At 42.0% G+C, this 114,235-nt stretch carries 100 protein-coding genes, 1 tRNA gene, 4 pseudogenes and 1 CRISPR repeat array; of the genes and pseudogenes, 52 read left to right on the plus strand and 53 right to left on the minus strand.

The window, feature by feature from the left end; genetic code table 11:
* Positions 1-293: 293 nt before the first annotated feature.
* The 10 genes and pseudogenes from HWQ38_RS15050 (at position 294) to gshA (ending at position 15,108) form a co-directional block, all read left to right on the plus strand.
* Positions 294-1,211 carry a histone deacetylase gene (locus tag HWQ38_RS15050; RefSeq protein WP_292794798.1) on the plus strand — a complete coding sequence of 306 codons (918 nt, stop codon included), beginning with the start codon at positions 294-296 and terminating at the stop codon, positions 1,209-1,211.
* A 260-nt stretch (positions 1,212-1,471) separates the two neighbouring features.
* Complete coding sequence (locus HWQ38_RS15055; protein WP_292794799.1) at positions 1,472-5,947, plus strand: translation initiation factor IF-2 N-terminal domain-containing protein; 4,476 nt, start codon at positions 1,472-1,474, stop codon at positions 5,945-5,947.
* The gene (locus tag HWQ38_RS15060) at positions 5,925-6,380 is read left to right on the plus strand and encodes a hypothetical protein (RefSeq protein WP_292794801.1); all 456 of its coding nucleotides are present in this window, start codon (positions 5,925-5,927) and stop codon (positions 6,378-6,380) included. Before HWQ38_RS15055 ends, HWQ38_RS15060 begins: the two co-directional genes overlap by 23 nt.
* Before the next feature lie 9 nt (positions 6,381-6,389).
* The gene (locus HWQ38_RS15065) at positions 6,390-6,563 is read left to right on the plus strand and encodes an isochorismatase family protein (RefSeq protein ID WP_292794803.1); all 174 of its coding nucleotides are present in this window, start codon (positions 6,390-6,392) and stop codon (positions 6,561-6,563) included.
* 256 nt (positions 6,564-6,819) lie between these two features.
* Positions 6,820-7,416, plus strand: coding sequence for a Uma2 family endonuclease (locus HWQ38_RS15070; protein ID WP_292794805.1), 597 nt, complete (start codon positions 6,820-6,822; stop codon positions 7,414-7,416).
* A 347-nt stretch (positions 7,417-7,763) separates the two neighbouring features.
* Positions 7,764-8,084, plus strand: a pseudogene (locus HWQ38_RS15075) (translation initiation factor IF-2 N-terminal domain-containing protein); the annotation flags it as partial.
* Positions 8,085-8,720: 636 nt separating this feature from the next.
* Positions 8,721-10,784, plus strand: a pseudogene (locus tag HWQ38_RS15080) (AAA domain-containing protein); the annotation flags it as partial.
* Between the two features lie 57 nt (positions 10,785-10,841).
* On the plus strand, positions 10,842-11,984 hold the full coding sequence (locus tag HWQ38_RS15085; protein ID WP_292794807.1) for a DEAD/DEAH box helicase: 1,143 nt from the start codon (positions 10,842-10,844) through the stop codon (positions 11,982-11,984).
* On the plus strand, positions 11,962-13,770 hold the full coding sequence (locus HWQ38_RS15090) for a hypothetical protein (RefSeq protein WP_292794809.1): 1,809 nt from the start codon (positions 11,962-11,964) through the stop codon (positions 13,768-13,770). Before HWQ38_RS15085 ends, HWQ38_RS15090 begins: the two co-directional genes overlap by 23 nt.
* Before the next feature lie 198 nt (positions 13,771-13,968).
* Entirely contained in the window at positions 13,969-15,108 is a 1,140-nt protein-coding gene (gene gshA, locus HWQ38_RS15095; protein WP_292794811.1) for a glutamate--cysteine ligase, read from the plus strand.
* A gap of 284 nt (positions 15,109-15,392) precedes the next feature.
* On the opposite strand, the gene HWQ38_RS15100 is transcribed toward gshA, so the two are convergent.
* Positions 15,393-16,370: a D-glycerate dehydrogenase gene (locus tag HWQ38_RS15100; RefSeq protein ID WP_292794813.1), complete on the minus strand. Its 978-nt coding sequence runs from the start codon at positions 16,368-16,370 to the stop codon at positions 15,393-15,395.
* 575 nt (positions 16,371-16,945) lie between these two features.
* On the opposite strand from HWQ38_RS15100, the gene HWQ38_RS15105 reads away from it, so the two are divergent.
* A complete protein-coding gene (locus HWQ38_RS15105; protein WP_292794815.1) occupies positions 16,946-17,851 on the plus strand; it encodes a cation diffusion facilitator family transporter in 906 nt (301 codons plus the stop codon).
* 110 nt (positions 17,852-17,961) lie between these two features.
* On the opposite strand, the gene HWQ38_RS15110 is transcribed toward HWQ38_RS15105, so the two are convergent.
* The gene (locus HWQ38_RS15110) at positions 17,962-18,375 is read right to left on the minus strand and encodes a response regulator (RefSeq protein WP_292794817.1); all 414 of its coding nucleotides are present in this window, start codon (positions 18,373-18,375) and stop codon (positions 17,962-17,964) included.
* Between the two features lie 229 nt (positions 18,376-18,604).
* Between HWQ38_RS15110 and HWQ38_RS15115 the strand changes: the two genes are divergently transcribed.
* Both HWQ38_RS15115 and HWQ38_RS15120 read left to right on the plus strand, forming a co-directional pair.
* A complete protein-coding gene (locus HWQ38_RS15115) occupies positions 18,605-18,922 on the plus strand; it encodes a hypothetical protein (protein ID WP_292794819.1) in 318 nt (105 codons plus the stop codon).
* Entirely contained in the window at positions 18,919-19,281 is a 363-nt protein-coding gene (locus HWQ38_RS15120; RefSeq protein ID WP_292794821.1) for an aspartyl protease, read from the plus strand. The genes HWQ38_RS15115 and HWQ38_RS15120 overlap by 4 nt, the downstream gene beginning before the upstream one ends.
* A 96-nt stretch (positions 19,282-19,377) precedes the next feature.
* Here the strand turns inward: HWQ38_RS15120 and guaA are convergent, their stop codons facing one another.
* The 8 genes from guaA to HWQ38_RS15160 all read right to left on the minus strand — a co-directional run bounded on the left by guaA (position 19,378) and on the right by HWQ38_RS15160 (position 25,323).
* Positions 19,378-20,997 carry a glutamine-hydrolyzing GMP synthase gene (guaA, locus tag HWQ38_RS15125; RefSeq protein ID WP_292794823.1) on the minus strand — a complete coding sequence of 540 codons (1,620 nt, stop codon included), beginning with the start codon at positions 20,995-20,997 and terminating at the stop codon, positions 19,378-19,380.
* Positions 20,998-21,221: 224 nt separating this feature from the next.
* Positions 21,222-22,337, minus strand: a complete 1,116-nt coding sequence (gene cbiD / locus HWQ38_RS15130; protein ID WP_292794825.1) for a cobalt-precorrin-5B (C(1))-methyltransferase CbiD — start codon at positions 22,335-22,337, stop codon at positions 21,222-21,224.
* 170 nt (positions 22,338-22,507) lie between these two features.
* Positions 22,508-22,690 (minus strand): type II toxin-antitoxin system HicA family toxin, encoded by a 183-nt coding sequence (locus tag HWQ38_RS15135; RefSeq protein ID WP_292794827.1) that lies wholly within the window; start codon positions 22,688-22,690, stop codon positions 22,508-22,510.
* Positions 22,687-22,878: a hypothetical protein gene (locus HWQ38_RS15140; protein WP_292794829.1), complete on the minus strand. Its 192-nt coding sequence runs from the start codon at positions 22,876-22,878 to the stop codon at positions 22,687-22,689. The genes HWQ38_RS15135 and HWQ38_RS15140 overlap by 4 nt, the downstream gene beginning before the upstream one ends.
* 172 nt (positions 22,879-23,050) lie before the next feature.
* Entirely contained in the window at positions 23,051-23,293 is a 243-nt protein-coding gene (locus HWQ38_RS15145) for a hypothetical protein (RefSeq protein WP_292794831.1), read from the minus strand.
* 222 nt (positions 23,294-23,515) lie between these two features.
* On the minus strand, positions 23,516-23,812 hold the full coding sequence (locus HWQ38_RS15150; RefSeq protein WP_292794833.1) for a hypothetical protein: 297 nt from the start codon (positions 23,810-23,812) through the stop codon (positions 23,516-23,518).
* A 36-nt stretch (positions 23,813-23,848) separates the two neighbouring features.
* On the minus strand, positions 23,849-24,445 hold the full coding sequence (locus HWQ38_RS15155) for a DUF3177 family protein (RefSeq protein ID WP_292794835.1): 597 nt from the start codon (positions 24,443-24,445) through the stop codon (positions 23,849-23,851).
* Between the two features lie 632 nt (positions 24,446-25,077).
* Positions 25,078-25,323, minus strand: a complete 246-nt coding sequence (locus HWQ38_RS15160; RefSeq protein WP_292769998.1) for a Calvin cycle protein CP12 — start codon at positions 25,321-25,323, stop codon at positions 25,078-25,080.
* Between the two features lie 682 nt (positions 25,324-26,005).
* Between HWQ38_RS15160 and HWQ38_RS15165 the strand changes: the two genes are divergently transcribed.
* The 3 genes from HWQ38_RS15165 (at position 26,006) to kdpA (HWQ38_RS15175) (ending at position 29,816) form a co-directional block, all read left to right on the plus strand.
* Complete coding sequence (locus tag HWQ38_RS15165) at positions 26,006-27,241, plus strand: FIST N-terminal domain-containing protein (RefSeq protein WP_292794837.1); 1,236 nt, start codon at positions 26,006-26,008, stop codon at positions 27,239-27,241.
* Between the two features lie 56 nt (positions 27,242-27,297).
* Entirely contained in the window at positions 27,298-27,540 is a 243-nt protein-coding gene (locus tag HWQ38_RS15170) for a hypothetical protein (protein WP_292794839.1), read from the plus strand.
* A 530-nt stretch (positions 27,541-28,070) separates the two neighbouring features.
* Positions 28,071-29,816: a potassium-transporting ATPase subunit KdpA gene (kdpA, locus tag HWQ38_RS15175; RefSeq protein WP_292794841.1), complete on the plus strand. Its 1,746-nt coding sequence runs from the start codon at positions 28,071-28,073 to the stop codon at positions 29,814-29,816.
* 104 nt (positions 29,817-29,920) lie between these two features.
* On the opposite strand, the gene HWQ38_RS15180 is transcribed toward kdpA (HWQ38_RS15175), so the two are convergent.
* A complete protein-coding gene (locus HWQ38_RS15180; protein WP_292794843.1) occupies positions 29,921-30,184 on the minus strand; it encodes a hypothetical protein in 264 nt (87 codons plus the stop codon).
* Between the two features lie 29 nt (positions 30,185-30,213).
* Here HWQ38_RS15180 and kdpB point away from each other — a divergent pair, with 29 nt between their 5' ends.
* From kdpB to HWQ38_RS15235, 12 genes are all read left to right on the plus strand, one after another.
* Positions 30,214-32,355, plus strand: a complete 2,142-nt coding sequence (kdpB, locus tag HWQ38_RS15185) for a potassium-transporting ATPase subunit KdpB (protein WP_292794845.1) — start codon at positions 30,214-30,216, stop codon at positions 32,353-32,355.
* Positions 32,356-32,361: 6 nt separating this feature from the next.
* Positions 32,362-32,631 (plus strand): potassium-transporting ATPase subunit F, encoded by a 270-nt coding sequence (locus HWQ38_RS15190; protein ID WP_292794847.1) that lies wholly within the window; start codon positions 32,362-32,364, stop codon positions 32,629-32,631.
* Complete coding sequence (kdpC, locus tag HWQ38_RS15195; protein WP_292794849.1) at positions 32,631-33,269, plus strand: K(+)-transporting ATPase subunit C; 639 nt, start codon at positions 32,631-32,633, stop codon at positions 33,267-33,269. The genes HWQ38_RS15190 and kdpC overlap by 1 nt, the downstream gene beginning before the upstream one ends.
* A 710-nt stretch (positions 33,270-33,979) precedes the next feature.
* Positions 33,980-34,345 (plus strand): TrkA C-terminal domain-containing protein, encoded by a 366-nt coding sequence (locus HWQ38_RS15200; protein WP_292794851.1) that lies wholly within the window; start codon positions 33,980-33,982, stop codon positions 34,343-34,345.
* Positions 34,346-34,349: 4 nt separating this feature from the next.
* Positions 34,350-34,856 (plus strand): hypothetical protein, encoded by a 507-nt coding sequence (locus tag HWQ38_RS15205; protein ID WP_292794853.1) that lies wholly within the window; start codon positions 34,350-34,352, stop codon positions 34,854-34,856.
* A 68-nt stretch (positions 34,857-34,924) separates the two neighbouring features.
* Positions 34,925-35,323, plus strand: coding sequence for a hypothetical protein (locus tag HWQ38_RS15210; protein WP_292794855.1), 399 nt, complete (start codon positions 34,925-34,927; stop codon positions 35,321-35,323).
* 69 nt (positions 35,324-35,392) lie between these two features.
* The gene (gene kdpA, locus HWQ38_RS15215; protein WP_292794946.1) at positions 35,393-37,093 is read left to right on the plus strand and encodes a potassium-transporting ATPase subunit KdpA; all 1,701 of its coding nucleotides are present in this window, start codon (positions 35,393-35,395) and stop codon (positions 37,091-37,093) included.
* Between the two features lie 90 nt (positions 37,094-37,183).
* Positions 37,184-37,438 (plus strand): hypothetical protein, encoded by a 255-nt coding sequence (locus tag HWQ38_RS15220; RefSeq protein WP_292794947.1) that lies wholly within the window; start codon positions 37,184-37,186, stop codon positions 37,436-37,438.
* A 115-nt stretch (positions 37,439-37,553) separates the two neighbouring features.
* Positions 37,554-39,014 carry a hypothetical protein gene (locus HWQ38_RS15225; RefSeq protein ID WP_292794857.1) on the plus strand — a complete coding sequence of 487 codons (1,461 nt, stop codon included), beginning with the start codon at positions 37,554-37,556 and terminating at the stop codon, positions 39,012-39,014.
* A 461-nt stretch (positions 39,015-39,475) separates the two neighbouring features.
* Positions 39,476-41,641 (plus strand): aminodeoxychorismate synthase component I, encoded by a 2,166-nt coding sequence (pabB, locus tag HWQ38_RS15230; RefSeq protein WP_292794859.1) that lies wholly within the window; start codon positions 39,476-39,478, stop codon positions 41,639-41,641.
* 333 nt (positions 41,642-41,974) lie between these two features.
* Entirely contained in the window at positions 41,975-42,112 is a 138-nt protein-coding gene (locus HWQ38_RS40455; protein WP_366933296.1) for a hypothetical protein, read from the plus strand.
* The gene (locus HWQ38_RS15235) at positions 42,075-42,638 is read left to right on the plus strand and encodes a dihydrofolate reductase family protein (protein ID WP_292794861.1); all 564 of its coding nucleotides are present in this window, start codon (positions 42,075-42,077) and stop codon (positions 42,636-42,638) included. Before HWQ38_RS40455 ends, HWQ38_RS15235 begins: the two co-directional genes overlap by 38 nt.
* 87 nt (positions 42,639-42,725) lie before the next feature.
* Here HWQ38_RS15235 and HWQ38_RS15240 read toward each other — a convergent pair whose 3' ends face one another.
* The 5 genes from HWQ38_RS15240 to HWQ38_RS15260 all read right to left on the minus strand — a co-directional run bounded on the left by HWQ38_RS15240 (position 42,726) and on the right by HWQ38_RS15260 (position 48,993).
* Entirely contained in the window at positions 42,726-43,031 is a 306-nt protein-coding gene (locus HWQ38_RS15240) for an AraC family transcriptional regulator (protein WP_292794863.1), read from the minus strand.
* A gap of 452 nt (positions 43,032-43,483) precedes the next feature.
* Positions 43,484-44,986: an HlyD family efflux transporter periplasmic adaptor subunit gene (locus tag HWQ38_RS15245; RefSeq protein ID WP_292794865.1), complete on the minus strand. Its 1,503-nt coding sequence runs from the start codon at positions 44,984-44,986 to the stop codon at positions 43,484-43,486.
* A 31-nt stretch (positions 44,987-45,017) separates the two neighbouring features.
* Complete coding sequence (locus HWQ38_RS15250; RefSeq protein WP_292794867.1) at positions 45,018-47,237, minus strand: peptidase domain-containing ABC transporter; 2,220 nt, start codon at positions 47,235-47,237, stop codon at positions 45,018-45,020.
* Positions 47,238-47,419: 182 nt separating this feature from the next.
* On the minus strand, positions 47,420-47,776 hold the full coding sequence (locus HWQ38_RS15255) for a hypothetical protein (RefSeq protein WP_292794869.1): 357 nt from the start codon (positions 47,774-47,776) through the stop codon (positions 47,420-47,422).
* 863 nt (positions 47,777-48,639) lie between these two features.
* Positions 48,640-48,993 carry a hypothetical protein gene (locus tag HWQ38_RS15260; protein WP_292794871.1) on the minus strand — a complete coding sequence of 118 codons (354 nt, stop codon included), beginning with the start codon at positions 48,991-48,993 and terminating at the stop codon, positions 48,640-48,642.
* Positions 48,994-49,529: 536 nt separating this feature from the next.
* Here HWQ38_RS15260 and HWQ38_RS15265 point away from each other — a divergent pair.
* Positions 49,530-51,245, plus strand: coding sequence for an iron uptake porin (locus tag HWQ38_RS15265; RefSeq protein WP_292794872.1), 1,716 nt, complete (start codon positions 49,530-49,532; stop codon positions 51,243-51,245).
* A gap of 673 nt (positions 51,246-51,918) precedes the next feature.
* Here HWQ38_RS15265 and HWQ38_RS15270 read toward each other — a convergent pair.
* A complete protein-coding gene (locus HWQ38_RS15270; RefSeq protein ID WP_292794874.1) occupies positions 51,919-53,043 on the minus strand; it encodes an aromatic acid exporter family protein in 1,125 nt (374 codons plus the stop codon).
* Positions 53,044-53,110: 67 nt separating this feature from the next.
* On the opposite strand from HWQ38_RS15270, the gene pip reads away from it, so the two are divergent.
* The 3 genes from pip to HWQ38_RS15285 all read left to right on the plus strand — a co-directional run bounded on the left by pip (position 53,111) and on the right by HWQ38_RS15285 (position 55,827).
* On the plus strand, positions 53,111-54,058 hold the full coding sequence (gene pip / locus HWQ38_RS15275; RefSeq protein ID WP_292794950.1) for a prolyl aminopeptidase: 948 nt from the start codon (positions 53,111-53,113) through the stop codon (positions 54,056-54,058).
* A 234-nt stretch (positions 54,059-54,292) separates the two neighbouring features.
* Complete coding sequence (locus HWQ38_RS15280; RefSeq protein WP_292794875.1) at positions 54,293-54,934, plus strand: DUF4232 domain-containing protein; 642 nt, start codon at positions 54,293-54,295, stop codon at positions 54,932-54,934.
* Between the two features lie 101 nt (positions 54,935-55,035).
* Positions 55,036-55,827, plus strand: a complete 792-nt coding sequence (locus tag HWQ38_RS15285; protein WP_292794876.1) for a GH25 family lysozyme — start codon at positions 55,036-55,038, stop codon at positions 55,825-55,827.
* 241 nt (positions 55,828-56,068) lie between these two features.
* Here HWQ38_RS15285 and HWQ38_RS15290 read toward each other — a convergent pair whose 3' ends face one another.
* Positions 56,069-56,506, minus strand: a complete 438-nt coding sequence (locus tag HWQ38_RS15290) for an NUDIX hydrolase (protein WP_292794878.1) — start codon at positions 56,504-56,506, stop codon at positions 56,069-56,071.
* Positions 56,507-56,767: 261 nt separating this feature from the next.
* A complete protein-coding gene (locus HWQ38_RS15295) occupies positions 56,768-57,724 on the minus strand; it encodes an RsmB/NOP family class I SAM-dependent RNA methyltransferase (protein WP_292794879.1) in 957 nt (318 codons plus the stop codon).
* Between the two features lie 157 nt (positions 57,725-57,881).
* Between HWQ38_RS15295 and HWQ38_RS15300 the strand changes: the two genes are divergently transcribed.
* Together HWQ38_RS15300 and HWQ38_RS15305 are read left to right on the plus strand one after the other, a co-directional pair.
* Positions 57,882-59,300 (plus strand): DUF2157 domain-containing protein, encoded by a 1,419-nt coding sequence (locus tag HWQ38_RS15300; RefSeq protein ID WP_292794880.1) that lies wholly within the window; start codon positions 57,882-57,884, stop codon positions 59,298-59,300.
* Positions 59,301-59,440: 140 nt separating this feature from the next.
* Positions 59,441-60,151 carry a GDYXXLXY domain-containing protein gene (locus tag HWQ38_RS15305; protein WP_292794881.1) on the plus strand — a complete coding sequence of 237 codons (711 nt, stop codon included), beginning with the start codon at positions 59,441-59,443 and terminating at the stop codon, positions 60,149-60,151.
* 230 nt (positions 60,152-60,381) lie between these two features.
* Here the strand turns inward: HWQ38_RS15305 and HWQ38_RS15310 are convergent, their stop codons facing one another.
* Entirely contained in the window at positions 60,382-60,789 is a 408-nt protein-coding gene (locus tag HWQ38_RS15310) for a universal stress protein (RefSeq protein WP_292794882.1), read from the minus strand.
* 89 nt (positions 60,790-60,878) lie between these two features.
* Between HWQ38_RS15310 and HWQ38_RS15315 the strand changes: the two genes are divergently transcribed.
* The gene (locus HWQ38_RS15315) at positions 60,879-62,081 is read left to right on the plus strand and encodes a phosphoglycerate kinase (RefSeq protein WP_292794883.1); all 1,203 of its coding nucleotides are present in this window, start codon (positions 60,879-60,881) and stop codon (positions 62,079-62,081) included.
* A 248-nt stretch (positions 62,082-62,329) separates the two neighbouring features.
* On the opposite strand, the gene HWQ38_RS15320 is transcribed toward HWQ38_RS15315, so the two are convergent.
* The 3 genes from HWQ38_RS15320 to HWQ38_RS15330 form a co-directional block, all read right to left on the minus strand.
* The gene (locus tag HWQ38_RS15320; RefSeq protein ID WP_292794885.1) at positions 62,330-63,706 is read right to left on the minus strand and encodes a calcium-binding protein; all 1,377 of its coding nucleotides are present in this window, start codon (positions 63,704-63,706) and stop codon (positions 62,330-62,332) included.
* Positions 63,707-64,335: 629 nt separating this feature from the next.
* Positions 64,336-66,474 (minus strand): serine/threonine-protein kinase, encoded by a 2,139-nt coding sequence (locus tag HWQ38_RS15325; protein ID WP_292794886.1) that lies wholly within the window; start codon positions 66,472-66,474, stop codon positions 64,336-64,338.
* Positions 66,475-66,517: 43 nt separating this feature from the next.
* Positions 66,518-68,206: a serine/threonine-protein kinase gene (locus HWQ38_RS15330; RefSeq protein WP_292794887.1), complete on the minus strand. Its 1,689-nt coding sequence runs from the start codon at positions 68,204-68,206 to the stop codon at positions 66,518-66,520.
* A gap of 237 nt (positions 68,207-68,443) precedes the next feature.
* On the opposite strand from HWQ38_RS15330, the gene HWQ38_RS15335 reads away from it, so the two are divergent.
* From HWQ38_RS15335 to HWQ38_RS15345, 3 genes are all read left to right on the plus strand, one after another.
* Positions 68,444-69,958: a phenylacetate--CoA ligase family protein gene (locus HWQ38_RS15335; protein WP_292794888.1), complete on the plus strand. Its 1,515-nt coding sequence runs from the start codon at positions 68,444-68,446 to the stop codon at positions 69,956-69,958.
* Between the two features lie 396 nt (positions 69,959-70,354).
* On the plus strand, positions 70,355-70,633 hold the full coding sequence (locus HWQ38_RS15340; RefSeq protein ID WP_292794889.1) for a hypothetical protein: 279 nt from the start codon (positions 70,355-70,357) through the stop codon (positions 70,631-70,633).
* A complete protein-coding gene (locus tag HWQ38_RS15345; protein WP_292794890.1) occupies positions 70,626-70,868 on the plus strand; it encodes a type II toxin-antitoxin system RelE/ParE family toxin in 243 nt (80 codons plus the stop codon). The genes HWQ38_RS15340 and HWQ38_RS15345 overlap by 8 nt, the downstream gene beginning before the upstream one ends.
* A 179-nt stretch (positions 70,869-71,047) precedes the next feature.
* Here the strand turns inward: HWQ38_RS15345 and HWQ38_RS15350 are convergent, their stop codons facing one another.
* Positions 71,048-71,941 (minus strand): HEAT repeat domain-containing protein, encoded by an 894-nt coding sequence (locus HWQ38_RS15350; RefSeq protein WP_292794952.1) that lies wholly within the window; start codon positions 71,939-71,941, stop codon positions 71,048-71,050.
* Between the two features lie 27 nt (positions 71,942-71,968).
* Here HWQ38_RS15350 and HWQ38_RS15355 point away from each other — a divergent pair, with 27 nt between their 5' ends.
* From HWQ38_RS15355 to HWQ38_RS15365, 3 genes are all read left to right on the plus strand, one after another.
* Positions 71,969-72,187 (plus strand): hypothetical protein, encoded by a 219-nt coding sequence (locus HWQ38_RS15355; RefSeq protein WP_292794891.1) that lies wholly within the window; start codon positions 71,969-71,971, stop codon positions 72,185-72,187.
* 143 nt (positions 72,188-72,330) lie between these two features.
* The gene (locus HWQ38_RS15360; protein WP_292794892.1) at positions 72,331-72,630 is read left to right on the plus strand and encodes a hypothetical protein; all 300 of its coding nucleotides are present in this window, start codon (positions 72,331-72,333) and stop codon (positions 72,628-72,630) included.
* Positions 72,631-72,752: 122 nt separating this feature from the next.
* A complete protein-coding gene (locus HWQ38_RS15365) occupies positions 72,753-73,145 on the plus strand; it encodes a hypothetical protein (RefSeq protein ID WP_292794893.1) in 393 nt (130 codons plus the stop codon).
* A 78-nt stretch (positions 73,146-73,223) separates the two neighbouring features.
* On the opposite strand, the gene HWQ38_RS15370 is transcribed toward HWQ38_RS15365, so the two are convergent.
* Positions 73,224-73,811: a Uma2 family endonuclease gene (locus HWQ38_RS15370; protein WP_292794894.1), complete on the minus strand. Its 588-nt coding sequence runs from the start codon at positions 73,809-73,811 to the stop codon at positions 73,224-73,226.
* Between the two features lie 153 nt (positions 73,812-73,964).
* On the opposite strand from HWQ38_RS15370, the gene fni reads away from it, so the two are divergent.
* From fni to HWQ38_RS15385, 3 genes are all read left to right on the plus strand, one after another.
* Complete coding sequence (gene fni, locus HWQ38_RS15375) at positions 73,965-75,014, plus strand: type 2 isopentenyl-diphosphate Delta-isomerase (RefSeq protein ID WP_292794895.1); 1,050 nt, start codon at positions 73,965-73,967, stop codon at positions 75,012-75,014.
* Positions 75,015-75,138: 124 nt separating this feature from the next.
* Positions 75,139-76,974, plus strand: a complete 1,836-nt coding sequence (gene sppA / locus HWQ38_RS15380) for a signal peptide peptidase SppA (RefSeq protein WP_292794897.1) — start codon at positions 75,139-75,141, stop codon at positions 76,972-76,974.
* A 353-nt stretch (positions 76,975-77,327) separates the two neighbouring features.
* Positions 77,328-79,808: a dynamin-like GTPase family protein gene (locus HWQ38_RS15385; RefSeq protein WP_292794899.1), complete on the plus strand. Its 2,481-nt coding sequence runs from the start codon at positions 77,328-77,330 to the stop codon at positions 79,806-79,808.
* 392 nt (positions 79,809-80,200) lie between these two features.
* On the opposite strand, the gene HWQ38_RS15390 is transcribed toward HWQ38_RS15385, so the two are convergent.
* Positions 80,201-80,788, minus strand: coding sequence for a Uma2 family endonuclease (locus tag HWQ38_RS15390; RefSeq protein ID WP_292794900.1), 588 nt, complete (start codon positions 80,786-80,788; stop codon positions 80,201-80,203).
* A gap of 455 nt (positions 80,789-81,243) precedes the next feature.
* Positions 81,244-82,449 carry an AGE family epimerase/isomerase gene (locus tag HWQ38_RS15395; RefSeq protein ID WP_292794954.1) on the minus strand — a complete coding sequence of 402 codons (1,206 nt, stop codon included), beginning with the start codon at positions 82,447-82,449 and terminating at the stop codon, positions 81,244-81,246.
* A gap of 310 nt (positions 82,450-82,759) precedes the next feature.
* Between HWQ38_RS15395 and HWQ38_RS15400 the strand changes: the two genes are divergently transcribed.
* Complete coding sequence (locus HWQ38_RS15400; protein WP_292794901.1) at positions 82,760-83,644, plus strand: aspartoacylase; 885 nt, start codon at positions 82,760-82,762, stop codon at positions 83,642-83,644.
* On the opposite strand, the gene HWQ38_RS15405 is transcribed toward HWQ38_RS15400, so the two are convergent.
* Entirely contained in the window at positions 83,641-84,504 is an 864-nt protein-coding gene (locus tag HWQ38_RS15405) for an Rpn family recombination-promoting nuclease/putative transposase (RefSeq protein ID WP_292794902.1), read from the minus strand. The two genes, HWQ38_RS15400 and HWQ38_RS15405, sit on opposite strands and share 4 nt — an antisense overlap.
* A 169-nt stretch (positions 84,505-84,673) precedes the next feature.
* Complete coding sequence (locus tag HWQ38_RS15410) at positions 84,674-87,058, minus strand: hypothetical protein (protein ID WP_292794904.1); 2,385 nt, start codon at positions 87,056-87,058, stop codon at positions 84,674-84,676.
* A gap of 574 nt (positions 87,059-87,632) precedes the next feature.
* On the opposite strand from HWQ38_RS15410, the gene HWQ38_RS15415 reads away from it, so the two are divergent.
* Complete coding sequence (locus HWQ38_RS15415; RefSeq protein WP_292794906.1) at positions 87,633-88,802, plus strand: glycosyltransferase family 4 protein; 1,170 nt, start codon at positions 87,633-87,635, stop codon at positions 88,800-88,802.
* A 63-nt stretch (positions 88,803-88,865) separates the two neighbouring features.
* Complete coding sequence (locus HWQ38_RS15420) at positions 88,866-90,026, plus strand: glycosyltransferase family 4 protein (protein WP_292794907.1); 1,161 nt, start codon at positions 88,866-88,868, stop codon at positions 90,024-90,026.
* A gap of 147 nt (positions 90,027-90,173) precedes the next feature.
* Here the strand turns inward: HWQ38_RS15420 and HWQ38_RS15425 are convergent, their stop codons facing one another.
* Both HWQ38_RS15425 and HWQ38_RS15430 read right to left on the minus strand, forming a co-directional pair.
* On the minus strand, positions 90,174-90,311 hold the full coding sequence (locus HWQ38_RS15425) for a hypothetical protein (protein WP_292794908.1): 138 nt from the start codon (positions 90,309-90,311) through the stop codon (positions 90,174-90,176).
* A 195-nt stretch (positions 90,312-90,506) separates the two neighbouring features.
* The gene (locus HWQ38_RS15430) at positions 90,507-90,776 is read right to left on the minus strand and encodes a hypothetical protein (RefSeq protein WP_292794910.1); all 270 of its coding nucleotides are present in this window, start codon (positions 90,774-90,776) and stop codon (positions 90,507-90,509) included.
* A 350-nt stretch (positions 90,777-91,126) separates the two neighbouring features.
* Here HWQ38_RS15430 and HWQ38_RS15435 point away from each other — a divergent pair, with 350 nt between their 5' ends.
* Positions 91,127-92,401 (plus strand): sodium:proton antiporter, encoded by a 1,275-nt coding sequence (locus HWQ38_RS15435; protein ID WP_292794912.1) that lies wholly within the window; start codon positions 91,127-91,129, stop codon positions 92,399-92,401.
* Positions 92,402-92,551: 150 nt separating this feature from the next.
* On the opposite strand, the gene HWQ38_RS15440 is transcribed toward HWQ38_RS15435, so the two are convergent.
* Positions 92,552-92,941, minus strand: coding sequence for a hypothetical protein (locus HWQ38_RS15440; protein ID WP_292794913.1), 390 nt, complete (start codon positions 92,939-92,941; stop codon positions 92,552-92,554).
* Between the two features lie 302 nt (positions 92,942-93,243).
* Between HWQ38_RS15440 and HWQ38_RS15445 the strand changes: the two genes are divergently transcribed.
* Positions 93,244-93,369, plus strand: a complete 126-nt coding sequence (locus HWQ38_RS15445) for a hypothetical protein (RefSeq protein WP_292794915.1) — start codon at positions 93,244-93,246, stop codon at positions 93,367-93,369.
* Between the two features lie 82 nt (positions 93,370-93,451).
* On the opposite strand, the gene HWQ38_RS15450 is transcribed toward HWQ38_RS15445, so the two are convergent.
* The 9 genes from HWQ38_RS15450 to nuoH form a co-directional block, all read right to left on the minus strand.
* The gene (locus HWQ38_RS15450) at positions 93,452-94,558 is read right to left on the minus strand and encodes a saccharopine dehydrogenase NADP-binding domain-containing protein (RefSeq protein WP_292794917.1); all 1,107 of its coding nucleotides are present in this window, start codon (positions 94,556-94,558) and stop codon (positions 93,452-93,454) included.
* Between the two features lie 197 nt (positions 94,559-94,755).
* Positions 94,756-96,270 carry a C-3',4' desaturase CrtD gene (gene crtD, locus HWQ38_RS15455; RefSeq protein ID WP_292794919.1) on the minus strand — a complete coding sequence of 505 codons (1,515 nt, stop codon included), beginning with the start codon at positions 96,268-96,270 and terminating at the stop codon, positions 94,756-94,758.
* Between the two features lie 313 nt (positions 96,271-96,583).
* A complete protein-coding gene (locus tag HWQ38_RS15460; RefSeq protein ID WP_292794956.1) occupies positions 96,584-98,224 on the minus strand; it encodes a glycosyltransferase family 39 protein in 1,641 nt (546 codons plus the stop codon).
* A gap of 170 nt (positions 98,225-98,394) precedes the next feature.
* A complete protein-coding gene (locus HWQ38_RS15465) occupies positions 98,395-99,186 on the minus strand; it encodes a GNAT family N-acyltransferase (RefSeq protein ID WP_292794921.1) in 792 nt (263 codons plus the stop codon).
* Positions 99,187-99,545: 359 nt separating this feature from the next.
* Positions 99,546-100,466 carry an NAD(+) kinase gene (locus HWQ38_RS15470; RefSeq protein WP_292794922.1) on the minus strand — a complete coding sequence of 307 codons (921 nt, stop codon included), beginning with the start codon at positions 100,464-100,466 and terminating at the stop codon, positions 99,546-99,548.
* A gap of 6 nt (positions 100,467-100,472) precedes the next feature.
* Positions 100,473-100,778 carry an NADH-quinone oxidoreductase subunit NuoK gene (gene nuoK / locus HWQ38_RS15475; RefSeq protein ID WP_006199065.1) on the minus strand — a complete coding sequence of 102 codons (306 nt, stop codon included), beginning with the start codon at positions 100,776-100,778 and terminating at the stop codon, positions 100,473-100,475.
* A gap of 59 nt (positions 100,779-100,837) precedes the next feature.
* Positions 100,838-101,452 (minus strand): NADH-quinone oxidoreductase subunit J, encoded by a 615-nt coding sequence (locus HWQ38_RS15480; protein WP_292794923.1) that lies wholly within the window; start codon positions 101,450-101,452, stop codon positions 100,838-100,840.
* 90 nt (positions 101,453-101,542) lie between these two features.
* Entirely contained in the window at positions 101,543-102,127 is a 585-nt protein-coding gene (ndhI, locus tag HWQ38_RS15485) for an NAD(P)H-quinone oxidoreductase subunit I (RefSeq protein ID WP_292794924.1), read from the minus strand.
* An 87-nt stretch (positions 102,128-102,214) separates the two neighbouring features.
* On the minus strand, positions 102,215-103,333 hold the full coding sequence (gene nuoH / locus HWQ38_RS15490; protein WP_292794926.1) for an NADH-quinone oxidoreductase subunit NuoH: 1,119 nt from the start codon (positions 103,331-103,333) through the stop codon (positions 102,215-102,217).
* A gap of 177 nt (positions 103,334-103,510) precedes the next feature.
* Here nuoH and HWQ38_RS15495 point away from each other — a divergent pair, with 177 nt between their 5' ends.
* A complete protein-coding gene (locus tag HWQ38_RS15495; RefSeq protein WP_292794928.1) occupies positions 103,511-103,663 on the plus strand; it encodes a hypothetical protein in 153 nt (50 codons plus the stop codon).
* A 37-nt stretch (positions 103,664-103,700) separates the two neighbouring features.
* Here HWQ38_RS15495 and HWQ38_RS15500 read toward each other — a convergent pair whose 3' ends face one another.
* The 10 genes and pseudogenes from HWQ38_RS15500 to HWQ38_RS15545 all read right to left on the minus strand — a co-directional run bounded on the left by HWQ38_RS15500 (position 103,701) and on the right by HWQ38_RS15545 (position 110,554).
* Entirely contained in the window at positions 103,701-104,837 is a 1,137-nt protein-coding gene (locus HWQ38_RS15500) for a citrate synthase (RefSeq protein WP_292794929.1), read from the minus strand.
* A 107-nt stretch (positions 104,838-104,944) separates the two neighbouring features.
* Complete coding sequence (sixA, locus tag HWQ38_RS15505) at positions 104,945-105,439, minus strand: phosphohistidine phosphatase SixA (protein WP_292794958.1); 495 nt, start codon at positions 105,437-105,439, stop codon at positions 104,945-104,947.
* A gap of 145 nt (positions 105,440-105,584) precedes the next feature.
* Positions 105,585-105,974 carry a type II toxin-antitoxin system VapC family toxin gene (locus HWQ38_RS15510; protein WP_292794930.1) on the minus strand — a complete coding sequence of 130 codons (390 nt, stop codon included), beginning with the start codon at positions 105,972-105,974 and terminating at the stop codon, positions 105,585-105,587.
* The gene (locus tag HWQ38_RS15515; protein WP_292794932.1) at positions 105,967-106,212 is read right to left on the minus strand and encodes a hypothetical protein; all 246 of its coding nucleotides are present in this window, start codon (positions 106,210-106,212) and stop codon (positions 105,967-105,969) included. The genes HWQ38_RS15510 and HWQ38_RS15515 overlap by 8 nt, the downstream gene beginning before the upstream one ends.
* Positions 106,213-106,241: 29 nt before the next feature.
* A complete protein-coding gene (locus tag HWQ38_RS15520) occupies positions 106,242-106,646 on the minus strand; it encodes a PIN domain-containing protein (protein WP_292794959.1) in 405 nt (134 codons plus the stop codon).
* Positions 106,647-106,651: 5 nt separating this feature from the next.
* Positions 106,652-106,921, minus strand: coding sequence for a hypothetical protein (locus tag HWQ38_RS15525; protein WP_292794934.1), 270 nt, complete (start codon positions 106,919-106,921; stop codon positions 106,652-106,654).
* A gap of 152 nt (positions 106,922-107,073) precedes the next feature.
* Entirely contained in the window at positions 107,074-107,325 is a 252-nt protein-coding gene (locus tag HWQ38_RS15530; RefSeq protein WP_292794936.1) for a UPF0175 family protein, read from the minus strand.
* 101 nt (positions 107,326-107,426) lie between these two features.
* A pseudogene (locus tag HWQ38_RS15535) lies at positions 107,427-107,860 on the minus strand (DUF29 domain-containing protein).
* Between the two features lie 243 nt (positions 107,861-108,103).
* Entirely contained in the window at positions 108,104-109,387 is a 1,284-nt protein-coding gene (locus tag HWQ38_RS15540) for a bifunctional oligoribonuclease/PAP phosphatase NrnA (protein ID WP_292794938.1), read from the minus strand.
* Positions 109,388-110,056: 669 nt separating this feature from the next.
* Positions 110,057-110,554 (minus strand): HNH endonuclease, encoded by a 498-nt coding sequence (locus HWQ38_RS15545; RefSeq protein ID WP_292794940.1) that lies wholly within the window; start codon positions 110,552-110,554, stop codon positions 110,057-110,059.
* A 423-nt stretch (positions 110,555-110,977) separates the two neighbouring features.
* Here HWQ38_RS15545 and alr point away from each other — a divergent pair, with 423 nt between their 5' ends.
* Positions 110,978-112,165 carry an alanine racemase gene (gene alr, locus HWQ38_RS15550; protein WP_292794942.1) on the plus strand — a complete coding sequence of 396 codons (1,188 nt, stop codon included), beginning with the start codon at positions 110,978-110,980 and terminating at the stop codon, positions 112,163-112,165.
* A gap of 47 nt (positions 112,166-112,212) precedes the next feature.
* Here alr and HWQ38_RS15555 read toward each other — a convergent pair whose 3' ends face one another.
* Entirely contained in the window at positions 112,213-112,362 is a 150-nt protein-coding gene (locus HWQ38_RS15555; RefSeq protein WP_292794944.1) for a histidine kinase, read from the minus strand.
* 53 nt (positions 112,363-112,415) lie between these two features.
* On the opposite strand from HWQ38_RS15555, the gene HWQ38_RS15560 reads away from it, so the two are divergent.
* Positions 112,416-112,497, plus strand: a tRNA-Leu gene (locus HWQ38_RS15560).
* Between the two features lie 217 nt (positions 112,498-112,714).
* A CRISPR array of direct repeats spans positions 112,715-113,382; the repeat unit is 28 nt; unit sequence CTCCCATTGCTGGAAGGGAGTTTGCAAC.
* A gap of 451 nt (positions 113,383-113,833) precedes the next feature.
* Here HWQ38_RS15560 and cas12k read toward each other — a convergent pair.
* Positions 113,834-114,178 (minus strand): annotated as a pseudogene (gene cas12k, locus HWQ38_RS15565) (type V CRISPR-associated protein Cas12k); the annotation flags it as partial.
* Between the last annotated feature and the right edge of the window lie 57 nt (positions 114,179-114,235).

A 114,235-nucleotide genomic window follows, 5' to 3' on the forward strand; every position in this document is an offset into this window, starting at 1 on the left:
AACTCAAACAGCCGCGATTCTATCTCTTGGCTTGATGGGGCGGCGACGGTGACTTGATGCCGAAAATCTGGATTTCCTTGTTTTTTGCGTGGCTGACTCATGGCTATTCTCAACACAAGGGTGTTGAGTTTAATCATTAAGTTTGACCCACTTGACAAGTTTCTATTTTTCTTAACTTGACACAAATGGCTTTTTGGCCCACCCCACAAGATTGAATAATTTATTTCTTGGAAATCCCTTAGTCTGGATTTAATGGTGTGTTTGGCATCAGACTATGGTTAAAAATTAATAACATGGACTTGCCAATTATTTACCACCCAGATTACGTTGCTCCATTACCTGATGGACATCGCTTCCCAATGTCTAAGTTCCGACAACTCTATGAATTGCTGTTAGCTGACGGCGTGGCGCAAACAGAACAATTTCACATTCCCGAACGTCCCCCACGAGAATTGATAGAGTTAGTCCACACTCCAAGCTATGTTCAAGCTTACTGTCAGGGAACCCTAGACGCCAAAGCACAGCGTCGCATTGGTTTGCCTTGGAGTCCAGCATTAGCGAATCGTACCTGTGTAGCGGTAGGTGGTACGATACTCACTGCTAAAATGGCATTAAGTCAGGGTTTAGCTTGTAATACTGCTGGTGGCACTCATCATGCCTTTCCCAGTTATGGATCTGGTTTTTGTATTTTCAACGATTTAGCGATCGCCTGTCGCGTTTTACAAAAACTCGGACTTGTGCAAAAAATCTTGATTGTAGATTTGGATGTCCATCAAGGAGACGGCACCGCTTTTATCTTCCAAGACGACGAGAGTGTTTTTACTTTCTCCATGCACTGCGAAGTCAATTTCCCTGGTACTAAACAAAACAGCGATTTGGATGTTCCTTTGCCAGTGGGAATGGAAGATAACGCCTATTTACAAACTTTAGCGAATTACTTAGCAGATTTATTGTCTAAAGTCAAGCCGGATTTAGTATTTTATGATGCAGGTGTTGATCCTCATATAGGCGATCGCTTGGGCAAATTAGCCCTTACCGACGCTGGCATTTTTCGCCGAGAAATGCAGGTTTTAAGTACTTGTATGAATAGCGGTTATCCTGTCGCTTGCGTCATTGGCGGCGGTTATGCTGATGATATGAAATCTTTAGTTTGGCGGCATTCCTTGCTGCATCGCGCCGCCAGTGAAGTTTACCAGCAGTACAAACTATAGTCATTAAGTGAGCAATACTACCCAAAATCCTATGATTTTTATACGCAGATGAACGCAAAGATATGCAGAGTATTGCCAAATTTAATTGGTAGCGAATGGGACTAAAATAAGCTTTGCGCTCCTCTGCCCTTACCTCAGCGACGGCAGTCGCTTCTCCCAGGGGGAGACGCTGCGCGAACAAGTCGGGAAACCCGCCCAACGCGCTGCCTTCCCTCTGCGTTTAAATTTAAACCCTATTTTGTCGGCAAAGGCATTACTGGATGAACAAAGTCAAACTCAGAATCTACGAACTAGCAAAAGAATTGAATTTGGATAGCAAGAAGCTATTAGTAATTTGCGAAAAGCTCAAAATTGCAGTCAAAAGCCATAACAGCACCATCTCAGAATCCGAGGCAGAAAGCATTCGTGTAGCGGCAAATAAACTAACAGCAAAATCCTCAAAAATTAAAATAAACTCTGAAGATTGGGGCTATATATTTATAGCTTCAGCAATTGATAGTTTTATCCGCCATCTGGAAGGTGAAACTGCCCTGAAATCATATCCCGAATTTAGAGAGCGGCGCGATCGCGCCAATGAGTTAATGTATGAATGTGTTGGTAAAAAGCCTTCTCTATTTTATGTGCGTCGCAAAGGTGCAGGGAAAGAGTCAAGAGAAGAAATTTGGGATTTGACAATCGCAACAGACAGCGATGATTTTCAATTACCCGCAAGACTTGAGAAGCTCAGAAAAACATTAGGATTTAGAGCGGCTGTACAAAAAGATGGACGTGGCGGCTTAAAAATACTATCGGCTCAGTTGTTACAACCCTCACGGGGATACGCTGATAGTTATGCTGTGCCTTGTCGCTTACGTTTGCTATCAAATCATCAGCATCATCTTCACATTCCGCCGGCGACATTGAAACGCATCGCTGCCGCGCCAGTTTGTGGCGATCATGTGCCTACAGAAGATCAGCTTAAAGCTTGGAAAGCGTTTTTGCAAATTGAGGAAAAAATTGCTAAAGCGCGTCAATTTTGTGTGCGTTATCTAAGTCATAACTATAACTTTAAAAGGCGAATCAGTTTTGAAATTGATGTAACTTCAGCCACACTTGACGGCTTTTATCAAAATTCCCTCGATGTGGACAATTTCTGGGAACGAGCAAGACGGGCAAAAAACGAAGATTTGAAACTTTTTGAAACTGCTCCCATCGGAAAAAATTGGATTAATGGCCGCCAACTAGGGACTGTTGAAGAAGTTGATACCAACCGTTGTATTATTAGTCTCAGGCTAGAACGCGATTTAGCTGAACACATGGCAGCAGAACGTTATCAATTACCAGCTACCGGATTTTTATGTTTTGAGGCAGTTGGTGATATTCAGCAGATTCAACGTAAGAAAAAAGCTTTAGATGATTTGAATAACGGTTATACCCAGAATCCCTACTTGGGCAACTTTTTATTTGATGCTTCTCAGGCTAGACAAATCAAAACAACTATCGAACTTCAACCACAAGATTTGTTGTTATCTTCTGCTAATCCTGGCCAGAAAGCAGCAGTAGAAAAGGTACTTGCCGCTAAGGATCTTGTTCTCATCCAAGGGCCACCGGGTACTGGTAAAACTACCGTAATTGCCGAGATTTGCTATCAAATTGCGCTTCGCGGTGGACGCACTTTAATTGCTTCTCAAGCAAATTTAGCAGTAGATAATGCCCTGAGTCGATTAGTTCATAACCCAGTGATTCGGGCTGTACGCAAGGGGAGAGCCGAAAAAGTTGGGGAAGAAGGACAGCCATTTTTAGAAGATCAAGTGATTGGCAGATGGCTAGAAAATACAGCGAATGACTGCGAAAACAATCTGACTCAACGGCTCAAAAATATCGAAATTTTCAGTCAATTACTGGCATCATCGCCAAGATTCACAGCCTACTTACAAGCCGAGGAAGAATTTAATCAGCAACAAAATAAATTCCATAAAAATAAGTTCAAAATAGAAGTAAACTTTAAAAATCAAGAAACCTTTTACAACGAAACTGTAGACAAACAAAATCAGGTTGAATCACTAATTGTAGGTTTAGAAAACATTCTAAATACTGCACCAAATGTCAACTGGCAATCTCCAGAAGTTACAGATTTTTTACCGCTTCTTAAGCCCTATACAGAAGGCAACACTTTAGTAGAAGAATTTTTAGCAAGTGTTCGTAAAGCCATCAAATATACTGAAGAACTTGGCTTGGTGCTACCGACGGTTGGTGCTTTTGGTTTAGCGGTTTGGTTACGTGAAATAGCAACAGAAATTTCTGAATTTAAAACTGCTTTTACTCATGCTCAAGATGCAAGTGAAGCCATATCAGAAGTTGCAGCGCAGGTACAGGTTGTTAAACAGAATTTCGCCTCGTTAAATCAGCTACAACCAGATTATCAGCAATATCTTACCAAGCTGCAAAATATTCAGCAAACAATCCAGATTTGGCAAAACCGTAAACGAGAAATTGATTATATTATCTCAGCAGTTAAAGAATGGAAGTCTACAGCATTTTCACATCTGTATCAAACCTTGAAAGATTGTCATCAATCAGGTTTACCACTAACAGAAAATTTAGCAGACTTACCACTAGGTTTGTTGATGTTTGCAAATACATTAAAATTACCAATAGTACCAAAAAATTATAATATTAACCTACTAGACTGGGAGCTATTGGCAAAAGCGATCGCTTATGAAATAGATGGAGGTTTTACTGATAGGCGGGGTAAACAGCATAATTTTAGCTATTTTTTACAACAAAATTTTAGTCAGATTCCAATGGTGCTATCAAAGAGCGATCGCACCCAATGGCATGAAACTTATCAACAGTTTAACAATTATCAACTACTTACCACAAAACAGCGAAAATTACTAGTTGAGAATACCCAGGTTTTTTTAATTAGAATGCAAAAAACCTATGGTGGATCATGGGAATGGAATAACATTGATTCTACTCTCACCCAGCTTACACAAGAATTGCTCGATACTATCCTTATAAATGCGCGTCAATGCGTTTTAAAAGTAAAAACGGAAACTGAACAACAGCTTCAGCATCTACAACGACAATTAAATGAACTTCAGAAAAATGAAATCAGCCAGCAGGAAATATCAATTACTCAAGCTGAGGTAGAAAAAGCGCAACAGGATGCTAATTTGCAACTTCGACAAGTTATTAATATCTTGCAAGAACTGAATCAAAAAAATATCCCTGCTCAATTACGTATTCTAGTTGAAAAATATCTCACAACACAATCAAATATTTGGGAGCAACCCCAAGAATTCTCAAAGCAAGTGCATTCTTGGGGAAATTGCATCAGTCAACTTGAAACCTTAATTTCATCATTAGAACCTTTTGCTGTATTGGAGATGATTAGAAATTCTCTAAATGAGCATTTATCAAAACTAAAAGAAGAAACTGAAATTTCCCTAGAACAGCTTCATAAATTACAAGTTAGTCTAGGTGAAATACAAAATAAATCACAACCACAACCCTCAGAAAACTTAATAGAAGAAAGAAACTGGTGGTTGACAGAATGGCAAGGAATACCGGATAAATTTAAACCAGAAAATTCTGCTAGTGAGTTGTTTAATATAGAGTTATTACGCAGCATTAATATGAAGTTTGAATCTTGGCAACAGGAACTTCAAAAAGAAGAAAATTATCTTAACAAATATCAGATTTTTGTACAAGATTGGATCGGAAAATTAAGAAATCCAACTGAAGGCGACCGCGACGATTTAAGGCGTATATATTTAGACAATGCCAACGTTGTCGGTATTACCTGTGTTCAAGCTGCAAATAGAGGTTTTTCGGAAGAATTCAAATCCTTTGATGTCGTCATCATTGATGAAGTTAGTAAATGTACTCCACCAGAGTTACTGATTCCAGCCTTAAAAGGTAAAAAATTAGTCATGGTAGGTGATCATCGACAATTACCACCCATGCTTGATACTAGCACTTTAGAAGAAGTTGCTCAAACAATTGGTAATACACGAGAAGAACTACAATTTTTAGAAGAATCACTCTTCAAAAGTCAGTTTGAATCTGCTGATGAAAGCATCAAACAAATGCTAACTACACAATATCGAATGCACCCATTTATTATGGGAGCAATCAATCAATTTTATGACGGTAAACTAGAATCTGGTATTTTGGAGCCGGATACAAAACGCGCACATCATTTAGCAGGCGAAATCATCCAAGAATCTCAACATCTTATCTGGGTAAAAACGCCTATCGAAAATCAATTTTTAGAGCAACGAAATGGAACTTCTTACTTTAATACTCAAGAAATTGATGCGATTGAATGTCTGTGTCAGCAGTTCGAGAATATTTGGGCTTCTAAAGTTGCTAATGGTGAACCAAAAAAAGAAATTGCCGTAATTACATTTTATGGCGCTCAATTAAGAAAAATTGATGAACGTCTGCAATCTGAACTCTTTCCTTCACTAGAAATTCGTACTGGTACGGTAGACAGATTTCAAGGTATGGAAAGACCTATTGTAATTGTTAGCATGGTTCGTAATAATAGTAAAGGAGATGTGGGATTTGCCAAGAAGCCAGAACGGGTAAATGTTGCATTTTCTCGCGCTCAAGAACTGCTGATAATTGTAGGTTGTCATAATTTATTTACCCATCAATCAGGTAAAGTCGGAAGTATGTATTCCGAAGTTTCAAATATTGTAAGTCTTCATGGAGGTTTCGTTGATGTTTTTCGCCTCTTCAGCTAAACCTATCGATGACGAGTGTACTTCATTAAGTCAACGTAAAGGGATTTTGTTAGCGGTAGATTTACAAAATGGCTTTTTGATCACACCTGAATGTGAAGCGGTTGTGCCAAAGGTAGTTAATAATGCTAGTAAGTTTCATCAGGTTTGGGCAACTCGCTTTTTTAACCGGAATCCTAACTTTTCACATCAACTCAACTGGAATGATATGGTTTTTGGACAGGAAACAGAGCTTTCTAAAACCTTAATTCCGCTTGTCAGTAAAACGTTTGATAAGCCTTCATATTCTCCAATTTCACCTAGCTTGCTCCATATATCCCGCTTTCTTTTTTCTCATGCTCATGCTCCTAGTTCTTTTGTGATGTCATCTGCCCTGCTCCAAGCACTGCAAAATAATGCTATTACTACAGTCGCAGTGTGTGGAGTTGATACATAAGCTTGTGTGATGGCTACATCTTTAGGACTCTTTGATGCTGGATTTCAGACGTTCGTAGTATCAGATGGCTGTGCTTCTAGTGGTGGGCAAGAATATCATGAAGCGGCGATTAAGATATTGAAACGCAATATTGGACAGAAATATGTGATTTCTTTTAGCGAATTACCTGCAATGTTGTCTTAGTGTATAAGAGAGTGTTTGAAAAGTTATGAGCGGTAAAAATTTATGCTAAACGCTTCACCATGATGCAAATCATAGCAAGATAGATACTCGAATTATTTGAAAAGTGGTTTTGTTGTTAATGAAAGGCTTAGGTGAGAAACAGCAAATATAAAAAGGTGAGAAAAAATAATTTTTAAGCTCCTAGAAAGAAGTTACAATTAACAAACTGCCCTCCAAAACTGATTATTTCTCATTTAGAAACAGACTGGAGACTTTTATGACCCCAGCAGCGATCGCTACACCCACAAAAGAATCACCCCTTTTGTTTGAAGGACTGACTTGGAGAGAATTCAAAGCAGTTGAGCAGTTATTAGACCGTCCAGGATATCGGCTGTCTTTCCTGGATGGTGTTTTGGAGATCCGAAGAATGCCTGGAGAACCCCACGAAACTGTTAAGAAGAGAATTGCCGCATTGTTAGAACTTTACCTACTCATGGCAGGGTTTGACTTTACTCCAACTGGATCAATGACCTTAGAAAATGAATCGGGTGCTGTCAAGCGAGAGGCGGATGAATCTTATAAACTTGCCCCTGGTAGAGTGCGTCCCGATTTGGCGGTAGAGGTGGTGTTTACCAGTGGCGGTATCAACAAACTAGAGGCATACAAGCGGCTGTTGATTCCAGAAGTTTGGTTCTGGGAAGATGGAGTGTTAGAAGTTTATCACCTACGGAAAGAAGGCAACGCACTTCACTATGAAAGGGTTTCTAGTAGTGAGGAGGTTAAAGGTATCGATCTGGATTTGTTGTTACGCTGCATTAATATGGTGAATCATGTTGATGCCATCAAGACTTTTCAGCAGGCGCTTCAAAAATAGCTGGCGATTTCTGCTAAACCTATTAATAATAATCTCAAGAATTTGGTATATAAAATTGAGGCAATATACTGGACAAATTAACCATCACCAAAGCTGACATTTTTCGTCGTAAATTTCTGTTTTGAGTGACTGTGTAGTATTGACAATACAGACTAGATAGTAATTTTATTTGATTTGTGAAAATTGAAAAGCTTAGATTCCCGATTTCTTAGAGAAGTCGGGAATTTTATTCTTGGTGGGTAATACTACCTAAAATAGGCAAAGCAGCAGAAATTTAAGATGTTGTTCCTTGCCAGCATTTGGGAATACTAGACTTGGAAACCTTTGTTAGTAAAGGCAAGCTGTGGATGAACAACGCCCAACTCAGAATCTATGAGCTATCAAAAGAATTCAATTTGGAGAACAAAGAGTTACTAGCAATTTGCGACCAACTCAACATCGTAGTCAGAAGCCATAGCAGCAGGATTTCCGAATCTGAGGCAGAACAAATCCGTTTGGCTGCTGAAAAACTTGCATCTAAAAAGGGGACACCGAAAAATGAATTAGGTATAACCAGTCATCAACCAAAGTCACCAGAGATTATCTCTCAAAATCGACTTGCTCCACTTCTCAGACAACAAATTTTGGAAATTCCTAAACCCATAATCTTTAGAAATCGTCTCTCTAACATACGAATTTGGGAAGTATTTTTACAGATTGAGGAAAAAATCGCTAAAGCACGCCAATTTTGTGTGCCTTTTTTCACCCACAATGGCTTCGGAAGACGGATCACTTTTGAGATTGACGTAACCTCAGCTACTCTTGAGGGTTCTGATGAAAATTCCTTAACTGTGGAAAACTTCTGGGAACGGGTAAAACTAGCAAAAAGTGAAGAGATTAAGCTGTCCGAGACTACTCGCACAAGAGAAAACTGGCATAGCAGCCGCAATAAATTGGGAACTATTGAAAAAGTTGTCCCAAACAGTTGTACCATACGCGTGACGCTAAAAGACGATTTAGCTGACGATATGGCAGCAGGGCGTTATCAGCTACCAGCTACCGGATTTTTGTTTTTCGAGGCAGTTGGTGACATCCAACAGATTAAACGCAAAAAAGAAGCCTTGGCACAATTAAAGCAGGGACGCACCCAAAATCCTTATTTGGGAAACTTCTTATTCGACGCTTCCCAAGCAAGACCTATCCAAAAAACTGTTGAATTGCGACCAGAGGATTTGTTGTTATCCTCAGCTAATCCTAGTCAGAAAGCAGCAGTAGAAATGGTGCTTGCAGCTGAGGATTTAGTTCTCATTTAAGGTCCGCCAGGTACTGGTAAAACTACCGTAATTGCCGAGATTTGCTATCAAGTTGCTATTCGAGGTGGACGCACTCTAATTACTTCTCAAGCCAATTTAGCAGTAGATAATGTCCTGAGTCGATTAGTTCATAACCCTGTAATTCGGGCTGTGCGAAAGGGAAACGCCGAAAGAGTTGGGGAACAAGGACAGCCATTTCTAGAAGATCGAGTGATTGGCACATGGTTAGAAAATACTGCTACTGACTGCGAAACAAATCTTGCCCAACGCCTCGATAATGTAAGAGATTTACAGCAATTGTTAGCAGCATCAGAACGATTCACAACATACTTGAAAGTAGAAGAGGCATTTAAGGGAGAGCAGAATCTATTACAGACACGCAAAGCAAATTTAGAGTCAGCTTGTACGACCAAAAAAAATGAATACAATCAAGCTGCATCTCAACTGAGCGAGGTCGAATCTGTGAAAACGGCTTTGGAGGATTTGCTGAATCAAGCACCTTCAATAGATTGGCAAGATCCAGCACTTCTTAATTTGTGGGCGGGTCTGAACAAATACACATCTACAGACGCTTCATTCCGAAACTTTGCTGCAAATCTTCGATTAGCAATTGATTTGGCTTCTGAACTTGGTATCGTTCGCCCAAATCACGGCTTATTTGGTTTAGCTGGTTGGTTGCAAAACACTGTAGCTTCTTGGATTACTGAAGTTCGCACAGCATTAGCCTACGCCAGTGATACAGCTATGGCAATGACCGAAGCGGAGTTAACTGCACAAACTTACACACAAAATTCAGAATTTCTTGCTCGCCGAAAGTCAAATCACCAACAATTGCTTGCGAACCAGCAAAGTTTACAGCAAAGAATTAGGGATCTACATAACCGTGAATCTGAGGTCAGTTTAGCAATAAGTGACCTTGATATATGGCTATCTACAGCTAATTTAAATATCGTCAATGTATTGAAACAGTGCTTACAAAATCGTCAAGACTTTACAGTTGACTTAATCTCACTACCTTCGGCATTACAAAGCATGACGATGGAAGCTCAATATCTACCCTGGCAACAAAGTCTTGATCAGTGTAGGGTAAAAGTTAATCAGTTAATTCAGAAATACCATCAAAGGGATAGGGTATCCAGTCAGGTTAGTGAGATAAAAGATTTACTCGTGCGGGGGCGAAATATACTAGGTCATCGCTCAATCAATGAAGCTGCTATTTCTCAGGTGAGCGTTAGTAAAGCGCTAGACCCTGTGGAATCCCTCATAAAGCTAAAGCAACTAGCACAACATAGCATTGATGACATTGAGAAACCACTAGGGGTCTGGGGTCGGATTATTGAATGGATGCTTGCGGTTGCTGTCAAGCATAAAAGTTTGGATTCCATAGCTCAAAAGTTACGTCCATATAGCCGCCGTTATAGTGCCGCGGTAACTCTTGAGGCTATTAGGAGACAAGCCCAGATTATATGTCAAACAGTGCAACCTGTTGAGAGTAAATCGGCTATCTCACAGATTACAGTGGAGGTGGCCAACGGCATGGTTACAAGTGCGCGTACATGGCTAAAGCAACTACAGACTGAAACAGAAAAGGAGCAAAAGCAGCTTCAGCAACAATTAAATGAACAGATGAGGTTGGCGGTTAATGAGCAACAAAAAATATCTGCTAATCAAGAGCAGCTAGAAACTTCTTGTAGTGAGGCTGACTTAAAATTAAAAAGAGCGATCGCACTCTTAAAAGAACTTTTTCCCTTCCCATACTTACCCGGTGAATTAAGACTTTTAGTGCAAGAATACCTCGATAATCCTTCAAATATTCTGACTGAGACACCACGATTTACAGCAAAAATACGCCACTGGGGAAATTGTACAAAACAACTTGATACTTTGATTCGCTTAATCGATCCTTTTGCTACACTTTCGACTAGCAAAGACTTGCTGATAGTTCGTATTACTAGCTTGCAGAAAACAACTGAAACTTACAAAAACCAATTTATAGAAACTCAAAGCCAAACACAGCAAATTGTTGATAATTTACGGCAGCAATTAGAATATATATCAACTGAGCGAACTTGGTAGCAGTCAGTTTGGAAAGCCATTCCTAGTAAATTCAAGCCTAAACTTGATTCTACAGACTTGTTTAATCTGGACTTTTTACACACTATCAATACTCAGTTTAAATCTTGGCAACAGCAACTCCAAAAAGATGAAATTTATCTCAATCGATATCAGCACTTTGTTCAAGATTGGATTGGAAAATTAAGAAAGCCAACTGAAGGCGATCGCACTGATTTAACGCGACTAAATAATGCCAACGTCATTGGTATTACTTGCGTTCAAGCTGCAAATTACAATTTTTCACAAGAATTCAGATACTTTGATGTTGTCATTATTGATGAAGTTAGTAAATGTACTCCTCCAGAGTTATTAATCCCAGCTTTGAAAGCCAAAAAGTTGGTTATGGTTGGCGACCATCGACAATTACCACCCATGCTTGACATGAAGACTTTAGAGGAAGTTTCTCAAGAGATTGGCAGCACAAATCCAGAACTACAATTATTGCAAGACTCACTGTTTAAAATTCACTTTGAAACTGCTAATGATAGTATCAAACAAATGTTAAATATTCAATATCGAATGCACCCCATAATTATGGGCGCAATCAATCAGTTTTATGATGGTAAACTAGAATGTGGTATTTTAGAGCCGGATACAAAACGCGCACATAATTTAGCAGGCGAAATCATCGAAGAATCTAAGCATCTTATCTGGGTAAAAACGCCTGGAAGTAATCAATTTCAAGAGAAACTTACAGGAACTTCATTCTATAATATTCCAGAAATTAATGCCATTGAAATTTTGTGTAAGCAATTTGAGACTACTTGGGCTTCTAGAGTTGCTAATGGTGAACCAAAAAAAGAAATCGCCGTGATTACTTTTTTTGGTGATCAACTCAGAAAAATTGATGAGCGCCTGCAATCTAAACTTTTCCCATCGCTGCAAATCACTACTGGTACAGTAGATCAATTTCAAGGTATGGAACGACCTGTTGTAATTGTGAGTATGGTTCGTAATAATAGTAGAGGAGATGTGGGATTTGCCAAAAAGCCAGAACGAGTTAACGTTGCTTTTTCCCGCGCTCAAGAACTACTAGTAATTGTGGGTTGTCATTCGCTATTCACCCAGCAGGGTAGAGAAGTCGGGAGTATGTACTCCAATGTTTCAAACATCGTGCGTCTACATGGAGGTTTCATTAATGTTTCTCGCCTCTTCAGCTAAACCAATTGATGACAATCTTAAGAAGTTGGTAGAGGAAATAGAAGCGCAAAGCCTTAGTTTATCAGTTTTAGCCGCGCGTCAATTCCGTTATAGTTTGCATCAAACTTCGGTAGAAGTAAATATCAAAGAACCCCGTCAGTTTAACGTACTCGAAGAATTTATTATTCGTGCTGCTATTGAATTTCAACCTCCGCCAACAGAGGATGAATTAGCCTCTGTACTTGGTCTTGATTCTATATTTATCCAAACTACTACTGCAACTCTTCGGACATTACAAACTCTATCAGCAACATCGCCACTAACAGTCACTCCTGAAGGTCGTTCATTCTATGAAAAAGGGTCTGTACCACAGCCCCCATATCCTGTACAGCTTAATGCTATTACAGACCCTTTAAGCGACAAAATCACCTTTCAATCTGAATCCTTAAATGAGACAGTGATAAATTTGCCTGATTTGGCAGACTTTATAACTATTGATCATACAATTGCTGATATTGCTTCGTTACCGCTTGAGGAAATACAAAAAAGTATTCAGGTTTCAGCTTTAGCACTTCATGTCCCAGAAGAGGGAAAAATTGTTACTTCCTATAAAGTATTAGCTTCGACTCAAAAAATTGGGAGAAAGATATCGCTTTTCGTTATCTTCGATGCCCTTGAAGATAAATTGAGTATTCAAATCAGAAATGGAAAGCAAATTTTAGAGTCAGCATCCAACTGGTTAGAACTGCTACATACTGAAGGGAAAATATCTTTGCAAGCATTATGTAAATTGTCAACTGAAACCATCAATTTTGAACGTGAAGCTATTCTCAAGCAAAAAAACACTGAAATAGAAGCTAGACTCGAAAATATTCGCCAAAAAGTGCTAGAAACTCCCACAAAAGCTGCTGGAAAAGTAGTAGGTGAGGCTATACAGTTACGCGATAGACAAATTAGCCAAGCTTTTTCAGAAGTTTTAAATTCAGCTAAAAATCAGCTTCTAATTTATTCTCCTTGGGTTAATCAGGCAGTTGTCAATGAAACATTTCTAGCTCTGTTACAGAAATTAGCTAATCGCGGAGTTTGGATTTTGATTGGACATGGAATTGCGCGGCGAGAAGAAGATGAAGATAAACCAATTCCACCAGAACTAGAGAAAAAACTTCGAGCGATAAAAACCCCTGATGGTTTACCATGTGTACAGGTTCTTTGGTTGGGTGATTCCCATGTCAAAGAAGTAATAGTTGATCAGCAAATCCATCTTTGTGGATCTCATAACTGGTTATCCTATCGCGGCGACTACCTACCACGAGGCGAGTCAGTTTATAAAGTTACAATTCCCCATCAAGTTCAGGAAGCTTATGAATTTCTCGCTAATCGCTTCCAAAATCATGCTCAAAAATTATGGGAAAATGCTCTCGAAAACCGCGATTATAAACTGGCTGTAGAGTGTTTATGTATGTGGGGTGCGCTAGGTATGGAAGATATTGCACTCCAAAAAATACAGCAAAATAACTGGCTGGAACTTTTGCCTGTGTGGTTGAATGTAGCACTTCAGGGGTTAAAGTCCAAGAATATACAAGCTGATTCAGCAAGTTTTAAAACGGCACTTTTGTTACTGAGTCAAGTTTCTATTGAAGAGGCTTTTATTGAGTCATTACAGCAGGGATGGCGGAAAGTTATCCGCGCGATCGCTACTAATAATCCTCAAACGGCTTTAAACTTACTGAGTGATGATGTATGGGCGCAGTTTCTACGTCTCAATATTGCCCAAAAGAGTGATTCACCTGCTGATTTTATTCTGTAGTATAGGTAACATATATTAGGATATTTTTCATACTTCAATAGTAATAATTTTTTGGAAGAGAACTAATAAATCTGTCTTCCTGATTTCGTGTAAGTTGGCAATAAAATGATTCTTAACCTTTGATTGACTTAAAGATAGATACAGAAATTCGTCTTATTTAGATACAATTTATAGGCAGAGAGAGCCGAGGAGAACAAGGTGGTTTTATTAAAAGGCTTTGAAATAGAGATATACACTGGCACGCCTCAAGGTGAAATCGTCGGCCTCTCCGACAAGATTGTTGCAGATTTGGATGGATTTATGCGGGAGCCAGATAGCCGCAATGTCGAATACATAACCGAACCATCCCCTAATTACGATAATTTATTGTGTGCTTTGCTGCGTCCCCGGCGAGAGTTGCGAAACTACCTCGATCGCTTGGGCAATTACACTTTGATCCCAGGAAGTACTCTATCTTTGGGTGGGAGCGATCGCTTTCTGCGTTCCGATCCAGCAAACCCTTATCATGACTACATTGAGAACACCTACGGAACAAAAGTAGTCACCGCTAGCGTACATATTAATGTCGGCATCAGCGACCCAGAAGTATTAATGCGAGCGTGTCGGGTGATCCGTATGGAAGCACCTCTATTTCTCGCCCTCAGCGCCTCATCTCCCTTCCTGGATGGGAAAACTACTGGCTATCACTCCACCCGTTGGGGACTCTTTCCGCAAACGCCTAGCCATGTGCCGTTATTTGCCAGCCACGCCGATCATATTCAATGGGTGGAAGATCAACTCGCTGCTGGAACAATGCAAAATATACGGCATTTGTGGGCATCAGTGCGCCCAAATGGCGATCGCCGTCCCTATGACTTGAATCGCCTAGAATTGCGAATTTGTGATTTAGTCACAGATCCCATTGCCTTGCTAGCGATTAGTGCCTTATTAGAAGCGCGTTTATTGCAAATAATCGAAAATCCCAGCATCGATCCGTTAACTCAAAGTACTTTCTCTGCTGAAGAACTCGTCACCCTGACTGCTGAGAATGAAGCTGCTGCTGCTGTTGGTAGTCTTGATGCTCATTTGAGGCATTGGCAAGATGGCAGAAGCATCTTAGCCAGAGATTGGATTTCTCAAATGTACCAAGATGTTTGGGCGATCGCTAAACAACAAGGCTTTAGCTGTTTCCTTTCCCCTTTGCACAAAATCCTCCGCGAAGGCAATGAAGCTCAACAGTGGTTACAATTACACGCAGTCGGTTTTGACAGCCAACGCGTCATCACTCAGGCGATTGTTGCCACCCAAGAACACGAAATCGAACTCGAAGACAAATTGTGTTCCTCTCTGCTGGCTTAGAAGTTCTGCGTTAGCGTTGGCGTAGCCTCTCGTAGAGAAGCTCACCGTTGGCGTTCGCGTTAGCGTCTCTGAAAGAGAAGCCTCTCGTAGAGAAGGTATCGCTAAACTAGGGATTTCCCACAAATAAATTACTACTACTTGTGGGGTGGGCAGCGTTCGATGGTTCCTGAGCTTTGTCGAAGGACTGAGCGCTCACGCCGAAGTCTTGCCCGCCTTTGGTTGCTGGGCGGGCGAGACGCCCACCCCACAATAAATAATTGGATATTTTTTTATTTGTCAGTCCCTTAAAAATTGTAAACTTCAGGGTTAACACAATCAGCCAAATGATCACCTGTCAATCCTGCAATTAAGTTAGCGATCGCCATTGTTGCCATTTTTGAGCGCGTTTGACGGCTGGCACTGCCGATATGAGGTGCAATAATCAGATTATCTAGGGTCAACAATGGGCTATCGCTGGGGAGCGGTTCTGGTTCTGTAACATCCACAGCTGCACCGGCGATTTTACCATTTGCAAGGGCACGATACAGAGAATCTGGATCTACAATAGTTCCTCGTGCTGTATTGATCAAAATAGCCGATTGCTTCATCAACTCAAATTGGCGATCGCTAATAAGATGATAAGTATCATCAGCAGATGGCGTATGCAGTGTCACAAAGTCGGACTCTTCCAGTAAGTGTTCTAACGGATAAAACTCCACACCTAGAGATTGTTCTAATTCTGGCTGGCATCGTTGCCGACTCGTATACAAAATCCGCATTTCAAAGCCTTTAGCACGACGAGCGATCGCTTGACCAATCCGCCCAAAACCAACAATGCCCAAGGTAGCACCTGTAACATTCGGCCCCAATAACAAGTCTGGTTCCCAAGTCTGCCATAAACCTGCACGAGTAAACCGATCTGCCTCCACTACTCGCCGTGCTGCTGCCATTAATAGTGCCCAGGTAAAATCTGCGGTAGCATCGGTTAATACACCAGGAGTATAACCGACAGGAATCTGCCGTGCCGTAGCGGCGGCAATGTCAATGTTATCGTAACCCACCGCCATTTGACTGATGACTTTGAGTTTTCCAGACTCTATCAATTGCCGATCAATTTGGTCAGTGAGCAGGCAGAGCAATCCATCTATTTCCTTGACTTTTTCTAGTAAAATTTTGTGGGGAGGGGGTTGCCGTTCTGGCCAAACTTCCACAGTGGCGAGCGATCGCAGTTGCTCTAATTCAATGGGTAGACGACGAGTAATGAAGACTTTAGTTTGAAGCATAGTTTTGGAAATAATTTAGGTTCTACCGCTCCCTTTATCTCAAACAAATAAATAATACCAATTCTGTATGAAGACGCGCTAAACCATATTTAATAGGACTTACGCAAATGACACGTTGTAGGGACAATTCATGAATTGCCCCTACCTGAAAATGACCGTTTCAGCTATTGTTTGCGTAAGTCCTGTTTAAGTTGGAGCAATTCAGGCAGAGATCGTTAAAGCAGGAATCGCGTGACTTTTAGTCATCCGAGGTTTAAAATAATTCCAAATATATTGGCAAGCTTCTTTTATCCCAAATTACACTAATCCCCTGTCAGGGATCTCGATACAACTGTAGACTTTTCAAACATCCTCTTAACGGGAAAGATCCGCTCTTCAAAGCAAAGCTATTACTAATAACTATAAAGCTTGTAGCGTATTTTAGTTAAGAAAGAGTCTTAATAGATTCCGCTAATTTAAAAGATTATCGAGAGAATTAATCCTTACAGCGTAAGAGTTTGATACATTTTCTTTGTATTTATTTGTGTTTGGAGTTATACATTAGAAATCATAGAACTTGATGTGAGAAATTATCTATGACTTACGATAACCGCGCCGAAGTGCGAAAGGTTTTAATTATTACCCTATTGCTCAACCTGTTTGTACTGGGATTGAAAGCACTTGTGGGCTACTGGACAGGTTCTTTGAGTTTGCTAGCTGATGCCTTGCATAGTGTGACAGATAGTGCAAACAACGTTTTAGGATTAATTGCGAGTAAATTTTCTTCTCCCCAACCCGATCGCGAGCATCCCTACGGACATCACAAATTTGAAGCAGTCGGAGCTTTAGGAATTGCCTCATTTTTAGGAATAGCCTGTTTTGAAATTCTGCAAGGAGCAATCGAACGAATTCTCAAAGGTGGTGGTGAACCTGTGATCATATCACCACCGGAGTTGTGGTTATTACTAATTGTGCTGGGCGTGAATATTTTTGTCGCCTTTTACGAACGTCGTGTAGGTAGGCGGGTAGGTAGCTCAATTCTCATTGCTGACGCGACACATACGATGAGCGATATTTGGGTGACAATCTCTGTAATTGCCGGTTTGATCGGAGTTTGGCTAGGTTATCAATGGATGGATTTGGTGTTAGCTTTTCCTGTCGCTTTGCTGGTATTTTGGAGTGGTTGGTCAGTTTTAAAAGAGAATTTGCCTTCGCTGGTGGATCAAATGGCGATCGCACCAGAAGCAATACATACGATCGCTACTTCTGTTCCAGGTGTAATTAACTGTCATGATATTGCCTCTCGCGGTGTTCTTGGTCGTCAAGTATTCATTGAAATGCATTTAATAGTCGATGCAACAGACGTAGAAACCGCCCACCAACTCACCGAAGAAGTAGAAAGACGATTAGAAGAACGGTTTCGTCCAGTCAGGATTTTAATTCATGTTGAGCCACCAGGATATAAGTCTGAGCAAATTAGCTTTGAAACTGGAGCTAAATAGTTATTCCGTAACTTGTGCGTAAGTCCTAACCAAAAATGATGTTGTAAAACCTTGATTTCTGCATTTAAAAAATATGATCAAGAACATGTTAACAATTCAAAATTCAAAATTCAAAATTCCAAATTAATCTGATCAGAAGCAACCAAATTTGCGACGATCGCAACTAGTTCTCCTGGATCAACTGGTTTAGCCACATGAGTCTGAAAGCCTGCTTCCAGGGCAAGGCTACGATACTCGCTATCGCTGTATGCAGTCAAGGCGATCGCGGGAAGTTTTCCCCAAATATCAGGCTTCAGCGCCCTGATCTTGCGGATGAGGGTGTAGCCATCTTCACCAGGCATAGCAATATCACAAATCAACACATCTGGTTGCAACTCAGGTAGTACTTTCAATGCTACCTCTGCCGATGCAACTGCCATGACGGTGGCTCCATCAGCTTCCAACACGGTAGTAATGTAAAAGCGGCTATCCTCATCATCATCAACTACGAGGATGTTTAAGCCAGCAAGGGGAACAGGTTTCATAACATCTCCATTAACGTTGATCAAATGAAAGTTATTTCTAATTAGCTGCTTGTTTTTTTCTCTCTAACCACACCATTGCTAATTTTACTGCGATCGCGCCTATTTTCCGAGAAAATAACTTAATTCGTCTAGCCATCATCCATTTTGCGGCTAGTTGTTCGCTGGTATTAATAAACTATGGTGAAGATGCTTGAAAATATAGATATTGCTTTAAATGTGAGAGCCAACCATGACTGAAGCCAAAGCTACCCCTACAGCCCGTCGGGGACGAATATTTCCTGAAATTCACTGGACAGAGGAACAAAAAGCGCAACGTGAAGCCGAACGCGAAGCTTTTTACCAATGCTGTAAACCAGTATTTGATAAAGTTAAATCGGAATTAATTGAAACTCATTACAACTGGTATGTTACTGTTGAACCCGATAGTGGAGAGTATTTCGTCGATCAGGATTTAAAAGTGGTTTGGCAACAGTGTCGTGAAAAGCATCCTGGTAAAATACACCATACTTTCCAAATTAATGAGTCTGGGGCTTGCGGCACGATATGATAGAGGGTTTTTTTGATGATCAGGATGCCCTACTTTTCGAGATTAATTTCATAACATCCCATGGATTAGAATTAGCAGTTGATGCAATGTTGGATACGGGTTTTTCAGACTGGTTAGCAATTAATCACCAAGATTTAGACGCACTTGGTTGGACTTATTTTGACCAACAAACTATGCGTACTGCACGGGTAGATGTAAGATTTGATATCTACGCAGGTAAGCTAGGAATTGATGGTAGTGAATTCAACATTCCTATTCACGTTGGTAAAGATTTAACTGAAGTTTTACTCGGTCGTCAATGGCTAACTACTCGACGGTTGGTTGTTGATATGCCATCGGGTGAATTAACTTTGGGATAAATCAATACTTGCAAATAAAAAAGTATAGTTTAAGTTTGAAAAGAGAAAAAGCGCAGAGAGAATAGATGAACTCTCTGCGCTTGTTTGCCGTTTACATTACTCCCATTCAATAGTTCCAGGCGGCTTAGAGGTGATGTCATAAACCACCCGATTCACCCCTTTCACCTCATTCACAATCCGAGTAGAAATTACTTCCAGGACATCGTAAGGCACTCTCGCCCAATCAGCAGTCATCCCATCTTCACTAGTCACAATCCGCAAAACAATCGGGTAAGCGTAAGTACGTTGATCCCCCATAACGCCAACACTACGAATTGGCAGCAATACAGCAAATGCTTGCCAGAAATCATGATACATCCCGCGTTGATTAATTTCTTGCCGCACAATTAAATCGGCATCGCGCAAAATGTTTAACCGCTCAGATGTGACTTCCCCTAGAATGCGAATTGCCAAACCAGGCCCAGGAAAAGGTTGGCGTTGGACAATCTCTTCTGGTAAACCAATGGAACGCCCAACTTTGCGGACTTCATCTTTAAATAGTTTCCGCAGTGGTTCCACCAATTTAAATCTTAGGTCTTTGGGCAAACCGCCAACATTGTGATGACTCTTAATTTTCACCGCTACCCGCTCACCAGTTTGGGGTTCAACGTTGGTGTCAGCAGATTCGATCACATCTGGATAAAGAGTCCCTTGAGCCAGATAGTCAAACTGACCGAGGCGCTTGGATGTTTCCTCAAATACGCTGATAAATTCGTGTCCGATGCGGCGGCGTTTTTCTTCAGGATCTGTAATCTGTGCGATCGCAGCTAAAAAGCGATCGCGAGCATTAACATACTCTACAGGAATGTGAAACTGCTCTTGAAACAGCTTTACCAATCGCTCTGGCTCATACTTTCGCATAAAGCCTTGATCGATAAACACGCAAGTCAGTTGGTCGCCAATCGCTTTATACAGCAAGAAGGCCAACGTAGAAGAATCCACTCCCCCAGACAGCGCCAACAGCACCCGCTTCTGTCCAACTCTGGCGCGAATTTCTCGAATTGCGTCTTCGACAAAAGCCGATGTTGTCCAACTAGGTTCGCAATCGCAGATATGATAGACAAAATTACGGATTAATGCTATACCGCCAATAGAATGCACCACCTCTGGATGGAACTGAACGCCGTAAAGTTTCCGTTCATGGTTAGCAACCGCAGCACAGGGAGTATTTTCAGTATGTGCGAGCAATTCAAACCCTGATGGCATTTGGGTAACTGAGTCTCCATGACTCATCCACATGGTAGTGCCATCTTCAACGTTAGTCAGCAAATCTGTGGGATCATCAATATATAATGATGCTTTGCCGTATTCACCTCGGTCAGCCTTTGCCACTTCTCCACCGAGTTGGTTTACCATCAGCTGCATCCCATAGCAAACACCTAAAATGGGTATTCCCAAATTCCAGATTTCAGGGTCACAATGGGGAGCGTGATCACCATAAACCGAACTCGGTCCACCAGAGAGGATGATTCCCTTCGGATTGAGTTGGCGCAAATGTGCAGAAGTAGTGCGATAGGACAAAACTTCAGAGTATACTTGAGTCTCGCGGATGCGACGGGCAATCAGCTCAGAATATTGGGAGCCAAAGTCCAGAATTACAATCAATTGACGATCAAGCCGCCCAAAATTTTCTAATGTTTGAGGCGCTTGTTGTGTTGGTATCACCGCTGTATTCATGACGGGAGAGTTATATCTGTTAAGGGTAGATGCTTTGTGGTCTATGGTGATGCTATTATTCAGCCTGGGCAGGCTGATAATGGTATAGAGAGCCTTTACAAACGCGAGTTTATGTGCGTTTGTCTAGTCCCTGAGTCGGAAATGGTATGAAAACGATAAACTTATCCGAAAGTGGTTACTTAAAAGACTATTTATTTGGATTGTTTACGATTAGTTATAATAAATTAACATAATTTTCCTATCAACAGACCAGCAGTTTTACTCTTCACGATAATTTTGCGATCGCGGTCAAAAAGAATCGAGCCACAGATTGTTACTCCTGTGCCCCTTTCGCTATGGCTTTGAATGTATTCTTGAGAACGAACATCGATAGTTTCGGCGATCGCAGTGTAAACTTGATTTACCCAATCACTACCAGTTTCAGCATCTAGCGATCGTAAATATGTTAGTGCTGCTTCGGCGGTCGCACTATTAAACACAACTTGGATATCTGGTGATTTTAAACCAGCGATCGCACAGTGCGCGGCTAAAATTTCCCGGCGTCCATCAGCCAAGTAGTGATGGGTGTGAAAAATTCCCCCAGCCAATTTCATCAGCTTACCGTGATAACCAAATAATAAGATTTCTTTCACAGCCAGCACATCAGCTTCTACTAACATTGGACCGAGCCAGTTAGCAGTTTTGACCAATTGCTCAGGATTAATTCCTAGTTTACGCGCCAAATCTAGGCCATTTTCCCCGATACAGAATACTAAACTCTCAAACCGACTAGCTTTATTTTGTAATTCGCTACGAAAAACTGCAAGTTGATCTGGTGTACTTAAGGGTTGAGAAATGCCAGTTGTGCCTAAAAGGGAAAGTCCTTCAACCACACCAAAGGCAGAATTTGAAGTTCTAACAGCAAGCGATCGCCCTTGGGGTAGAATAATCGTCACCGTGATTTTTTCCCCCGGTGCTAGCATTCGTTGCAAATTCTCTTGCAACAGCCTTTGAGCATAAGCATAAATAGCCGCCTTGTCATCAGCATTTAATTGCCTGCCAATTCCTTCGCCTCCTTTAATAATTACAGCATCATCACCCTGTTGTCGCCATTCCACCAATGCCCAAATCGGTGTATCTTTAGTGAGGTCAAGATTATCACCGGGATCGCTGCGGGTGATTGCTAAAGCCATACTTTCAGATAGTCCTGCTACCTGTTCAATTGGGATTTCTGCAATTTGAGCGGGTTCAATCAAATCTACAGACGCGAATTTTAGGGGTTGGCGATCGCGTAACCAGTGTAAAGCTGCAAGAGCAGCAGCGATTGCAAATACCGGGAGTGTGTATCCAGAACGGGACATTTTGTAAATTTAAAAGTCAAAATAATTCTTCAAAAATAAAAACAGTTTCAAATGGTAATTTAGACCTCAACTATAGCTTGCTTCCTTCAGGGTAACGGTAAAGTTGAGCCGATGCAGATACCCTCATATTCTCACCAAATAACCTCTCAGCGTTCGGTTCCAACGCCGTGTTAGCCATCCTTACCAAGCATTTTGATGATGTGTTTGGCAAGCAGTTCTTTAATTTCTTGATGCCTTGGAACAGGTTGAGATACTTTCGTTCTTGGGTTCTGATACCAGTCATGTTTACCACCATGACAAATAAATACACAACCCATTTCTTCCAGGGGTTTAATCAAGTCCCGTCGTTTCACGATCCCTCAAGTTGAGCCACTCTTCGGACATTGGGGATTGTGCCATTCGTTAATTCTTTGTAAATATCAGTTAAGTTCTCCTTCAATTCGTTTTCGGTTTCTGCCTGAGTCCAGTAGTCTGGATACTCCTGGAGATAGCCAAGCCACATCTCCTCATCTTGCCAGTAAACATATTTCTTGGTTGTCATCGGGTGAATGACTTATGAACTTCTCCAACTATGTCAACCATCTTATCAAACAGGGCGATCGCACTATCATAGTCGTCCAGAGTCCTACTCACTGAGCAAACTGTCAGCCTGCAATGGATACACATGGCGTACAGCTAATAGATATACCAACGCTATGCTTAAAGGCTTGCGGTTAGGGTGTGTCGCCCTCTGTGACTTGTGGCATTGACTCAATTAGTGCCCTTAGCACCTTATTGACTGATTCTGGTGTTGTAAAAACTTGAGCTACATCTTCATCTAGAACCACAACTTTTAGCAATTGCTTTCTACTTTGAGCAGCAAAGCGGTTAGGCTTCGCCTTTTTATAATCAAAGTGGTACTCAGCTAGAAGCTCGTCGTCTGAATTGTATGACTCCTCAAAAGGCGTTTTGCTCATAATCTTCACGCTTCCTTCGAGTGGCTAAACGGGCACTGATAATGCGAATGATAAACGAAACATCATGCTTCTCAAGGTTTAACGCTGCCTTCTTTGGGTTCCACTCAAATTCCATGCAAAATTTTTTCTGCCACCTTGTCCTGGAGTTTAGCAAGGCTGTGACGATGCTCCATCAACAATCACAAAGTCACCCTTGCCACAAAATTACGAATTACGAATTAGTTAGACTCCCGCTCCTGATAATAGAGCTTCCATAGCTGACCAAGAAATTCCTTGTTGAATATAACGCGGGGCTTCAGGATTGTAAGGACTGGTTACTCGGTCAATGTTGAGGATGTTTGCCCCATCTGGCATAACTGGTACATCTGCATCAAATGCCGTTGGACGCATCAAAGAACTGGAAAAGCCTTTGAAAATAGCAATTGTATCTTGCTCATCGGCAATTTCCACCGTTACAAGTAGGACTTCTTGGCGGCGTTTAGCGGTGTATTCTTCCAGTCGCTTGCCAATGGAACTCATTTTTTTAAGAGTAGGGGTGTAGTGACGCAGCGACGGTTACTGTGGTGTGGCCGAGCGTCCCTGCTTGCCCAGCTTAATCAGAACAAAATAGCTTAAGTAAAGCACATAAATTACTAAACTAGTTATGCCAAGAAAACCTAAGAACTCAGCCTTGCTATTAGCATGGAAATATTCTTTGAATAGCAATGGAGCCTCAAACCAGACGCTACAATAGGGAGTCTTTAGCGCATTGCTAGAAAAAGCACAAACCAAAAAAGGGATAAAAGCTAGTGTACCCAAAATACAATAAACAGTTGTAGCCCAGCGCCAAGAGGTAAAAAGAAATTTCAAAGAGCCACTGGTTTGATACTCAATTTCATCGTTGAGATCCACCCAGAACCATAGCGAAATCGGGATCAAAATCCGAGCCATCAACCCAGAGATAAAGCTAACTGGATATTGGGCAATCATTAAGTAAATCGTGATTGCCACCAAGCTTGATATTCGCCAGTATATAGTCAATAAGCGTTGTATGCTTTCTGCTTTTTGTACAAATGCCCAAATCAGAAGAATTAGCGGAATAATTACCAGGAATAATACCGCCAGTCGGTAATCAATCCAGACAAAAGGGCGAAACCAAATATTATAGTCCATAGTTGTTCTCAAACAATAAATAAAAAAGAATTTAGAAGTCAGGAGTCAGAATAAATCAACTAGGGTTTTATCCACTACCTGATTGTAGACCGCTTAATAAGGCAGGGATCTTAAACTCTTTCAGTATTTAGGCAAACAATAGCCGAAATCCTAATTTTCAGATAGGGGCAATAGCCTGCGGTCAGCCTTCGTCTACATGAATTCCCCCTACTAGCGTGTAGTTTTGCGTAAGTCCTACCTTTTATTTAGGAGTCAGTCGGACTCCAATTCATCCTGAATTCTTTTTGATAATAGTTTAATCAAAGCATAAAGCTCAGTGGTTAGCCTCAAGACTGCGCTCTAACTTCTTTCTCTAAGCAAGTGGCTCTCCAACTCATCCGATTTCACGAAATTTATACTACAAACAAGTTTATAGGGGCGTACAGATGTACGCCCCTATAGCTAATTGATTAAATTTTAACCCTTAGACATTCCTAACTCCAGATATCTCACCAATTTTCCACCCGTTGGAGAAAATGATCAAATAGGAGAGTACTATTTTTGCCGGGAGTAGCGTAAAAGTGCGAAATCTCAGTAAGTAAATCCTGGTTGCTTGCTGACCAAAGGAACAGAAAATTTACTTGCCTCAATTTCTAGTCGTCATAAACCCGGCATTCAATTGCGTCTGGGTTATCATCACAATACTGTTCTAGAGAGTTTTTTGGCTTGCTTTGGCGTTTGTGGGAAGCTTCAGCTTGCAATTCCTCTACTGCATCCCAAGCAGCAGCACACTCTGGTGAGTTGCTACCGTTAATATCACAGACAGTACGCGCTTGTTCCACTTCTTCGTGGATTTTTTCTTGAATGTCGCTCTTTGCTGTTTCTTGGATGTTGGTCATTGCTTTAGTCTCGTTGTGTGTTGGTGAACTACCACACACCAACCGCTAGGCGGTATAGTGTGGGCTTCCCAGTTCATCGGGAATAGCCAAGAGAACTGTGTAATCCTGTTGGTCTTACATTCCCTCCAAGGGCAGAAGTCCTGGTTCCCAAGACCGAAATTTTTGATCTTGCAATATATACCTATTAGCTTGGTTTTCGCTTACGGCATTGATGGTCAAGATGTTTGATCATACCAAAATAAAGTTCGTTTTTCCATGTTTTTCCCACCCGCTTTATATCTCGCCACTGATTCTGAGTACATAATTCAGTGGGGAACTTCCGGTGTAAAATTTAATACTAGTATAGAAGAACTTCACAAATGGCAGTTTTTGGCTTTATTACTAACCATTCTAACCATTTAGCTGATCATAAGTTAGTGTTTTAGCCGATTGATTTCTAACCAACACAACAAAATGCTGCATCTATGATGCATTTAGCTTTATTTTTTAAGATTTTGTGGAATCAGTAGTAGAGATAAATAATCATACAATATATTGAGATGCATATATTTAAGGAATGACGACCCCAGTTTTTTGGGATGCAGGAAACAAAGGGCTGGCGTCAATTCTTGTAAAATGTAATTCTTCCCAAAATAAAAAATCAAAACCTACTAGCCTAAAAAGAGAAAGAAGCTCAAAACTCATGGCAGACCAAATGCAGTGGGCAAACGCCCTATCAACCCGTCATTCTTTGGAAGCCGCCGTTACAGATGTGGTGGAACGAGCTGTCTCATCGTTAACAGCACCTGCGGATCTAGGACTGGTATTCATTTCGTCTGCTTTTACGAGTGAGTATTCCCGACTGTTACCTTTGTTAGCTGAGAAACTTTCTGTGCCAGTGCTAATTGGCTGTAGTGGTGGAGGTGTGATTGGGACAACAGTTAGCGGAGAAACCCAAGAACTAGAAGCTGAACCAGCTATCAGCTTGACTTTAGCACACCTTCCAGGGGTGAAGATTCAAGTCTTTCATGTTGTTGCTGAAGAATTACCTGATTTAGACAGTTCACCAGATACTTGGCTTGATATGATCGGTGTGCCAGCATCACCGACACCCCAGTTTATCTTACTGTCTAGTTCCTTCGCTTCTGGAATCAACGATTTGTTGCAGGGGCTGGATTTTGCTTATCCAGGATCAGTGATCGTAGGGGGACAAGCTAGTGGTGGGGGAATGGGTGGTCGTATTGCCCTATTTTGTAACGATGCCGGCGGTGAGGAAGACCAAAGCCTGTATCGTGAGGGCACTGTTGGTATAGCTTTGACTGGCAATATTGTTTTGGAAACGATTGTCGCCCAAGGATGCCGACCGATTGGCAAACCATTGCAAGTCACAAAAGCCGATCGCAATATTATTCTGGAGTTAGATGAGAAAGTACCTCTGATGGTGTTGCGAGATTTGATTGCCAGTCTCACCGAACAAGAACGTATTTTAGCACAGCATTCTCTGTTTGTTGGTGTGGCAATGGATGAATTTAAGCTGGCTTTGCAGCAAGGAGACTTTTTAATTCGGGGTATTCTTGGGGTCGATCCAACAGCTGGGGCGATCGCAATTGGCGATCGCGTCCGTCCTGGTCAAAGGCTGCAATTCCACATCCGCGATGCCCAAGCTTCTGCTGAAGACCTAGAATTACTCCTCCAAAGTTATCAACACAAACGAGAATCTGAACCCTCTGCCGTAGCTGCCTTGATGTTTTCCTGTCTGGGGCGAGGTGAAGGACTATATGGTAAACCCAATTTCGATTCGGAACTATTTCGGCGCTACCTTAACGATATTCCTGTAGGCGGCTTTTTCTGTGGCGGTGAAATCGGCCCTGTTGGTGGCAGAACGTTCTTACACGCCTACACTTCAGCATTTGGAATTTGTCGCCAAAATCAGTTATAAAAAACTCCACCCACAAGGGGATGGAGTTTTTGGGCATGGGGAATGGGGCATAGGGCATGGGAAAGAAGTTACCTGTTTGGACTATGCCCTATGCCCCAAGGGTTGGGACGGCTATCCAGCCCTTTCAAGGTGGTGAAATTTGGAACGAAGATTGGTTATTTCAACCTTCAAAAAACCCAAAATCTGAGCCGGGATTCAAGATGGCAGCACTAAAACAACGTATCTTCGTTTGTCACCTTGAAAGGGCTAGTATTCAGGACTTACGCATTGACAATAAATACCAAATAGGTATCAGGTGAAAAACCACATCTTTCGTAGGGGTTTAGCATGCTAAACCCCTACAGCATTGTCTATTTACGACCAAAAGATAATTAATAAAAGCCGGAAACAACCTATTTTGATTGAGGCATATCATGATGAATTTGTACAGTGGTTAAGTACTAGTATTTTTATTGGTTAGCGATCGCCTAAAATCTTCTCAATAAGTAGGCGATTGAGATGGAAACATTATTCTTGACAAGATGTGTTTACCCTGCGGCTATAGCTGTTTGTTTAGCATTTAGCTGTCCTTCTATATTTGCAGATATATCGAGATAAACACTCTAAATATTTGTATATATAGACAAATATATTCCTTGTATAGGGTAGTTTAAATATGAATTTATACCTTGTGTTCTTGAGCAAAAAGCTCGATGATTAATTGAGAAAGCTCATAGCTATAGGTTAGTTAATCATAATGCTGCTATACTTCATTGTTTTTTCTGATTCATCGCCAGAAAATATCTGATATTCATCTGAAATTTATTCATGTCGGAGTTCGACTAATCCAATGCTACAAGGATGGATTCAAATTGCATTAACGCTACTAATTATAGTAGTGATAACTCCATTTTTTGGGAAATACATGGCTCGTGTATTCCTAGAACAAAGTACTTTTCTCGACGTGATTTTGAATCCGCTTGAACGAGTGCTTTATTCTTTGGTTGGCGTTCAAACCCAAGAAAATATGACGGGTTGGCAGTATGCGCGATCAATACTGTACAGCAATGTAGTCATGGCGTTGCTGATTTTCTTCGTGATCGCAAATCAGGGATGGCTACCCCTTAACCCAACCAAGATAGGCGCCCCAACCTGGGACACCATAGTACACACTACAATTTCCTTTATTACCAATACCAACCAGCAGCACTATTCTGGTGAAACTTACTTGAGCTACGGTAGTCAAATGTTGGGGCTGGGCTACCACATGTTCACCTCGGCTGCAACGGGCATAGCAGTTGCGATCGCCTTTATTCGAGGCTTGACGGGTAGACCTTTGGGCAACTTCTATGTAGACCTAATTCGCTCGATAACCCGAATTTTGCTGCCGATTAGTATTGTCGGCGGGATCGTTTTCATGGCCCTTGGTGTGCCAGAAACCTTGGCAGGACCTGCGGTGTTTCCGACTTTAGAAGACCCTAATATTAGTCAGGCGATCGCTCTTGGCCCAGTTGCCCACTTTGAAATTATCAAACAGCTAGGCGAGAATGGCGGCGGCTTTTTTGCGATCAACTCCGCACACCCCTTTGAAAATCCCAACGCATTTTCTAACTTAATTCAGATCGTGGCAATGCTTTCGATTCCCACGTCCCTGATCTTTACCTATGGCTTGTTTGCAAATAACACCAAACAAGCCTGGCTACTCTACGGCATGGTCGGTGTAATTTTTGTCGGATTTTTGATTGTCACCGCCATTGGGGAATATAACGGCAATCCGGCTGTAAATGCGCTTTTGGGCAGTCAGCAAGTGAACCTAGAGGGTAAAGAAGTCCGCTTTGGTTGGGCACAATCTGTACTGTTTGCCGTAAGTACAACTGGTACTATGTGCGGCGCTGTCAACAGTTTCCACGACTCCTTCATGCCCGCCGGCGGTTTTATTTTTCTCTCTAATATGTTCCTGCAAATCATGTGGGGCGGACAGGGTACAGGAACAGCTTACTTGTTTGCCTATAGCATCCTGGCGGTATTCGTCACTGGTTTGATGGTGGGACGCACGCCAGAATTTCTGGGACGCAAGATTGAAAAGCGTGAGGTTGTGCTTGCAAGCTTCCTGATTTTGCTGGTTCACCCCATCGCCATTTTGATTCCAGGGGCGATCGCCTTAGCTTTTCCTGACCAACTGGCAGGGATTAGCAATCCTGGGTTTCACGGCTTTTCTCAAGTAATTTACGAATATGCCTCAGCTGCTGCCAACAACGGTTCTGGCTTTGAAGGTTTAGGCGATTCACAACCTTCTCCGTTAGCGATCGCTACGGGGACAAAAACTACTGCAACCGCCCTCTGGTGGAATCTAAGTACCTGCTTCAGTTTACTAGCCGGACGCTATATTCCGATCATTGGTTTGTTGTTGTTAGCAGATAGTATGTCTCGCAAACAAGCTGTTCCCTACACGACTGGTACATTGCGAACTGATACCGGATTATTTACAGGTGTCACCGCAGGCGTGATTTTAATTCTAGGCGCACTTACATTTTTCCCAGTATTAGCATTGGGTCCCATCGGTGAAGCCTTTTTTATCGCCAAAGGTATTGGGTAGGGAGTGGGCTTGCCGTGAGCGTAGCCGAATGGGAATGGGCTTGCCGTGAGCGTAGCCGAATGGGAGTGGGGGGATGAGGGGGACAAGGAAAATTAGAGGCTGATTCATCTATCCACCTCGGAACTCCGTTCATCCACCTCGGAACTCCGTTCATCCACCTCGGAACTGGATTCATCCACCTCGGAACTGGATTCATCCACCTCGGAACTGGATTCATCCACCTCGGAACTGGATTCATCCACCTCGGAACTGGATTCATCCACCTCGGAACTGGATTCATCCACCTCGGAACTCCGTTCATCAACTTTGGAACTGGATTCATCCACTTCGGAACTGGATTCATCCACCTCGGAACTCCGTTCATCCACCTCAAAGACTCATGCCCAAAATTTAATATATGCCAACTACTACTGATTCTCCTTCAGCCCGGACTGCATCTGGAACTCGTGATTCGCGCAGGCACACGCCCAAAGCGGATTTGCGGGGACTTTATCAGAGAGCAATTCGGGAGTCATTTATCAAGCTCGATCCTCGAATTACCGTCAGAAACCCAGTTATGTTTGTTGTTTGGGTGGGGACGATTGTCACCTTTCTAGTCACCCTTAACCCAAATCTGTTTGGTACAATCCAGGCAGATATGAACCAACAACGCGTCTTAAACGGGTTGATTACCTTTATTCTGTTTTTCACACTCCTTTTTGCCAACTTTGCCGAAGCCGTAGCTGAAGGACGCGGTAAAGCCCAGGCTGATTCACTAAGAACGACGCGATCGGATACGATCGCTAACAAAATCCTCCCTGATGGTTCGATAGTAAAAGTCAGTTCTACGGAACTGCGGCGGGGGGATTTGGTGCAAGTGGTTGCAAATAATATGATTCCCGCCGATGGGGATGTAATTAAAGGTATCGGCTCAGTGGATGAGTCTGCAATTACCGGGGAATCTGCTCCTGTATTGAAGCAACCGGGTACAGATATTGCCAGTTCGGTGACAGGCGGTACACGCCTACTCTCTGACGAGTTGACAATTCGCATTAGTGCTGATCCTGGTCAAGGCTTTATTGATCGGATGATTGCCTTGGTAGAAGGGGCACAACGCACCAAGACTCCCAACGAAATTGCCTTGACAGTATTGCTAGCAGTACTAACACAGGTGTTCTTGATTGTGGTGTCAACAATACCTCCCTTTGTGGGCTATATTGCCAGCTTTATCAGCACAGCCTTTGGGGTTGAGGCGGGAAACAGTTTGCGTGCAGGTGCTAGCGTTGCCATCCTGATTTCGCTACTCGTAGCTTTGATTCCCACAACTATTGGTGGTTTGCTCAGTGCGATCGGCATCGCAGGTATGGACAGGGTTGCCCAGTTTAATGTCATCGCTACCTCTGGTCGAGCAGTAGAAGCTTGTGGTGACATCAATACGCTGGTGCTAGATAAGACAGGCACGATCACCTTGGGGAACCGCATGGCTGATGAGTTTATTCCCCTGAATAATCACTCACTAAAAGACGTGGCGCAAGTCTCCCTAGCTGCTAGCTTGTTTGACGAGACCCCAGAAGGCAAATCAATTGTAGTTTTAGCAGAAAAGTGCCAGGCTGCGGTAGACTTTAACAGTGACAAAGCCGAAGGTGTGGAGTTTTCGGCAAAAACCCGCATGAGTGGCACAAATCTACCCGATGGCAAACAAATTCGTAAAGGAGCAGTGGATGCCATTAAAGGGTTTGTCCGTTCCCGTGGCGGAGAAGTTCCTGATGATACAGACGCAGCTTATGAGCGCGTTTCCCGATTAGGAGGTACGCCCTTAGCTGTCTGCCAAGATGCCGAGATTTATGGTGTCATCTACCTCAAAGATATTGTCAAACCTGGTCTGCGGGAACGATTTGACCAACTCCGCCGCATGGGTGTTCGCACTGTTATGCTCACAGGTGACAACCGAATTACCGCTTCGGTAATTGCCGAAGAAGCTGGGGTTGATGATTTCATTGCCGAAGCGACTCCAGAAGACAAAATTGAAGTGATTCGCTCCGAACAATCTCAGGGTAAACTGGTGGCAATGACCGGAGATGGTACTAACGATGCCCCTGCCCTAGCTCAAGCAAACGTGGGTGTGGCAATGAACTCTGGGACACAAGCTGCTAAAGAAGCCGCTAACATGGTGGATTTAGACTCTGACCCCACGAAGCTAATTGACCTAGTAACCATCGGAAAACAGTTGTTGATTACTCGTGGAGCATTGACAACATTCTCGATCGCTAACGATATTGCTAAATATTTTGCGATCATTCCCACGATCTTTGCAGCTGCTGGAATCGGCGCACTGAATATTATGGCATTAAAGAGTGCCCAATCTGCGATCGTCTCGGCGCTGATTTACAATGCCTTGATTATTCCGGCATTAATTCCGCTAGCACTCAAAGGGGTAAAGTTCTTGCCTTTAACAGCAGATCAACTCCTACGTCGCAACATCTTGATCTATGGCCTTGGTGGAATCGTTGCTCCCTTCATTGCCATCAAACTGATAGATATTATCTTACCTTTGTCTTAATTTACTATGAAAGCCGTTCAGAACCGACGCACTATCGTTGCATCCCAAGTATTAGAAGAAATAACTGAAATCTGGTGTCAATGGCGTAGACAAAAGCTGCCACTGTATTTGTTCCTGGCAATGTGTTTCAATCTAGTGGTTGCACCTTTAGTCTATGCAGCCACTGGTGAACAACTTTCCCGCAGTCAATCTTGGGGATTGGGGCTGTTAGGACTGGTGACAGTAGGGCTTTCCATCTATTTATTTTTTGTAATGTTTGTACCGGAGAAATTCTAATGAGTTTTGCACGCGAAGCCAGCAGAGCTGTTCGTTCTACATTGGTACTCTGGATAATCGGCGCAATTATTTATCCTTTGGCGATGATTGCCATTGGGCAAACTGTGTTTCCGTTTCAAGCAAACGGTAGTCTTTTGAAAAATAGCGCCGGTCAAGTTGTCGGTTCTGCCTTAATTGGTCAACCTTTTACTAGCGATCGCTATTTTAACAGCCGTCCCAGCACCACCAGCTACAGCACAGCCGATCCCAAAAAAGATGATGCGGGAGTTTTGAAAACTGGGGTTTCTGGTGCTAGTAACTTGGCTCCCAGTAATCCCGCATTACTGGAACGCATCAAAGGTAAGGATGATCCAGATCCCACCAAAAAAATTGAAGGTGACTTGAATCGTCTGAAAAAAGCAGGTGTGCAACCGACTGGCGATCTACTCTATACCTCTGGTTCCAGCCTTGACCCCCATATTACCCCCGAAGCTGCGATCGCCCAAATTGCACGAGTAGCTAAGGCGCGAGGATTTCAGCCGAGCCAACTGGAAACTTTGATTGCTCAAAACACCGATGGTCGCTTTCTTGGCATCTTTGGTGAGCCTGGAGTGAATGTGTTGAAGCTGAATTTAGCTCTCGATCAGACTAAGAAATAAAGGCATGGCAAATAGCGAAAAGGGAGTTTTGCTGATTACTGCTACGCCTCCTATTCGGAATGCTTATCTATAGCAATCCTTAATGATTACTTAAAATCGGAAAGTTTAGATTCCCGACTTATTAAATAAGTCGGGGATTTTTTTGTTAACGAATAATTAAGTAGCGTAAGTCCTGATCGATATCAAAACCTCACCCCCAACCCCTCTCCTTAGTAAGGAGAGGGTAGAGAAAGCACAGGTTTATCGGTGTGAGGTTAAGCTGTATCTCACTGCTATATATAGGACTAGTATTTAATTTTTGAAATACACGTAGTGAACCCTTTAGGCTAAAATAGTGCATTAGACGTAGACGTAGGTTGGGTGGAGCAAAGCGCAACCCAACTGATTATCAGGATGTTGGGTTACGCAAAGCCTCCAACGCCACTTGCTACAACGCGGGAAACCCGCGCAACGCAGTGGCTCCCCAACCTACAATTTTTTTGCAACATTTTGGACTAGACAGTCCACTACAAGACTACCGAGATTTTTTCAGAAATCAAATATGATTCCTATATCAAAACTATATCTCTAAATATATGCCTCAAAAGGTAATAAATAAACATATATTTGATTTATTTAATACATTTTATATATCCTCAAAATATATCTAAAAAAAACATATTTTTTCTATAGAATATTGGACAATACTATTAGAGTTAAAAAATATTTTTGTGTTAAAAGACAAAAAAGCTTTAGAACCAAGCCTGTTTGGTGTTTTAATCCAAGTTAATAGTGTTTATTGTGGCATTCATTTAACTGAAATTCAATTACCCGATCAATGCGTTTTTCTAGGAATTTTACGAGAAAGTCAAGTCATTTCCGCAACAGACAATCCCGCAATTTTTGCTGGAGACTATATCTTAGCGATCGCAATCCATCCCATGATGGTTCCGGCTCTCAAAGTAACTCTCAAGAAAATTCATTCTGTTTACTATTCCCTCAACAGTTGCTTGCTGGAAGCTCGACCAACAGCCTGCCAATCTGTTGATTCAGATGATTCAGAAGTTCTAGCTAATTTCCCTTCCACATATTATTAGATAGATGAACATTTACTTCTTCTCTTATCATGCACCTGACCCGAAGATGATTAAAGATTTAGGTACTGCAATTACAACTCAATTTAAGGGCGAAATTAGCGATATTTACTCTAAAGGCAATCTGATATTTTTTACCGAAACTCTGTTTCTGGGTGGGCAAAGAATTAGAGCCAGCCATACTATTCCCACAGAATCGATTGTGATTGTTGAAGCTCCACCCATATTACAAGGGGATTGGTTAGCAGCAGAAGTTTCTACACTTTTGGTTACTAATATGAAGCCAGAAACTACGGCTTGGGGTGCCGTTGTCCTCAACTATTGCGGATTAATTAAGATTCATCAGATTAAAGTTATCACCTCTCCTTGGAGCAGCCACACCGAGACTGAGGCAGATAGTGATCAGGTAACAAGTAAAGAAAAGTTGCAACTAACTAATTCTTCTGGTTTATTTTCAATAGCAAATATCTTCAAAAACTGGGGATGGAAACCAAGCAAAGCTGTATCTCGCTAGTTTCTAAAGATGTTCAATTGGAGATGACCTTTATTAAATGTGAGTTCGACTAACTAAAGGTTTTTAATATGCATATTTCGGACTTTTTCCGACTTGATGTATCAGCCCAAAAAAGTGTTCATCAGTCCACCCTAATTGAAGCAATCGTACCTAAGACAACAGTTAATTATCCAAAACCACAGCAGGGAGACATTCCCTTTGTAGCAGTGTTTTTGGCTCACATTTCCTTCATGATTGTTTGGGGAATTGTCGTTTTTATCGTTTCATCTGCCTCGAAATCGGTACAAGATGCAGCCCAAAATGCGGTACAAGATAAAGACGAAATACTAAGCATCAAAGATTTACAGCAACAACCCTGTAAAAACTGCCAATTTTTTAACAACAACAACTATCTAAAGTGTGCAGTACACCCTTCCACTGCTCTAACTAAAGAAGCACTAAATTGCTCTGATTATATGTCTAAATAGAGTTCTTCTACCTATAATAGGTGAGTTTCCCGCTACACCTATAGCGATCGCTTTATGCCAATCCCCAGTATGCTCCAAGGCTTTGTGCAAATCTTTCTCACCCTATTCTTGGTTGTGGTGTCAGTACCAATACTAGGACGCTACCTAGCTGAAGTCTTTTTGATGCAAAGAACCTGGCTCGATCCAGTGATCAACCCATTGGAGCGTTTAATTTATCTCCTCATTGGTATTGAACCGCAAGAGAGCATGACTGGAAGAGAATATGCGATCGCTGTCCTACTCAGCAATACAGCAATGGCAGTTTTAGCCCTGTTGCTGCTGGTATTTCAGAGTTCACTACCGTTGAATCCTACTAATTTAGGAATGCCCACTTGGGATACAGCATTACACACCACCATTTCTTTTTTGGTTGCGGCAGATTTACAACACTATGTCCCAGAAAGCACAATGTCCTACCTGAGCCAGATCACAGCCTTGGGCTTCTTAATGTTTGTTGCACCTGCTACGGGATTAGCGGTGGGAATTGCCTTCGTTCGTGCCTTAACAGGTAGACCTTTGGGCAACTTTTATGTAGATTTGACTCGCTCGATGACGCGAGTGCTGCTACCCTTGGCTATTGTGAGTACGGTGTTGTTGATCTGGGGTGGTGTACCCGAAACCCTTGCTGGGCCTGTAAATATTACCACATTAGAGGGAGCAACTCAGGCGATCGCTCGTGGCCCGATTGCCCACTTTGAAAGCATCAAAATGCTAGGTGAGAACGGTGGAGCCTTCTTTGGTGGCAACTCTGCTCATCCTTTTGAAAATCCCAATGGCGGCACCAATTTGCTACAAGTGGTGGCAATGTTGCTGGTTCCCACAGCATTACTTCATACCTACGGTATCTTCATCGGTAACTTAAAACAGAGTCGCCTACTGTTCTGGATGGTGTTCACCATTTTTGTAGTCTTAATTGGTGTGACTGCCGTAGGTGAATATCAGGGCAATCCCGCCGTCAATGCCCTGTTGGGTAGTCAGCAGCCCAATTTGGAGGGTAAAGAAGTCCGGTTGGGCTGGGCGGAAACTGCGTTATTCGCCATCACTACAACAGCAACTATGACTGGTTCTGCTAACGGTATGTTCGACTCGTTAATGCCGTCTGGTGGATTTTGTGCTTTGCTCAACCTGTTTTTGCAAGTGATCTGGGGAGCGATGGGCACTGGTGCCGCTTCTTTGGTCGTGTATATGTTTTTGGCAGTGTTCCTGACTGGCTTAATGGTGGGACGAACGCCAGAGTTTTTGGGACGAAAAATCGAGAAATGGGAAATTACCCTAGCAAGTGTAATTATTCTGATCCATCCGCTATTGATTTTGCTGCCCAGTGGTATTACCCTAGCTTTTCCTGACCAACTTTCAGGCATGAGTAATCCTGGCTTTCACGGGTTTACACAAGTGATTTATGAGTATGCATCGGCAGCGGCCGGCAACGGTTCCGGTTTTGAAGGCTTGGCAGATACCCAACCCGCCCCCACTGCTTTGTGGTGGAACCTGACAACAGCATTTACCCTCTGGATGGGACGGTTTATTCCGATCATTGTTTTGTTACTGCTAGTAGATAGTCTGTCATCCAAGCAATCTGTACCTCCCTCAAGGGCAACCCTAAGTACAGATACCAAATTATTTACCAGCGTGACTGCCGCCACTATTTTGATTTTGGGAGCATTGACATTTTTTCCGGTTTTGGTTTTAGGGCCTGTTGCTGAAGCCTTCCAAATCGCCATCGGAAAATAGCACAATTACAGCACTCCGATAACCTTTGACTAATTCCTAATTCGTAATTTTTTGAGTTAAAAAACTAGGTTTTTGATCATGAGTAAATTAATGGCACAGTCCAATTATGAAGATAAAAATAGCTTTCTCTACCCTCGCAGTAGCTACTACGGTGAATTTAAGCCAAAGAACTTAGTATTTAACGCCAATCTCCAAGAATTTGCTCAAAAAGTTGGCTACATCAGTAGTTTAGAAACGGCTGGAAAACTATCTCCTGAAGAAGCTTTCGGTAAAATTGAAGTCCTCTGGAAAGAGTTGGAGCGTAGTAAAAATAAGCTGGCAATCGGTAACGATGTATCAGTTTAATTGAGTTGAATAATCTTGATGGAAGTGCAATAACAGCGATGCAGTGATTAGTAAGCTGATAACATTTAAACATTTGAAGTGTTGAAACTTCATTTTATAAACCTGAACAGATTTTATGAAACAAAAAGAGACGATATTTGTTATTCCGACTCATCGATTGAGAGATGTAGCACAGACCATCGAAAAATATGATGAGAATTTCTGGGCAAATGGTCATGCTTTAAAAATTATTGTATTTGATGATTCCAGCATTGCCAACCACGAGAAATATTACCCAATTTTAGAACAGACTAAGACTGTCAATGACCTGTTTTATGTCGGACCCCAACAGAAAGAGGAATTTATTACATTTTTAAATGAAAGACTGCGCGATAAGAAACTAGAATCATTAGTCAAAAACTTATTCCGACCTAGTTATGGAGGAAATCGCAACTTCACACTGATGTATACCCTTGGTCATTTAATGGTTAGTGCAGATGACGATATGCGACCAGATGCATTAATTGAAACTAGCCCAGAATCTTTAACAGGCGATGAAATATGTCGAGGTAAATTAATCAAGTCAAATCAGCAAGGCGGCTACATCCATAAATCTTTTGACTTACTCACAGCTTTTAGTGATGTTCTAGGTCAAAAAGCCTGCCATGTACCGGAAAACTTCGAGGCTGGAGAATTGGTTGTTGATACAGCAATGGATTTAGAAACCAATACGACTAAGGGTTACTTTCGGGAAAATAGTCTCTTATTACAACAGGGAAGAGTATTGAATAATGCGATCGTCAAGATTGCCCAGACTTTTCGCACAGGAACTAATGATATCGATACACTTGATTTTATTCAAATGTATCTCAATGATGAAAACCAAATAAGTCCAAATGACCTAAATGATTTTTATATTCTTACGAATTTTCGACCTGTTATTACTAACAAAAACTGGAGAATGGATTGTGGAGTCGCTGGATATGATAATCAGCTAGGTTTACCACCATTTTTTCCAACTAGGCTGAGGTTTGAAGATTATATTTACAGGATTTGGATACAGCAAGAGGGGATTGTGGCTGCACACGTTGATGCTGTCCAAAACCATATAAGAAATAACTATATGCGTAATCCTCTGGCTAGTGAACTCTTTAATGAGGAAATATGTAGCCTGCTGAAAAAGAAGATTAAAAGCAGTGTTTATCATCTTGATGACCTGGGAATCAAGTTTGATTACTCTGGCGAGGTAACGTTGCTAGACTCGGAAGAAATCCTGGAAAAAATCTCTGCTATCCACAGCCAAGTAGTCAAAGCTTCAATGTCTACCCAGAATGAAGAACGTAAGCAGTCCATGCAATTTTTTGCTGAGAACTTATCGAGAGCATTTTATGGGTTTGAACCAGACTTTTTTCAGCAAAATGTTTCCAGAATTATCGATGATGTCATTAGCCAATTTCACGGTTCTCTAGAAATATGGCCAACTCTAGTGGAAATCTGTTACTTTTACAAAGATAAAAAAGATTTACCGCAAATCAGGGTTAAGAATAAGAAGGTAAAGTCTAGAAATGGCACAAAATCGAGCGAAATTATTGTATAAATGTGACCTTTGGCAAACAAGCCATCTGCAAGACTTTACGATTCTTCATCCCCAAAAATTTTCTTAGACATATAGCAATCCTATTTAATTCAGATCCCCGACTTCTTCAAGAAGTCGGGGATCTTGTTTCTTACGAATGATTCAGGATTGCCATAGCATACATTAAATAAAAAATAACGAATCACAGAGGAGCGGAGGACACCGAGAGAAGGAAGAAATGCTTAACTGAACTGTATTGCCTTATGTTAGGATATTTGACATACACTAGGAACAAGATTAACCAAAAAAATCTGGAAATAGTCATTGAGAAGTACCTGCAAAACCAGAATCAATAACTGCCAAGTGCATGACAGCATCATTTATTAACATAGATAGAACCAAAAAAATTAAAGTAGCAGATAACTTATCTAGGTGCTATTCTAAGCGTAAAAACGTTCTATGTAGTAGTTAATTTAGTATGTATGCAAACATTAATTATTGATAACTATGACTCTTATACTTTTAATCTTTACCAGATGATTGCCGAGGTAAATGGGGAACTACCTCTGGTAATTCGTAATGATCAGCTTAACTGGGATGAATTGAAAAAAATTGCATTTGACAACATTGTGATTTCACCTGGCCCCGGTCGTCCAGAAAGGTCAGAAGATTTTGGAGTCTGCCGACAGATAATTGAGAATGTGAATGTGCCTTTGCTGGGAGTTTGTCTGGGACATCAAGGACTTGGCTATCTACATGGTGGAAGAGTGATTCATGCACCGGAAGTTCGACACGGTAGACTCAGTAAAATTTATCATAATAATTCCAAATTATTCCAAGGCATTCCCAGTCAGTTTTCTGTGGTGCGCTATCACTCCTTGATAATTGCGGATGAATTACCTGAGTGCCTAGAAAAAATTGCTTGGACTGAGGAAGGATTGGTGATGGGATTGCGTCATCGACATCTACCTTTTTGGGGTGTGCAGTTTCACCCAGAGTCTATCTGTACAGAATATGGACAAACATTACTAGAAAACTTTAGAGATATCACGCTGCAATTTATAGATAAATCGTCAAGAAGTTCAGAAAAGCGGTATTGGACTGGATATGGATTTATTGCTCCTCCTATTGATGAACCTTGCCAAGAAGAGGAAGAGAAGTTTGAAGTTCATAGCCGCAAACTGGATATTTGCCCGAACACAGAACAAATATTTGTCCATTTATTTCGGCAAGCAACAAATGCCTTTTGGTTGGACAGTAGCCGCGTGGAATCCGGTTTATCTCGCTTCTCGTTTATGGGCGATGGGAACGGGGAAAACAGCCTCTTGGTACGCTACCATACCCAAACCCAAGAACTGACGATCGCACATTCAGATTGTGTTACCTATCGCCGCGAAAGTATTTTCGAGTATCTCAAACGAGAAATTCACCTCCGAAGTTGCCAAGCTGATGATTTACCATTTGATTTTAACTGTGGATTTGTGGGCTATTTTGGCTATGAACTCAAGGCATCTGGATCGTCATTGGTACATTCTTCACCATTACCAGATGCAATTTTCTTATTTGCCGATCGCATGATTGCCATCGATCATCAAGAACAGTGTGTTTATTTGCTGCAATTAATCAAAAAAGGACAAACACAACAGTTAGAAACTTGGTTTGATACTATCCAACAACAACTCGAAACTCTGACTCCTCTTTCTCCCCTTGTACCTCAAGGAAATAGTCAGCCAGTCAAGTTTCATTTAAGTCGTACTTACCAGACTTACATTAATGATATTCACCATTGCTTAGAGGAAATTTATGAAGGGGAAACCTATCAAGTTTGCCTCACAAATCAGCTTTATACTGATATAACCCCCGATCCATTAACGTTCTACCGGACATTACGTAGGCTCAATCCAGCCCCCTATGCGGCATTTTTGCGCTTTGGTGAGATTGCGATCGCCTGCTCATCTCCAGAACGATTTCTGCGGATTGATCAGCAGGGTTGGGTAGAAACTAAGCCGATTAAGGGAACCCTGAGACGCGGAAAACTCCCTGAAGAAGATTTTATCCTCAAAGAACAGCTACGCAACAGCGAAAAAGATAGGGCTGAGAATCTGATGATTGTCGATCTATTACGCAATGATTTGGGACGAGTTTGTGAAGTCGGTAGCATTCACGTACCGAAGTTAATGGATGTAGAAACCTATGCAACGATGCATCAATTGGTAACAACTGTACGTGGGCATTTGCGGCCAGATTTAACAGCAATAGATTGCGTGCAGGCTTCATTTCCCGGAGGCTCGATGACAGGTGCGCCCAAACTCAGAACCATGCAAATTATTGATCGATTGGAACAAGAAGCGCGGGGAGTATATTCAGGAGCGATCGGCTTTTTGGGATTGAATGGTTCAGCCGATTTAAATATTGTGATTCGCACTGCTGTTCTGACTCCTAATCAAACTTCTATTGGTATTGGTGGCGGAATTGTGGCACTTTCCGAGCCGGAGATAGAGTTTCAAGAAACGCTGCTGAAAGCGGAAGCCTTAATTCATGCGATCGTTCTCACAATGCACGGGACATTTGAGCCAGACAGGTATGATATTGTAGGAGTAAAATCAAAGACTACGGATAGTTGTAAACCTATTGCAAAAATACTTTAACCGCCAGTAACTTAAGTCACTGGCTAATAGCATACCTCATACCAATTTGAAAAAAGAATGCGACACATGGTAAATGTTATAGAGAGGTAGCATCTAGGGTAGGGTGAGTAATAGTAGGGGTAACACATATCGATATCGAAGAAAGTGTCAAAGAACTCGAGGCGTTGGTACGTCAACAGAATAATGCACGACGTTAAAGTTCGGTTACAAGCGCTTTACATGATTAAAAATCAAGGTATGAGTGTGTGTGCGTAGCTTGCCGCCGTACCACTTCCCTACGGGACGCTGCGCGAACGTGGAAGCAAGCTACGCGAAGCGTCTCGTAGAGAAGGCATCGCTAAAATACTTGGGAAGCATCGAAGCACGGTGCAGCGGTGGCTAGCAGATTTCAGAGCGTATGGCAGACGTCGCGGTTTCACAGCAAGGAGTTTGAATGAGGAAACTTATCGCAGACCTATTCGTGTCGCTTGACGGCTTTGCATCAGGTGCTGATGAGAAGGCGTACTTTGGATACGACGGCCCTGACCTCTCAAGCTGGATACAAAGGGAAATAAGCCAGCCACAGGTCATACTTATGGGACGCAACACATATGTGATTCTCGCTGGATATTCAGCCACAGCCACTGACTCGGCTAGTGTCCGAATGCGGGAGTTGCCCAAGTTAGTCTTTTCAAATTCTCTCGATGAGCTGCTCACTTGGAGTAACACCAAAGTGATTGCGGGCAACTTAGAGCAGCAGATTCGTCTACTCAAACAACAGACTGGAGATCCAATCCGTATCTTCGGTAGCCTTCAATTGGTAAAGGGCTTGATGCAACTTGGTCTCGTTGATCGGTTGCGACTACTGGTCTTCCCATTAATTCTTGGAGATGCTGGACTGGAGCCAATATATGCCGGGTTTCAGAGAACTGCGCTCCATCTCGCCGAGACGCAAACTCTTGATTCGAGACTCATCCTCCTTGAGTACGAACCCGAAAATGATATCACTAGAGACTGATATAGATTCAGTGTCGAAGGAATTTTGTCACCGTGTTCAGGATCGCCTAACAAATCCCTTGCTTTGCATTTTATTTAATCCACGTTCCTAAGCGCGGAACTGGCTGGGTGAAACACCAAAATGGCGCTTGAAATGGCGGTTAAGGCGGCATTTGAGTAAATACTGATGTGGTGTTAACCCGGTCGATTGTTTAAACAAACGGCTAAAGTAATAAGGACTCATCTGCACCATTTCAGCCATAATCATCAGGCTAGGATTCTGCGCCGAATGCTGGTGAATATATTCAGTCACTTGTCCTAATCGAGCCTGTGATAATCCATCAGAATAGCTTGCAATTTTGGGCTTTTGGGTCAAGTAGTGCTGTAGTAAATGAGCAGAAAGTGCAGTTGCCATTGACTCGGTGTAGAGGCGATCGCAGACATTCTCAGACTCAAGATTTACTTTTAGAGCAATCCCAATTTGATAAATTAACGGGTCATTTAACTTGAACCAATTTTTGAAATGAATTCGTCGCTGGCAGCATCAAGTATTAACGGCTGTTCTGTAGTCATGATTCTTCTACTGGCTGTTGAAATCTTACCAAATTAAACAAATACTTGGGTTACAAATAGCACTCCTTCTTACCCATTGATATCTATCTGGAGTTAGGATTGTGCAACGTTTGCTCGCAAAAAATTCTCCGCATCCCTACTCACAACTCTGCGGAATAGCTTGATATCACAATACTCCAGACAGTTTTAAGTTGAGTCAATATTTAATTTCGCTAGATGTCTAATTATTTGCTAATAATTTACCCTGAGTATTTTATGGTTTTGAACCCGACTTTTTTCAGCAAAACGAAAACATTAGAAATCTGCAATTAGTCGCGCCTTCCTGAGGAAGAATTGCAATACAGTCTCTTCACGGGAAATGATATCAACCTTACCCTCCATTCCTAATTGAATGTGACACTGATTTTTACCTTTACCTAAAATCAGATTTTCCGGTTCAATTGTCACTTCGTAGTAACTGCCAGCCGTTGGAGCTTGCCGACTAACAGACGTGTCATTAGATGAATTGCTATTATTCTTTTGAGGAGTAATTGCATCTGGAGAAATCGCTTCGACTTTGCCCTTGAGCGTACCATAATCGGGGTAAGGACAAGCGCTGACCCGCATTTGGACTTTTTGACCAATTTTTAACTTATTCTTATCTTCAGATGCCACTGCTGCTTTTAAAACCTGAGCGACATCGCTAGGAACAATTTGCACCACTTCCTCGCCAGCCCGGAGAGTTTGACCGGAGTTTCGGAGATTAAGTTGAGAAATAATCCCATCAGCAGTAGCTGTAATCGTGGTTTGACTTAAGTCGGTTTCTATTTGTTTAAGTTCGCTGGTATCCCGTTCTAGCTGTTTCTCAAGTTCAATTTTTTGTTTAACTAGGGCTTGGCGATCCTTTTCTAAAGTTGCTTTGTTGCTTTCTCCTGTGGCTTTTTCTTGGGCAATTCGCTCGGTAGCAATAGCAACACCAGCATTACTGGGGTTGAGCGCAGTTTTGGCACGTTCCCGTCTTGCTACAGTAGCGGATAGTGCTTGTTCTAAGCGTTCAATCGTTTGTTTTTGGGCTGCAACAACGCCTCTTTGCCCTTCCACTGATTGTTCTTGCTGTTTCACAAGCAGTTGGGCTTCTTCAAATTGGTCTCTAGATAGGGCACCAACTGCGGCTACGGTCTGATAACGGTTTTCTTTGGATGTAGCTGCACCCAAAGCTGCTTCGGAGGCACGGAGATTTGCTTGTGCTGTTTTTAGCTGTTCCTTACCTACCTGCAATTCTCTTTGAGAAATTCTGATATTGGCATCAGCTTCTTCTAACTCGGAAACAGTAGTAATTTTTTTGTCTTGATATTCTCGGTAGCGACCGCTCAATTCGGCTTCGGCACCTGTAATAATCCGGTGAATGCGGTCGGTTTCGGCGCGAATCTGGCTGTTAAAGGCTTGAATCTGGGCATAGGTTTGCACCAGTTGTAATTTACCTTGTTGGATATTAGTTTGCAGTTGACTTTTTTTAGTTTGCAGACGGGAATCGTCAATGGTTGCGATCGCATCTCCCTTTTTCACAACTTGATTTTGTTTGACATAAATCTGCATTACTTGACCTTCGGTTGTGGCTTGCACAACCCGCAATTCACCGATGGGACGAACAACCGCCTGTCCTTTGACTGTGACTTTATATTTAGCGATCGCCGCAACCGGAATTGCTAAACTGAGAATGCCCAGGATAATCATCCCACCAAAGGTAGTCCAACGACTAAGTGGTGGTAAAAATTCGTTTGTTTGAATTGGGGATACAAAATCTGTCTTGCTAACCATACTTTAGTGCAGTATTAAAGAAAAATATAATTTAATTAATAGTAGCAGGCTTGTTGTTAAGGTAGGAACCAGAAGTTGCGATCGCTAAATCATTTTTTGATGTCACAATATCATCTAAGAAATTTAAATGCTCGCCTTTGATTTGACGCAACTCTTCTGGTGTACCTTGAATTTGTAAGCGTCCTTGTTCAAGCATTACAATCCAATCGGCTCGCTGGATGACTTTTGGTCGGTGACTAATCATAATAGTAGTTTTACCCCGGCGATGATAAAGCAATTGATCTAAAACTTGTGCTTCGCTTACCGAGTCGAGGGCACTTGTCGATTCATCTAAAATCAGAATCGGGGGTTGAGTAACTATTGCCCTAGCGATGGCTAACCTTTGCCGTTGTCCCCCAGAAATATTCGCACCAAATTCTCCTAAAATAGTTTGATATTTATCCGGTAGTTTGCTGATAAACTCATCTGCACCAGCAATCTGACAAGCTTCGACAATACTTTCAAAACTCATATCAGGATAGCTAAACCGGAAATTATCGATAATTGAACGACTCCAAAAATGTGGTTCTTGGGGAATTAACACTATTTGTTGTCGCAGACATTCTAAAGACAAGTCTTGCTGGTTGTAAAGACCATAACGAATATTACCGGACTGGCTTTTGTATAAACCAGTAATTAATTTCGCTAGGCTACTCTTCCCGCACCCAGATTTACCAATTAAAGCAATTACTTGACTACCGCGAATAGTTAGGGAAAAATCTGACAAGAGATCAACTCTACCTGCATGATGGAAGTTGAGTTGAGTACAAGTAATCTCTGCATCCCCAGGAATTTCTGCCCAAGGCTTTTTAAAATCATTTTCATCTTCTGGAGTAGCATCAATCACTTCTGTTAAGCGTTGAATGACTATTTGAGCGGTAATAAATTCATCAAGTAAGCCAATGGCAGAACTTAGAAAGCCGAGAAAGTTACCACTCAGTCCGTTATACGCAATTAATTGCCCGATACTTAGAGTCTGATTAATTACTAAGCTGCTACCTATCCAGAGGATGCCAATATTAATGAAAGTGGAAAGAACACCGACGATGGTACTGCTGTAAAGTCCTAATTTCATCGTACTCCAAGCCAAGTTAGCCAGTCGACCGTAATTCGCCTGGTACTCTTCCCAAGCTTGGGGTGTGGCTTGAGTAGTTTTTAAGACTTGGACACCACGAAAGGTTTCCACCAGAAAGCCTTGATTTTCTGTACCCGAAACAATCATATTCCGGGTTTTCTGGCGGATAGCTGGTAAAAACAGCAAACTAACAGCCGTAATCACCAGAAAAGCGGCGATGGAAGCGAGAGTCAGTTCCCAGCTGTAGAACAGCATTAAAGCTAAGGAAACTAAAGCAATAAAAAATTGGCTGGGTAAACCGAGGACAATTTGAGAAACAAGATTATTGATGGCATGAACATCAGAAATCCGGCTAACAACTTCTCCACTGCGTCGGGCTTCAAAGTACGAAAGAGGCAAATGTAAGAGTTTGCGTCCATATTCCAGAATTAGCCCTAATTGTAATCTTTGCCCAAAGTGACCAATTAGATGAGATTGCACTAAACCAATCACACTTCTAATCAGGTTCATGGTTATCACCCCAATTGCTACAGTCGTTAGCAGTTGGGTATCTCCTCGCACTAACACATCATCCGTCAGCAGTTGCATCATAAACGGAGTCGCCAAAGAAAGAATTCCAATGGCGATGTTGATCGCGATCGCTTGGGCAATAATAAAACGATAGGGGTAAATTCTTTGGATATAACGCCCAATACCAGCGATTTTATCAGACTCTTGGTGATAAAAGCGACTGTCATCAGGACTCAGAAGTAACATCACGCCATTACCCCAACCCGCCATTAACTCTTGTAGCGTCAGATAGCGAATGCCAAGACCAGGGTCGACAATTACGTATTTTTTGCCTTTTTGACCGTATAACACTACCCAGTGGTTGCCTTTCCAGTGAATAATCGCTGGTAGGCAGATTTGGTGTAATTGTTCGATGAGTTGGGGAGTAGCTTTGACTTGGCGGGCATTAAATCCCAGTGTTTCCGCTCCCCGCTTCAAGCCCAATAAGGACGTACCTCGTGAACCGGTACTTACTGCTTCTCGGACGCGGTTGAGGGTAAAGGTGCGTCCGTAATGTTTGGCGATTGTGGCAATGCAAGCAGCACCACAGTCTTCTTCACTTTGTTGAAGAACAATCTGGTATTTCATTTTCAAGTGCAATTATTGGGGAGAAAATTAAGTCGGGTCAAATGACCCGACTTAATTGAGCCTTTGGCTTGTCAGTTCAGACTTTTGACAGCTTGGCTGACGCGCTAAAAAGTCATTGCGCTTGCCTCGTAACCCATTTGCAATCTGTTTGAGAGATTCAAAACAGTAAATCTGCTTCAAATTTACCCAACTTTATACAGTTCTATGTCGTATGGATTGCCCTTAGTGGAGTTGTTGTCTCGGAAGGCATATACTCCCCCATTGGCCAAATTGTATGTTTTATATTGTGTGTAGCCATTTCGACCGTCAGCGTCAAATTTAATAATTCCTCCGCTGTAGGCAGTCCATATAGCATCACCAGAATAAGGTTTTGAGGCATACCCTGGTGATTTTGTACCATCGAGATAGTAGGAGACATTGTATTTGGTTTGGTTTTTAACCTCAAACACCTCGTATCCACCAGTAATTGTTTCCCCAGCTTGTTCGTCAAGTTCTTCGACCAAACCCAAGCCTTGGAAGATGTCTTGATTGTTTGACATGATTTTTCTCCTTAATTTAAATTGAGTTAAGGCAGAGATATTTGCATAAATCTTGCCTGACGTCATTGGTAGATAGTTGAGATACAGCAGAATTCAGAATTCAGAAGTAAAACAGCCTTTAAGACTTAGGTTGTGTACTTCATCAATTTAAATTCATTGAAAGCGGCGGGAAACTCCATCCCCTCCCTACGGGACGCTGCGCGAACGTGGGTGGAGAGGGATAGCACTTCGGCCGCGCTCAGTGACCACCGCCTTGCCGATGAGCGTCATTAGTCAAAAGTCATTGGTCATTTGTACTAATGACTAATGACTAATGACTAATCACTAAAAACTCCATCCCCTTGTGGGTAGAGTTTTTTATCTGTATTATGTAGTATTTCATGAAATTAATCGAAAGATTGTTAAGAAAAAATAAATTTAACAGTCAAATCATGCAGAGCTAAGTAGTAAGACTTACGCATCATATATGTGTATTATATACAATTTGGGCTTTTGAGCTATGCGTAACACTTAAAACAGTAAATATGCGATTAAATCAGCGTTGCAGTCAGCACCGGAAATGTGCATTTTTTATAACCCATATTATGGTCATTTTGTACAGTGTGTAAGTCATAAAATTCATAGATTTTTTTAAAATTTAACAATCAAATCATCCAGAGCTAAGTAGCCTTCTTTTATTACTCTCATGAGAAAATATTGGTGAGAAAATTAAGTCGGGTTATTTGCCCCGACTTAATTGAGTGTTTGGCTTGTCAGTTCAGACTTTTGACAGCTTGGCTGACGCGCTAAAAAGTTATTGCCCTGGCCTCATAACCCATTTGCAGTATGTTTGAGAGATTCAAAAGAGTAAATCTGCTTCAAATTTACCCAACCCTATAGAGGTCTATATCGTATGGATTACCAGGAGTCCTTGTGTTGTATTGAAACTCATATGTTGCCCCATCGGCCAAATTGTATGATTTGTTCTGCACATAGTTGTTTCTACCGTCAGCGTCAAATTTAATGATTCCTCCGCCATAGGCAGTCCATACAGAAGAAGCTCCCGGTTTTGCAAACTGTGCGAGAGTTTTTGTACCATCGACACTGTAGGAGACATTGTATCGCGTTGTGTTTGTAACGATAAAGACCTCATATCCGCCAGTAATTGTTTCACTAGCTTGTTCGTCAAGTTCTTCGACCAAACCCAAGCCTTGTAAGATGTCTTGATTTTTTGACATGATTTTTCTCCTTTTTAAATTTAGTTAAGGCAGAGATATTTGCATAAATATTGCCTTACCTCATTGGTACGCGGTCAGTAATGTTACTTTTGGCAATGAGCTATAGATTAAATTAGAAGTTAAGGTTACACATCGACCTTTTGTGCTTGTTTGCATGCAGTTTTGACACCTGGAGAATGCACGAATGCGATCGCCTAATTGCAGAAAACTGCATAATGAAAAAATATTCGCTGTGCTGAATAAAAAAGCAATACTTCGGCAAGCTCAGTAACCATAATCGGACTGAGCATCAAATCAGTTCCGACTACTGAGTGCTGAGTAGGAAGATTTATAACTAGTACTTCTTACTCAGGACGAGCTAAACCCTAGCTATCCAGTACTCAGCACTCCTGAAGATTCTTCATCCAGAAAAATTTTGTGAGACATATCTTAGTTGACTGCAATCTGGTAAGATTTCCAACAAGTAGAAAAACTGCTTGTTCTCTTTTTCTTGAACCCAGGTATTTCGGGTATTTTTTGGGAAAGGAAAATCAAAAATGTCTCATCTATTGTGGAAAACTCTGGTACTAACTCCAGTAGTTTTGGGAGTGACGGTGTTGCTTTCTACTAGGGCTATGGCTGCTAAAGTAGCAGGCTCTTCTGAAGATACAAAGGCATCAATAGCTTCTGCTGCTTCAGTATTCATTCAAACAGAGCAACCAAAAGTTAATCAGCAGTTGGTTGCCCAAAAGACTGATGATAATAACATTTTAGAAAAGGTTAACCGCTACACCAGCGAAGGCAAGAACCAGAATTCACTCTCTCAAGTTACGTCAGTTTCTCAGTTTTCTGATGTACAGCCGACTGACTGGGCATTCCAAGCTTTGCAATCCCTGGTTGAACGCTACGGGTGTATTGCTGGATACCCCGATAGCACTTACCGTGGCAACCGAGCATTAACCCGTTATGAATTTGCCGCAGGTTTGAATGCTTGTTTAAATCGAGTTAATGAACTGATTGCGACATCAACTGCTGGCTTGGTGTCAAAACAGGATTTGACGACCCTCCAGCGTTTGCAAGAGGAATTCTCGGCAGAATTAGGAACTCTGCGTGGTCGAGTAGATGCTGTAGAAGCACGAACTGCAGAACTTGAAGCAAATCAGTTTTCTACTACAACCAAGCTAGTTGGTGAAGCAATTTTTACTGTCAGCGACAACTTTGGCAACAACAACAACAACAACAATACTGTTTTCCAAGACAGGGTGCGTTTAGACTTGCAAACCAGCTTCACAGGTAAAGATACTTTGCATACTAGGCTGGCAGCTGGTAATGCAAATCTTTTGGGTTTACCAAATGGCACATTTGAAGGAACTCAAACCATTAGCGTCTCTCCTACTACCAACAACGGTGTTGCTATAGACTGGTTGGCCTATTACTTCCCCATTGGCAACTCCCAAGTTTATATAGCTGCTAGTGGAGGTATTCAGAGCGATTACGTTCCTACCGTCAACCCATACTTTGAAGATTATGATGGCGGTAACGGTGCTTTGTCTACCTTTGCTTCTGAAAGCCCAATCTATCGGATTGGCGGCGGTGCTGGTATCGGCGTTAACTTAGCCTTTGGTAGTGGTGGCGGTGGCTTTGAACCTTCATTAACCTTGGGTTACTTAGCATCTCAAGCGAATAACCCTGGTCTAAATACGGGTTTATTGGAGGGGAACTATGCTGCTTTAGGACAGTTGAACTTAAAAATAGGCGATCGCATCACCTTAGCTGCAACTTACGTCCACGGTTATCATAATGGTGGTACTGTTTTATTCGATGCAGGCTCCGCGAGTACAACAACTGGTATAGTCGGTACTGCACAAGCTAACTTTGTCGGTGCTGGCAATCCATATTCAAGTAATTCCTACGGTTTGGAGGCTGCTTTTAAACCTAGTGACAAACTTTCGATTAGTGGCTTTGCGCTTTACAGTCAGATCACAGGCGTTGGTGCTAATGATGATAGTGAAGTTTGGAGTTATGGACTTGGGGTAGCCCTGCCCGACTTCGGTAAGAAGGGCAACGTTTTAGGACTTTTCGCAGGTATTGAACCTTATGTTGGAGGTAACACTGGTGATGAACCATACCACTTTGAAGGTTTCTATAAGTTTCGTGTAAGCGACAACATTTCTATTACTCCTGGGGTAATTTGGTTAACCAATCCTGGTCAACTTCCTGGCAACAACGATGATGCAATCATTGGTACGCTGAGAACAACTTTCACCTTCTAAAGGTTTACCGAAGAAGAATTCAGAATTCAGAATTCAGGAGCCGGAATGGATTCTGACTCCTGAATAGAGAATCGAGGTTTAGAGCAAGCGATTTTAATCGTGATTTTAATCGTGATTTTAATAGGACTTACGCAGAAGAGATCCCCCAACCCCCTTAAAAAGGGGGCTTGTAAGATTCCCCCCTTTTTAAGGGGGGCTAGGGGGGATCAAACTTTCAAGTTTTCAGTGCGTAAGTCCTATTTAAGAAAAAAATCGTGACTTTAAGAAAAAAATCATGATTTTAAGAAAAAAATCGTGACTTTAAGAAAAAAGTCGTGATTTTAAGAAAAAAGTCGTGATTTTAAGAAAAAAATCATGATTTTAAGAAAAAAATCGTGATTTTAAGACGCAAAGCTTGGATATAAGACGCAATGAGTTGAAAAAGCAACGCTAGGGCATCTAAAATCGGAAATATTCAGATAAATCTCAATTTTTTAACTTAATTGCCATAATGCATAGCCAGACTACGAAACTTAAAAAGCAATGGTAATTTGTGGGGTGGGCAACATGAGCGCCTTTCTATACGGGCGCTCATGTTGCCCACCCCACAAGATTGGGTAATTTATTTGTTGGAAGTCCCTTAAGTTGACACCAATGAGCATTGCTGTGCCCCTGCATGGTCTATTTACTATTTTTATTTGGTAATCAGCGTACCTGCCATTTTTTGCAGTTTTCTGCCCACCTCTTCCATCGTGTAAAAGAATGTGAAAAACCGGAGTATCTCATCCATTGGATAATCTTGCTGTTTAATTTCTTCCAAGCGATTTAATTGCTCAGTGGCATTGGTGATTGCAACTTCCATTCCTGACAAAGATAAACTAGATTGGTGCAATTTCACAGCTGTTGCGAGGGTGAGCATTGCACTTTTAGTTTCTAGTGCCAGTTGGGTAATTTGAGGTGAAAGAATTTGCCAGAAAGTATCCTGCTGTCTAGCAAGTACGGTATGTTCCATTGTCAAGATGTGTTCCCAAATCCTGCGGATGAGAAACTCCCAGGCTTCATTCACCCGTTTTTCTGGCGGTTCGTTTGTCTGTCCCTGTCTGACTTCCTGCCATAGCGATCGCCCCTTGGTGAGTGAACTAATGATACTGATTTTCAACTTATCCACACGGGGGCGATCGTAGTTTCCTGTAAAGGCAGAGTCCACAACCAACTCATAAAACTGCTCCAAATCAGTTAACGTTTGCGACAAATTACGCCTCAGTTCGACTCCAGCCGAAGCAGGAAAAATAAAGTTGTTTACCAACAGTGCGACACCAATACCCAAGAGGGTTTCGAGCAACCTGCCCCAGGCGTACAGCCAAGGAGATTGGCTGTGACTCAAAATGACGATCGCTGACACATACCCCGCCAATTTTGCCGCCTCATTGAATTTCCAATAAGAAGTCAGAAAGATCGTCAAAAATACACTGATTCCCAGTGACCAGAAATTGGTACCCAATGCAACCGCAAAGATGGCTCCACCGATGGCACCAATCACAGTGCCAATTATTCGTTGAATTCCTAGTAACAAAGTGCTGCCATGAGTAGATGACATCACAATGATCGCGGCGATCGCTGCATAAAAAGGATACTCCCATCGTAACGCCTGAGCAACTTCAAAAGAAATTGCCGATGCGATCGCCATTTTGAATGCCATCTTAGCTAGTACAATTGTTGAGATTCCATGCGGAGTAGCAGCCCAAGTTTTCAATGCTGTGATCATTCTCATCTGAGGCGATCGCCCTTTAGGTGGAAGGCCATTGGAGGGTTGTATCATGAATATCGGGTTTATTTGATTTATGCAAGCGATCGCAATCACAACATTACGTGATAAAATATCGAAAATGCGAGAACTTTATCCAGCGATCAAACCTTATCTAGAAGGTAGTTTACAGGTTTCCAACCTTCATACGATTCATTTTGAAGAGTCAGGGAACCCGCAAGGTCAACCCATCGTTTTGCTGCATGGGGGACCGGGTGGCGGATGTCCAGCTTTTTATCGGCAATATTTCCATCCAGAAAAATGGCGGTTAGTGATGTTTGATCAGCGCGGTTGTGGTCAAAGTACGCCCCATGCAGAATTACGAGAAAACACCACTTGGGATTTAGTTAGTGATATCGAAAAACTGCGCCAACATTTAGGTATAGAAAAGTGGGCGGTCTTCGGTGGTAGTTGGGGTAGCACTTTATCATTAGCCTACAGTCAAACCCATCCTTCTCGATGCACGGGACTAATTCTGCGTGGGATCTTCATGCTCAGACAAAAAGAGTTGCGCTGGTTCTACCAAGAGGGTGCTAGCTATATTTTTCCTGATGCTTGGGAAGAATATTTAAAACCGATTCCCATAGATGAACGTGATGATCTGATCGCAGCATATTACAAACGCTTGACCAGTCCAGATTTAGAAATTCAATTAACAGCAGCGCGTGCTTGGTCAATTTGGGAAGGTAGTACAAGTAGACTTTTCTTAGATCCAGAACTCATGCAAAAGTTTGGCGAGAGTGAATTTGCTTCAGCTTTCGCACGTATTGAATGCCATTATTTTATGAATCAGGGATTTTTGGAAACAGAAGATCAATTACTCTTAAATGTACACCGTATCCGCCATATTCCGGCTGTAATTGTTCAGGGACGCTATGATGTAGTCTGCCCAATGATATCAGCTTGGGAATTACATCGCGCTTGGCCGGAAGCCGAATTTATAGTGGTTCCTGATGCCGGGCATTCGATGAGTGAACCAGGAATTCGTAGTGCTTTGATTGAAGCAACAGATAATATTAAATTCGGTTGAATATTTAAATTTCTATAGCCTTTCCCAATCATATAAGGTACATCAGAGCAAGCTCCTCGCTTGCGGGGAGGGGGTTGGGGGTGGGGTTCTGGTACCTCGTATTTGTATCAGGGTTTGTGTGAAATGGTATTACACCTATACTAAAGTACACAACAATGCTAACCCTTGTGAATTTGGAAACTTACACTGTATATAAAGCATCAGTGTAAGTAGCTCACTAGAGAGAAAAAAGATATGCGAATTCTAATTATGCAAAGCAGTATGTTGTTGCTCCTGACTGCGGTGACAACTGGCTGTGTCGGTTCTTCCTCTGTTACAAAACAGCCACAAGCCTTGCCAGCAAGTACTGAGCAGCCGACGAAGGAAACTGTGTTGACCTCAACACCTACACCGACTCAAAAAACTACAGAGAATTTTACCCCACAAGCCACTATTGCGACGAATCCGACGCGCTGTGAAAATAGTCAATTGTCAGTGCGCCGAGTCTCAGAAGATGCTGGTGTTGGGAATGTTGCACTTACCTACGCCTTCACCAATAATGGCTCATCCCCTTGCACCCTCAACGGTTATCCGGGATTGGCACTACTGGATGCAAAAGGTCAGCCTTTGGAAGGGATTAAAGTTATCCGCTCCAAGGATACTTACTTTTCGAGTCAACAAACTCGACAAAAAGTAACTCTAGCTCCTGGAACACAAGCCTCATTTCAGATAGCATATAACCATATTAGTTCCCCAGAGAAACACTGCCCAATCTCTAGTAAAATTGAAATCACGCCTCCTAATAGTTACCAGCACTTTACCCTTACAGAACAAGTCAAGCCTTGTACGGGCAAAGTCAGAGTAACTCCGGTGCGAGCTGTTGATACTAAACCCTAGTAAATTTCTGTAATTTACTCAAAGACCCAGAAGAAGCATAAATTAGATCAAAGCCTCTGATAAGTTCACTATTGTACTATTCACAAAGGTTAAAAAATTCTATGGAAGGAATTGATGTTGCCGATCAAGACGGCAGAGTAGATTGGACGGCAGTAAAAAACTCTGGTAAAACTTTTGCGTTTGTCAAAGCCACAGAGGGAGTTAGCATCAAAGATTCTGCTTTTGCTCATCACTGGCCGACCATGAAAGCTGCTGGTATTATTCGGGGTGCTTATCATTTCTTTCACCCACATACTTCTGACCCGGTTCAGCAAGCAAAAGAATTCTTAAAAACGCTGGGAAAATTAGAACCGGGAGATTTACCACCAGTTTTGGATGTAGAGGTAAATGACAAAGTAAATAGCCAATCTGTAATTAATGCAGCTAAACTTTGGTTAGCAGAGGTAGAAAAAGCCCTTTTACAACAAACACAAAAACCAATTAAACCAATTATTTATACCTTCCCCAGTTTCTGGACAGAACTTGGCAATCCATCTGATTTTGCTAGTTATCCGTTATGGATTGCCCACTACGGAACTAAGAACCCAAGTATTCCTAGTGCTTGGCAGGGGCAATACCTAATCCATCAATATGAAGGTGATATATCTGGTGTACCAGGTGTTAGTGGTCGAGCCGATTTGAATCGATTTAATGGATTTCAGGTAGGAGATTCTGGGCTAAAAGTCAAACAATTACAACAGCAATTAACAAAGATTGGATTATATACTAATGCCATTGATGGGCATTTCTCTGAGTCAGTTAAGGATGCAATTGTTAGTTTCCAAACATCAAAGGGATTGCAAGCTGATGGAATTATCGGTATAAAAACTTGGGTAGCTTTACTATGGATTTAAGTAAGGAAGGTAGATTAAATAAAATGCAAAACTTCATCCTGTCTCTAGCTTTCCTCTCCTTTATAAGGAGAGAGATTGAGGGTGAGGTAAACCAGGGACATAAATTGTATGTTCTTTAATTCTAATTCCTGAGTGGGTGTGAATAATTAAAGGTTTGTAGTAAGCGGCTCCAGCGCTTACTACAAACCTTTAGTTAATTTTACATTGCGTAACATAGTTTGATTTAATCTTGCCCACTTAGTTAACATCGAAATGCACAAAAGTGAGATTTGACCTCGAAAAAACCTTTAAGAATTCGTTTGAGTGAATTAAACTTAACCCGCCTGATAGCTTTAGGCACTTCTACCCACTGCCGTTTTCTTTTACTTGCTTCTGGATAATCTTCACTCAGCATCTCCACTGGTAACAAATACATCTTGACACAGTAACTTTTGCCTCGTTTGCGGTACTTGTAAGTGCCGAGTGCATTCGCGTCTACCTGCCCAATCACCCCTGCTTCTTCCCACGCTTCTTTGGCTGCTGAATCAGGCGAACTCATGCCATTAGGAATATGTCCTTTGGGAATTACCCAATGTTGAAAGTTACGAGTCGTGATTAGCAAGATTTCAATTTTGCCATTGTTCACTCTATAAGGAATCACCCCAGACTGTTTAAACACTTTGCTGACTTTTCGACTCATGTAATTTGCATCCTCTACAGTGTAGCTTTTTTGTATAATGTTTACTTCCGTAAGTCTAGAGCTGATACTGGATAAATATTGGTTAATTTTAGGTTATGAAAAAGTTAAAAAATTATTTTTAACTATAAGAGTTAATTATTCAAGTTTTTGATCAGGACTTACGCAAACAATAACTGAAACCCTGATTTTTAGGTAGGGGCAATTCATGAATTGCCCCTACGTGAATAAAGCGCAGCCTCACATAGAATTGGTATAACTTGACTATTTGAGATTTTGGTAGATATACAGCGAAGATATTATATTTAAATCTACTTCTTTACGCTCATCCTCATTAGTATTTTTAAACAGGATTGTAAACGCACCTGCACCTAACCTATCTTGAGGAAACATCCGATAACAAGGCATTGTAGTTAAATGCGACTGATATTTGGCTAAATTAGGAATTTCTATTGGCTGAAACTGGGGAAAGCGTTCTAAAAACCATTCACAAACTTGCTCATTTTCTTCGGGTGAATATGTGCAAGTCATATAAGCAAGATAGCCTTGTGGTGAAACAATTTTAGCAGAGTTAGCTATAATGCGCTTTTGCCGATTTGCACTCTTATTAATAGCTGTTGGGTGAAAACATCCGGGTGCTTTTTCACCTTTAGCAAGTAAAGATTGTCCAGTACAAGGAGCATCTACTATTACTAGATTGCTAGAGCCGGGAAACATTTGGGCAAATATACTCGAATCTCGATTAACTACTGCATTAGGGCTAATCTGGCAACGCTTCAAATTAGAAATTAGCATTCCCAGACGTTTGCCAATGACTTCATTACTGATCAGTAAGTCTGGTTGTAAAGCTTTCCAAGCAAAGATACTTTTACCTCCTGGTGCGGCACACATATCAAAAACTAAAGGCACTGACTGAGGAATAGCTAACAAAGTAGTAGCCGCAAACACCGAAGAAAAATCTAAACAATAGAAATATCCTTTTTGATGCAAGGGATGCTGACCGGGTTTTTCTCCTAGATATAAGCGGTCTATAAATTGTGGTTGCCAATATGTTGGTCTTTCCAGTGCCAAAGGCGAAATATCTGGCTTTTCTTGACACCAAAGAATACTGGGTGAAAAAGGCTGAGGATTGATTAAAGCCTCAATAAATTTTTCTTGTTCATCTAGATTAGTGAACAACCGCCGCGAGACTTTAAGTAATAAATTAGAAGGTTTTTCCATGTTAATTACGAATTACGAATTAGTAACTTGTATCAGAATCAAAATAAAACTGTTACAGAAGAACAATGTAATTAAGGCTTTTGGCTTCATACTCAAAATATAATGACCGCCATTGGGATCGCAATGGCCAAGCTACCCCACTGCACCGGAGAAGGTCATGAACTTAGATAATTTTCCGCAAAAATTACGCAAAGAAGCACACCTATGGAGGGATGAAGGATTAATTAGTTCTTCGCAGTATGAGCAAATAGCAGAACGTTATCAATTTAAAAACCTGGAAGCTGCTGCACGCGATCGCAATAAAGCGATCGCGATTGGTATCGGCGGCATACTTTTATGCTTAGGCATAATTACCTTTGTAGCCGGAAACTGGCAGGGAGGGTCACGAGAAATCAAATTTATTCTGCTGATAAGTTTATTTTTTGCGATCGCCATCACTGGTTTTTACACCTGGAGGCCACCTGAAGGAAAGAAACCAGAACGAAGCAAACGCTTACTGGGAGAAGGATTACTAATTTTAAGCGCCTTCATTTTCGGTGCAAATTTACTGCTGATAGCCCAGATGTTCAATATTGCCGGTTCAACTTCCCAATTGTTTCTCGTCTGGGGGTTCGGTGTTGTGGTGATGGCCTTCAGTTTGTGCTTAAATTCTTTAGGAATTCTGTCAATTGTTCTCGTGGAAATCGGGTACTGGACTGGATTAGAAGACTTGTGGTACGCTTCAGGTGAGTTAACTTGGTCGCGGTTCGTGGTGCAGCATCTACCTTTGTTGGCATGGCTGGTGTTTGTACCCTTAGCTTACTTGTGTCGATCGCGTTGGATTTTTGGTCTAGCAGCCTTTGTTTTTGCTAGTTCCTTACAAGCTAACCTTAATCCCCTACCACTGCTGAATTATGCTGATATAGCGCCTTGGGTGGCATCTTTTGCTTTTGCACTCCCACCTGCATTATTCTGGAGTTATGATGATCTGCTGTTTCCAACCATAAATTACAGGTTGTTTCAATCCCTGGCTCGGAATTTAGCGTTGGTAAGCTTCGGCATTGTCTTTTACATTCTGTCTTTTCGTTGGGTTTGGGAATCTCCAAATTATGGTTATAATCAGCCAACGAATATCACAAACTTGTTCGGGTCTCTGCCAATCATCGATTTGGGAATTCTCAGCGGCTTGGCGGTATTGCAATGGTTGTTTCTACTCCGCCAAAGAAATAACCCACCGCGTCGGGAAGTGATTTTCACGACTGCTATCATTAGTACCTTTCTTGTCTTTATTATCCTACTACCTTTTTGGCATCAAACTATCAGCCGGATTGATGAACTTGGTGTTTTTATTTTCAATGTACTTCTAGCAACATTAGCCTGGGGACTAATTCAAGAAGGATTGAAATTAAGCAACAGAAGTTCCTTTTGGGGCGGTATGCTGTTATTAACACTGCAAATTATCAGTCGCGTGCAAGAGTACGATACGGACTTACTTTTCAAGTCGCTGGTGTTTGTCTTGTGTGGTTCTGCTTTAATTAGCGCTGGACTCTGGTTTGAACGCCGCCTACCTGGTGGTAGCTCTACAAGTAAAAAGTAGGGCAAAATCGGAAGTCAGAATTCAGAAATCTGTCGATGATCATAATCTCTGTGCGTCAAAATTTTTAAAGTTTCTCTGCGTTAGTCCTAATCTCATTACTTTTGGCCTCTTCAAGACCTCTGCTTTTTAGGACTACGCTCATGACTAATAGTTCTTCTGAATCTAAAAATAAACCCTTGTCTCCCGAAGCCGAATTTTCCAATAAGGTGACTTTTCGGGATTACTTAATTGCGACTGAACAAAAATCGAATAAACCCTTACCTTTTTGGCGGTTAATAGTTCCTCTGGCGGTGCAAACAGGGCTAATTATGGCAGTACCAGCCCAAGCGGTTTATACAGATGTGGCAGGCAAAACGGTGATTTTGCAAACCGTACCTGTAAACCCTAACGATGTACTAAATGGTAACACCTTAGCGTTAGATTACAACATATCTCGTACTGCAAATTTGAGCAGACTACCTGGTTGGCAAACGTTAGTCAGCAAAGGTCGTGGAAGTGGCAGAAGATTGCCTGAAGGAACCAACATCTACGTGATTTTGCAAGAGCAACTATCCTTTAGTCGCGGTGTTCCTAGAGCTTGGAGACCGTTGCGAGTAAGTAGCGATCGCCCTACAACTCTTAGAGCTAACCAAGTCGGCTTAAAAGGTGTTTATCAGAATGGTTCTGTTAACTACGGCTTAGAAACATATTACATCAAAGAAAACCAACGGCGGCAGATTACCAACGACTTGCAAGCCCAACGCGCCCGCAGAGGACAGCTACCACCGATTGTAGTGAAGGCGAAAGTAGATCCACAGGGTAAGGCGGTGCCAGTTAGTATGTGGGTGCGCGATCGCAACTATCGCTTTTAGACCGTTAGACATAGGAGTGAAAATGACGTAGGCACAATTGAAGAATTCTGCCTACCAAGGATTTCCGGCAACGCATAGTTAATTTCAGCAAATGTCTAATCGAATTCTTGGCTAGACAAACGAGAGCTACATCTCCGGGCTAATGGAAAATCAAACTTTTTTAACCCGCTCCGAACTTCGGAGCGGGTTTTGTTTGTGTAGATGCGGTTTCTAACCGCCGATTTAACCTGCTAAGGCACAATCAGCACTGGGCAGGGGGAAAGGTTAATCACGCGAGTAGTCACACTATCATCCGCTCCTTCTTCAGTCAAGCCTAGCCCCCGACAACCCATAATAATTAAATCAGCCCCGATTTCATCAGCGACATCGCAGATAGTAAAAGCTGGTTTACCTTGCCTTTCCAGGATTTCGGATTGAATTCCTTGCCCAGAAAATAAAGATTGAGCATTTTCCAGCAGTTTGGCAACTACCTGTGGTGACACCATCGGATCTGCACTAGGCGCGTCTTTTGGTGGTTCTTCTACCACAGATAGCAGCACCAAGCGACTGGCATACTTTTTGACTACGTTGGTAACTACGTCAGCAGCTTCCCGCGTTTCCCGGCTTTGATCAATAGGAAATAGTACTGTCTTAAACATTTCTGTCACCTGGGCACCCCTGACTCCGGTAAAATCTGGATGGTTCTACTTTCAAAACAATAACAAAAAGGTAATCAGGAGAGTTTGGTGTGTCCAAAAAAAGTTTAGCAAGTTTATCTTCGGCTGATATCTCTGGGAAACGTGCCTTAGTGCGGGTTGACTTTAATGTGCCTGTGGATGATCAAGGCAACATTACCGACGATACTCGCATTCGCGCCGCTCTACCAACCATTAAAGATTTGACGCAGAAGGGTGCTAAGGTCATTCTCGCCAGCCATTTTGGACGTCCCAAGGGTGTGGATGACAAATTACGCCTAACTCCGGTTGCCAAGCGTCTCTCGGAGTTACTGGGGCAAGAAGTGATTAAAACTGATGACTCTATTGGCGATGAAGTTGCAGCTAAAGTTGGCGCGTTGCAAAATGGACAAGTCCTGTTACTAGAAAATGTCCGCTTTTACAAAGAAGAAGAGAAAAACGATCCAGAATTTGCGAAAAAATTGGCAGCTAATGCTGATTTTTATGTAAATGATGCTTTTGGTACTGCACACCGCGCCCATGCTTCAACTGAAGGTGTGACTAAATTCCTCAGTCCTTCTGTGGCTGGATATTTGGTTGAGAAAGAATTGCAATATCTGCAAAACGCTATTGAAAATCCCCAACGTCCTTTGGCAGCAATTATCGGCGGTTCCAAAGTTTCCAGTAAAATTGGCGTGATTGAAACGTTACTGGAGAAGTGCGATAAGCTGATTATCGGCGGTGGAATGATTTTCACCTTCTACAAAGCCCGTGGTTTGAATGTCGGTAAGTCATTGGTAGAAGAAGACAAGCTAGAATTGGCGAAGTCTTTGGAAGCTAAGGCTAAAGAACGGGGTGTTGCTTTATTGCTTCCTACAGATGTGGTAGTAGCAGATAACTTTGCCCCAGATGCGAATTCTCAAACCGTTAGCATTGAGAATATCCCAGATGGTTGGATGGGTTTGGATATTGGCCCAGACTCAGTAAAAGTTTTTCAAGATGCCCTTGCAGATACCAAAACGGTAATTTGGAACGGCCCAATGGGTGTGTTTGAGTTTGATAAGTTTGCAGTAGGTACAGAAGCGATCGCTCATACCCTCGCCGAAATTAGCAAAACTGGCACAACCACCATTATCGGCGGCGGCGACTCAGTAGCGGCTGTGGAAAAGGTTGGTTTAGCTGACCAAATGAGCCACATCTCCACCGGCGGCGGCGCTAGCTTGGAGTTACTTGAAGGCAAAGTATTGCCTGGAATTGCGGCTTTAGATGATGCTTAATAGCCATCTTTAGAATTATGTATAGACGTTACGTGTAACGTCTCTACATTAAATAGGGGAAGAACTGTGTTTCATTGGTTTTAGAATCAATGTCGTATGGTTCTAGAATCAGTCACGGATGGCTAGAAACCCACGCTTACCAGCAAGCGGCCAGAGCCAAAAGAGCAAGGCAGAGGGCTTGTCTATGGCGTTGTCTGGCACTACGTCGAGGGTCTGGCAAGTTGACAAAGGCTTTTATAATAGCTATTTCACAGAAAAGTGAAGTTGTTACTATCAAGTGTGAGATCCACTACCCCCACCACAACACCGATGATCTCATTTTGCTCTGCTCCCAGTTTATCTAAGAATATTCGTGTGTTGCTTCCAACAACTTGTAGGAGATAATCCTGTGAAGATCCTTTAAGTTGAATTACATCTTGGCTAGAGTCGAAGTCATTAATAATAGCCAAGTCCCCAAAACCAAAATTCGTACTGTTGTTATCGTCGTAGAAAACATTTTCAGCGTCCCCCAGCACAAATGTATCTGCCCCAGCCCCGCCAGTCAAATTATCAGTTTCCCCTAATCCAGGTGGAAACGGACTACCAGGAAAAACACCGATGAGGATGTCGTCTCCAGCCCCGCCATTGAGTACGTCATTGCCCGGTCCACCTTGTAGGCTATCATTGCCGTCCTCACCATTGAGAATATCATCGCCGAAATTACCGTCGAGCGTGTCATTGCCGGCTCTGGCATTCAGAGTGTTGTTAGCAGTATTAGCAAACAGGAAGTTGTCAAGACTGTTACCTATGCCGTAGATGTTGCTAGTTCCCGTCAGCCTCAGATTCTCTAGATTGACACCCAGCACGTAGGGGATAGAAGACCGGACGATATCTGTACCTGAATTAGCCGCCTCCGTAATCGTGTCAGCAGCACCGTCAACAATGTAAGTGTCGTCGCCTGCTCCCCCATTCAAACTGTCACGACCTAAGCCCCCATCAAGTGTGTCATTGCCTTTATTACCAGATAATTGGTTATTTTGGTTGTCGCCAACAATGATGTCATTTGCATTTGTACCGATAATATTATCAAAGTTGACCGCAGTAAATGACAATGTTCCCAAACCAGGAATGTTATTGGCAGCCAAACTTTGGGTTTGCAGATTAACGGTGATAAATACCCCAGGCGAAGATTGGGATGCATCTATGGTGTTGTTGGCAACATTAGCATTAGCAATAATCTTTTCTATTTTAAAGAGTTGGTCTTGCCCCAATTTCCCAGCTTTTTGAATGGTTCCTACACCTGACAAGGTAATGGCTTGACCTAGTTGACTGTAGTCTGCGGTATTAATCCCATCTCCACCATCAATGCCGTCGTTACCCTGACTGCCTTTGAAGGTGTCACTGCCTGCACCACCTACTAGAATGTCGTTTCCTGTGCCCCCATCAAGTGTGTCATTGCCATCTCCACCGCTTAGACTGTCGTTCGCCGTCCCACCTGCAAGGGAATCATTACCAGCCAAACCATTCAAGGTATCGTTACCGGAAATAGTATTGGCATTACCACCACTAGCCCAACCAACTATTGTGTCATTTCCGAAAGTCCCATTTCTCGTATCAAAACCTGTAGTGCCGAAAATAAATGCCATATTATCTCTGGTGAATTTCTCACTAATACGTAAATTGAGTCTCGGTCAAAGAACTATTTATCAGTTCAATCGATATTACTTGCCTTTTGCATAATCAAAGGCAAGAAAACATTAATTATTTGGTTAGGAACTTCTAAAGAAAAAAATATCCAACTATTTATTGTGGGCTGACCTGAAAAGCCCGCCGTTGGTTGCGGGTGAGCAAGACGCCTACTCTACAAAATTAGATAATTTATTTCATGAAAATCCCTTAATTAATTACCGGAATGGTAAGTAATTATGTCAAATATCGGGGTTCTTTTTCCGATTGTTTTTGAATTTATCTGTAATTATTTAATTATCCTGAAGTACAAGGTTACATCAACTACTTTATCAAATCTTTAATATATTTTTAATCAAATCTTTAATATGTCAATCAATGCGATTGATAATACATTCGATTATTATCTGTGTAAAGTTTAATTAAGTACTTTTGAAAACTACTGATTTGTTTGATGAACATTATTAGAGGGGATCAATAAGTGCCTAAAATCACAGCCAATCACTTTTAAAATAACCTCTTAAGCTTTAGATAAATTTTATCGAGATTAGATCCAGGTAGAGACACTCCAAACGTAGAGGATAACTCTCTACTGGGGCGTTGTCTCCTGCGTCGGTGTGGGTGTTGGAGTAGCGGTTTCAGTGGGAGTTGGTATCAGAGTTGGCGTGGGTGTTGGTGTAGGAATTTGCGTAGGAGTGGGCGTTGGTGTAGGCAATGGGGGACGGGTGGGATTTTCCACTGTCATGCTGAGTTGATAATCTAGTGGTTTCGATGCTGTGGAAACTACGACAAACTCGTAAAATCCCTTTTCTGGTAATTTAGTTGACAAAGTACGCTGGGTAGAATCTTGCAAAAGTTTGATTTTGCCAGAGGGTGAATAGACTGATAACAAAACTTGGGAATTTGCTTCTAGCTTCAATTCCAAAGATTGCTCTTTGGCAAGTTCAGCAATGAACACTTTACCACCACCAGGTTGAAGAGTACCACTGACTGTTTTGCCGGTAGCGCCCGGATCAAATACAAGTTTCTCGAAAGCGCTACCGTCGAGGATAGCACTTAGCCGATCGCTAACAAAACCATACCAAACTTGTCCGATGGTTCCAGACCGAAAATCTTTACCACGCCGATCGGGAAATACACTTAAGAAAGCAGCGTCTCCCAAATCAGACAAAGAACGACTACCGACGTTGATTTTGTTGACTTGTAGTTTCCAGCGATCGCGTTCAGCAGTTGTGTAAGTTCCCAATCTTTGACGTGTATTTGCACTCAGTGGCGCTAGCTTTTCGAGCAATTCTCTTGCTGTTTGATCCCATTCTGCCCGCAAACTCTCATCTTGGGTACCGTTGCTGAGAGTGCGTCCCCGTAAACTGGGATTTCTGTCCCAAAAAACTTGATTTACCAAGTTGATGTAGAATTTCTCATCAATGCCCAATTGTTGACGGCGATCGCTTAATCTTTCTTTACGTTCCCGTTCTGCTGGTGAATATTGCGCTAAGGGATCGGTTGGTTGTTCACTGGTTGGAATTGGGCTGGCTGTAGGAGTAGGTTTGATTTGGGCGAGATCACGGCGGCTATTCACTCCCCACCAAATTAATCCAACAGTACCAAATACTAATAGTGCCACTAGGAAGGTTTTTGTTGGTGTCCACCAGCTTGTGGGCTGAGGGGATGGGCGAGATGTAGCTTTAGGTTCCCGCAGGCTGGGGGATGGAGGAGGTGGAGAGATGGCAACGGTGGCGGATGTGGGTTGTGGTGGGGAATAGTTAACTGAGGGCGGGTTGATGGCTTGGAGTACTTGACGGGCTGATTGATAGCGATCGCTTGGTCTGACAGATAACATTTTATCTAATACCTGTGCCAAAGTTTGACTGAGGCTAACTTCCCGCCGCCACTGCCAACTAAGAGTGTAGTTATCAATTAATTCTTGGGGTTGTTTTCCTGTCAGTAAAACCAGCATTGTTGCGGCCATTGCATACAAGTCGCTATGGGGAGATACTAACCCAGTTTGCATCTGTTCTGGGGGAGCAAATCCGACTTTACCCAATAGGGTTGGTGATGGAGAAGATGCAACTATGCCGGGTTGATAATATTGGGAAGCTACGGTTGCTACTACTTGTTTGACACCGCCAAAATCAATTAACATCGGCAGTTGATCAACAGTGCGAAGCATTAAGTTATCTGGAGAAATATCTCGATGAATTACGCCTAGTGAGTGAATGTATTCCAATACTGGCAAAATTTGTTGCAACAATTGGCGTATTTCTACTTCTGTAAAGCGCAAACCCTGTTTTATCCGGGCATCTAACAAAGAATTGTAAGTTTCCCCTTCGACATAATCTTGCACCAAAAACAGATATTCTTTGCCCCCTAAGTTCAGCCGAAGTAGTTCCCGAAAGCGAGGAATTTGGGGATGTTGCAGTTTATAAAGAACACTCGCTTCTCTCTCAAACAGTTCTTCAGCTTTTTGGATCACGTAAGCGGTTTGAACTTGGGGGGAAAATTCCTTTAAAACACAAAGTTCGCGGAAACGGTTGATATCTTCAGCTAAATAAGTGCGTCCAAAGCCACCTTGACCAATTTGACGCAAAATCACATAGCGATCGCCTAAAGTTAGTCCCGGTTGGATACTATAACTCATGGGCGTATCCAACAACTTTTCACCACACTGGAGACAAAAGCGGCTACCTGGGGAATTTTCATGTCCTTGAGAACAATAGATTTTAGTCATTAGTCATTAGTTATTAGTCATTAGTGACTCTTCCCCAGTCCCCTTACTTGCCAGATTCTAGTTTACTGACTTGATCAGCTGCGATCGCATACCAAATTTGACCAAAAGTCTGTTGATTAAGTTTCCCACGCTGCTGATCAGGAAACAATCGATCAAATTTTTCATTTGTATCTTTGTTCAGTTGATCAATTGTATAGTTCCCAAACTGCCCCGATCGCGCTTGTCGTCTCCATGTTTCGTAATTTTGTGCAGTATAGTTCCCCAATTTCCGACGAGCTGCTGGACTGAGGTTAGCCTGTTCTAGTTTATTCAACAAATCGTCAGCGATACCAGACCATTCATCTCGTAAACCAACGTCTTCAGGTTTAGATGTCAAGCTACGTCCCTTTAATTCTGGTTTTTTCGTATAAAATAAATTATCTACAAAGGTAATAAAAAATCCTTCAGTAATTTCTAGCTGTTGGCGACGACTGTTAATTTGTTGGAGGTCGCCATTTTTTCCTTTGTCGCTGACTGGTTTAGCGATCGGATTTGGGAACTGGGGAATTTGCGGTAATGAAATTGATGGTATGGTGATTGAAGTTACAGTCCGAATGACTGCATTTCCTGCCGCTAAAGTTAATCCAATTAAAGCTGTTCCCCCTAAACTGATCACAAAAGGGCGAATCCAAACAGGCCAAGATATCGGTTTAGCGATTGCTTGCGTTTGGCTCTGAAATCTACTCAGAATAGCACTAGCGCGTTGTCTTCCTGGAGCAACTACCATCGTTTTAATCTTGGTAGTAATATAATTATCTGGGGATTTAGTAGCAATTGGCGATGGTAAATCTTTGAGAATTTGCTCGGCTCGTTGGTAGCGATCGCTCGGTTTATAAGCCAGCATCTTTTTTAACACCGCTTCCAGTTGCGGACTAACTTTAATTTCCTTTCCCCATCCCCAAATTCCCTGATAGCTGTCGTATAATTTTTGCGGTTCTTTACCCGTGAGCAACACCAGGGATGTCACCGCCAAAGAATATAAATCACTACTTAAAAATACTTTACCCTGCCGTAGCTGTTCCTCTGGAGCGTAGCCTTTTTTACCCAGCAAAGTGTTATTTTCAACCAACTTTGTGCGCCAAAAACCTTGAGAAGCTGGCAATTGCTTGACACCACCAAAATCAATCAGCACTGGTAGATGATCAGAACGCCGCCAAATCAAATTATCAGGAGTGATATCGCGATGAACTACATCTAGTGAGTGGATATAGGATAACACGGGTAAAATTTGTTGGAGTAGTATGATTACTTCCTCTTCACTAAAAGTTTTTCCCTGACTTTCACGCTGTTCTAATAATTGGTAATAATTATCACCATCCACATAATCTTGCACGAGAAAGAAAAAATCTTTAGTGCCTATCTTCACTTGTAGCGTAGCGTGAAAACGCGGAATTTGCGGATGTTGGAGTTTTTTCAGAACATTTGCTTCTCGTTCAAATAACTCTTTAGCTTTTTGTAAATCTTGCTGTTCTTGTACTTGGGGTGCAAATTCCTTCAGCACACAGGTTTGATCGGATTTATTTCTATCTTCCGCCAAATAGGTGCGACCAAAGCCGCCCTGTCCTAGATGACGGATAATTTGATAGCGATTATCCACAATTTCCCCCACAGCAAGAGGTAATGGTTCACCACAATGGGTACAAAAGCGGCTACTACCATTATTTGTATGTTGTTTACTGCAATAGAGCTGCATAGTGCCCAAGGATAAATTAAGGTTTTATTGACTAACTACAACGCGCATACCCTCATTTTCGGATATCCTACGAATTACAAACTTGTACTGAGCGACTTGCCTTGAGCGAAGTCGAAAGGAGCCGAAGTGTTACAAACTTGTACTGAGCGACTTGCCTTGAGCGAAGTCGAGAGGAGCCGAAGTACTACGAATTATTTTAACGGTGTTGGTTCTACTTCAGGATAAATAACAAGCGTCATGAACTGCAAACCACGACAGCAGCAAGTAATTAAAGCATTTGAAGATTTTTTGTCTACCCCCCTAGAAACGCTACTGCAACGGCATCTCAACACTCAAACTTCGGCAGCTTTGAGTTTATTTCACGATGTGGCGGCTAATGTACCAGCTTACAAGGCGTTTTTAGCAGAAAGGGAAATTAATCCTGCGACTATTCAAAGCTTAGAGGAGTTTCAAAAACTACCAGCGATGTCTAAACAAAATTATATCCTGCGTTATCCCTTAGCTGACTTGTGCCGCAACGGACAACTCCAAGGGTGTGATATGATAGCTGCTTCTTCAGGTTCCAGTGGGAAACCGACATTTTGGCCTCGTTTTTTCACAGATGAACTCCAAATCGCCACACGCTTTGAACAGATTTTTCACGATAGTTTCTATTCAGATACCAGACGTACCCTCGCAGTCATTTGTTTCACTTTGGGCACTTGGGTAGGTGGAATGTTTACCACCAATTGCTGTCGTTATCTTGCTAGCAAAGGTTATCCCATCACTGTAATTACTCCTGGTAACAACAAAGAAGAAATATTGCGAGTTATTCAGGAATTAGGTTCAACATTTGAGCAAGTGGTGTTATTGGGATACCCGCCATTCTTAAAAGATGTGATTGATACTGGTATCGCCCGTGGAGTGGAGTGGCAGCAATATCAGATTAAATTAGTGATGGCGGGAGAAGTATTTAGTGAAGAATGGCGGAGTTTAGTTGGGGAACGAGTTGGTTCACAAAATCCTTGCTATGATTTTGCATCACTTTATGGTACTGCGGATGCAGGAGTTTTGGGCAATGAAACACCGTTAAGTATCTGCATTCGCCGTTTTTTGGCAAAAAATCCCGATGCAGCTAGAGCTTTATTTGGAGAATCGCGTTTACCCACGTTGGTACAATATGATCCTTGCAGTCGCTTTTTTGAAGTTGAAGATGGCGGATTGCTGTTTTCGGGAGATAACGGTATTCCCTTAGTGCGTTATGACATCTTGGATACTGGCGGGATAATTAGTTATGATGCCATGCTGCAATTTTTAGCTGAATGGGGATTTAACCCGCTTGAAAATCTCCGTTCTAATACTCAACAATCACCTAGAGGTATTCATCAGCTACCTTTCGTTTATGTCTTCGGTCGTTCTAACTTTACAGTTTCCTACTTTGGTGCAAATATCTATCCAGAAAATGTGACGGTGGGATTAGAACAACCAGGAATTCAAGAATGGGTGACGGGTAAATTTGTGTTGCAGGTGAAGGAAGATGCAGATAAGAATCGATTTTTATCTGTGGTTGTGGAGTTAGCACCAGGGGTGGAGGGTAGTGAAGCTCAAAGACAAGCGATCGCATCTTCTATTCTTTCACAACTGCTACGCCTAAATAGCGAGTTTGCAAATTATGTTCCCGCAGAATATCAAACACCACAAGTTACATTAGCCCCAATGGGTGATTTTGAATATTTCCCCATTGGGGTGAAACATCGTTATACCCGTCAATAGGCATTCCCATTCTGTTCATAATATCTGTTTTATTAGGTGCGATCGCCTCTGCCACAGTTTCCCCTAAGATAACCAAAGCACCTGGAAGAATTTTGATAGCTTAGGTTCACAACACAAGTTCGTTTGAATTTATAGTCGGTAGCTTAGGCACAATGAAGTTAAAAGTCAAGTATAAAAGCTAGTTATATCATGTCCGGGTAATTAGTTGTGATTCCCATAGTCATTGCACCCCACCCCCAGCCCCTCCCCGCCGGCGGGGAGGGGAGACAAAGCGTAGCTTTGGCGGGGTGGGGTTCTTGGGGTTTAGTAAGTAATCAAGCGGACATGATATTACTTCCATCATCTCCAGCGATCGCGGCATAATAAAAACTAAACCTTGAAATTATGAAGTAGGCAATGAATACTACCGATAATTCTCCGATGGATGATGGGTCATCAGCAGATTTGATCTCTGTCGCAGAGTTACAGCAACAGCTTAATGACTTACTCCAGCAACTATCTCCAGAGCGATTACGGGTGCTGACTGATTTTGCTGCTTATTTGGCAAATGCTGAAAGCGAAGCTGCAATCCAAGAACTTTTGGCAATTCCTGGATTGTTAGAGCGAGTTAAGCAAAATCAAGTAACGCCTAAAGCCCAATACACCGCCTGGAGAACTCTTCGCTCTGATGTATGAAGTTATTCTTCATCCCGATGTCCAAGAAGTTTATGTCAATGCTGACAAAGCTTTTGCTAAGAAAATTGCCCGATGTTTGCAGCAGCTAGAACAAATTCCTCGATCGCACCCCAACATTAAAGCCCTGAAGGGAGATTATGCAGGTTACTATCGCTACCGAATCGGGGATTACAGGGTCATTTATTCCATAGACGATGAACTTGTGCAGGTACTTGTTGTAGCGTTCACGAAGTAACTCTGCAAGAGTATCGCTCATCGCAGTGAGGTATATGAAGCGTAGAGGCGAGTTGGTAAGTCCAGTTCAGAAATTTGAGGAAGTTGTGAGGTTAGATTAAGTTTGATTATAGATGCCTAGTATATCTTTCTTCTAAAACACAGAAATGTTTCTTTACACAGCACCCGTATTTTTCTTTCCTACTCTCCATCTTTCACTTTCTCTTGTTGATGCCAAGCTTGATAAAAAGCGGGGTAGGGCATACTTTGGGCACACTTCCAGATAACTTTGTAGCACTTATCAAATCGCTCAAAGTCATTTTTGTAAGTTTTAGGTGATAAGTAATCCTTTAACGCAGTGACAACACTCGGCAGATGTTCCTTTAACAGAATTTTCTCTAAGCTATATGCCACTTGCCTTCGGGTAGAATCATCGAGTTGTGGTTTGCCTATTAACTCCACCAAAGCAGGGATCGCTTTTTGGTTGCCAGGGTCAATTTGTCCTAAGCTATATGCTGCTTGCCTTCGGGTATCATCATCCAATTGTGGATTGCCGATTAACTCCACTAAAGCATCAATCGCTTTTTGGTTGCCAGAGTCAATTTGCCCTAAGCTATATGCTGCTTGCCTTCGGGTATCATCATCCAATTGTGGATTGCCGATTAACTCCACTAAAGCATCAATCGCTTTTTGGTTGCCAGAGTCAATTTGCCCTAAGCTATATGCTGCTTGCCTTCGGGTATCATCATCCAATTGTGGATTGCCGATTAACTCCACTAAAGCATCAATCGCTTTTTGGTTGCCAGAGTCAATTTGTCCTAAGCTATATGCTGCTACCCAAAGGGGAGCATCATCCAATTGTGGTTTGCCGATTAACTCCACCAAAGCATCAATCGCTTTTTGGTTGCCACAGCCAATTTCCCCTAAACTATATGCCGTTAGCCTTTGGGTAAAATCATCCAGTTGTGGTTTGCCGATTAACTCCACCAAAGCATTGATCGCTTTTTGGTTGCCACAGCCAATTCGCCCTAAGCTGTACTGTACCGCTTGCCTTCGAGTAGAATCATCAAGTTGTGGATTGCCGATTAACTCCACCAAAGCATCAATCGCTTTTTGAGAGCGATGTCTACGATGGGCTACGCCTACGCTTTCTTACTAATTCTGCAAACTATATTAATTGGCGTAAATGCCGAAAACCTCCTTCAGCAAGGAGACTCACCAATTGAGGTTTTAATCTGGATGATTAACCAGTATATTCCAGTCCTGAAACAAGCCAGCAATTTGCAAGAAAAACAGAAAAAAAGCCTGTTACCCACACATCGCCCTTCTGAGGATAAATAATATCACAAGCCCCTCTTTGCTTGCAGAGCTACAGTGTACGCACAAGTCGAATTACCCCCCTTAATCCCCCCGATATATTGGGGGGAAACAAGAAATCTAGTTCCCTCCCCTTTATAAGGGGAGGGTTAGGGTGGGGTAAAACCTTGGTTAATCAGCTATCTCAGACTTGTATGTACACCGTAGCCTTAGCAAAGCGCGGGGTGAGTTCTTCGGGTTTAATAAGTAATCAAGCAGACAAGTCCATTGGTTCACAACACAAGCCCATTGGTTCACAACACAAGCCCATTGGTTCACAACACAAGCCCATTGGTTCACAACACAAGCCCATTGGTTCACAACACAAGCCCATTGGTTCACAACACAAGCCCATTGGTTCACAACACAAGCCCATTGGTTTACAACACAAGTCCATTCTCAAGCATTTGTTGTCTAGCGTCGTGTAATTACTGAGCTAGCAATCAAATCTTATTATAAAAAAAACCTTATTTCGGAAGTTTTACTGAACCACTATATTGTCCCATTGAGACATCCTAGAAAGATAAAGTTTAGTAAAAAGTATCCATTGATGCCACGCCAAAAAAAAAGCTCTCTCGTGCTAGAAAAAACCGAACAGAAAGTAATCGGCTTTAAATCGATTAATTCCAACCTCGATTTTGGTGATTCCATCAGCTTAAACCATTTAACCCAGTTAACTGGGCAACTCCGCAACCAGATTGACCAGTATAATATGATGCTAACTGCCCTTGACTCGGCAAAGGAAGAAATAGAAACCCTTGAAAAGGCCATTCGCGAAACTTCAGAACGCTTGGTTAGTGGTGTGGCGTTCAAGTATGGCAAGGACAGCCGAGAATACGAAATGACAGGCGGAGTACGCAAGAGCGATCGCATTCGTAAAGCCACCATTACGCGGTTAAAATCCACCGCAGACTTAAAAGCGGCTTCTATACAGACGGCGTAACCAGCAACAAGTAAGCATCATTCACGGTGAATGATGCCCATTGTTGAATTTTCTCCCTTTCCGATGCGAGAAGGGGTTTTATTCCTCAATCAACTCAAAATTAACCCGTTCGTAAATATCACGCAAGGTAATTTGAAAATCGATAGAATCTAAAACTAAAACTGCTTCTTCACCTTCGTATTCCTTAAAAATCCATTGTCCTTCTGCTTGCTTGGCAAATTGTTCCACAGCAAAACTATACTGGTCAATCATAATATATTCCTGAAAACCAGGAATTGAACGATAATATTTAAACTTATCTGTTTTATCATAATTTTTAGTTGAATTTGATAAGACTTCAACAATTAACAAGGGATTCGTAATAATTGTTGTACTTGTTCCCTCGTAAATAGGCTTACCTTTGATAACTATCACATCAGGATAAGTATAAAAACGATAACGAGGTATCCATACTTTAATATTGACTATGTATATGTCATAATCTTGCCCTTGAACTGTTAAAGGAAATTTGCGACAAAAATTTCCGGCAATTTTATTGTGATTAGTTGTCTCTCCTATTATGGAAATAATTTCTCCGTCTCTGTATTCATTTTTATATTCAGCTTTTTCTTCTAATTCCAAATATTCTTCTGGGGTGTAGTAGCGCTTTTCTGTTTGTAAAACCATATTAATTAACTCACAAAATGGGGAAATGAGTATGTTATCAATAGCGTAACCTACCCTAAAGATAGCGAAAATAAATACTTTTATTATAAAAAGACGGTTGCAGACAATGTAACAATAGCGATCGCAAGCAAATACTTTTAACCATACCCACTAGTGAACGCCCCTACCAATATCTCTGCACAAACTCAGAATCGCAAAGCCGATCACATTCGGATCTGCTTAGAGGAAGATGTTCAGTGTGATCAAATCACCAATGGACTGGAACGTTATCGCTTCACCCATTCTTGCTTACCTGAACTAAACCACAACGAGATTGATCTCAGTACAACTTTTCTGGGGAAACACCTGGGCGCACCCTTGTTAATTTCTTCTATGACTGGCGGAACAGAACAAGCCGCAATCATTAACCAACGTTTAGCCCAAGTCGCGCAACATTACAAAATTGCAATGGGTGTTGGTTCCCAACGAGTAGCGGTAGAAAAACCCCAGGTGGCTGATACTTTTGCTGTCCGCAAGTATGCCCCCGATGTTCTGCTATTTGCGAACTTGGGCGCTGTGCAACTTAACTATAAGTACGGCTTAGATGAATGTTTGCGGGTAGTTGATATCTTAGAGGCTGATGCCCTGATTTTACACATTAATCCTCTACAAGAGTGCATTCAATCCAAAGGTGATACTAATTTTCGAGGTTTACTTGACAAAATATCTAAATTGTGCTTTAAGCTACCAGTGCCAGTGATTGCGAAGGAAGTTGGTAACGGCATTTCAGCAGCGATCGCACAGAAACTGATCGCTGCTGGGGTAGCAGCAATTGATGTGGCTGGTGCGGGGGGTACTTCTTGGGCAAAAGTAGAAAGCGAACGGGCAGAAAATCCTTTGCAACGTCGCTTAGGGAGGACTTTTGCTGATTGGGGTTTACCGACGGCAGAGTGTATTACAACAATTAGAGCGATCGCCCCAGATGTACCTTTAATTGCTTCGGGAGGTTTGCGTCATGGATTGGATGTTGCAGCTGCGATCGCCTTGGGAGCAGATATAGCAGGTTTAGCAATGCCTTTTTTGCAAGCAGCAGCAACATCAGAGACAGCAGTTGCCGAACTGGCTAAAGTATTAATTGCCGAAATCACCACAGTTTTATTTTGCACTGGCAACGCCACCTTGTATCAGTTAAAGCACTCTAGCAGTTTACAACGCATAGAATAAATTAAGTAGGTCATTTGTCATTTGTCCTTTGTCATTTGTGAATGACCAATGCCCAATACTTCGACTTCGCTCAGTACAAGTGCCTAATGCCCCATACTTCGACTTCGCTCAGTACAAGTACCCAATGACTAATTTTATCAAACAAACTTTTGCTAGTTTAATTGGCACCTTACTAGGACTAATTATTTTCGGTGGTCTAGGAACCACTGGACTGTTCTTGCTGATATTGGCTGCTACCTCCTCTAAAGATATTGGGCCAAGCGTGAAAGATAAGTCAGTGCTGGTTTTTGACTTGTCGATGAAAATTACTGATAGCGAACCTAGTTCAAGTGAACTGTTTCAAAACACAATATCAGGTGTGGATGACGACAGAATCGCACTCCGCAAAGTTGTGGAAACTTTGGAAAAAGCGCGGCGCGATTCGCGAATTGTCGGAATCTATCTGGATGCAAGCAGCACAAGCCAAGTTAGTAACATCGGCTATGCTTCCCTGAAAGAAATTCGGAAAGCGTTGGAGGAGTTTCGCGCTGCTGGGAAAAAGATTGTCGCCTATGGCAGTGATTGGAGTAAAAAGGAATATTACCTTTGTTCAGTGGCAGATTCGATTATAGTTAACCCTTTGGGAATAATGGAAGTCAACGGTTTGAGTTCACAACCGATGTTCTACGCGGGTGCATTGCAGAAATATGGCATTGGTGTGCAAGTCGTGCGGGTGGGGAAATTTAAGGGAGCTGTTGAACCGTTTATCCTCACAAAATTGAGTCCAGAAAACCGCGAACAAACTCAGAAATTGTTGGATGATGTTTGGGGAGAATGGCGGACTACTGTGGGCGCAAGTCGGAAAATTGAACCTGGAAAGTTACAGGCGATCGCAGATAATCAGGCGCTACTAGAAGCCACACAAGCCAAAACTAGCGGTTTAATTGATCAAATAGCATACTCCGATGAAGTGGTAACTGACCTGAAAAAGTTGACAGATAGCGATCAAAAAGACAAAACATTCCGACAAATTAGCCTGAATAGTTACGCCCAAGTTTCCGGGAAATCTTTGGGTGTAGAACGTAACTCCAAAAATCAAATTGCCGTTGTTTATGCTGAGGGCGAAATTGTCGATGGCAAAGGAATAGATGGACAAGTAGGAGGCGATCGCTTTGCGAAAATCTTCAACAAACTGCGACAAGATAAAGATGTGAAGGCTGTTGTCTTACGAATTAATAGTCCTGGTGGTAGTGCTACCGCAGCCGAAGTCATGCAGCGAGAAATAAAATTAACTCGTGAGGCGAAACCAGTTGTAGTGTCAATGGGTGATGTCGCCGCCTCTGGGGGTTATTGGATTGCTAGCGACTCTAACCGCATTTTTGCCGAACCAAATACCATTACAGGCTCAATTGGGGTGTTTGGGTTGCTATTCAATGGGCAAAAGCTCGCCAATGATAATGGCATTACTTGGGATTCGGTGAAAACCGCACGCTATGCTGATAATCAAACAGTTTCGCGTCCGAAATCGCCTCAAGAGTTGGTAATTTATCAGCGCAATGTTAACCGCATTTATAATATGTTTCTGAATAAAGTTTCTCAAGGTCGGAAACTGCCAGAACAAAAAGTGGCAGAAATTGCCCAAGGACGGGTTTGGTCGGGTGTGGCGGCCAAGGAAATTGGTTTAGTGGATGAAATTGGTGGTTTGAATAGTGCGATCGCTTATGCTGCTAACCAGGCGAAACTAGGAGAAAATTGGGAAGTTCAAGAATATCCTCGCACTAGCAACTTCGGAGAACGGTTTTTTGGGCATGCAACAGAAGAAGCGCGGACTGCTTTAGGGATTGAGAAAGCGCAACTTAAATCAGCCAATCCCCTCACCGATGAATTCCAGAAACTGCAACAGGAAGTAGGAATTCTGCAAAAGATGAACGATCCACAGGGAGTTTACGCCCGCTTGCCTTTCAACTTGAAGATTGAGTAGATTAGGGACTTCCAAATAAAAAAACATCCCAAATTCTCTTGTGGGATGGGTGTCCGCACCCGTCCTATATTCAGGGCGGGCAGGATGCCCACCCCACAAGATGGATAATTTATTTCTTGGAAGTCCCTTACCCAAAACAAAAACCTTAAAGAGTCCTGACGGACATCCCTCTCCTTACCAAGGAGAGGGACAGGTTTTGCGTAGCAGAACCAGGGTGAGGTTTCTTAACCCAAGCGCATTGGGTTAGATGATATCCAGCAACTAAACCGGAGAAAATATCTCAGAAATTATACTGAACCATCAAGACAATAAATATTAATAATATATACATATATATTGTCAGGATGCTGAATATGTCAGATTTACCGCTTCAGTGCCAAAATTTGAAAGAGCAGGTTGAGTCGATATTACAACTTTTACAACAAGAACCAACGCTACGTTCCCAAGATATTACACCTGTACAAACTTCTTTAAGTAAGGCGATTTCTCCCAAATTTGAGATTGTGTTTGCGGGTGCGTTTAGTGCCGGTAAATCAATGCTAATCAATGCACTATTGGAGAGAGAATTACTGTACAGTGCAGAGGGACACGCCACAGGTACAGAATGCAAAATCGAGTATGCAGAAGTAGATAAAGAACGTGTTGTTTTGACGTTTTTAAGTGAAGCAGAGATTCGAGAACAAGCAGTTTATTTGTGTCAGCAGCTAGGATTTAAGTCAGTAGCTAATATCAACCAAGCTGATGTAATTAACTTGCTACGTCAAGATTCTGAAGCGATTATTCAGCAGGAGGGTGGTGAGAGTAAATCAGAACGTGCAAAACAGGCGAAGGCGTTAATGTTATTGCTAGAGGGATATATAGCAAACCGCGATCGCATAAACACGGTTAAAAATGCTACATATTCAATGGAGCAATTTCACTTTTCTAACCTCAAGCAAGCGGCTGGATATGCCCGTCGTGGTTGTAATAGTGCGGTATTGAAGCGCATAGAATATTACTGTAATCATCCTCTTCTCCAAGATGGTAATGTAATTATTGACACGCCAGGTATAGATGCACCAGTAGAGAAAGATGCACAGCTAACTTATGCCAAAATTCAACATTCTGATACTTCGGCGGTGGTATGTGTGCTAAAACCTGCTGCGGCGGGTGACATGACAAAAGAAGAAACACAACTTTTGGAATTAATGCGGCAGAATGGGGGAGTACGCGATCGCGTTTTCTATATCTTCAACCGAATCGATGAGACTTGGTACAATACCGAACTACGACAACGATTAGACGATTTAATTAGTGGGCAATTTTGCAATACAAGCAAGCTTTATAAAACCAGTGGATTATTAGGCTTTTACGGGAGTCAGATTAAACAGACAAGCCAACGAGATAGATTTGGTTTAGATTCTGTTTTCGCAGAAAGTATTAAAGGTTCAGATGGTAAAGAAGAAACACCACAATTTGTCTATGCGTTTAACAACTACTGTGTAAATTCAGGGAAACTATCTTCCACTAAATTCCGTGTCTCTGTTAACGGCTTTGAAACCCCAAATCAAAATTATGTGCGGATTCTGGGAGATTGGGGAAATGAACTTATAGAAAAGCTAATTCATGATAGTGGAACTGAGGAATTTCGCACAGCTATTACTCGCTATCTTGCTGAAGAAAAGCGTCCGCAATTGTTTAAAAATCTTGCTGATGACTTGGAAGATGTTTGTATAAAACTCAAAAAACATTATCAGAGTGTCCAACGTAATTTAGATAGTCAGCCCCAAGAAATTGAGGCGATGAAGGCGCAAGAGTTGCAACGTCTAAATCAGCAACTACAGCACATCGGTAGAGAATTTAGTGAGCATATCACAGAAGAAGTTAACCATATAATTAATAATTCCTGTGATGATTTTGAAGCAGATTTTAAGCAATTGCAATCACGAATGATTCGCCGTTTAGATGAATTACTAGATAGTTTTTCTGTAGCTGATGCTTATCGACGTGCAACCATCAGCCATCCTCGCAACGCTACCGCGCCTTTAATTGCTATTTTAGTAGAGGCATTTTATTACTTAGCAAATCAATTAGAAGATATTTTGATTGAATCTTCTCAGCAAGTAATTGCGAATTATTTCCAGAGGTTGATTGAAAAGATTCGCAAGTCAGAATATTATCGCCAGTTGTATCGTTTATTAGATCATGATGGCGGAATTGAACAACAGATCAGACTTTTAGAAAAAGTTGTTACTCAAGCATTAGTGAGTGCAGCTAGTGTAGAGTGCGATCGCTTTGTGCGAGAAAGTCCGAGATTTTACGATGAAGGCACTTTTTCTATATATCAATTTCGCCAGACTTTATCACAAACTTCTCAAGGTTACGACGCTGAAAGTATCGTAGAAGCAGAACCAGCAATTAGGCAGTTATTAAAGTTAGATTTTGAGCCAAAAGTTTCCCAAACTATTCGTAAATCTTACCGTCAAACTATTAACCAAACGCTAAAAACTCAATTGTTACCAATGGCAGAACAGCAAGCAGATGAAATTTTGCAGCAATACCCGCAGGCGCGTGCTTATTTAGAGAAAACATTGGAACAAGAAGCTGAAGAAAAAATTGCTAATAATCGCCGATTATTGAGTGTTGTTGAAGGAAATATAGAAACATATAATTCCGCAGTTTCTAATATCAATGGTTGTTTACAGGCGATGCAATTATATGACCATCTTTTGCCTGAAATTGGTAATGCAGACTTGATACATACTAACCCTGATTCATTAGACACTAATGGCAAATTTGCTACTAATGGATTTGTGATTTCAGATGGGTTAGTTGATGAGGTAGCAAAGGTTTAGCATAGTGGTTCTTGTTTGGATGCAGCTAGGGGCACAGAAAAAGCTCATAGGTGTCAACTTAACGAAAAAGCCATGTCCCGCAAGGAACTGAAGTTCCTTGCTAATAGCGAAAGTCATCTTTAGATGACTAAATAATCCGAAAAATCTTTAGTCTACTAAAGTAGACTTGGGCTAAAAGCCAAAGAAATTTATTTCTGGGCGGGCGTGGAAGTCAACAAGCGATTTCTAGCTTAAGTTGACACCAATTTTTATAAGGTGCGTTAGCATGAAACCCTAACACACCATTTCCGATTTTCGGTGCCTTATCGAAACTGTACCACACTCTACACTATCTTCTAATTCTTTGCACTTACCTAATTACAACACTTATTTAGGCGATCGCACTCACAAAATTATTTACTACCACCCTCTGGAAACAACCGACTCAAGTCTAATAAGGCATTTTCAAATCCAGGAATGGTTACTGACTGGTTAGATAGAGAAATCTGCTTGCTGAGATAGCTAAACTTGCTTTGAGCATTTTGATATGGCTGGCTATGACGCTCAAGTTGACGATCTGGCAAATTCACAATCCAGTAATGAGAAATTCCGGCTTCTGCATACAATGACAGCTTGGTTGTTTGATCATAATCTATAGTTTTATCCGAAATTTCAATCACTAACAAAATATCTTCAGGATAGGGATGATGAGCAAGATAATCTTCATCTCTTCCTTGTGCAATCACAACATCCGATTCAGGCTCACTTTGATTAGGAAGGGTGATGGGATCTTGTCCACGGATGACTGCTTCATCACCTAAAAGCCGATCCAATTGACGGCATAGGATAGAACTACAAACTGTATAAGGTGTTCCTTTTGCTGTCATTTGAATCAGTTCTCCTCGAATTAATTCAATATGATTGGCTTCTGTCAGAAATCCGAGTTCAATCAATCGATGGTATTCAGCGATCGTAAATCGCTTAGGTGTTATAACATTCATCGAATATCCTTTTAATGGCAATGATTCTACTTTTAGTTGTACACTAAGGGACTGACAAATCAAAAAATATCCAATTATTTATTGTGGGGTGGGCATCTTGCCCGCCTTTGGTTACTGGGCGGGCAAGATGCCCACTCCACAAGTAGTAGTAATTTATTTCTTGGAAATCCCGTAACAGAGATTAAAGTGAGTGCGTTGTTTACCACCGCAGGTCTTATCCTGAGGCTGCGCCAAAGGGCATCGCAATAATTTCAGCTGTCCTTACCACAACTGAAGCATTCATAAGTAATCTTAAAGCTATGGTTATGAATGTAAAGCTGTCGTTACCACAACTAAAGCATTCATAAGTAATGTTGAAGCTGTCGTTACCACAGCTGAAATTGTGGTTATGAATGCTAAAGCTGTCGTTACCACAGCTTAAGTTGTGGTTATGAACATGAATTTTTGCAACAAGTCTATTGCAAAGGAGTAGCGATCGCCTCAAATTGCTGCCAACATAGGTACAATGCACGCGGGACGTGAAAACATCCTTTCCATTTGCCACCTTTAAGGTTCAACAATACTTCCCCACGCCGATTCAGATACCCAAACCACTCACCGTACTCGGAATCAGCAAAGTGTGACCAGGCGTAATCGTGCATCTTTTGATACCATTCCCAACACACCTCACGACCTGTCAGACGATAGCCCATCGCTAATGCAACCATAGATTCTAGGTGAACCCACCACAGCTTTTGATCCCATTCCAATTGTTGTGGGGGATGACCGTCTGCATCCATAAAGTAATACAATCCACCATACTCGCTATCCCAAGCAAAATTCAAGATATTTAGCACCACATCAACGGCTTGGTTAATAGTTTTAGTATCGTTTTGGCGACGGGCGATATCCATAATAAACCACATAGCTTCAATGCCGTGACCGGGATTAATCAGCCGTCCCTCAAAACAATCAATGTGGGAACCGTCAGGGGCAACGTTTTCATACATTAGTCCCCGTTCTGGGTCGAGAAAATCAGTCATCACTTCGTCCTGAGTCTCAGCTAAAACATTCTCTAGTGTTTCCTTTGGCAGCAACCATTCCATTTCTAGAGTTAGGTTGGCTAAAATCATCGGTACAGCCAATGATTTCATCGGGCGTGTGCCGGGATAACTTTTATTATATTTGCCTTTGGGGTTGTCTTTGCGGCGTAAAACGTTGTTATAAGCTTGCATTGCCACATCCTTTGCCCATTCTTCGCCGCCAGCGAGTGCATATTGACTAAATGCCATCGCCGCAAAGCAATCAGAAAAGATATTGTAAGGCTGAACCAGTGGTTTCCCTTCACGCGTGAGGGCAAAGTACCAATTACCATCACTATCTCTGCCATGTTGGGCGAGAAAATTAGCGCCATTGCTGGCAATTTTTAGCCAGTTTTCACGTTTTTCTAGCTGGTTGCAAAGCATCGAAAAAGTCCACACTTGACGGTTTTGCAACCAAACGAATTTGTCTGTATCATAAATTTGTCCCTGGCGATCGAGACAGGTGAAATAGCCGCCTTGCTGCCAGTCGAGAGAGTGTTTTTCCCAAAACGGGAGGACATCGTTGAGGAGGGCATTTTTGTAAAGTTCAGCGTAGGCGTAGCCCGCACTTCGGTTTGGCTCTGTTACCACCGGAGGCATCGCTTGAAAATTATCCCCCATAAATTTCCTCCCCTTTGCTGCTAAAACTAACAGCTTAACAGTTATCACATTTTGGGTTGAATTTGGAGCGTAGGCGTAGCCCGTACTTCTCTACGAGACCCTTCGGCAAGCTCAGGGCATCGCGCTGCGCGAACGGCAAGCTCAGTAACCATCGTAGACATCGCGTCAGTCTTTTACAAGATATAGTCAACAGCAGGTATACTTCTATCTTGTATCTTGCATTATTCTCAATAACCGTAGGGGAACTATTATAGTGTCCACCTATAAGTTTTTTAGATATGAGGTTGTTATGAATCAGATTGAACGGGTTGCGATCGTTGGAGGAAACCACGGAAATGAGTTAACAGGAGTACATTTAGTCAAAATGTTTCAGCAGTATCCTAATTTAATCAATAGATCAAGTTTTGAAACTTTGGCATTACTTGGCAATCTCAAAGCTATTGAAGCAGGCAAACGATACATTGATAAGGATTTAAATCGTTGCTTCACTAATCAAGGCTTACAAAATCCCCAACTCTCAAGTTACGAAGATACGCGGGCAAAAGCAATTCTACAGATATTGCAACCGCAAAATCAGCCCTCTGTGGATGTAATTGTTGATTTACATAGCACAACTGCCAACATGGGCTTAAGTCTGATTTTTTGTGATCTGCATCCTTTCTTACTTCGGTTAGGCGCTTATTTAAGTTCTATCAATCCGATGGTAAAGATTTTTATTAATCAAGAATCTAGAGAAGGTGGTTTTCTCCGTTCTTTGTGTGAATTGGGTTTTGTTATAGAAGTTGGTGCTGTGGCTCAGAATATTTTAAACGCCGAATTATTTCATCAAACAGAGCAGCTTATTTATGCAATTTTAGACTATTTTGAAGGGTGCAACCAAGGTAATATTCCGCAGATAAACAGCACGCTCACGCTTACACTCTATCAATACATTGGGACTATCGATTATCCTAGAAGCGATCGTGGGGAGATTCAAGCCATGATTCATCCCCAGCTTCAGTTTAGAGATTATCAACCTCTGAATCCCGGTGATCCAATGTTTGTGACTTTTGAAGGAAAAGATATTTTCTATGAGGGAGCGTCTACTGTCTATCCTATTTTTATTAATGAAGCAGCTTACTACGAAAAAGGAATTGCGATGTATTTAACTCAAAAGCAACAACAGGTAGTTTAATTTATTCGCCCTTGTAGCCAAGATTGCAAATCAGCCAAGGTAGTAAAATCAAGCAATGCATCGCTCAAATCTGCCAGAACAGGCAAAGATAAACCAGAAATGGAGGAGCGCATTTCCTCAGACAGTTCTCCAAGCAGCTTAGTCAATTGCCGAGAAATAGCATTAGCCATCGCTTCTCGTCCTTCTTCTCGTCCTTCTTCTCTCCCTTCTTCCTTAATTTCTTGGTAAACTCGCGTTTGCTGTAGTGTTATTCCCAGCATAGATTCAACCTCCGTTCTGCTTAATTGTTCAAACCTATACATCATGATCGTCGTTACCATCTCTATTATGGCGCGACTCGCTGCTAATGGCACTTCATCACGAGTTCTGGTTAACAAATACTTGGCTTCTTCTGGTGCTTGGCTTTGCTCAAGTGTAGTCAGTACCATCAAGGCTACCCATAAAGGTAATTGGCGAATATCCCCCAATTCATCCAAATACACCCGATGCACTTGGTTACTATTGAGAAATCCCCGATGAGGGTAAATGTTACTTTGTTCGGTATTGCGAGATGGATAAATTATAACTGCTTGCCAGTCGTTAAATCTGGCGCGGTTGCGGTAGAAATATAGTGAAGATTCTGCAAATACTCTTTCATAAAGCTGTTCATCTTTCTGAAACTGTACCTCACAAAAATATACAACCCCAGGAGTCTCGCTTTCTGGTGGAAGAAATACCCCGTCAATTTCAAATTTGGGTTCCTTGACAGCTACCGAATCAAATCGATAAGCATCTGCATTTGTTGGGGGATTTGTCAATAGTTCAAATAAAAGAGTGGGGGATTGTTGAAACAGTTTGTAAAAAATTGAGTCTCGACGCATGGAACATTTTATTTTATTAAATATGCGATACATTTAATCACATATTCTTGTATATATAGCAATTCTGAATCATTCGTGAGAAACAAGATCCCCGACTTCTCAAAGAAGTCGGGGATCTGCGGCTGGGTTAAGCTTAGAGTCAAGGCTGTGTTGTAATTGCTGTAAATACTCAACTCGCTAGGCGATACACAATCACCTTTCCTTTCCAATTCTCTTCCACAAATACCAGATACTCACCATTTGAACGACGAAAAGCGCGGATACCGTAGGGTATATCAATCCAGCCACTTTCGCTGCCAACTTCTGGGCCTGGTTTTAACTGTTGTACTTGCACTCCCGTCTTTGCATTGTAGACATATACCTCTGCGGTTTTAACTGTCACGGCGAAGACATAATCTTTTGCCACACTTATTGCAGCTGTGGAAACTTCGCGTTTGCCTGTGCTGTCGTAAGGAATCACAATTCGCCACCGGGGGGTCCGATTTCCTTGACTCCAATTGTCAAAACGGGCAATCTCAGATCCAGCAACTCCTGTATCGTCGCCGAAGGCGGGGTGATCTACTGTGAAGCCTGACAAATACATGGTATCTGTTTGGGGGAAATATTCGAGCCGCCGCAAGTCGTTAAATATGCTGGGAGTAGTTTGCTTTTCCATCGAACTATAGCTGTAGATGGGGTTGCCTTTAGGATCTATTCCCTGTAAAGGATAGTGTCGGATAGCAGTACCATCTGGTGTTCGCAAAGCTTTCCAAACATCTCCTTTGCTGTCTACCCACCAGCCGCCGAGATAGGGATAATCTTTGCTGCGATCATATTCGTTCTTTTCAAATCTGCCATTACCGTTGCGATCGCGCCAGATCCACTCTCCTTTTTCTGGTTGATGCGGTGGCCAATTTCCGGTGAGAAATTTTTTATCTGCGCCATTGCTACCGACAAACATTCCGGCTGGGATGGCAACTTGGCCATCTGTGGCTGGATTAAAACGATATATTTGCAGAAAGCTGCTATACATATCTGTGAGGAACAAAAAGGGCTTCCCTTGGATGCGGCGAACAAAGGTTGCATCTGGTGATGTATGCAGACGTGGATCTTGAGGATATTTGAAAGCATTTAAAGTATAGCCTTTGTAAGTCCATTGCTTACCAGCAGGCTTACTATAGTTCATCAGATAGTGTTCTTGTTTGGTGAATAAATCTATACCATCACTTTTAGGATCGGCATCTGCATTATCGACGAATATCAATCCTAGCGATCGCCACATTAGTTTTCCCGATGGCGAAAATTTCCGCAAATCTGTTCCTGATTTGTTGAAACCATCACTATTTATATAGATATTACCTGAAGCATCTGTACCGACTCCGGTAAGTCCATAAAGTTTCAAATCTCCAACTTCTCCAGGAACTCCTACATAGATACCGCCCTTACTGCCAAAACTACCCACCTGCAACGGCTGATCTTTGATGTCATAAATTAACATTTGCTGACGTGGGCCATTTTCTGCCACTAACAGCTTACCTTGATGATCAATTGCGATCGCTGTTGGTTCGACAATATCTGCAATCTGTTGGGGCAATTGCTTTCCACTCTGAGAATAATGTATAATTTTGGCAGGATTACTACCATTTTTGCTTTGAATAATCCACAGATTTTTTTGGGAATCAATAGTTATTGCTCCCGGATTAGCAACGGTAAAGCTGCGGAGTTCCTTCATCGTATCAGTATCATAGACACGAATTCGGTTAGCAGCAAAATCACTCACATACAACTCGCTTTCCACAGTTGCTAATCCAGTGACTTCACTTTTAGTGCTGGTAATCAACATACTTTTATCCCAGCCACGCCCATTCGGAAATGGCGCAGGTTTTCCCGACAAGTCATAACGTCTAACACAATACCAACTTGTTCCATCAGGGGGGTAATCTTCATTTGTTTTGCCCCTCGAACCTTGATTCATGGCAATGTAAACATATTTACTATTTGCCGTTACCGCTTTGCCACCACCACGACTCCAGCCGTGAGTATCTCCAATAGCACCAATAACCTTACCATCCTTATATATTGCTGCCTCCATTCCCGCTTCATCCCAATGGCTATTGGTATAAACTGTGCCATCAGGGGCAACATACATTGCCTCAATATTGTTTTGTACCCGCAGATTTCCACTGCCAAAAGTATTACCTATCCACGATGTTTTATAGGTAAGCGTGGGTGTTTCAGTATTGTTTTGTACCCGCAGATTTTCACTGACAATAGTATTATTTATCGACGATGTTTTGTAGGTAAGCGTGGGTGTTTCAGTATTGTTTTGTACCCGCAGGTTTTCACTGCTAATAGTATTACTTATCGACGATGTTTTGTAGGTAAGCGTGCGTGTTCCAGTTGTCGCCCAGTCTGTTGTAATTCCAATGCTAGCAACAATGACTGCAACTGTCAGACTGAGTAAAAAGTTGAAAGTGTTACTTCTTTGTAAATATCTAGTCTTAGATATTTTTTTGATGTGCTGATTGATCTGGTGACGCAGTTTTCCTAACTGCGTCAGTAATTTATTTCTCATATAATTTTTAAGCTTTTAATTATTTATATACAAACATTATTTATCAAATCCGCACAAAAAAGGATAACTATTTTTAACTGGATAATATACAAGTCATTTAGAGGGAAAACATCTGATGATATATCAATAATAAATATTCCAGATTAAAATTTTAATATTTACATAAACTTTATAAAAATCACATGGTTATTTAAACTTCAGTTAATATCTTAAAAAAGATTGTTTAATGTACTAATGGTTACTTGTTTTTCCATAAAAATAGTAAAAATTAATACAAAATACCTTGAAAATTATTGATTTATAGTGGTTTATCCCTCTTCCTGTCTAGCATTCACCTTCCTGATTGGTAGGTATCATATCTGTCCTAGTCAGTGTTATCTGGTTAATAAAAACACATACTTTAATTCATTGTTGACGTTGGCATATAAATAGTTTATAAATTGGTGTTCTATGAAAAAACTGTTATTGGTAATGTGTATTCGTAAATTCTAGTAATTCAAATTGGGATGGAACAGGCTGTAAGGGCACAGCAATGCTGTGCCCCTGTTTTAATACATTTATAGGAGACACATTAATGGAAAACAAACAAGAAAGTTTTGCGTCAGGATCTGCATCTATTCTCACCCTTGGATTAGGCTGGTTTCCCAAAAGTCCCGGAGGATTAGAAAGGTATATTTATGAACTAACTCATAAATTAGCCGCAAATCAAGATCAGGTTGAATTATGCGGAGTCGGTCTACCAGAGGCGGAACTAAATTCACCAATTAAGCTGACTAACTTGGCGAGTCCCGATAGTGCTATTTGGCAAAGATTATGGTCGATTCGCACTAACTTTCAGAAAACAAGAACAAGCAAACCAGATGCTATTAATCTGCACTTTGCATTATATAGCTTTCCTATTTTAGATATTTTACCAAAGGGAGTACCAGTTACTTTTAACTTTCATGGCCCTTGGGCTTCTGAGAGTCAGCAAGAGGTGGTTAATAAAAATCTCAGTCTTTTGATCAAGCACTGGCTAATAGAACAGAACACTTATAATCGGTGCGATCGCTTTATTGTTTTGAGCAAAGCCTTTGGGAAAATTTTACATCAAAAATATCAAATACCGTGGAGTAAAATTAATGTTATTCCTGGTGGAGTTGATATTAACTGGTTTCAACCAACTTTATCACCCCAAGACGCTTGTAAACAGTTAGGCTGGCCTAGTAATCGCCGAATTATATTTACATCACGCCGCTTAGTACATCGAACTGGGGTTGACAAACTATTGCAAGCTCTGGCTATAATTAAGCCCAGAATACCAGATGTTTGGCTAGCGATCGCAGGTCGTGGTCACATCCAAGCTGCACTACAACAACAAGCTACAGAATTAGGACTAGACGACAACGTTAAATTTTTAGGTTTTCTACCTGATGAGCAATTACCTATTGCTTATCAAGCTGCTGAATTCACTATTATGCCTAGTCAATCTTTTGAAGGATTTGGATTAGTAATAATCGAGTCTCTAGCCTGTGGTACTCCTGTTTTATGTACTCCAGTTGGGGGAATGCCAGAAATTTTATCAGAATTTTCACCCGATTTAATTACTAATTCAATCGAAGCCTCAGCTATTGCTGAAAAATTAGAGCAAGTGCTTTTGGGAAATATTCCTATACCTTCACGCGAAGCCTGTCGCCAATACGCCACCACACACTATGACTGGAATCAAATCGCCCAACAGGTACGGAATATTTTATTAGCTTGAACAAGTTAATAAAATAAATGCTAGGGGCGTTACGTGGGTCAAATTAGATAAAATAGAGGTTTAATGAGAATTCTTTTTCTAGATCAAAGCGGTAAACCAGGCGGTGCCGAATTATGTTTAATAGATATTGCTAAACCATATGGCGTTGGCTTTGCCAGCCGTAGGCATCGCGCTTTGGTAGGTTTATTTGCAGATGGGCCATTTAAAGATTTACTACAGCAAAATCATATCCCAGTAGAAGTTCTTGCAACTCAAGCAATCCAAGTTCGTAAAGAAAGCAGTTTAGTACAAGGATTGAAGAGTCTCGGACAACTTGCACCTTTGATTACTAAAGTAGTTAAAAAAGCGCGTGAATACGATTTAATCTATGCCAACACTCAAAAAGCATTAGTTGTCGGAGCATTAGCAAGTTTCTTCAGCCATCGCCCTCTCGTTTATCATTTACATGATATTCTTTCCACAGAACATTTCAGCCAAACTAATCTTCGCATCGCTATTAACTTAGCTAATCGTTTTGCATCATTAGTAATTGCTAATTCCCAAGCTAGTAAAACAGCCTTTGTGCAAGCCGGAGGACGCGCAAACCTCATCGAAGTTGTCTATAACGGCTTTGATCCGAAAATTTATCAAACTGATGAGTATGATATTAATAAATTACAGCAACAGTTAGGATTAGAAGGGAAATTTGTAGTCGGACACTTTAGCCGTCTTGCACCTTGGAAAGGACAGCATATTTTAATTGATGCCCTTGCCAAATGTCCGCAAGAGGTGACAGCAATTTTAGTGGGTGATGCACTATTTGGCGAACAAGATTACGTCCAAAAGTTACACCAACAAGTTGCTGAACTCGGACTAGAAAATCGCGTCAAATTTTTAGGATTTCGTTCTGATATTCCCCAGTTAATGGCAGCTTGTGACTTGGTGGCGCATACCTCAACTTCGCCAGAACCCTTTGGTAGAGTGATTGTAGAGGCAATGCTATGTGCAAAACCTGTTGTTGCAGCAAAAGCTGGGGGTGTAATAGAATTAGTAGAACATGGATTTAATGGTTTTCTAGTGACACCAGGAGAACCCCAGGAACTTGCACAAGTAATCATCACCTGTCTTCAGGAGACGGAAATAACTGCAAGTATAGCCAATAATGCCAAGACTACTGCTAGTCGGCGTTTTGATGTTGCAATTATTAATCAGCAAATTGCTCAACTGCTGTCCGACAGATTCTAGTTACCTGATTAATCTACAATCCAACATATTGCAAACTCCCCGCTTCGTTGCTATCCCGCCCGAAAATGAATTTTCGGGCTAATAGCTCAAGTCGGTTTAAACCGACTAATGACAGTAGTTTTAGTCCGTTGAAACGCACTTTTGCTATTAGCCAGTGACTTGAGTCACTGGCGGTTTTGGTGACGCAGATATTTCAGGCGATCGCATCGCATTAACCGAGTACCGTGGGTTTAAATCCCCCGGTTCAAAAAATAAGCCAGTTTTGGGTCGGGGTCTGTCTTGCAAAGTTGCTCCTCTACAGCGCTTCTCTGCGAGACGCTTTGCGAACGCGCATCCTGCGGCGGGGGAGACCCCAAGACCGCAATGCAGCGCTAAATCCCCATCACAAAACTTAATTACGAATTACGTTAGCGTAGCGTTAGCGAGTCATCGTTCGCTTTTAGCGTCTCGTAGAGAGCGTCATTACGAATTACGAATTATTTAAGCCACTTCCCGCAGTTGTGGTTGTGACGGCACACTCACTTCTGGAAATGAAAGCGAAAGTTGTTCGGCTTGAGGTACCGCCGCTTGCTGCAAAACTTGAACTTCGATATTCACGCTCACCAAATAACTGCCTGTATCAGCACCAACCGCTTCAGCAATTAGTTTGGCAATATCTGGGCGTTTGGCAGTCAGGGGGTCACGTAAAATACATCGATCCCATTCATGCTTGGCAGTCGGATTGAGGTTGAGAATATAATGCTTTATCATCGAACTAACCCTTGAATCCATCTTCCAGAAGGTTTTCACAAAGCCGTTATGCATTTGGCTAGGCTTTGTGGACGCTATCTATATTATAGTATATTTGTACTAAGATGGGCGATGTCTGAGTGAGAAAGTAGGGAAGATAGACCATTAGAGGATTTAATACCCCCATCACCATCTAATTTGTCCCCTTGTCCCCCTGTCTCTTCCTTCAACTTTTCCTTTCTCTCTAATTTGGTAGCAAGGCTGAATCTCCAATCCCTAATCCCAGAAAATCTGCCCATAGGTTATTTATAATACAAAGCTATTGCAACTAAGCTTACAAAGCAACACCTAATTTTTAGATAAATCGCTATATGCCAGATATCTATATTATTGAGCTATTTGTGATTGGTCTACTTTTGCTGATGGTAACATTAGGGTCCGGTTGGATTGCTCGCTTACCTCTTTCTTTTGCGATTATCTACCTAATAGTTGGTATTTTTCTAGGCCCTTACGGCTTCGGGCTGATTCAATTACGTCGGGATGGAGTTTTCAACGCTGAACTGCTAAAGAGAATAACAGAACTTGTGGTACTTATTTCTGTGTTTGGCTGCGGCTTAAAAATTGTTCGTCCTCTCAAATTGCGGGTTTGGGATATTACGACGCGATTGATTATATTTCTGATGCCAATTTCAATTTTTGCTCTGGCTGCTGTGGGTAAATTATTTTTAGGGATGAATTGGGGAGAAGCGATTTTATTAGGAGCAATTCTCGCACCTACCGATCCAGTATTAGCATCCGAAGTACAACTGACCGATACAAACGACCAAGATGAGTTGAGATTTGGTTTAACTTCCGAAGGTGGATTAAATGATGCTTTAGCTTTTCCCTTCGTTTATTTTGGCATTTATGCCTTAAAAGATGACAACTGGGGGAACTGGTTTAAACAGTGGATTATGGTTGATTTAATTTGGGCGATCGCAGTTGGTATCGTCATGGGAATTGTTGTTGCCAAATCTATAGTTTGGATTGAACAAAAAATTCAAAAACGCCGTGCTGCCGATGAGTTAATGCAAGACTTTATTGCTATCAGCACAATTCTAATAACTTATTCCTTAACAGAAATGGTGAATGGCTATGGATTTCTGGCAGTATTTGTGGCTGGGTTAGTTGTCCAACGCAGTTACAGAAATTCGGAAAAACCGCTAGCACAATTAGAATTTGTTAAGCAAGTTGAAAAGCTGCTGGAAGTTGGGACAATTTTAATATTGGGTTCAATATTATTATTCAAGCCAATGCTCAATTATGCTATGCAATCTTTGTTAGTGATAACTTTGTTATTCTTGATTATCAGACCTGTAGGAGTTTGGATTAGCACAATAGGTAAACGTCCTCTAGACTCACGCCGCCGAACCTTTCACCCAGGAACTCGGTGGTTATTTGGATGGTTCGGTATTCGCGGTGTAGGATCTTTATATTATCTTGCCTATGCCTTTGGTCATGGTTTAAAAGGTGAAGTAGGCGAACAAATTGCTTGGATAACTTACACTACTATTGTAGTTTCGGTGATTGTGCATGGAATTAGTGCAACTCCATTAATGAAGTGGTATGAGCGCGATCTTGTTAATCAGAGAAACGCTACTCCATAAATGTCGGGTGTGTTATGCCAAAGGCTAATGCACCTTAAATTGTTAATGCTGCCGTACTTGCGGCGATAACACACCCGATAATTTAATAGCAAATAAAACCTCTCCTGAAAGAAGAGGTAGGCAAGAAGTTGGGGGTTAGGTTTATATTTCCTATTTACCTGTCACCTTTTCAATAACTTCTTTCGCTTTTTCACCAAAACTTTCTGGGGGATTTTGTTCTTTCTCTGCTTTCAAATTCCTTTCGTAAGTCTTCTCTATAGTATTAAGGTTTGTTGAATCTTTTATTGCTTGCTCATAAGCTTCTTCTCGCTTTTCTTCTTGAATGCCAACACCTGGGTCATATTCATTAGCACGATTAATTTTTTCTTCAGAATTTGGTTTATACTCTGGAGGTACTAGTTTTAATTCTTCAAGAGTAGTTGCATAACTAGCTTGCTGAACGAAAATTAAGGAACCTGATAAGCTGATGAAAATCATTAAGCTAACAACAAAAAAGCTCGAACGTAACACTTGCTTTAAAGTTAATAGAATTTTTTGCATGAAAGAAACCTCCTGTTTTTATGTTATGAGCCTTGGTCATGTATAAATAGATTTGATATTTCAGACTCACAGGCATCCTAAATGTTTAGGTACAGTTTTTACTTCTACCGCAGGGTATATTAATTTGTAACTGTAGTTCAGTTAATGCTATCTGAACCTTTTACGACTTAGGACTACGTGTATTTTTGTAATAGTCAAATTGTCGTGCTTACTGATATCCCGCCCAGAACTCAAGTTCTGGGCTAATAGCTCAAGTCCACTCAAGTGGACTAAAATTTATACTCTATTATCTAGCAATACGCTTGGTGTTACCCATAAAAACCTTAACCTGCGTAGGTTGGGGAGCCACTGCGTTGGGCGGCTCTGCCGACTTAAAGCAAGTGGCGTTTGAGGAACAACCCGCAGATAACCCAACAATTAACGCTTGATGTTGAGTTTCACTTCCCTACGGGACGCTGTTCGCGTTCGTTCTACCCAACCTACAATTATCCTTAACCCTAGCGTATTCAGCTATAACCAACTGTGATTAATTTTTATTCCTCGACTTTCCATTACCTCTTCAAATAAATTTGTTGGTAGTGCTTCTTCTACAGGAAAAACACCTGGTTTCTTAAGTTTACCTTCTAGCAATAACTGGGCAATACTACCTGTGCCGCAACCAGAAGCCACTGCTGTATTTTCATGCACTACAGTTGAGCAATAAACGGCTGTTTCACCATTTTTTTGCCCTGTAACTTCACAACGAACTGCTACCCCAATTCCACTAAAATTATTAGTAATATCTGTCATCGAATGGCTGACATGAGACAGAAATTCAATCATGTAACGACGCTGCATTAACCACTTGGGAAAAATGTGTGCCGCAATCCAAGTTAGGTGATTGTAAAAATCGGGAACAGACCCGAACTTAGTAATTACAGTTTTAACTGATGGGAAGGCGTTGGGTAGTGTAAAGGTTTCTGGCATATCAAACCAGTAAACTCCAGTGCGTCCATATGGAGGTGGAAACTCAACTACTTCTCTTTGACTATAAGGCTTGATTAACTTCCATTTTCCATCTATCCAAGTCTCAAAAGGATATTGTAACCCCAAAAAAGTTGTCCGCATCACTGTAATGCCAGCACCACCAGAACCCGAAACCAAATAACTTAAATGGATCTTTTCTGCTTGATCAAATTCTTCAACACCTTGACGTACCATGCTGTTAGAAATACCAGGAAAAATGCCACTATTAATAATTGCCGTCACACCAGCAGCAGCAGCTTGTTCATGGAAATTCAGAGCTTTGCTGGTATAAGAACGATGGTCGCTGACATCTAGATAATTAACGCCTTGAGAAATACAGGTTTCGAGAACATTAGTATCTCGATAGTGAAATGGCCCAGCACAATGGATGACTAAATTAGAGTTTGCGATCGCATCTCGGAGTTTGTCAACTTCTGCCAAGTCCAATACCAAAAACTGCACTTGTCCTCCCGAAGACAAGCTAACAGCCCTCCCAAACTCCGCAGAACGTCCAGTAATCGTAATTTGTGCGTCCGTATGGGTAGCTAGATCGTGAGCAACAGTGCTACCAATCCGCCCCCGTCCACCAAGAATTAAAACGCTGTCTCTCATTACTCCGGATCAGCAACACTAACCTTATTTCATCAGTTATCTGTCTTGTTTGCCATCGGTTATAAGTATGATTTATAGCATTTAATAAAATTCCGGCTCTAATACTTGTAAACAAGTTTGTAGTAAGGACTTCAGTCCTTATTTTCTAAGCACTAAAGTGCTTACTACAAACTATTCATTACTAACTTGACAAAATACTATATTTGCGCCTGAATTTGCCTGACTACCGTTAGCGCCGAATAACTCACCCCAGCAGTACCTTCGCCTGGATGGGTGGAGTCACCGACTAACCATAGATGCTCGATTGGTGTACGATTGGCGAACCCAAAGGGGCCAAAGGTGGGGATTCTTTGACCTATACCGCCAACTATACCGCGATCGCGGGCTGTGAAATGGGCAAAGGTGCGCGGTGTTGCAGCTTCTTGATGAATAATAGTTTCTGATTTGAGATAGAAATATTCGGCAAGACGAGCGATCGCTTGCAGGGTATACTTTTGTTTGAGTCCTTCATAATCATCAGTCTGCCACCACGGAGTCGGATCGACAAATGAAGAAGCGATAATTGTTGCTTTACCCTCCGGTGCGCGACCGTCTCCAGGATGACTGACGGAAACGAACAGGGAATTATTCTCGCCAATCGGGCCATCAGCATCATACATAAATTGTAAGTGGGGTGGACATCCTAGCGGAATCGCACTGGCATCTACACCTAAATACACCACAAATGCGCCTGATGCTTGGGGCAGTTTTTCCACCCGATTTTTATAACCAGATGGAGCGTTTTCTCCTAATAATTGCACCAAGTTTTGCACGGTGACATTAGTAACTATGTGGTCGGCTGCTTCTGTCCAGACTTCGCCAGTTTTCTGATTTTTAATGACTACAGCAGTAGCTTTGCTATTCTCTACTTTGATTTCTTTTACAGTGTGGCGCATCAACAATTTACCGCCATCTCTTTCTAAAGATTGTACTAGGCGATCGCTTAATACTTGCATACTTCCCTGGAAGTGAAACAATCCTTGAGGTAGTTGGGATACACTCAATGCTGTTGCCGCATAAAGTAATGCTGTTTCTTCTGCATCCACCTGGGAATACAACTTCAGTTGCAAATCCAAAAAAGTCCTCAGTCGTTGGTCATTTCCCACTCCACATAATCGTAAAGCATCTCCTACGGTCAACAAAGTGAAGGGTACAGTAATTAATGTACTGGGACGCATCGCTTGAGTTAGCTGCCACAAATCCCATAAATTACGTGGTGGTAGCACCGGATCGCGTCCTTGAAATTCCCAACTGGCATTAAATAAAGTTGCGATCAATTGCCAGAACGGTTCGCTACCGGGAAACTGTTTTTGTCGTTCCTCTTGCCATTTTTTTTGGTCACGCCAAATATTAATCGGTGTAATTTCCCCAGGTAAATACACCGCACAAGCAGGATCACAAGGCGTTGCTTCCGGTAAATCTATTTTTAATTCTGAGAAAATGCGGTGGTGAATTCCCCCTGGTTCCAACCCCGCCACCTGAGTTGCACCCACATCAAAGGTAAATCCCTGCCGTTTAAACGTCGAAGCACAGCCTCCGGGGACGAGAGCTTGATCTAAAATTAAGACGCTGTAACCTCTACGAGCTAATAATGCTCCAGTAGTCAGTCCACCTATTCCCGCACCGATGACGACAATATGAGATTTACTTTTGTCAAGAGAAATGCTGGACATTGATTAGTTTCTTTAAAATTCTTAATACTTTTACTTATAATTTTACCTTCTCTGAAAGTTAAATAGTGACCTAACCCCCAACCCCTCTCCCAATATGCTATGCATTACCTGGATCTTTCTTAACAAACAGACAAAATTCTTAAAAGAAGACGAAAACGGTTGATAGGTATAGTTTTAAGGGACTCAAGACTTGCGGCAGAGCCGCAATGAGTTGCATTTCTAGCCTCTGGCTAGAAACGAGGTTTTAAAGGAGTTTTGACTTAAGTTGACACCAATGCTGTGCATCTACATTACCACATTATAAATTGGTAGATTACTTATTATTAGGTGGAATATGACGTTGGCGCAGCTTAGGAGATGTAGCCAATTTCCAGACCGAATAATAGTTGTCACTGCAAACAATATCTGTCTTTAATTTATACTTTTTTTCGATTTTTTCGTGCCAAGTCTCTGAAGGATTGAATAAAAAAACATCAGTAAACCCATCAGGAATTTTGGGAATTTTTTGACTGTTCACCAACAGAAATCGTACTTTTGGTTCCAAAAGATAACTCAGAGAAAAGACATTACCATAATTGTTACCCAAAGCATCACTAATCAAAAGTGGGCGAGTACTTTGATTGATGATTTGAGCAACTTGAGAATTGTCATAACTCATACCCTTATTCCACCAAGTTTCAGCCTGAGAACTCACCTTAGAAGAAATCAGACCACAAATAATCACTAATCCCATGATTATTTGCCAAATGCTCTGGCGTGACATACTCCTATTATATAGTTGCGTAGCTAGTAGGTAAGCAACAGTCACTTGGATTCCTAAATAAGATGGTATTAAATATGGTTCGGTAGATGCTTGTACACCCCCAGCAATTAAACTTGGCAGTATTAGTGGTAGTGCTGGCACTACAATCAATGTGATTAAAAAAAACCAGACTTTATAGTTAGTTGTTCGACAAAGAAAATAAATTGAATATCCTACCAAAGTTAAAAAAACTGGTGTAATTAAATAATTTAGAAGATTGTCTGATCTAAGGTCTATATCAAAAAAAATCCGGCTTAACTGCATCATTAAAAATGGAAATATAGGCATCAAAGATAACTGTGTTGTTGTCTTATCTGCTGAAATTAAAAATTTAAAAAACTCACCCGACACAATTGTTAGCCAAGGCATGAAGGCTAAAAAAGCTATTAGCGATGCTAATAGATAAGTTCTGACAGTTTCAGTCAACTGACATTTGGCAGTGATGATCACATAAATTCCGTGAGCAACTGCTACAAATGCACTCCAAAGAAATGTATAAAGACTGATGGCTAAAGTTACTGCATAAATGCTCCAGATAGCAAATAAATCTGGTTGTTGTCTTCCTTTTACATCTTGTGATTCCAGCCGCATTGCTTGCAGCAGAGATGCACTGGATAGTAATATAGTGACTAACCAGAGGATATATTCTTGTGCTTCTTGGGCGTATACTAGATGAATTGGAGAGATGGCTATGAGTGCGATCGCTACACCTGGAACCGATAATGGCACATTAAATAATTCTCGGCATAGCCAATAAACACAAGGGAAAACCAGCAAACTGATGCAGGCAGATAAACTTCTAATTGCCGTCACCGAATTCCCAAAGATTTGCATCCACAATCTGGCTATTACATAATACAACGGTGGATGCTGAGAATCTTCTTTTGCTAAAGTCATAATTGTGTCATTTAAGCTTTTTTCGGGATTTACACCTTGAAACTGGGCAAAACTTTCTTCACCAATGACACGATTATTAAAAAGTTGCTGTTTTGCTTGATTAATTGTGTAACCAGAAATCCGCAATGAGGTATAAGTTTCATCATGCCAGAAAACTTTGCTATCAAGGTTAAAAAAGCGAAACAATATACCCATCACCAATAAGACAATCATTAAAAATCGCAACCAACTCGGAGCAAATTTGAGATGGCGCATAAGTAGTTTTCCCAATAATTTTTCTAAAATAATCCAGTCAGGCATTGGGCTGGATGAGGTGCGATCGCTAGGAATTATATCTGAGTTTGTTCATCAGACATCGCTAAGGTACTTTGAGTGAGAGTGATCTGATTTGAAAGATTAATAAGTCGTTAGGTTAAAAGAGAGTTTTACAATATTTGGTAATGCCATCTAGGAAAATCTTTGCTATTAGATATAGTTAAAAAATCAATAGTCTGAAACTGTCTATCAATAGCTGGAATACTGCATATTTTAGCTCCAATATTCAAATATGCCTGCAAAACTTTAGGAATTTCAACATTAGATGAATCTGGACAAGTTTGAGGCAGTTCTAGACAAGATTGTGAATTTGGATAAACCAAAATACTTGGATGCATCAAGCCATTCTGCTGAAAATAATCATAAGCACAAGTAGCTTGCCAAGGGGATTGTGTTAGTAATGATGCACAGCCAAAGAAATATTGGTTTTTACTCCAGATAAGATAATTTGCCAGCCCTTCCCAGAGTAGCAAAAGCGCCTGACTATTGCGATATTCTTTAGCTATACATGCACGCCCAACTTCAACTGATGCCTGAAGCACAGAATTAGGAATCGCATTAAGATTAAATATATCGGCAGCATCAAAGCCTAGTCTTTGAGAAGCCATTGTATAGGTTTGCATCCGATAAGTTCCAATTGTTTTACCCGTTTCTTTAGAGATCAGGATTAAATGATGGCAAACCGCATCAAACTTATCTATATCCATCTGGGTAAAGTTAGAAGCAGAAAATCCCAAGCCTAGTTCAAGATTAAAAACTTCAAAGCGCAACCGAAAAACTGATTCTAATTCTTTTTCGGTTGATGCCAGTCGTAGGATATATTTTTCAGTTTGAAGGACGGGAAAATCTTCAATAGTGGGAAGATTCAGTGAGAAATTGATCTTGCGTCCAGAAACTTCCATCTATCTTTATACTTAGATTTGCGAAAATATTCTACTAGGATTTAGGTACTATACAAATAGCTGACATTATGCGTTAATGTGTCGAACGATAAAAGAACCTCTAGAGAGCTTTTTTACTCTCTTGGATTCGGGGTAGAGTGCTTTTATTATGGACATTAATTGCCAAAAAATCTGGCAATAAGATACAAAATTTTTCTTTGATATAGGCTATAAATGCAAGTCAGCAAAGAAAGTCAAAATCAGGGCAGAAAGCCCCAGGATGAATCCAGGGGCTTGGATAATTTTGGTTGTGATGCTTGGCGCGATGCCTAGGTTGGGCTACGCCTACGCAATCTGCGGTAAATGCACTCTAACAGGACTTAATTACGGTGATTATTGCTGTAGTGAACCCTTGTACCTGCCCAAAGCAACTTCTCTCGCAACGTTTGATAGTAAGAATTGTTCTCGCGCAAAATAATAAATTTAGCCCGACAATCTGCCATCCGCACATCAACGCGGTGTCCTGGCCAAATTGAAGTCCCTAAAACCCCATCTGTCCACAGCTTGGTACTCAAATCGTAATCCCCCAAAGGCCAAATACTGACCACAGAACCAGGGGGTAAAACCAGGGGACGACTAGAAAGGCTCATTGCACAAATCGGAGTGATGGTAATCGCTTCCATACCATCATGCATAATTGGCCCATTGGCGGAAACGGTGTAACCAGTGGAACCTGTGGGAGTAGCAATGATTAACCCATCCCCAACGTATTGATCGACCACCTCACCGTCGATTTCCATTTCCAGAATTGAAGTAATCATCCGGTCAGCAGAGGCGGGTTTGACACAAAATTCATTCAAAGCCAGGTAACGCTCACTCACTGGTTCCAAATTAGATCCATGACCCTCATACACCGCAGCTTGTAACATCATCCGCCGTTGGATAGCATAGCGATCCTCAAACAGCCGATCCCAAACCTTCTCCGTATCCTGAAACTCTTCCACCGACTCAGTTAAAAACCCCAGATGACCTCCCACATTCACTCCCAGAATTGGGATGCCAGCTGGGGCTAAATGTCTGGCACTAGTTAAAACAGTACCATCGCCACCGAGTACCAAAGCGAGATCGATTGGTTGAGCCGCCGAAGCCAAAAAGACTGGATAGGGGTTGTCTTTCGGCCCGCTAGGCCCCATCAACACTTGGCACTGGCGACTTTCTAATTGTTTCGCACAGATTTCTGCCCATTCTTTACTCCGGGCATCCCGCGCTTTATAAGCAATGATTACCTGCTTGAGTTGCACGCACAATTACCACTTCAGGAGATTAAACTGCTCCATATCGACGGTATCGCGGTTGCGATAAATAGCCAGCACGATCGCTAAACCTACCGCCGCCTCGGCCGCCGCCACGGTGATCACAAATACTGTGAAAACCTGACCCTTTATTAATGTTGAGTCGAGGAAGTTGGAAAATGCCATTAAATTCAGATTAACAGCATTGAGCAATAACTCAATTGACATTAGCACCCGCACAGCGTTGCGGCTGGTAATTAAACCGTAAATGCCGATGCAAAATAAAGCTGCTGCTAGTAATAAAAAGTACTGGAGTTGCATGAATCTGGGTATTCCTCGTCAAAAAATCTGGCTTTTATCTGCAAATGAAGTCGCAAATCTTACTCTTTTGTTTCGCTGGTTGTTGATACCAGTTCTCTGGGACGTTCTTGCAAAGTCAAAACAGTTTGCCGCAGATCGGATGGCGTTAGCTGGTCTGGTAAATACTCACGACGTGCCAAAATAATTGCTCCTACCATCGCTATCAGCAGCAAAATGGAAGCCAGTTCAAAAGGCAGTAAAAAGTCAGTGAAGAAATGTTCTCCAATCAAAACTATAGAACTTTCACCACCCACCACAGGAGCAGTTGAGTAAGCCCAAGGAGTAGCCAGCACCATCGTACTTAAAAGACCAAACAATCCTACACTGACTATAGCTGTTAGTACTTTCCGCACCCAAGAGTTAGGAAATGGTACAAAATCCTGCCGTTTGTTCACCAACATAATGGCAAACAAAATCAATACGTTAATCGCCCCAACATAAATTAGTATTTGTGCAGCTGCAACAAAATCAGCATTTAGCAACAGGTAGATTCCCGCTATGCTGATGAACACGCCCCCCAGCATAAAGGCAGAATAGACGATGCTAGAGAACAGCACTACGCCAATGGCCGCCCCAATCATCATCACGCCCAGTATGCCAAGTGATACTAACTGTACTCCTTCCGCTAGATTCACTGTTTTTTGTCCTTAGTCATTGGTCATTGGTCATTGGTCATTGGTCATTGGTCATTGGTTATTAGTCAAATAACAAAAGACAAATGACATTTATTTTTCTGTTTGTTCTACTAGGTCTTCTGGACGCGCACCTGCACGCGGCGCATCTGCGGGCAGTCCATGTGGTTCGAGAACGCCCTTGGGTAGATAAACTAGTTCGCGCAGTGGTGTAACCATTGGGTCATCTGTTACCTTATAGGGCAGACGACCGAGGGCTACACTGTCATAGTTCAATTCATGGCGATCGTAAGTGGCAAGCTCATATTCTTCTGTCATCGATAGACAGTTAGTAGGGCAAAATTCCACACAGTTACCGCAAAAGATACAAACTCCAAAGTCAATGCTGTAGTGGTTGAGTTTTTTCTTTTTGCTGGCTTTGTCGTATTCCCAATCTACTACAGGCAGGTTAATCGGACAAACGCGAACACAAACTTCGCAGGCGATACACTTATCAAATTCAAAGTGAATTCTACCGCGAAACCGTTCGCCAAGAATCAGTTTCTCGTAAGGGTACTGTACGGTAATCGGACGCCGCCGCATGTGATCGAAGGTAACAGAAAGCCCCTGACCAATGTAACGCGCAGCTTGTACCGTTTCTTTGGCGTAATCACCAACTTGTTTCAGGAACTTTAGCATTTTGTGTCTCTCTCTTTGGGATTTTGGATTTTGGATTTTGAATTTTAGATTTTAGATTTTGGATTGAATCTAAAATCTAAAATTGGCTTACCCGCCAAAGGCGAAGGGAAAGGCTAGTTTCAGGGCGGCGGTTAATAGGAGGTTAACCAAACCAACTGGCAACAAAAACTTCCATCCTAAATCTAAGAGTTGGTCAATCCGTACCCGTGGCACTGTCCAGCGCAACAGGATGGCGACAAATACTAGTAAATAGGCTTTGAACACGGTCATAATGATACCCAAAGCCGCAGTTACTATCTGGAACACGGGATTTGCTTCACTGACTCCCAGCCAACCCGCGATCAGGTTGAGGGGAAGGGGAAAGTCCCAACCGCCCAGGTAGAGGATTGCTACTAATAAAGAAGAAAGGATCAAGTTAACGTAGGAACCCAGGTAGAAAAGACCGAATTTCATCCCTGAGTATTCAGTTTGATAGCCTGCTACCAGTTCTTCTTCCGCTTCGGGTAAGTCAAAAGGTAATCGTTCACATTCAGCTAGGGCGGCTATCCAAAAGATCAGGAAACCGATTGGTTGTCGCCAAATGTTCCAGCCCAGGATGCCGTAGCCAGACTGTTGATTGACAATATCAACGGTGCTGAGGCTATTAGACATCATAGCGATCGCTAACACCGCCAGCGCCAAAGGAATTTCATAGCTAATAGATTGTGCTGCTGCCCGCAACCCCCCTAAGAGGGAGTATTTGTTATTAGATGCGTAGCCAGCCATCAGCAAGCCAATGGGCTGAATGCTTGACAAGGCAATCCACAAGAATACGCCCATGCCGACATTGCTAATTACGATATTCTGCCCAAAGGGAACGATCAGGAACGACAGAAATACCGGAATTACAACAATAATTGGCCCGAGGGTAAACAGCCAAGGGTCAGATTTGGCTGGTACTATATCTTCTTTAAATACCAGCTTCAAACCATCCGCTACAGGTACCAGCAAGCCAAAAGGCCCCTGGTATTCTGGCCCAATTCGCTGCTGTGCGGCGGCGGAAATTTTCCGTTCTAGCCAAGTAGCAACTAATACCCCCACTGTTGCCCCAATCAGCATCAGGATCATTGGCAGGGGCATCCAAATCGCTTTGGCTGTTCCTGCTGGTATACCTAAATCCTTGAGGGATTCAATAAAAGTTCCTTGGAGGTCAATTCCTGAATTCATGTTTCCGCTCTTTAAGACATCGAGTCATGGTGAGTTACAACTATTAGTTGAATTACAGCTATTTTCAGGTAAATAGACCACGCGGTAGGGGCACAGCAATGCTGTGCCCCTACGACAGATGTGGTTCAAATACATGATTTCTGCTGTAATACCTGTAAATTCACCCATTTATAATTTTTGCTGCGATCGCGCCTGATTGAAGATTTGTTGCCAGTTCCCATGCCTAGTATATCCTTGGATGGTTTTAGCACCCTGAAGCGAGATGAGAACTTCTACTTATGGTTGGCATTGAGATTGGCTATTGAGGAGACGCGGGGACAAGGGGAGTAACCATGCCCAATGCCCAACGCCCAATGCCCAATGTGAGTTAGCGTTCGTCAATGGGGGTATAAGTAACTTCGTGCAGACCGTTATAAACCTGGGTAGGACGGAAAATGCGGTTTTCTGCTAGTTGTTCTTTCCAGTGGGCTAACCAACCGGCAACCCGGGCGATCGCAAATATTGGCGTAAACAAGTCTGTGGGAATCCCCATCTTCCTATACACCAAACCAGAGTAAAAGTCAATATTGGGATAAATCCCTTTGCTACCGAGTTTTTCCTCTACGACTCGTTCCATCTCTTGAGCAATGTCATAGAATTTGTCATGCCCAAACTTTTCAAACAGCTGTTCTGCTAGACCTTGTAAAATTGTGGCTCGTGGGTCTTTCACTTTGTAAACACGATGTCCAAAACCCATAATCTTGGCTTTGCGTTGCAGACAATCCTCTATGTAGGGACGGACATTTTCCACACAGCCAATTTTTTCCAACATCTGAATTACTTCTTCATTCGCTCCACCATGCAGGGGACCTCCCAAGGTTCCTACGGCACTAGCAACCACAGCATAAGGATCAGTCAAGGTGGAAGCTGTCACCCTAGCACTGAAGGTAGAAGCATTCATTGTATGCTCGACTTGAAGTATCAAGCAGATATCAAAAACTCGCGCCATCAGAGGATCGGGTTCTTTTTCATCGAGCATGTATAGAAAGTTGGCGGAATAGTCTAAGTCATCACGGGGACGTACCGGGTCATTGCCTTTTCGCATCAGTTGGAACGCCGCCACCATCGTGGGAATGGTTGCTATCAGGCGCACCACCGAATCTCGAATGTAGACAGGATTATGTAAATCGCGGAGCGAATAAAACAAGCCTAAAGCAGCAGCAGAGGCTTGCAAGGCATCCATTGGGTGACCGCTTTCTGGAAAGCATTTCATCATGTCCCGAATGCGGTATTTTATTCGCCTGTGGTAACGAACTTCATGCTCAAATGCTTTCAGTTCTTCCTTGGTTGGAAGTTCGCCCCAGATTAAGAGATAAGCAGTTTCCAAGAATGTACTTTTTTCTGCTAGTTCTTCAATCCGAATGCCACGATATTCTAGTATTCCCTTTTGCCCATCAACATAGCTGATACTTGATTGGGCGGCGGGAATGCCTTCTAAACCAGGCTTGTATTCGCACACCATCATGGCAACACCATTCGCTTTTTGAAATATCTGATCAAGCTAACTTACCAGAAATTATTGTCACCATAACAGTAGCCATTCTAACAACAATTGGAAATGTTGAAAAACTGTTATAGCAGGTACTTGGGAGGTGTCAACCAAAACATCTGACTACGACCCAGAGGAGAACCTGTTTCTGGTAGTTTTATCCCAATCATACCTGCTTTTTTCAAGACTAAGCTGGCTTTGACTTCCCCCCATAGGAGAATTTCTGCCCAATTGGTAAAACCAGGTTCATGTCCAACCAGCGCCAGTTGGCTATTTTGGGAATAATTTCTTGGCTCTAACCAGTCTTTGAGCCAACTAGAAATTTCACCATCGGGGGCGAGGTGGCTAGATTCCTCTAACTGGGAGCTTAGTTTTTCTGCTATGAGGATTTCAGCCGTTTGGCGGGACCGCACTAAGGGACTGGTGAGAATCAAATCAAAGTTTAAACCTAATTTAACAAGTTTCTGGGCAACTTTCTCAGTTTTTTGCCGTCCTTCTTTGGTAAGGCTGCGTTCCTCATCCTTGATGCCTAATCCCTTGTCTTCGGCGATGCCATGACGAATTAAATATAGTTCCATACTTTTAGTTTTATTAGCGTAGTGGGGCGTAGCCCGTGCTGAGTTAGGAGTTACGCCTGGTGTGAATTCGCCTATCCTAATCTTAATCATTATTACGTATTTGTTGATCTGCCATCTCTCCGGTACAGTGCAGTGTTAGGTGTTCTTATGGATATGGCAATAGGTTTAAACCTTGAATAAATCTGTAATCCCGTTGGTTTTTTGTGATAAACGGGTAATTCGACACTATTGCTGTAGCTGCAATGAGACTATCAGGAATAAGCAAACCATGACTGAGCCGATAATAGCCCAATAAATCAACTGCTTTGTCTGATACAGCCTGATCAATCTTAATAATGGAAAACTGCTTGAGGAAATTTTCTAGTGTTTGTAATTCTACTTTGTTACGACAACCAACCATTAGTTCCATTTGTGTGATTATGCTAATTGCCAAGCCAGAACTCACCTTCAGATTTTGCAAACAGGTTACTGCTTCGATAACACCGCGAGCTACATCAATTAGAATATCGGTATCAACGATGGTTGAGTTAGTCATGTGACTTTGACCACTCATTTTCTCGAACACTACGCACCCAAGTAGTGCTATCAGCTAAATCTTGGCGATCGCTCCACATCCCAAAAAAGCTATCATTTATCAAGTCAAAATCTGGCGACTCAGAGGCTGGTTTAACTACTGCATATCTTTGTCGCAAAAAAGCAATAAGGTCGATTACTTGACGCTGTGCTTCCGCAGGAAGGGATAAAAACTCATTAAACAATTCTTGCTGTGTCATTTTTATACCTCTTAGAAAAATAAACTCACTCAAATTAGCGTTGTCATAAACTCATCTGGCAGCATTGCCGGAACTAAAGAAGCGACAAAATCGGGTGTGTTTCGCGTCACAATTATTTCTAAACCTGCCGTAAGCGCCGCAGCACTCGTTACCGCATCCTCAAAATCTGCGATTGGACTATTCAGAGCTTGCCGAATGACTTCATCTGTCACACTGGCAACTTGAAGGTGCTGCAATAATCTCGCTAATAGTTCACGCGCTACTTCATTACTAACTTGACGACGCAAGATATAGAAAATATTGGTTACTGCATGACCTGAAACATAACCTTGTACTTGATTCTGCATTACTGTATTTAATGCTCTTGCTGAAGCTGTGACGAACGGTTGACGCTGTGCCAAAATATCAAGCAATACATCGCTGTCAAATAACACTCGCTTCAACTGTATTTTTCCTCTAAATAATCAATATAAGTTTCTGCCGGATTTTCATGTTCTAGCTGGATTACACCTATTAAACTCTGAGTCCAGTGGTCAAGGTCGGTTAAAGGTTCTAAGATTGGATTGAGAGGAATAGACGATAAGGTTTCTTGTTGAATTGATGCCAGAACAGACTGAACTAGATGCCAACGTTCTCTAATGGGTAATTGCAGCACTTGTTTTTGTAGTTCTGACAATGTTAAAAATTTCGATAACTCTTGCTGTGTCATGGTTAACCCTTTTAAAGAGCAGAACTGATAGCCCCTGTGCTATCTCAGAAGCCACACCAGCCGGAATAATCACTTGACTATACAAATTAGATAACAAATTAAATAATTTAAGCTGGTAGAGATATTGCACTGCTGAAGTATCAACAATCACGTCAGGCACGAGCTAAATCCTCAATCAGTTCAGCCTCCGTGAGTTTGAAGGTGCTGATGTCATATTTTGCTAGTTGTGAAAGGAATAAAACTTTGGGAATACCTGCTAAGTTAGCTGCTGCTCCTGAAGAGAGTTTGCCAAGTTCGTATAACTTCATAGCAGCAGCGAGAAGAACTTCACTTTGTAGCTGTTCTGGTTTTACATTCAGAGCTAATACAGTTTCTTCTGGAATAGTCAAAGTGAGTTGGTACATGATAATATATGCGCTGCTTTGTTTAGGATTATAATAACGCGGTCATAGAACCAAACACTTTGACTCCAGCATAGCCGATCGCTCACAGGATAAAATTACGGTTATTCGTCGGGGTTAGGATAAAAGTCTAAGTCTAAAATCTCATCCACAGAAAACGGAAAAGCGATCGCCAAGTCATCCTCTAATAAACCAGTCTCCACTATTGCCTCTCGCCGCGATCGCTGATAAGTAATATTAATCCACTCGGCATTATTTAAAAAACGGCGCAAGCTGGGGCTTTCTTGCAGTAATTCATCCAAATTCAGTCGCTCACGGGTAATAATCATTTGCCAACTAACGCGCTTTGCAAGGCACGCTGTTGACTCTTACCCAAGTCCACCACTTCCTCAATTAAGTGTTCTAAATCCAGCGTGTCCCAGTGGTGCGTAGGCGTAGCCCGTCGTAGACATCGCAAAAGCTCTGCTGTTTGCTCTACCCAAGCATAAAAATCTTGCTCATACAGAGTTTCTAGTATTTGCAGTTCTATAGACTTCATGGCGCTCCTTCTTCGCAAATAAAATAGGTACGCGCAAGTTAATTTTATTTGTGGCTACATACTGAACATTAGGCACGAACTACATCCTCAATCAGTTCAGCCTCTGTTATTAAGATCAAGATTCCCGACTTTTTAGAAAAATCGGGAAATATGTTTATCACGATATAACTTACGGATGCTATCTGACCAAACGCTTTGACTGCTGCATGAGTTAGGAGTTCTTCTCATCTCCTTGATCTCCCACTATTCTGACTGAATCGGATGATCTCTAGGATTAACCAACCTCAGGAGTTTTTGCTTAATTTGAGCATCGAATACTTCCCATTTCATTTTCGCATAGGCGGAATTTTCGTTGCTGCCAGATAAGAAACCCATCGGAATTTCAAAGCCCCCTGCACTTGTCCTTCCACCGCCGAAAAAGCGCCCTGTGCTATCTTGCCCAAATGCTTCTTTGATGAATTCATCAGGATCAAGGGTAAGTTTGCTGGTTCTCAGCGAGCCAATGACTATTTCTAATTCTTCGTCTTCATCGTGAACAATGCCATAAACTACGGCGGTGTGAACGTTTTCTTCGGTGACGAGAAAATCAGCCGCTTGGGGGATGGCATCACGGTCATCGTAGCGTAGGTAACCAACACCAGCAATGGAAAAGTTATTTTGGACGATGCGGTTTTTGAGCGATCGCTCGATCACATCCATTACCCGCTTGGAACGATTCGCCTGTAAAATGGCGTTCAGCAATTGGGCATCATAAAATCGGCTTAAATACGCAGCTGCCATAAAGTCTTCTTCTTGCGCTTGCATTAGCCGATTTGTATCCGATCGCAAGCCATGCATCAAGGCAGTAGCGCATTTGACGTGTTGATTTATGCTGGTATCTAACGCCAGTAATCCCGTTTGCAGGTATTGAGTAAAAATTGTTGCCGTAGCTCTTACATAAGGGCGGACATCCTCAAACTCTGAGTGGAGATCACCTTGTATACTGTGATGGTCGATTAGGACTACTAGGGGAATTTTAGCCTGCTGCACCACCGATAGTAGCTGTGAAGTGGTTCCCTGGTTATCAATTAGTACAAAACCTTGATAAGATGACAAATCTTTGCTTTTTAAGGTTTGCTGCGTGCAGCGTTGGATAGGTAAATTAGTCAGCCTCACCAAGGCAATATTTTCTTGGTGGCTCAATGCGCCAGCATAAATGATTTCACATTTGATATCATATTGCTGGGCAATTAACTGGTAAGCCCAGGCACAGGAAAGGGCATCAGGATCAGGAAAATCTTGCAGAATTACCAGTTGGCGATCGTGTCGGTGCGCCAGAAGGGTTTTTTGCAGTTCTTCTGACTTTTGTTGTGCCAGAGAATTACCACGGTGATTGAGATATATTGCTCCTTCACCTACCAATGGCGGTAATGACGGACTCTTAAATGCAACTTCCACTGGCGTTTTCTCGATTTCAGGTTCCTCTGGGTTTGGCTCTGTGGTCAATGACAAACTCTCAAAGTGAGTAAGGGGAGAATTCAAGTACATAGGGAACTTTTTTAAAGTGTAAGGCTCCTTTAATTCAGAAATACTACGTTCAGCAATTCACTGAATTTAGCCACATTATTATGATCTTCGCAAAAATATCAGGACATTGCACTATACATCTGAGTATATTTTCTGTCAGTAACACCGCTCAACAGCAACTAAATTCGACTAGAGGGCGTAGAAGTCCTGCAAACAAGGAAGTTTACTATATTGGCTGTATCTGACAGCATAAAACTCTTTTAGGAACTTTTTTTGTCTTGCGTAAATTCAATCAACAGGATTTTTATCTGACTTAGGGCATACTTTTTATCTTATACTTTAGGCTTAGTCCTTGATATTTGAAATATTTTTATGCTCAATACTCTCATTATTGTGGATTATTGAGCAATTAACAATTATTTTTGATGAACAACGCGTGTTTTCTATCCCCTGGCAAAATTCTGATAATTCTGAGTAGTGTTGGCTGCTGTCTTTCTTGCCTGGATTTATGCAGACTACTGTGTTGGTTTCTGCCGACAAATGTGCATCAGAGTGCCTAGACAAATTCTAGCTAACAGACAATTTGTGAAAGCAAATATATTCAACACAGCTTGAGCCATACTCTGAAAGTAAGCACGAACGCCAACCTGTGACTATTCCTTTATGCTTTTTGGATTAGGTTAGATCATGTCAAAGACCTATAACATACTTTTGCCACTCTGTATGCAGTCCACTCTTAAGATGTTTGCTGACCTCGAAATAGAGGCTGCTATAAGGTTGGCGAGGGGGATGACGCAAAGGCATATGAGCTTCGTGGGGAGTTCGACTGCCTTTTTTGACATTGCAACGGACACAAGCTGTCACAATATTCTCCCAGGTATCGCCGCCGCCGCGCGATCGCGGTATTACATGGTCTAGGGTCAACTCATCCCCTGTGTAACCACAGTATTGACAGGCATGACCGTCACGGTGCAATATATTTCGGCGAGTCAGAGGAATTTCTTTATAAGGAACACGTACATAATGACGCAACCGGATCACGGTCGGCAACGGGAAATCCGCATAAAGAAATTTACCGTTGTGTTCCACGCGTTCTGCTTTGCCCTTGATTAACAGAACCGCAGCGCGACGCCAGCTCGTTATATTGAGAGGTTCGTAAGAGGCGTTTAAGACTAAAACTTTCCCCATTTATCTGCGCTCAGGGTATGAGTTTTACAATATGTTAACACAAATACACCCTGCTAGGGAGATGATAATAAATTATACTTTCGGGAGAATTCGCAAATTAAGTTATGAGTTGAGAGTTAGGAGTGAGGAGTTAGGAGATGAAAAGGATTTGCCCTCATCCCCCAACCCCAGATTTGGGATTCGGGGAGCCAGAATTTCAAAGTCCCTCTCCCAGATATGGGAGAGGGATTTAGGGTGAGGGCGAAAACTACGCTTATAAACTTAGATGAGTTTTAACTCTTAACTTTTACTTTAGTAACTCAACATCTTGTATCAATTCCAATATGAAGGCTAAACTTCCTATTTAATCTGATATCGCTTAAATGAGCGTGTATAGATAGATAATTTGGAAGTTTAGCCGTGATCGGATAGGAGTCAGTACAAATGTTGAGTCACAAACAAACCCCAAGTTTTGCTGATAGTCAGGAGTGTGATACCTACGCTTGGTTTTCCCAACGCGCCTGGGTAGAAATTGATTTAGGGGCGTTGTCGTACAATGTCCAGCAATTGATACAGTTTTTATCGCCGCGTACCCAGTTGATGGCAGTAGTAAAAGCTGATGCCTATGGACATGGAGCGGTAACAGTTGCCCAAACTGTAATCCAATCGGGAGCTAGTTGGCTGGGAGTCGCTACAGTTCCAGAAGCGATTCAATTGCGAGAAGGCGGGATTCAAGCGCCCATTGTGATTTTAGGGGCAACTCATACAGCAGAGCAGATTCAGGCGATCGCACATTGGAAACTTCAGCCCACACTCTGTAGTCCTAAACAAGCTTTGGTATTTTCCGACACTTTAGAATCGATGAATTACGGTTCTCCAGTGCCCGTACACATTAAATTAGATACAGGAATGTCCAGGTTGGGGACTAATTGGCAGCAAGCTGGAGAATTTGTGCAATTAGTGCAACGATTACCACATCTTGAGATAGCTAGTATTTATTCTCATTTGGCAACAGCAGATAGTTATGATACCACGACAATGGAACAACAGCATAAAAGATTTGAGGACGCGATCGCCCAAATCAAAGCAATGGGAATTCAACCGCCCTGCTTGCACTTGGCAAACTCAGCAGCTGCACTCACAGATCCGGCATTGCATTACGACATTGTGCGAGTAGGTTTAGCAGTTTACGGACTCTACCCAGCAACCCATTTACAAAATGCGATCGACCTCAAGCCCGTGTTGCAACTTAAAGCACGAGTCACCCAAGTTAAAACAATTGCCCCAGGAACGGGTGTCAGCTACGGCCATCAATTTATTGCCCCACGTGAACTTCGCCTCGCCGTCGTCGGAATTGGCTATGCTGACGGTGTTCCTCGCAGTCTTTCCAACAAAATGCAGGCATTAATTCGCGGTCAGAGGATGCCCCAAATTGGGACAATTACAATGGATCAGTTGATGCTGGATGTGAGTGCCATACCCAATATCCAAGAAGGAGAAGTAGTCACCTTGCTAGGGGAACAGGGAAAAGAACAAATTTCAGCAGACGATTGGGCAGAACAACTAAACACTATTTCCTGGGAAATTCTTTGCGGTTTCAAGCATCGTCTGCCTCGTGTTGCAGTCATGTAATTGGGCATGGGGCATGGGGCATTGGGCACTTGTACTGAGCGTTGTCGTTAGTGCAGCCTCTCGTAGAGAAGTGTTGGGCATTGGGCATTGGGCACTTGTACTGAGCGTTGTCGTTGGTGCAGCCTCTCGTAGAGAAGTATTGGGCATGGGTTATTCTCCTTGTCTCCCTTGTCTCCCTCATCCCCCTCATCCCCCACTCCCTACTCCCCCTTCCCATAAATAATTACTTATGATATGATAGTAAACTGATGCGGATATGGCGAAATTGGCAGACGCGCTAGATTTAGGTTCTAGTTCCGAAAGGAGTGAAGGTTCAAGTCCTTTTATCCGCACTTTTAATAAATTCAATTGCCTTATCTAGGTAGATACTGATATGTACAGTGACTAATTATTTGTCGTCGATGACAAATTGTTGTCGTTGAGCCAGATTAGTTGTCGTTGTGACAAATTAGATGTCGCTTGTTTAGTGGTGACAAATTAATGTCGCTAAGATAACACACTCTGTAATTATCATACAGAATAATTAAAACAAGCGGATAAAAGGACTTGCTTTCAACCCATCCCTAACTTTAATAATTACTGAAACCCGAAACTAATCTCACTTTCAAATATCTTTCAACCCTCCCATTGCTGGAAGGGAGTTTGCAACTTTAACGGCATCAATGACTCGAAGTACGTCCTGCTCTCTTTCAACCCTCCCATTGCTGGAAGGGAGTTTGCAACTTATCCGCTCTCTTCCCGGTTCGCATCTTATTCTCCTTTCAACCCTCCCATTGCTGGAAGGGAGTTTGCAACCTCAGGGCAATGCTCATGGCTGGAAGTAGCATTGAGCTCCCATTGCTGGAAGGGAGTTTGCAACCCAACGACAAGAACTTTGTCAGTAAGCTCATTAAAGCATTGAGCTCCCATTGCTGGAAGGGAGTTTGCAACACAAGTCGGACTCTCTTTGTACGCACTTTGCAGTACACGCATTGAGCTCCCATTGCTGGAAGGGAGTTTGCAACTTTTTGATTAATCAAACCGCTATTCATATCCCCCCGCATTGAGCTCCCATTGCTGGAAGGGAGTTTGCAACCTCACATTCATTATTATTATTCATATATCAAATACGCATTGAGCTCCCATTGCTGGAAGGGAGTTTGCAACTTTAATTCTCTCTTGCAAGGTACGTCAAACGATACGCATTGAGCTCCCATTGCTGGAAGGGAGTTTGCAACAGATGCCATCTCAAACCCTTGTACAAAGAAGTTTTGAGAGGCAGTTTCCGCGAACCTCATCAATCATGCTCCCAGAATGAAGTTTTACAGTAACCTAAAAAGAAAATTTATGACTAAATTCCTTGTAGGATAAGGGTTTCAGGCTTGGCGCGAACCAGGAGCGGAATTTTGACCTCTCTTTGGTGCGTCAAATCAAGAATTGGGGAGGGTTCCCCCTTGAGCGGGGGTGGTTTAGTAGCCACTACAGCAGTACATCTGCGCCCTTATTGCTGGGAGCGCACCTATCCTGTCCGAAGACAGCAGCATCAGGGTGAGCAGCTACTAGGGTCAGAAAGCAAGGCTGTATTGCTACAGTCAAACTAACCCTTATTTAACACAGTTCAGAGGCTGCAAGCAGCATGAACTGCGGCGCTATTGATTATTTTATTGTCAAGGTTCAGATATTTATTTGTCAACTTCGTCTAGCTAGGCGGAGATGGTAAGCAGAAAGTGCTAATTCTTTTGCTTTTTCATTGGGACTGCCGCGAATAGGTTGTTTTCCCTCTTCAATCATGATTCCTGCCTGAGCAGCTTTACTTTGAATGCTTTGAATTAATCTGCCATAGCTCCAGGAATGGACGTTCACTCGATACTGTTTGGCATATTTTTGCTGGATTTCTACGGAGCCAGGACATTTTGCTTCGGCTAAGGCTTGAATTTCACTTTGGATAATCTCCCGTATATCCCCTAGCTTTGGTAAAACAATGCTCCCAGCTTTATAAGTTTCTGCGATCGCTACAATTTCTTTAGCTAGTAAGCTAATCGGCATTTAAATTGCAACATAGTCACTATTACCCTTGTTTTTTATTTTTCG

Source organism: Nostoc sp. NMS7, assembly GCF_017115085.1.
Classification (GTDB): Bacteria; Cyanobacteriota; Cyanobacteriia; order Cyanobacteriales; family Nostocaceae; genus Nostoc.

Coding starts and splice junctions, on each gene's coding strand:
- HWQ38_RS15050 (WP_292794798.1), top strand. CDS start 294: ATGGACTTGCCAATTATTTACCACCCAGATTACGTTGCTCCATTACCT.
- HWQ38_RS15055 (WP_292794799.1), top strand. CDS start 1,472: ATGAACAAAGTCAAACTCAGAATCTACGAACTAGCAAAAGAATTGAAT.
- HWQ38_RS15060 (WP_292794801.1), top strand. CDS start 5,925: ATGTTTTTCGCCTCTTCAGCTAAACCTATCGATGACGAGTGTACTTCA.
- HWQ38_RS15065 (WP_292794803.1), top strand. CDS start 6,390: ATGGCTACATCTTTAGGACTCTTTGATGCTGGATTTCAGACGTTCGTA.
- HWQ38_RS15070 (WP_292794805.1), top strand. CDS start 6,820: ATGACCCCAGCAGCGATCGCTACACCCACAAAAGAATCACCCCTTTTG.
- HWQ38_RS15090 (WP_292794809.1), top strand. CDS start 11,962: ATGTTTCTCGCCTCTTCAGCTAAACCAATTGATGACAATCTTAAGAAG.
- HWQ38_RS15100 (WP_292794813.1), bottom strand. CDS start 16,370: ATGCTTCAAACTAAAGTCTTCATTACTCGTCGTCTACCCATTGAATTA.
- HWQ38_RS15105 (WP_292794815.1), top strand. CDS start 16,946: ATGACTTACGATAACCGCGCCGAAGTGCGAAAGGTTTTAATTATTACC.
- HWQ38_RS15110 (WP_292794817.1), bottom strand. CDS start 18,375: ATGAAACCTGTTCCCCTTGCTGGCTTAAACATCCTCGTAGTTGATGAT.
- HWQ38_RS15115 (WP_292794819.1), top strand. CDS start 18,605: ATGACTGAAGCCAAAGCTACCCCTACAGCCCGTCGGGGACGAATATTT.
- HWQ38_RS15120 (WP_292794821.1), top strand. CDS start 18,919: ATGATAGAGGGTTTTTTTGATGATCAGGATGCCCTACTTTTCGAGATT.
- guaA (WP_292794823.1), bottom strand. CDS start 20,997: ATGAATACAGCGGTGATACCAACACAACAAGCGCCTCAAACATTAGAA.
- cbiD (WP_292794825.1), bottom strand. CDS start 22,337: ATGTCCCGTTCTGGATACACACTCCCGGTATTTGCAATCGCTGCTGCT.
- HWQ38_RS15140 (WP_292794829.1), bottom strand. CDS start 22,878: ATGACAACCAAGAAATATGTTTACTGGCAAGATGAGGAGATGTGGCTT.
- HWQ38_RS15145 (WP_292794831.1), bottom strand. CDS start 23,293: ATGAGCAAAACGCCTTTTGAGGAGTCATACAATTCAGACGACGAGCTT.
- HWQ38_RS15150 (WP_292794833.1), bottom strand. CDS start 23,812: ATGAGTTCCATTGGCAAGCGACTGGAAGAATACACCGCTAAACGCCGC.
- HWQ38_RS15155 (WP_292794835.1), bottom strand. CDS start 24,445: ATGGACTATAATATTTGGTTTCGCCCTTTTGTCTGGATTGATTACCGA.
- HWQ38_RS15160 (WP_292769998.1), bottom strand. CDS start 25,323: ATGACCAACATCCAAGAAACAGCAAAGAGCGACATTCAAGAAAAAATC.
- HWQ38_RS15165 (WP_292794837.1), top strand. CDS start 26,006: ATGGCAGACCAAATGCAGTGGGCAAACGCCCTATCAACCCGTCATTCT.
- HWQ38_RS15170 (WP_292794839.1), top strand. CDS start 27,298: ATGGGAAAGAAGTTACCTGTTTGGACTATGCCCTATGCCCCAAGGGTT.
- kdpA (WP_292794841.1), top strand. CDS start 28,071: ATGCTACAAGGATGGATTCAAATTGCATTAACGCTACTAATTATAGTA.
- kdpB (WP_292794845.1), top strand. CDS start 30,214: ATGCCAACTACTACTGATTCTCCTTCAGCCCGGACTGCATCTGGAACT.
- HWQ38_RS15190 (WP_292794847.1), top strand. CDS start 32,362: ATGAAAGCCGTTCAGAACCGACGCACTATCGTTGCATCCCAAGTATTA.
- kdpC (WP_292794849.1), top strand. CDS start 32,631: ATGAGTTTTGCACGCGAAGCCAGCAGAGCTGTTCGTTCTACATTGGTA.
- HWQ38_RS15205 (WP_292794853.1), top strand. CDS start 34,350: ATGAACATTTACTTCTTCTCTTATCATGCACCTGACCCGAAGATGATT.
- HWQ38_RS15210 (WP_292794855.1), top strand. CDS start 34,925: ATGCATATTTCGGACTTTTTCCGACTTGATGTATCAGCCCAAAAAAGT.
- kdpA (WP_292794946.1), top strand. CDS start 35,393: ATGCTCCAAGGCTTTGTGCAAATCTTTCTCACCCTATTCTTGGTTGTG.
- HWQ38_RS15220 (WP_292794947.1), top strand. CDS start 37,184: ATGGCACAGTCCAATTATGAAGATAAAAATAGCTTTCTCTACCCTCGC.
- HWQ38_RS15225 (WP_292794857.1), top strand. CDS start 37,554: ATGAAACAAAAAGAGACGATATTTGTTATTCCGACTCATCGATTGAGA.
- pabB (WP_292794859.1), top strand. CDS start 39,476: ATGCAAACATTAATTATTGATAACTATGACTCTTATACTTTTAATCTT.
- HWQ38_RS15235 (WP_292794861.1), top strand. CDS start 42,075: ATGAGGAAACTTATCGCAGACCTATTCGTGTCGCTTGACGGCTTTGCA.
- HWQ38_RS15240 (WP_292794863.1), bottom strand. CDS start 43,031: ATGGCAACTGCACTTTCTGCTCATTTACTACAGCACTACTTGACCCAA.
- HWQ38_RS15245 (WP_292794865.1), bottom strand. CDS start 44,986: ATGGTTAGCAAGACAGATTTTGTATCCCCAATTCAAACAAACGAATTT.
- HWQ38_RS15250 (WP_292794867.1), bottom strand. CDS start 47,237: ATGAAATACCAGATTGTTCTTCAACAAAGTGAAGAAGACTGTGGTGCT.
- HWQ38_RS15255 (WP_292794869.1), bottom strand. CDS start 47,776: ATGTCAAACAATCAAGACATCTTCCAAGGCTTGGGTTTGGTCGAAGAA.
- HWQ38_RS15260 (WP_292794871.1), bottom strand. CDS start 48,993: ATGTCAAAAAATCAAGACATCTTACAAGGCTTGGGTTTGGTCGAAGAA.
- HWQ38_RS15265 (WP_292794872.1), top strand. CDS start 49,530: ATGTCTCATCTATTGTGGAAAACTCTGGTACTAACTCCAGTAGTTTTG.
- HWQ38_RS15270 (WP_292794874.1), bottom strand. CDS start 53,043: ATGATACAACCCTCCAATGGCCTTCCACCTAAAGGGCGATCGCCTCAG.
- pip (WP_292794950.1), top strand. CDS start 53,111: ATGCGAGAACTTTATCCAGCGATCAAACCTTATCTAGAAGGTAGTTTA.
- HWQ38_RS15280 (WP_292794875.1), top strand. CDS start 54,293: ATGCGAATTCTAATTATGCAAAGCAGTATGTTGTTGCTCCTGACTGCG.
- HWQ38_RS15285 (WP_292794876.1), top strand. CDS start 55,036: ATGGAAGGAATTGATGTTGCCGATCAAGACGGCAGAGTAGATTGGACG.
- HWQ38_RS15290 (WP_292794878.1), bottom strand. CDS start 56,506: ATGAGTCGAAAAGTCAGCAAAGTGTTTAAACAGTCTGGGGTGATTCCT.
- HWQ38_RS15295 (WP_292794879.1), bottom strand. CDS start 57,724: ATGGAAAAACCTTCTAATTTATTACTTAAAGTCTCGCGGCGGTTGTTC.
- HWQ38_RS15300 (WP_292794880.1), top strand. CDS start 57,882: ATGAACTTAGATAATTTTCCGCAAAAATTACGCAAAGAAGCACACCTA.
- HWQ38_RS15305 (WP_292794881.1), top strand. CDS start 59,441: ATGACTAATAGTTCTTCTGAATCTAAAAATAAACCCTTGTCTCCCGAA.
- HWQ38_RS15310 (WP_292794882.1), bottom strand. CDS start 60,789: ATGTTTAAGACAGTACTATTTCCTATTGATCAAAGCCGGGAAACGCGG.
- HWQ38_RS15320 (WP_292794885.1), bottom strand. CDS start 63,706: ATGGCATTTATTTTCGGCACTACAGGTTTTGATACGAGAAATGGGACT.
- HWQ38_RS15325 (WP_292794886.1), bottom strand. CDS start 66,474: ATGACTAAAATCTATTGTTCTCAAGGACATGAAAATTCCCCAGGTAGC.
- HWQ38_RS15330 (WP_292794887.1), bottom strand. CDS start 68,206: ATGCAGCTCTATTGCAGTAAACAACATACAAATAATGGTAGTAGCCGC.
- HWQ38_RS15335 (WP_292794888.1), top strand. CDS start 68,444: ATGAACTGCAAACCACGACAGCAGCAAGTAATTAAAGCATTTGAAGAT.
- HWQ38_RS15340 (WP_292794889.1), top strand. CDS start 70,355: ATGAATACTACCGATAATTCTCCGATGGATGATGGGTCATCAGCAGAT.
- HWQ38_RS15345 (WP_292794890.1), top strand. CDS start 70,626: ATGTATGAAGTTATTCTTCATCCCGATGTCCAAGAAGTTTATGTCAAT.
- HWQ38_RS15355 (WP_292794891.1), top strand. CDS start 71,969: ATGTCTACGATGGGCTACGCCTACGCTTTCTTACTAATTCTGCAAACT.
- HWQ38_RS15365 (WP_292794893.1), top strand. CDS start 72,753: ATGCCACGCCAAAAAAAAAGCTCTCTCGTGCTAGAAAAAACCGAACAG.
- HWQ38_RS15370 (WP_292794894.1), bottom strand. CDS start 73,811: ATGGTTTTACAAACAGAAAAGCGCTACTACACCCCAGAAGAATATTTG.
- sppA (WP_292794897.1), top strand. CDS start 75,139: ATGACTAATTTTATCAAACAAACTTTTGCTAGTTTAATTGGCACCTTA.
- HWQ38_RS15385 (WP_292794899.1), top strand. CDS start 77,328: ATGTCAGATTTACCGCTTCAGTGCCAAAATTTGAAAGAGCAGGTTGAG.
- HWQ38_RS15390 (WP_292794900.1), bottom strand. CDS start 80,788: ATGAATGTTATAACACCTAAGCGATTTACGATCGCTGAATACCATCGA.
- HWQ38_RS15395 (WP_292794954.1), bottom strand. CDS start 82,449: ATGCCTCCGGTGGTAACAGAGCCAAACCGAAGTGCGGGCTACGCCTAC.
- HWQ38_RS15400 (WP_292794901.1), top strand. CDS start 82,760: ATGAATCAGATTGAACGGGTTGCGATCGTTGGAGGAAACCACGGAAAT.
- HWQ38_RS15405 (WP_292794902.1), bottom strand. CDS start 84,504: ATGCGTCGAGACTCAATTTTTTACAAACTGTTTCAACAATCCCCCACT.
- HWQ38_RS15410 (WP_292794904.1), bottom strand. CDS start 87,058: ATGAGAAATAAATTACTGACGCAGTTAGGAAAACTGCGTCACCAGATC.
- HWQ38_RS15415 (WP_292794906.1), top strand. CDS start 87,633: ATGGAAAACAAACAAGAAAGTTTTGCGTCAGGATCTGCATCTATTCTC.
- HWQ38_RS15420 (WP_292794907.1), top strand. CDS start 88,866: ATGAGAATTCTTTTTCTAGATCAAAGCGGTAAACCAGGCGGTGCCGAA.
- HWQ38_RS15430 (WP_292794910.1), bottom strand. CDS start 90,776: ATGATAAAGCATTATATTCTCAACCTCAATCCGACTGCCAAGCATGAA.
- HWQ38_RS15435 (WP_292794912.1), top strand. CDS start 91,127: ATGCCAGATATCTATATTATTGAGCTATTTGTGATTGGTCTACTTTTG.
- HWQ38_RS15440 (WP_292794913.1), bottom strand. CDS start 92,941: ATGCAAAAAATTCTATTAACTTTAAAGCAAGTGTTACGTTCGAGCTTT.
- HWQ38_RS15450 (WP_292794917.1), bottom strand. CDS start 94,558: ATGAGAGACAGCGTTTTAATTCTTGGTGGACGGGGGCGGATTGGTAGC.
- crtD (WP_292794919.1), bottom strand. CDS start 96,270: ATGTCCAGCATTTCTCTTGACAAAAGTAAATCTCATATTGTCGTCATC.
- HWQ38_RS15460 (WP_292794956.1), bottom strand. CDS start 98,224: ATGCGCCATCTCAAATTTGCTCCGAGTTGGTTGCGATTTTTAATGATT.
- HWQ38_RS15465 (WP_292794921.1), bottom strand. CDS start 99,186: ATGGAAGTTTCTGGACGCAAGATCAATTTCTCACTGAATCTTCCCACT.
- nuoK (WP_006199065.1), bottom strand. CDS start 100,778: ATGCAACTCCAGTACTTTTTATTACTAGCAGCAGCTTTATTTTGCATC.
- ndhI (WP_292794924.1), bottom strand. CDS start 102,127: ATGCTAAAGTTCCTGAAACAAGTTGGTGATTACGCCAAAGAAACGGTA.
- nuoH (WP_292794926.1), bottom strand. CDS start 103,333: ATGAATTCAGGAATTGACCTCCAAGGAACTTTTATTGAATCCCTCAAG.
- HWQ38_RS15500 (WP_292794929.1), bottom strand. CDS start 104,837: ATGATGGTGTGCGAATACAAGCCTGGTTTAGAAGGCATTCCCGCCGCC.
- sixA (WP_292794958.1), bottom strand. CDS start 105,439: ATGGAACTATATTTAATTCGTCATGGCATCGCCGAAGACAAGGGATTA.
- HWQ38_RS15510 (WP_292794930.1), bottom strand. CDS start 105,974: ATGACTAACTCAACCATCGTTGATACCGATATTCTAATTGATGTAGCT.
- HWQ38_RS15515 (WP_292794932.1), bottom strand. CDS start 106,212: ATGACACAGCAAGAATTGTTTAATGAGTTTTTATCCCTTCCTGCGGAA.
- HWQ38_RS15525 (WP_292794934.1), bottom strand. CDS start 106,921: ATGACACAGCAAGAGTTATCGAAATTTTTAACATTGTCAGAACTACAA.
- HWQ38_RS15530 (WP_292794936.1), bottom strand. CDS start 107,325: ATGTACCAACTCACTTTGACTATTCCAGAAGAAACTGTATTAGCTCTG.
- HWQ38_RS15540 (WP_292794938.1), bottom strand. CDS start 109,387: ATGTACTTGAATTCTCCCCTTACTCACTTTGAGAGTTTGTCATTGACC.
- HWQ38_RS15545 (WP_292794940.1), bottom strand. CDS start 110,554: ATGGGGAAAGTTTTAGTCTTAAACGCCTCTTACGAACCTCTCAATATA.
- alr (WP_292794942.1), top strand. CDS start 110,978: ATGTTGAGTCACAAACAAACCCCAAGTTTTGCTGATAGTCAGGAGTGT.